101 protein-coding genes (2 of these 101 cut by a window edge) are annotated in these 115343 nt (G+C 40.9%); 59 read left to right on the top strand and 42 right to left on the bottom strand.

The window, feature by feature from the left end; translation table 11 throughout:
* Nucleotides 1–503 carry the 5' end (the start) of a S8 family serine peptidase gene (locus AB4128_RS10695; RefSeq protein WP_372037625.1) on the bottom strand. It extends 4519 nt beyond the left edge of the window, so 503 of the gene's 5022 nt are visible here — the first part of the coding sequence; the start codon lies at nt 501–503; the stop codon falls past the left edge of the window.
* 449 nt (nt 504–952) lie between these two features.
* Between AB4128_RS10695 and AB4128_RS10690 the strand changes: the two genes are divergently transcribed.
* Complete coding sequence (locus tag AB4128_RS10690; RefSeq protein ID WP_372037624.1) at nt 953–1855, top strand: LysR family transcriptional regulator; 903 nt, start codon at nt 953–955, stop codon at nt 1853–1855.
* Nucleotides 1856–1970: 115 nt separating this feature from the next.
* On the opposite strand, the gene AB4128_RS10685 is transcribed toward AB4128_RS10690, so the two are convergent.
* The 4 genes from AB4128_RS10685 to AB4128_RS10670 form a co-directional block, all read right to left on the bottom strand.
* Complete coding sequence (locus AB4128_RS10685) at nt 1971–2918, bottom strand: LysR family transcriptional regulator (protein WP_055026425.1); 948 nt, start codon at nt 2916–2918, stop codon at nt 1971–1973.
* A gap of 174 nt (nt 2919–3092) precedes the next feature.
* Nucleotides 3093–4052, bottom strand: coding sequence for a DUF4097 domain-containing protein (locus tag AB4128_RS10680; RefSeq protein ID WP_372037623.1), 960 nt, complete (start codon nt 4050–4052; stop codon nt 3093–3095).
* Nucleotides 4049–4642 (bottom strand): hypothetical protein, encoded by a 594-nt coding sequence (locus tag AB4128_RS10675; protein ID WP_372037622.1) that lies wholly within the window; start codon nt 4640–4642, stop codon nt 4049–4051. Before AB4128_RS10675 ends, AB4128_RS10680 begins: the two co-directional genes overlap by 4 nt.
* The gene (locus tag AB4128_RS10670; protein ID WP_372037621.1) at nt 4639–5280 is read right to left on the bottom strand and encodes an RNA polymerase sigma factor; all 642 of its coding nucleotides are present in this window, start codon (nt 5278–5280) and stop codon (nt 4639–4641) included. Before AB4128_RS10670 ends, AB4128_RS10675 begins: the two co-directional genes overlap by 4 nt.
* 197 nt (nt 5281–5477) lie before the next feature.
* Between AB4128_RS10670 and AB4128_RS10665 the strand changes: the two genes are divergently transcribed.
* Nucleotides 5478–7343, top strand: a complete 1866-nt coding sequence (locus AB4128_RS10665) for a methyl-accepting chemotaxis protein (RefSeq protein ID WP_372037620.1) — start codon at nt 5478–5480, stop codon at nt 7341–7343.
* Between the two features lie 149 nt (nt 7344–7492).
* Here the strand turns inward: AB4128_RS10665 and AB4128_RS10660 are convergent, their stop codons facing one another.
* From AB4128_RS10660 to AB4128_RS10645, 4 genes are all read right to left on the bottom strand, one after another.
* The gene (locus AB4128_RS10660) at nt 7493–9460 is read right to left on the bottom strand and encodes a CRTAC1 family protein (protein ID WP_372037619.1); all 1968 of its coding nucleotides are present in this window, start codon (nt 9458–9460) and stop codon (nt 7493–7495) included.
* A gap of 316 nt (nt 9461–9776) precedes the next feature.
* A complete protein-coding gene (rpiA, locus tag AB4128_RS10655) occupies nt 9777–10439 on the bottom strand; it encodes a ribose-5-phosphate isomerase RpiA (protein ID WP_055026420.1) in 663 nt (220 codons plus the stop codon).
* A gap of 93 nt (nt 10440–10532) precedes the next feature.
* Nucleotides 10533–11357, bottom strand: a complete 825-nt coding sequence (locus tag AB4128_RS10650) for a mechanosensitive ion channel family protein (protein ID WP_055026419.1) — start codon at nt 11355–11357, stop codon at nt 10533–10535.
* An 11-nt stretch (nt 11358–11368) separates the two neighbouring features.
* Entirely contained in the window at nt 11369–12703 is a 1335-nt protein-coding gene (locus AB4128_RS10645; protein WP_372037618.1) for an ATP-binding protein, read from the bottom strand.
* Nucleotides 12704–13217: 514 nt separating this feature from the next.
* Here AB4128_RS10645 and AB4128_RS10640 point away from each other — a divergent pair.
* The 3 genes from AB4128_RS10640 to AB4128_RS10630 all read left to right on the top strand — a co-directional run bounded on the left by AB4128_RS10640 (nt 13218) and on the right by AB4128_RS10630 (nt 15535).
* The gene (locus tag AB4128_RS10640) at nt 13218–14207 is read left to right on the top strand and encodes a cytochrome-c peroxidase (protein ID WP_055026417.1); all 990 of its coding nucleotides are present in this window, start codon (nt 13218–13220) and stop codon (nt 14205–14207) included.
* 216 nt (nt 14208–14423) lie between these two features.
* A complete protein-coding gene (locus AB4128_RS10635; protein ID WP_055026416.1) occupies nt 14424–15086 on the top strand; it encodes a cupin domain-containing protein in 663 nt (220 codons plus the stop codon).
* Nucleotides 15087–15184: 98 nt separating this feature from the next.
* On the top strand, nt 15185–15535 hold the full coding sequence (locus AB4128_RS10630) for a HopJ type III effector protein (protein WP_372037617.1): 351 nt from the start codon (nt 15185–15187) through the stop codon (nt 15533–15535).
* Nucleotides 15536–15741: 206 nt separating this feature from the next.
* Here AB4128_RS10630 and AB4128_RS10625 read toward each other — a convergent pair whose 3' ends face one another.
* On the bottom strand, nt 15742–16329 hold the full coding sequence (locus AB4128_RS10625; protein WP_372037616.1) for a NapC/NirT family cytochrome c: 588 nt from the start codon (nt 16327–16329) through the stop codon (nt 15742–15744).
* A 380-nt stretch (nt 16330–16709) separates the two neighbouring features.
* Here AB4128_RS10625 and AB4128_RS10620 point away from each other — a divergent pair, with 380 nt between their 5' ends.
* Entirely contained in the window at nt 16710–17555 is an 846-nt protein-coding gene (locus AB4128_RS10620; protein ID WP_372037615.1) for a delta-class carbonic anhydrase, read from the top strand.
* Between the two features lie 130 nt (nt 17556–17685).
* Here the strand turns inward: AB4128_RS10620 and AB4128_RS10615 are convergent, their stop codons facing one another.
* Both AB4128_RS10615 and AB4128_RS10610 read right to left on the bottom strand, forming a co-directional pair.
* The gene (locus tag AB4128_RS10615; protein WP_055026412.1) at nt 17686–18567 is read right to left on the bottom strand and encodes a PD40 domain-containing protein; all 882 of its coding nucleotides are present in this window, start codon (nt 18565–18567) and stop codon (nt 17686–17688) included.
* Between the two features lie 448 nt (nt 18568–19015).
* Nucleotides 19016–19927 carry a 2OG-Fe(II) oxygenase gene (locus AB4128_RS10610; RefSeq protein WP_372037614.1) on the bottom strand — a complete coding sequence of 304 codons (912 nt, stop codon included), beginning with the start codon at nt 19925–19927 and terminating at the stop codon, nt 19016–19018.
* 367 nt (nt 19928–20294) lie between these two features.
* On the opposite strand from AB4128_RS10610, the gene AB4128_RS10605 reads away from it, so the two are divergent.
* Together AB4128_RS10605 and AB4128_RS10600 are read left to right on the top strand one after the other, a co-directional pair.
* Nucleotides 20295–21065 carry a hypothetical protein gene (locus tag AB4128_RS10605; protein ID WP_080916481.1) on the top strand — a complete coding sequence of 257 codons (771 nt, stop codon included), beginning with the start codon at nt 20295–20297 and terminating at the stop codon, nt 21063–21065.
* Between the two features lie 97 nt (nt 21066–21162).
* On the top strand, nt 21163–21381 hold the full coding sequence (locus AB4128_RS10600) for a hypothetical protein (protein WP_055026409.1): 219 nt from the start codon (nt 21163–21165) through the stop codon (nt 21379–21381).
* 146 nt (nt 21382–21527) lie between these two features.
* Here the strand turns inward: AB4128_RS10600 and AB4128_RS10595 are convergent, their stop codons facing one another.
* Entirely contained in the window at nt 21528–21824 is a 297-nt protein-coding gene (locus AB4128_RS10595) for a hypothetical protein (protein ID WP_372037612.1), read from the bottom strand.
* A 292-nt stretch (nt 21825–22116) separates the two neighbouring features.
* Nucleotides 22117–22461, bottom strand: a complete 345-nt coding sequence (locus AB4128_RS10590; RefSeq protein ID WP_055026407.1) for a TM2 domain-containing protein — start codon at nt 22459–22461, stop codon at nt 22117–22119.
* 285 nt (nt 22462–22746) lie between these two features.
* Between AB4128_RS10590 and AB4128_RS10585 the strand changes: the two genes are divergently transcribed.
* From AB4128_RS10585 to AB4128_RS10565, 5 genes are all read left to right on the top strand, one after another.
* A complete protein-coding gene (locus AB4128_RS10585) occupies nt 22747–24129 on the top strand; it encodes a TolC family protein (RefSeq protein WP_372037611.1) in 1383 nt (460 codons plus the stop codon).
* Between the two features lies 1 nt (nt 24130).
* Nucleotides 24131–25387, top strand: a complete 1257-nt coding sequence (locus AB4128_RS10580) for an efflux RND transporter periplasmic adaptor subunit (protein ID WP_372037610.1) — start codon at nt 24131–24133, stop codon at nt 25385–25387.
* Complete coding sequence (locus AB4128_RS10575) at nt 25384–28521, top strand: efflux RND transporter permease subunit (RefSeq protein ID WP_372037609.1); 3138 nt, start codon at nt 25384–25386, stop codon at nt 28519–28521. The genes AB4128_RS10580 and AB4128_RS10575 overlap by 4 nt, the downstream gene beginning before the upstream one ends.
* Before the next feature lie 231 nt (nt 28522–28752).
* Entirely contained in the window at nt 28753–29379 is a 627-nt protein-coding gene (locus AB4128_RS10570) for a glutathione S-transferase family protein (protein WP_372037608.1), read from the top strand.
* A 684-nt stretch (nt 29380–30063) separates the two neighbouring features.
* A complete protein-coding gene (locus AB4128_RS10565; RefSeq protein ID WP_372037607.1) occupies nt 30064–31260 on the top strand; it encodes a DNA cytosine methyltransferase in 1197 nt (398 codons plus the stop codon).
* Here AB4128_RS10565 and AB4128_RS10560 read toward each other — a convergent pair.
* Both AB4128_RS10560 and metH read right to left on the bottom strand, forming a co-directional pair.
* Nucleotides 31257–33083 (bottom strand): ATP-dependent endonuclease, encoded by a 1827-nt coding sequence (locus AB4128_RS10560; RefSeq protein WP_372037606.1) that lies wholly within the window; start codon nt 33081–33083, stop codon nt 31257–31259. The genes AB4128_RS10565 and AB4128_RS10560 overlap by 4 nt on opposite strands.
* Nucleotides 33084–34446: 1363 nt before the next feature.
* Nucleotides 34447–38163 carry a methionine synthase gene (gene metH / locus AB4128_RS10555; RefSeq protein WP_372037605.1) on the bottom strand — a complete coding sequence of 1239 codons (3717 nt, stop codon included), beginning with the start codon at nt 38161–38163 and terminating at the stop codon, nt 34447–34449.
* Between the two features lie 325 nt (nt 38164–38488).
* Between metH and AB4128_RS10550 the strand changes: the two genes are divergently transcribed.
* The 14 genes from AB4128_RS10550 to AB4128_RS10485 all read left to right on the top strand — a co-directional run bounded on the left by AB4128_RS10550 (nt 38489) and on the right by AB4128_RS10485 (nt 56244).
* On the top strand, nt 38489–39283 hold the full coding sequence (locus AB4128_RS10550; RefSeq protein ID WP_372037604.1) for a histidine phosphatase family protein: 795 nt from the start codon (nt 38489–38491) through the stop codon (nt 39281–39283).
* A gap of 393 nt (nt 39284–39676) precedes the next feature.
* Complete coding sequence (locus tag AB4128_RS10545; protein ID WP_162928439.1) at nt 39677–39847, top strand: hypothetical protein; 171 nt, start codon at nt 39677–39679, stop codon at nt 39845–39847.
* Nucleotides 39844–40704 (top strand): ABC transporter ATP-binding protein, encoded by an 861-nt coding sequence (locus AB4128_RS10540; protein ID WP_372037603.1) that lies wholly within the window; start codon nt 39844–39846, stop codon nt 40702–40704. Before AB4128_RS10545 ends, AB4128_RS10540 begins: the two co-directional genes overlap by 4 nt.
* The gene (locus AB4128_RS10535) at nt 40704–41819 is read left to right on the top strand and encodes an iron ABC transporter permease (RefSeq protein ID WP_065108703.1); all 1116 of its coding nucleotides are present in this window, start codon (nt 40704–40706) and stop codon (nt 41817–41819) included. Before AB4128_RS10540 ends, AB4128_RS10535 begins: the two co-directional genes overlap by 1 nt.
* Before the next feature lie 21 nt (nt 41820–41840).
* The gene (cobT, locus tag AB4128_RS10530) at nt 41841–42890 is read left to right on the top strand and encodes a nicotinate-nucleotide--dimethylbenzimidazole phosphoribosyltransferase (protein ID WP_372037602.1); all 1050 of its coding nucleotides are present in this window, start codon (nt 41841–41843) and stop codon (nt 42888–42890) included.
* Nucleotides 42891–42969: 79 nt separating this feature from the next.
* Nucleotides 42970–43779 carry an adenosylcobinamide-GDP ribazoletransferase gene (locus AB4128_RS10525; RefSeq protein WP_282166333.1) on the top strand — a complete coding sequence of 270 codons (810 nt, stop codon included), beginning with the start codon at nt 42970–42972 and terminating at the stop codon, nt 43777–43779.
* On the top strand, nt 43776–44324 hold the full coding sequence (cobU, locus tag AB4128_RS10520) for a bifunctional adenosylcobinamide kinase/adenosylcobinamide-phosphate guanylyltransferase (protein ID WP_372037601.1): 549 nt from the start codon (nt 43776–43778) through the stop codon (nt 44322–44324). Before AB4128_RS10525 ends, cobU begins: the two co-directional genes overlap by 4 nt.
* A gap of 217 nt (nt 44325–44541) precedes the next feature.
* Nucleotides 44542–46149 (top strand): cobyric acid synthase, encoded by a 1608-nt coding sequence (locus tag AB4128_RS10515; RefSeq protein WP_372037660.1) that lies wholly within the window; start codon nt 44542–44544, stop codon nt 46147–46149.
* A complete protein-coding gene (cobO, locus tag AB4128_RS10510; protein WP_372037600.1) occupies nt 46149–46802 on the top strand; it encodes a cob(I)yrinic acid a,c-diamide adenosyltransferase in 654 nt (217 codons plus the stop codon). Before AB4128_RS10515 ends, cobO begins: the two co-directional genes overlap by 1 nt.
* A gap of 1252 nt (nt 46803–48054) precedes the next feature.
* Nucleotides 48055–49107, top strand: a complete 1053-nt coding sequence (locus AB4128_RS10505; RefSeq protein ID WP_055023636.1) for a hypothetical protein — start codon at nt 48055–48057, stop codon at nt 49105–49107.
* A gap of 34 nt (nt 49108–49141) precedes the next feature.
* Nucleotides 49142–52273, top strand: a complete 3132-nt coding sequence (locus tag AB4128_RS10500; protein ID WP_372037599.1) for an ExeM/NucH family extracellular endonuclease — start codon at nt 49142–49144, stop codon at nt 52271–52273.
* Nucleotides 52274–52337: 64 nt separating this feature from the next.
* Nucleotides 52338–54941, top strand: coding sequence for an endonuclease (locus tag AB4128_RS10495; protein WP_055023638.1), 2604 nt, complete (start codon nt 52338–52340; stop codon nt 54939–54941).
* A gap of 235 nt (nt 54942–55176) precedes the next feature.
* The gene (locus tag AB4128_RS10490) at nt 55177–55413 is read left to right on the top strand and encodes a hypothetical protein (RefSeq protein ID WP_055023639.1); all 237 of its coding nucleotides are present in this window, start codon (nt 55177–55179) and stop codon (nt 55411–55413) included.
* Between the two features lie 153 nt (nt 55414–55566).
* Nucleotides 55567–56244, top strand: coding sequence for a Type 1 glutamine amidotransferase-like domain-containing protein (locus AB4128_RS10485; RefSeq protein WP_372037598.1), 678 nt, complete (start codon nt 55567–55569; stop codon nt 56242–56244).
* Nucleotides 56245–56298: 54 nt separating this feature from the next.
* Here AB4128_RS10485 and AB4128_RS10480 read toward each other — a convergent pair whose 3' ends face one another.
* Nucleotides 56299–56868 carry a LemA family protein gene (locus AB4128_RS10480; protein WP_065108694.1) on the bottom strand — a complete coding sequence of 190 codons (570 nt, stop codon included), beginning with the start codon at nt 56866–56868 and terminating at the stop codon, nt 56299–56301.
* Between the two features lie 21 nt (nt 56869–56889).
* Nucleotides 56890–57951: a DUF3137 domain-containing protein gene (locus tag AB4128_RS10475; protein WP_055023641.1), complete on the bottom strand. Its 1062-nt coding sequence runs from the start codon at nt 57949–57951 to the stop codon at nt 56890–56892.
* 141 nt (nt 57952–58092) lie between these two features.
* Here AB4128_RS10475 and AB4128_RS10470 point away from each other — a divergent pair, with 141 nt between their 5' ends.
* The 3 genes from AB4128_RS10470 to AB4128_RS10460 all read left to right on the top strand — a co-directional run bounded on the left by AB4128_RS10470 (nt 58093) and on the right by AB4128_RS10460 (nt 59384).
* The gene (locus AB4128_RS10470; protein WP_080916456.1) at nt 58093–58479 is read left to right on the top strand and encodes a VOC family protein; all 387 of its coding nucleotides are present in this window, start codon (nt 58093–58095) and stop codon (nt 58477–58479) included.
* Between the two features lie 76 nt (nt 58480–58555).
* Nucleotides 58556–59023, top strand: coding sequence for a Cys-tRNA(Pro) deacylase (ybaK, locus tag AB4128_RS10465; RefSeq protein ID WP_372037597.1), 468 nt, complete (start codon nt 58556–58558; stop codon nt 59021–59023).
* Between the two features lie 73 nt (nt 59024–59096).
* A complete protein-coding gene (locus AB4128_RS10460; RefSeq protein WP_055023644.1) occupies nt 59097–59384 on the top strand; it encodes a hypothetical protein in 288 nt (95 codons plus the stop codon).
* Between the two features lie 203 nt (nt 59385–59587).
* Here AB4128_RS10460 and AB4128_RS10455 read toward each other — a convergent pair whose 3' ends face one another.
* The 12 genes from AB4128_RS10455 to AB4128_RS10400 form a co-directional block, all read right to left on the bottom strand.
* Nucleotides 59588–60649, bottom strand: coding sequence for a DUF4339 domain-containing protein (locus tag AB4128_RS10455; RefSeq protein ID WP_372037596.1), 1062 nt, complete (start codon nt 60647–60649; stop codon nt 59588–59590).
* Between the two features lie 82 nt (nt 60650–60731).
* Nucleotides 60732–61151: a GYF domain-containing protein gene (locus tag AB4128_RS10450; protein WP_055023646.1), complete on the bottom strand. Its 420-nt coding sequence runs from the start codon at nt 61149–61151 to the stop codon at nt 60732–60734.
* 259 nt (nt 61152–61410) lie between these two features.
* A complete protein-coding gene (locus tag AB4128_RS10445) occupies nt 61411–63114 on the bottom strand; it encodes a pseudouridine synthase (RefSeq protein ID WP_372037595.1) in 1704 nt (567 codons plus the stop codon).
* A 319-nt stretch (nt 63115–63433) separates the two neighbouring features.
* Nucleotides 63434–63811: a VOC family protein gene (locus AB4128_RS10440; protein ID WP_080916453.1), complete on the bottom strand. Its 378-nt coding sequence runs from the start codon at nt 63809–63811 to the stop codon at nt 63434–63436.
* 47 nt (nt 63812–63858) lie between these two features.
* Nucleotides 63859–64689 carry a subclass B1 metallo-beta-lactamase gene (gene bla, locus AB4128_RS10435; RefSeq protein ID WP_372037594.1) on the bottom strand — a complete coding sequence of 277 codons (831 nt, stop codon included), beginning with the start codon at nt 64687–64689 and terminating at the stop codon, nt 63859–63861.
* 87 nt (nt 64690–64776) lie between these two features.
* A complete protein-coding gene (locus AB4128_RS10430; protein ID WP_282166344.1) occupies nt 64777–66084 on the bottom strand; it encodes an AarF/ABC1/UbiB kinase family protein in 1308 nt (435 codons plus the stop codon).
* A 399-nt stretch (nt 66085–66483) separates the two neighbouring features.
* Nucleotides 66484–67383 (bottom strand): hypothetical protein, encoded by a 900-nt coding sequence (locus AB4128_RS10425; protein ID WP_055023650.1) that lies wholly within the window; start codon nt 67381–67383, stop codon nt 66484–66486.
* Between the two features lie 12 nt (nt 67384–67395).
* Entirely contained in the window at nt 67396–68154 is a 759-nt protein-coding gene (locus tag AB4128_RS10420) for a hypothetical protein (protein WP_055023651.1), read from the bottom strand.
* Nucleotides 68154–68690, bottom strand: coding sequence for a hypothetical protein (locus AB4128_RS10415; RefSeq protein ID WP_065108686.1), 537 nt, complete (start codon nt 68688–68690; stop codon nt 68154–68156). Before AB4128_RS10415 ends, AB4128_RS10420 begins: the two co-directional genes overlap by 1 nt.
* Nucleotides 68691–68697: 7 nt before the next feature.
* A complete protein-coding gene (locus AB4128_RS10410) occupies nt 68698–68982 on the bottom strand; it encodes a DnaJ domain-containing protein (protein ID WP_055023653.1) in 285 nt (94 codons plus the stop codon).
* Nucleotides 68983–69299: 317 nt separating this feature from the next.
* A complete protein-coding gene (locus AB4128_RS10405; RefSeq protein WP_372037593.1) occupies nt 69300–69422 on the bottom strand; it encodes a hypothetical protein in 123 nt (40 codons plus the stop codon).
* A 258-nt stretch (nt 69423–69680) separates the two neighbouring features.
* Nucleotides 69681–70223 (bottom strand): hydrolase, encoded by a 543-nt coding sequence (locus tag AB4128_RS10400; protein WP_065108685.1) that lies wholly within the window; start codon nt 70221–70223, stop codon nt 69681–69683.
* Nucleotides 70224–70422: 199 nt separating this feature from the next.
* On the opposite strand from AB4128_RS10400, the gene AB4128_RS10395 reads away from it, so the two are divergent.
* The 9 genes from AB4128_RS10395 (at nt 70423) to AB4128_RS10355 (ending at nt 80673) form a co-directional block, all read left to right on the top strand.
* Nucleotides 70423–71457, top strand: a complete 1035-nt coding sequence (locus AB4128_RS10395) for a DUF2235 domain-containing protein (protein ID WP_080916444.1) — start codon at nt 70423–70425, stop codon at nt 71455–71457.
* A gap of 119 nt (nt 71458–71576) precedes the next feature.
* Nucleotides 71577–72491, top strand: coding sequence for a cobalamin-binding protein (locus AB4128_RS10390; protein ID WP_372037592.1), 915 nt, complete (start codon nt 71577–71579; stop codon nt 72489–72491).
* A gap of 299 nt (nt 72492–72790) precedes the next feature.
* Entirely contained in the window at nt 72791–74050 is a 1260-nt protein-coding gene (locus AB4128_RS10385) for an efflux RND transporter periplasmic adaptor subunit (protein ID WP_080916443.1), read from the top strand.
* 42 nt (nt 74051–74092) lie between these two features.
* Nucleotides 74093–74326: a hypothetical protein gene (locus AB4128_RS10380; protein ID WP_372037591.1), complete on the top strand. Its 234-nt coding sequence runs from the start codon at nt 74093–74095 to the stop codon at nt 74324–74326.
* Nucleotides 74327–74398: 72 nt separating this feature from the next.
* The gene (locus tag AB4128_RS10375; protein WP_055023658.1) at nt 74399–75130 is read left to right on the top strand and encodes an ABC transporter ATP-binding protein; all 732 of its coding nucleotides are present in this window, start codon (nt 74399–74401) and stop codon (nt 75128–75130) included.
* 20 nt (nt 75131–75150) lie between these two features.
* Complete coding sequence (locus tag AB4128_RS10370) at nt 75151–76464, top strand: ABC transporter permease (protein ID WP_055023659.1); 1314 nt, start codon at nt 75151–75153, stop codon at nt 76462–76464.
* A 17-nt stretch (nt 76465–76481) separates the two neighbouring features.
* Entirely contained in the window at nt 76482–77690 is a 1209-nt protein-coding gene (locus AB4128_RS10365) for an ABC transporter permease (protein WP_055023660.1), read from the top strand.
* 97 nt (nt 77691–77787) lie between these two features.
* Nucleotides 77788–79233 (top strand): sigma-54-dependent transcriptional regulator, encoded by a 1446-nt coding sequence (locus tag AB4128_RS10360; RefSeq protein WP_372037590.1) that lies wholly within the window; start codon nt 77788–77790, stop codon nt 79231–79233.
* 90 nt (nt 79234–79323) lie between these two features.
* Nucleotides 79324–80673, top strand: coding sequence for an ATP-binding protein (locus AB4128_RS10355; RefSeq protein WP_372037589.1), 1350 nt, complete (start codon nt 79324–79326; stop codon nt 80671–80673).
* A gap of 22 nt (nt 80674–80695) precedes the next feature.
* On the opposite strand, the gene AB4128_RS10350 is transcribed toward AB4128_RS10355, so the two are convergent.
* From AB4128_RS10350 to AB4128_RS10340, 3 genes are all read right to left on the bottom strand, one after another.
* Nucleotides 80696–81490, bottom strand: coding sequence for a putative DNA-binding domain-containing protein (locus AB4128_RS10350; protein WP_372037588.1), 795 nt, complete (start codon nt 81488–81490; stop codon nt 80696–80698).
* On the bottom strand, nt 81487–82431 hold the full coding sequence (locus AB4128_RS10345; RefSeq protein ID WP_372037587.1) for a DUF692 domain-containing protein: 945 nt from the start codon (nt 82429–82431) through the stop codon (nt 81487–81489). The genes AB4128_RS10350 and AB4128_RS10345 overlap by 4 nt, the downstream gene beginning before the upstream one ends.
* 176 nt (nt 82432–82607) lie before the next feature.
* Entirely contained in the window at nt 82608–83066 is a 459-nt protein-coding gene (locus tag AB4128_RS10340) for a hypothetical protein (protein ID WP_065108679.1), read from the bottom strand.
* A gap of 517 nt (nt 83067–83583) precedes the next feature.
* On the opposite strand from AB4128_RS10340, the gene AB4128_RS10335 reads away from it, so the two are divergent.
* The gene (locus AB4128_RS10335; protein WP_372037586.1) at nt 83584–83967 is read left to right on the top strand and encodes an MAPEG family protein; all 384 of its coding nucleotides are present in this window, start codon (nt 83584–83586) and stop codon (nt 83965–83967) included.
* A 290-nt stretch (nt 83968–84257) separates the two neighbouring features.
* On the opposite strand, the gene AB4128_RS10330 is transcribed toward AB4128_RS10335, so the two are convergent.
* The 5 genes from AB4128_RS10330 to AB4128_RS10310 form a co-directional block, all read right to left on the bottom strand.
* Entirely contained in the window at nt 84258–84743 is a 486-nt protein-coding gene (locus AB4128_RS10330; protein WP_055023666.1) for a VOC family protein, read from the bottom strand.
* Between the two features lie 178 nt (nt 84744–84921).
* Nucleotides 84922–86010: an alkene reductase gene (locus AB4128_RS10325; RefSeq protein WP_372037585.1), complete on the bottom strand. Its 1089-nt coding sequence runs from the start codon at nt 86008–86010 to the stop codon at nt 84922–84924.
* Between the two features lie 57 nt (nt 86011–86067).
* The gene (locus tag AB4128_RS10320) at nt 86068–87177 is read right to left on the bottom strand and encodes an alkene reductase (RefSeq protein WP_372037584.1); all 1110 of its coding nucleotides are present in this window, start codon (nt 87175–87177) and stop codon (nt 86068–86070) included.
* A gap of 121 nt (nt 87178–87298) precedes the next feature.
* Nucleotides 87299–87988, bottom strand: coding sequence for a TetR/AcrR family transcriptional regulator (locus AB4128_RS10315; RefSeq protein ID WP_065108676.1), 690 nt, complete (start codon nt 87986–87988; stop codon nt 87299–87301).
* Between the two features lie 89 nt (nt 87989–88077).
* Nucleotides 88078–89502: a coniferyl aldehyde dehydrogenase gene (locus tag AB4128_RS10310; protein ID WP_372037583.1), complete on the bottom strand. Its 1425-nt coding sequence runs from the start codon at nt 89500–89502 to the stop codon at nt 88078–88080.
* A gap of 337 nt (nt 89503–89839) precedes the next feature.
* Here AB4128_RS10310 and AB4128_RS10305 point away from each other — a divergent pair, with 337 nt between their 5' ends.
* Complete coding sequence (locus tag AB4128_RS10305; RefSeq protein ID WP_055023671.1) at nt 89840–90271, top strand: universal stress protein; 432 nt, start codon at nt 89840–89842, stop codon at nt 90269–90271.
* 119 nt (nt 90272–90390) lie between these two features.
* Here AB4128_RS10305 and AB4128_RS10300 read toward each other — a convergent pair whose 3' ends face one another.
* The gene (locus tag AB4128_RS10300) at nt 90391–92019 is read right to left on the bottom strand and encodes a PH domain-containing protein (RefSeq protein WP_372037582.1); all 1629 of its coding nucleotides are present in this window, start codon (nt 92017–92019) and stop codon (nt 90391–90393) included.
* Entirely contained in the window at nt 92012–92881 is an 870-nt protein-coding gene (locus AB4128_RS10295) for a PH domain-containing protein (RefSeq protein ID WP_372037581.1), read from the bottom strand. Before AB4128_RS10295 ends, AB4128_RS10300 begins: the two co-directional genes overlap by 8 nt.
* A 235-nt stretch (nt 92882–93116) precedes the next feature.
* Here AB4128_RS10295 and AB4128_RS10290 point away from each other — a divergent pair, with 235 nt between their 5' ends.
* Nucleotides 93117–93419 (top strand): winged helix-turn-helix domain-containing protein, encoded by a 303-nt coding sequence (locus AB4128_RS10290; RefSeq protein ID WP_225442090.1) that lies wholly within the window; start codon nt 93117–93119, stop codon nt 93417–93419.
* A gap of 26 nt (nt 93420–93445) precedes the next feature.
* On the opposite strand, the gene AB4128_RS10285 is transcribed toward AB4128_RS10290, so the two are convergent.
* Nucleotides 93446–95170 (bottom strand): diguanylate cyclase, encoded by a 1725-nt coding sequence (locus AB4128_RS10285; RefSeq protein WP_372037580.1) that lies wholly within the window; start codon nt 95168–95170, stop codon nt 93446–93448.
* 295 nt (nt 95171–95465) lie between these two features.
* On the opposite strand from AB4128_RS10285, the gene AB4128_RS10280 reads away from it, so the two are divergent.
* The 15 genes from AB4128_RS10280 to dinB all read left to right on the top strand — a co-directional run bounded on the left by AB4128_RS10280 (nt 95466) and on the right by dinB (nt 110139).
* On the top strand, nt 95466–96143 hold the full coding sequence (locus AB4128_RS10280) for an alpha-ketoglutarate-dependent dioxygenase AlkB (RefSeq protein ID WP_372037579.1): 678 nt from the start codon (nt 95466–95468) through the stop codon (nt 96141–96143).
* A gap of 144 nt (nt 96144–96287) precedes the next feature.
* Complete coding sequence (locus AB4128_RS10275) at nt 96288–96587, top strand: BolA family transcriptional regulator (RefSeq protein ID WP_055023677.1); 300 nt, start codon at nt 96288–96290, stop codon at nt 96585–96587.
* Between the two features lie 330 nt (nt 96588–96917).
* Nucleotides 96918–97427 (top strand): S-ribosylhomocysteine lyase, encoded by a 510-nt coding sequence (luxS, locus tag AB4128_RS10270; RefSeq protein ID WP_055023678.1) that lies wholly within the window; start codon nt 96918–96920, stop codon nt 97425–97427.
* A 193-nt stretch (nt 97428–97620) separates the two neighbouring features.
* Complete coding sequence (locus tag AB4128_RS10265; RefSeq protein WP_372037578.1) at nt 97621–99690, top strand: TonB-dependent receptor domain-containing protein; 2070 nt, start codon at nt 97621–97623, stop codon at nt 99688–99690.
* A 425-nt stretch (nt 99691–100115) separates the two neighbouring features.
* Complete coding sequence (locus AB4128_RS10260) at nt 100116–101450, top strand: Na(+)-translocating NADH-quinone reductase subunit A (RefSeq protein ID WP_065108774.1); 1335 nt, start codon at nt 100116–100118, stop codon at nt 101448–101450.
* Between the two features lies 1 nt (nt 101451).
* Nucleotides 101452–102654 (top strand): NADH:ubiquinone reductase (Na(+)-transporting) subunit B, encoded by a 1203-nt coding sequence (locus AB4128_RS10255; RefSeq protein WP_055023680.1) that lies wholly within the window; start codon nt 101452–101454, stop codon nt 102652–102654.
* Complete coding sequence (locus tag AB4128_RS10250; RefSeq protein ID WP_055023681.1) at nt 102644–103438, top strand: Na(+)-translocating NADH-quinone reductase subunit C; 795 nt, start codon at nt 102644–102646, stop codon at nt 103436–103438. The genes AB4128_RS10255 and AB4128_RS10250 overlap by 11 nt, the downstream gene beginning before the upstream one ends.
* Complete coding sequence (locus AB4128_RS10245; RefSeq protein ID WP_055023682.1) at nt 103438–104070, top strand: NADH:ubiquinone reductase (Na(+)-transporting) subunit D; 633 nt, start codon at nt 103438–103440, stop codon at nt 104068–104070. The genes AB4128_RS10250 and AB4128_RS10245 overlap by 1 nt, the downstream gene beginning before the upstream one ends.
* Before the next feature lie 5 nt (nt 104071–104075).
* Entirely contained in the window at nt 104076–104684 is a 609-nt protein-coding gene (gene nqrE, locus AB4128_RS10240) for an NADH:ubiquinone reductase (Na(+)-transporting) subunit E (RefSeq protein WP_055023683.1), read from the top strand.
* Between the two features lie 45 nt (nt 104685–104729).
* Complete coding sequence (gene nqrF, locus AB4128_RS10235; RefSeq protein ID WP_372037577.1) at nt 104730–105977, top strand: NADH:ubiquinone reductase (Na(+)-transporting) subunit F; 1248 nt, start codon at nt 104730–104732, stop codon at nt 105975–105977.
* A gap of 136 nt (nt 105978–106113) precedes the next feature.
* Nucleotides 106114–107127: an FAD:protein FMN transferase gene (locus AB4128_RS10230; protein WP_082419935.1), complete on the top strand. Its 1014-nt coding sequence runs from the start codon at nt 106114–106116 to the stop codon at nt 107125–107127.
* 58 nt (nt 107128–107185) lie between these two features.
* On the top strand, nt 107186–107407 hold the full coding sequence (gene nqrM, locus AB4128_RS10225; protein ID WP_055023787.1) for a (Na+)-NQR maturation NqrM: 222 nt from the start codon (nt 107186–107188) through the stop codon (nt 107405–107407).
* A gap of 389 nt (nt 107408–107796) precedes the next feature.
* A complete protein-coding gene (gene bfr, locus AB4128_RS10220) occupies nt 107797–108267 on the top strand; it encodes a bacterioferritin (protein ID WP_055023686.1) in 471 nt (156 codons plus the stop codon).
* Between the two features lie 12 nt (nt 108268–108279).
* Entirely contained in the window at nt 108280–108747 is a 468-nt protein-coding gene (gene bfr / locus AB4128_RS10215; RefSeq protein WP_055023687.1) for a bacterioferritin, read from the top strand.
* 312 nt (nt 108748–109059) lie between these two features.
* Nucleotides 109060–110139 carry a DNA polymerase IV gene (dinB, locus tag AB4128_RS10210; protein ID WP_372037576.1) on the top strand — a complete coding sequence of 360 codons (1080 nt, stop codon included), beginning with the start codon at nt 109060–109062 and terminating at the stop codon, nt 110137–110139.
* Between the two features lie 93 nt (nt 110140–110232).
* On the opposite strand, the gene AB4128_RS10205 is transcribed toward dinB, so the two are convergent.
* The gene (locus AB4128_RS10205) at nt 110233–111693 is read right to left on the bottom strand and encodes an aminoacyl-histidine dipeptidase (RefSeq protein ID WP_065108666.1); all 1461 of its coding nucleotides are present in this window, start codon (nt 111691–111693) and stop codon (nt 110233–110235) included.
* A gap of 240 nt (nt 111694–111933) precedes the next feature.
* Between AB4128_RS10205 and AB4128_RS10200 the strand changes: the two genes are divergently transcribed.
* Both AB4128_RS10200 and AB4128_RS10195 read left to right on the top strand, forming a co-directional pair.
* A complete protein-coding gene (locus AB4128_RS10200) occupies nt 111934–113493 on the top strand; it encodes a leucyl aminopeptidase family protein (protein WP_372037575.1) in 1560 nt (519 codons plus the stop codon).
* A gap of 848 nt (nt 113494–114341) precedes the next feature.
* Nucleotides 114342–115343: the 5' portion of an NCS2 family permease gene (locus AB4128_RS10195; protein ID WP_080916420.1), read on the top strand. 288 nt of this gene lie beyond the right edge of the window; 1002 of the gene's 1290 nt are visible here — the first part of the coding sequence; its start codon is at nt 114342–114344; its stop codon lies off the right edge, out of view.

Here is a 115343-nt window from a genome sequence, read left to right as displayed (position 1 = left end):
GTAAATTGTTGTTTTACCTCTAAGCCCGCTTTTTGAATAAGACTTTGCTGTTTTGATAGTAAGTGATTGGTATAAGCATCAATGGCATTAATACTTGCGCCAGTGGCGACTCCCGCTGTGAATAGTTTGGTATTTTTATTATTGAGTGTAGCCTGAGTTGCTTGTAAACCTGGAATATCACCTTTGTAAGTTGCTACAGAATTGCCATGCATTCTTACTATGTAGGTCTGTTTGCCAACAATGTCTTGTTCAATTTGAAACTTGTCTTTTGCTTGCTTAGCTTGGAAATGAATATTGCGCATGTCACCACGTCGAAGCGGCGCAGTTGTATCGGTACCCATTCTTGCCTGAGTTTCCTTCTGGGCGAGGTACATTTCCATTAAGTTAACGCCTTGCAATTGCACATTATCATTTGCAGATGAAGGGCTACTTGCAGCAACACTACCAACACCGCCCGCATATATTGCAGCCAATGTCATGAGTGATAATTTTTTTAATTTCATGATGCTTCCCTATTAATTATTATTTTAATAACTGCAAATGAATATATTTGACAGTTAAATAGAGTTTGCAAAATTGTTAATTAATAATCCAATGCGAAATTAAGCATTTAATGATGCACAAAAACTATTAATTAATATTCTGTCTATGATTTTATTAATACATTTTTTGAATCGGTTTGATGTTTATAAGTAATCGATTAACTGTAGATTAATTGATACATATTGATACGTGTCGCAGTTTATTTATGTCCATTAAAAACAGTGGGTTATGATGGTTTTACTTTTGGGGTTATTTATATTGATTTGTTATTGTGTTTATAGTTAATATTAAATTAATAAATTACTTTCTAATATTTTTAATTTGTTTTTATAAATTGTTTTTTAATAGTAGGTTGACGTGAATGCTATTGATTAATTGTTTTTGTATTCTTATTTAAATTGGGTTTGTTATGGAATTGCGTCATTTAAAACATTTTCTTGTTGTTGCTGATTTAAAACATTTTCATCGAGCTGCACTGGAATTAAACTTAGCCCAACCATCGTTATCTCGAAGTATCCAAAAAATGGAAGACTTACTCGGGGCTAAATTATTGGAGCGAACTTCTCGCTCTGTGACATTGACGCCATTTGGTGAGATTGTTGTGGAACATGGCAGCCGAATAATACGCGATGTCGATTTTTTAAAGCGTGAGATACAAGCGATTCAAGGGCTTGAAACCGGTGAGCTAATTATTGGCGCTAGTGCTATTCCATTAAACAGTATCGTCGGGCCAAGTATAGGGCAGTTTATTCATACATTTCCCAATGTGAATGTAGAATTAAAAGTGGGTAATTGGTTATCGCTATATCAGCAGCTATGCAAAGCTGAAGTCTCGCTATTTATTGCTGAAACTAAAGCGACAGAATTAGAACAAAGAGATGATATTGAGGTGGTGCCGCTGCCGAGTTTTCAAGCTATTTTTTGCTGTCGTAAAGCGCATCCATTAACACGAATAAATCCACTGACTTTAGCTGATATTAAGCAGTATCCCATTGCTATTCCATCTGCCTTACCTAAGACCCTATATGATCAATTTGGCGACCTGTTCAATAAGTATCGTAAAGGATTTTCTGGTTTAGTGAAATTTGAGCAGTTTCAAGCAATTAAAGAGTCATTGAGCGAATGTGACTTAGTTTCTTTAGCACCAGATGTTTCGGTCAAAAAAGAGCTCATTAATGGCTTGTTAGTCGCATTGCCGATAACCGATATGCCAGATATAAGAGCATCGTTCAGCATAGTGTATTTAAAAAGCCGCAAACTGACACCGGCAGCTAAAGCTTTTATCGATTTTATTCATCCAGCAAAGTGCTAATTTTACAGGTTTCTCTCTGATAAATGTTGTTGCTTAACTATTGCCTCAATCGTGTCGAATAGCCACTGAAATAACGGTTTGTTTCTATGGCGATAGTGATGACAATAATAGCTATTCAGCTCGACAGGTTTCTCTCTGATAAATGTTGTTGCTTAACTATTGCCTCAATCGTGTCGAATAGCCACTGAAATAACGGTTTGTTTCTATGGCGATAATGGTGACAAAAATAGCTATTCAGCTCGACAGGTTTGTTATTGATATGAATAATTTTACTACACACTTTATCAGTATTAATGCCGTGGTATTGCGCACCTGCTGCATGAATTAAATGAGTTTGCGAAACCACACTTAATACTGAATCAGGATGCGGACTTCGATAAGCTATCTTCGGTGTTAATCCAGCATTTCTAAGATACTTTTCAACATAGGTTGTATTTTCGTTCCACCCTGTCACATGTAAAACAGCTAGTGGATAATCGGCAAATGATTGTTCGTTAATGACATGCCTCGCTAAAGGATGTTGCTTGTTTAAATAAGCTTTGGCAAATAACTTTGGTAATGTCCTAACTGTCATTTCTTTGGAAAAATCAGGTTCAACCATTGTGACGGCGATATCTTGCTTACCTGATAGTAACTCTTGCTCTGTGTTACTACTCCACACCGAAACCACTAATTCAATTTTTGGTGCTAATTGATGCAAGGCTAAAAATAATTGGTCACTAATTAATCCTATGAGAGCAGGGTGCAGAGTGACATTAATTTTACCCGTGAGCGCCTTAAGCTCAAACTCTTCCATGTGGTTAATAATATCGGTCAGCTCTTGCCAAGTATTAGGCAACTTTTGCGCTAAATAATGTGCTTTATCGGTTGCAGTTAAGCCGTGTCTGGTTTTAACAAATATGGGGTCGTTAAAAGCATCACGTAACTTCTGTAATGCTCTACTCACAGCAGGTTGGCTGATGTGGAGCCTTTCGGCTGCTTTATGTGTGTTTAGCTCTTCATATAAAATGAAAAAAACATTGATCAAATTAAGATCGAGAGCTTCAAATGGCGTTTTATTCATTAAATTTAATAGCAATACCGAAACAAGGTATATTCAGTGTATTGCCATTGAGCTTAAATGTCGAAAGTGAGTATCTTATTGGGTTGATACTTCAAAGACTGCTAAATATTTATAAAGGCGACTGACTTTAATCCGCTTCAATGAAATTAAAGTCGGTCTCCTTTATGTTGGTGACTATTTCTCTAAGCTGACTTTGCCACTCACAGTGCTTGCGTTAAAGCTGCCATCACCTTGTTGAGTTTTGAATTGAATTGACTCTCTTGAGGTGTATTTTGTTTTCATTGGTTTATCACTTGTTAGGCGGTTATCAATTCTCCCACCAGGGCCGCCATCAATTTCAAACGATAAGTTTGGCATCGCTGAAAACTTCACATCGATATCACCACTCACGGTATCGAATACGACTTTACTAACAGCGTCACTGAGTTTGACTTCAATATCACCACTCACAGTAACAATTTTGACTTTTTGCGCTGAGGTAAAGCTACCTTCAATATCGCCAGAGACTTGGTCAATTGCTAAATCTGTTACACGGTTATTTTCAGATTCAAGCTCGCCACTGACTAAGCGATACTGCACTTTGCCTTGGATATTTTTATCTTTAATGTCACCTGATACTGTTTCTAGTTCAATTTTACCGTTGAGCTCGTCTGCTTTAATGTCGCCAGAGACAGTATTTAGTTTGATTTCACCTTCAGTTTCTTCAACTTCCATGCTGCCGCTGACCAAAGATAACTGAATTTTTCCGCTGAGCTTTTCTACTTCGTAATCAGCAGATACACCCTCTGCTTCAAGCTTTAGATTGGTTGGAATTCGAATAACAAGATTTGAACCTTGTTTATTATTACCTCGATAACTGCTTGGTAGTTTATCTTCAATGACAATCTCATTACCTTTCTGCTCGAAGATAAAACCTTGTGACAGTTCATCTAAATGGCCCTTAACACTGATGATATCTTTATCCCAGCCCACAATTTCGACTTTGCCACGTTGCACTTTTAGCTCAACTTGAGGATTCGCTGACACGGTCATTTCACGGTCAATTTGCTCAATTGCTTGGGCCATCAACGGAGTGAGCAGCACACTGCAACCGATTACAATACGGCTAAATAGGTGATTAAGTTTGGTGTTCATATTACATTTCCTTGCGTTGATGGAGTCGAATTAGTTGGTGTGCGTTGCTGTTGTTGCAACAATTCAATTTCTCTTTTCATTACCCATAACCATAAGTCCCAGACTTGTTTGTTATTGGGATCATTTTTTAATGCTTGTTGGATTTCTTTTGATGCACGTTGAAGCTCAGTAAACCCTTTATTAAATGGGTTAATTTGATTATCAAGCTGCATACCAACAGTGAATTTATTGTCTTCAAATGAGGCTAATTGTTGCTGATGAGTCGTTGCAATTTGATCTACCAAGGCAATTAAGTCTTCAGTCGATTGATTTGATAAAGCGTTATCAACCGTGATTGTTTCTTGTTCAGAAGTCATATTTGGCGTAGATAACTGCCAACCTAGTACCATCACAAAAGCGAGGCTTGCAGCGATAGCAAGTGTTTTCCATTGCTGCTGATCCGAGAAAGGTTTATGAGTTGTTTTGCCACTGATTTGATCATCAATGCCTTGCCAAAGATCTACGCGTGGATTGATCTCAGTCGGTAAGCTTGTGAGCAACTCATCAAGTTGTTTTTCTGCTTTGGTTTGTTGTGGAGATAAATTCTTCATACCAGCATATCCTGTAACATTTGCTTTGCTCTGTGGTACTGCGCTTTGCTGGTTCCCACGGCAATATTCAACATCTCTGCTATTTCCTGGTGTTGATACCCTTCAATTGCGGATAACACAAACACCACTCTGGTTCGTTCAGGTAAGGTCAGTATTAATTTGTCTAACCTATGGTATTCATAATGGGTGCTGTTTTGCTGTTCAGCATGTTCAGTTAAGTTGCTTTCGGGTAAAAAACGATGCCAAAAACGTTGCTTAGCTTTCATGCTGTTAATGGCTTGATGCACACACAATTTATGTAACCAAGTGCTGAATTGGCTTTCACCATTAAACTGTCCTAATTTTTGCCACAGTCTGACAAAACAATCCTGACAAATTTCATCTGCATGATCGTGACTGCCACTCAAACGAAAACAAATCGCATACACTCGTCCTTGATGACGTTGATAAAGTTGCTTAAAAGCAATTTTATTCCCATCCAATGCCTGCGCCACTAACTGTTCGTCGGGTGTATTCCCGTCGATAGCAACATTCACTTCATTCGCATTTGCTTGAAGCGTTGGTGCAATGTCAGTGATGTTATTGATATTCAAGTTCACCGTTTTATCCGTTTGGGTGTGAGTTACTAGATTAGACATTAGCAAGTTAGCAAAAGGTTTACTGCACAATAAAATAAATTAAGTTCGTGCTATTTGAGCCGATAAATATTATAGCGATGTTGGCTAATGTAGTTATCGCTTAATTTGATTGGGAAAATTTAGTTTGTGCAAACATTGTCTAAAGAGCAAATGTGCATCTATATTTTTAATGTACCTTAAGGTTATTAGGGATTTATATGTTAATTCGTACCAAGTTAATATTGAGCGTGGTGGTGTCTTTAGTGGCTTTTACCGCAATGTTTGGCTTACAACTTTATACTAGCGAAGTGAAGTCTCGATTAGCCAGCGCAGCTAATCATGTGACCGAAATTGAGCGAGAAGTATTAAACCTAAGAGTGATTGAAAAAGATTTTTTTGCCCGTTTAGATACTAAATACATTCAAGATCACGATGATATCTACAACGACATCAATAACATCATTGCTGAACTTGATCAGACTTTAATTGAACGTGGCTTACCTACCCAAAGCCTGTCTAGTTTTAATCAGAGTTTACGAACATATAAAGGGCTGTTTGCCGAATTGGTGACATTACAAACTGAGATAGGCTTAACACCAAAAACTGGTTTGTATGGCGACTTAAGACAATCTGTCCATAATGTTGAAACCATATTAAAGCAGCAAAATCAAAATGTATTGTCGGTCACTATGCTGCAGCTTCGTCGAAATGAAAAAGACTTTATGCTCAGACGCACTCAAAGTTATTTAGATAGGTTTGATAAAAATATTAGCTTGTTTAAAACGCAATTAAACGCATCCACATTAGATTATCAAACAAAAAAGCAGATTACTGAATTGGTGAATGCTTATCAACGCAGTTTTGTACAACTGACAGATAAAGAAAAAGAGTTTGGCTTAAGTGCTTACGATGGCGACATGTTGATATTGCGAGAAGCGATTAAGAAAACCGCGATTGATTTATCTACGCTTCAACAGCAAACTCACCAAGAAATTAGCCAAGCTGAAAATAATGCACTCATATTAGGCGCTACTATTTTTGTGTTAATCACCCTCATTTTAAGCGTATTTGCCTACCTGATTTTACGCAGTATTGTGGTGCCGATTAATGACATTAATAAAGTGATATCCGAGGTTGAGAAAAATAAAGATCTTACTTTGCGTTGTGATGAAACCAGAAATGATGAACTTGCCAGAATTGCAAAACACTTTAACGCCATGGTGCTCAGTTTTCAGACCTTAATTGAACAAGTTAATGAGTCTGTCGAAGCAATGAATATTTCCTGTGAAGAGCTGACTCAAAATGCCGTGGTGGCTTCTGATGGCGTATCAAGGCAACTCAGCGAAACCGATATGGTTGCTACAGCGATTACTGAGATGGGTGCAACGATTGAAGAAATTGCCAGCAATACTGAACAAGCTGCGCTAAAGGCTAACGAAACCAATGAACATGCACAACAAGGGTTAGTGAGTGTTGAGCAAACCATTGAAAAAATTCAAACCTTGGCAAGTCAACTTAGTGACTCGTCTGAAGTGGTCGGAGAATTAGAGCGAGACAGTGAAACGATTGGTAGTGTGCTTGATGTGATCAGAGGGATTGCAGAACAAACTAACTTACTGGCATTGAACGCAGCCATTGAAGCTGCAAGGGCAGGGGAACAAGGGCGAGGCTTTGCTGTTGTTGCCGATGAAGTCCGAAGTTTAGCCATGCGTACGCAAGAGTCCACCGAGGAAATTTCAAAAATTATTACCACACTACAGTCCCGTACACATTCGATTGTGCAGTTAATGGACGCTAGTCAGCAAAAAGGAACAGACAGTGTTGAGCAAGCGGGTGGTGCTGGGCAGTTATTGCATTCTATTACTCAAGATGTGCAAACTATTTCAGATATGAGTACACAAATTGCTACCGCCATTGAAGAGCAAAGTATGGTGGCTGCAGAGGTGAATAAGAATGTGGTGATTATCCGTGATATTGCTGATGAAACAGCCAATGCAACCGAAGAAAACTCTGCAGCAACTCAAGATGTCAGGCAACGAGCAGAGGCGCTGCATGAGGCGGTTAGTCTATTTAAAGTGGGCTAGGTTTGTTACTTAAAGCATGTACTATAAAACAGCTAACTCAATAACCTAAGAAGTCATACAGAGTATGCTATTTCAGCTTCTGTATGACTTCTGATTCTTTCATTTAAGCGAGATTAATGTCTTAGCGAGATTAATATCCAAGCCTAGCTTTACTCTAGTGTTGTTAGATCAATATATTGATCAATTCGCTTTGGCGTAAACTGCTTGCTTTCACCATTTGACCAACTGATCGTCACCATATCAACGCTTTTACAATCACCTAGGCCAAATAATAAGTCACTGTTATAGGTCGCAGCATAAGCTGATGCTGTGTCACCGACAGTGCGGGTTTGAATTCGTCCACATGCCGATACTATGGCTTTAGCCCCAAAGATATCAGCCTGCTTTGAAGGTGATGTAGTGACTTTTATGCCTAAAAAGTGATTATTAGTTTGGCTATTGGTATGGTTTTCAAATAGGTGCCATTTGCCACGTTCGTTGGCAATAATTAAATCTGCATCGCCATCTCGGTCATAATCTATGACTTCCGCTCCAGCGCCTGTGGCACCAATATCTGTTGAAATGACGCCGTGGTTACTCGCTAAACTGAACGATTTTCCTTGATTATTTAAGTATAAATACTGGGTGATTTCTTTTGCCATATTACCGTAACGCATGAAAAATAAATCAGTCCAGCCATCATTATTAAAGTCGGCTGCTAAAGCACTGGTGGTTTGCTCATTGATATTAATCCTCATTGATTGAGTGACATCGACAAAGCGTCCATTACGATTTTCCAATAATTTAGCCGGTAAAGGAGGATTTAACGTTGGACTTGGCGTTGAAGTCACATTGTTAATAACCCCAGCGGTTGCTGATTGTGTTTGACTACAAACCCGCCATTTATTATCACCGACATAGCCAATATAAAGCCCTGGTTTTGAACCTTCGGGTAAGGACTTCATTTTAGCCCCTTTGGCACAGAGTCCTTCTGGCCAGCCTTGAGATGCTTCTTGGGTTAATTCAATGCGGTTATTACCGCTTCTATTCCAGCTTTGACCAGTTTTTACTGCTTGAGCTTTGACGTCCAGTAATCGTTTGTCTTTGCCTACAAATACATCATAGTGCGGGTAGGCCATTTGTAAATTTTCAAGTTTAAATGGCCCAGCTATCGTGAGGTCTTCTAGCTGAGAAGGTTGAAAGCGTGCAAAAAATGCGAATCTTTTGGTTTCAGGATCATAATAGGTTTCATGTTGAAACTGATGTTCTGATCGACTAATAACCCAGTCATAATCGCCATCACCATCAAAGTCTATTTGTGATATTGAACTGGCATGGCTTATCTTTTGTAATTCACCTAACGCTTCGTCTGTGGCATCTGTAAAGCTATAACCTTCACCCCCTTTGGCAAGCACAATATTTTTTCCGCCATATACAACAATATCTGATTCTCCATCTTGGTTGAAATCGGTTATTGACGATCGGTAACTTAAACGGTCACCAAAAGGAAGGTGGGCGTTAAAGGTAAATTGACCTGCACCCTTGTTGCTATAAAAATGGTTAGCGCCCGTTTTAAATTGTTCTGGCGTTGCAAATCCGGTTAAAAATAAATCTAAATTACCGTCGTTATTTGCATCTAATACTTTTACTGAGCGGCCACGGCCTTTTTCAAAGTGACTAAGCTGCTCGCCACCAGTAATTTCACGATCTCGGGTAATTTCATAATGTCTTGGTTTTCTCGGATTGCTGCCATTTCCTCCCCCTTGAGCGATAATCACTTCCACTAAACCGTCTTTATCAAAGTCAGCAATTGCAGTACCGTGCATATCTCCCTGAACTAACTCAGTAGGCGGGGAAAAATATCCACCTTCATTCCAATAGATGAAAACCTTATAGGCATGTTCAGTTAACAGAAGGTCTTGAAAACCGTTGCCATCTAAATCTCCCACAATAGCACCATCCCATTTACGTCTAGCACGTTCCTCTGCGGGTAGAACACCATGAGTTTCGCTAAATAAGGTATCGACTTTATTGTTTTTTGAAGGGGTTGAATTTTCGCTTGCACATGCTGTTAATTGACTTGCAGTGAGCAGTAGGATTAGCTGAGCGAGATTGATTGGCTTAGTGAAAGAGGGCATTATCATTACCATTAATAATCATCATATGTTTATTAATGTAGCATGTTTTGTGGCGGTTAACATATCAGTAACGTTTAAAGTTAACTTTAAAACCGAATGTAAAAGCGAGTAGAAATAGCAGTCAGTTTTTTATTGTTATAGCGGTGTAGGCTTGATTTGAACTTGTTATAGGCTAGGGCGTTATTGCTATGACAGGTAAGTGAGCGGGTTTGTTTTTTCTTTAGGTTATTGAATTATAAGTATTAAAAGCCCAATGTGGTATTGGGCTTTAGACTTTTAAAACGCTTGATACGAGATAAGCGTATTTTTAGTTTAGCTACTCAGCGGCTACAGTTTTAACACCATCTGGTGAACCAACAAGCAATACGTCAGCGCCACGGTTTGCGAACAAGCCGTTAGTCACCACACCTACAATAGCGTTTAGTTGAGTTTCAAGCGCTTTAGGGTCAAGAATTTTGTAGTTATACATATCTAAAATAACGTTGCCGTTATCCGTTACTACACCTTCACGGTACACAGGGTCGCCGCCCAATTTTACTAATTCACGTGCCACATAAGAACGTGCCATAGGGATCACTTCAATTGGAAGTGGAAACTCGCCTAATACGTCAACTTGCTTAGTGTTATCGACAATACAGACAAATTTCTTTGCAACTGCCGCAACAATTTTTTCGCGTGTTAATGCTGCGCCGCCGCCTTTGATCATGTCCATGTGGGCGTTAATTTCATCAGCACCATCAACGTACACTGATAAATCAGACACGCTATTCAAATCAAATACTTCAATGCCTAATTGCTTTAGCTTTTGAGTTGACGCTTCAGAGCTAGAAACCGCACCTTGAATGTCGTGTTTCATTGTCGCTAATGCATCAATAAAGTGATTAACCGTTGAGCCAGTACCTACACCAACAATACTGTTTTCTTCAACGTACTCTAGTGCTGCCCAACCGGCGGCTTTTTTCATTTCATCTTGAGTCATATCAACATCCTAAGCTGGCTATTTTTGCAATGATAAGTAGTAAAATTGGCAAGAGTATAGCAAATGCCAAGCTGTTCAAGATATGGCAGAGATTTAATTAATGGCCTCTGCGGTCTCAGAAGTTGACATAGGATAGAATTTTTCCTGCTTAAAGGCGTTGATGACGCGCAAATTAATGTCGCTGGCAAACTTACGTTCTAAGCGAATATCCATGACATAGGCTTTGACGGTTAGCTCAATAAGGTGCTCGCCAAACTCATAGCGAGTGGCAATATTCACCGTAATAGGCTTGTCTAAAAAAGTATAAGGTGAGCATTGTGTCGCTTCTTTTGCTAATCGAGTCGCTTGTTGATGATCAACCTGTATCGGTAAAGTGAATTTAACGACAACCATTTCATCTAATGCGCCGCTATTGGCATTTGATACGGCAGTTTTAAGCGCCTCTGCGTTAGGCACCATCACAGTATTATCATCAAAAGTTCTAAGCCAAGTGACGCTCCAGTCGAGTTGAATCACTTCGCCGTAATGGCCTGATAACGTCACCATATCCCCTACACGATAGGGTGGAGTTATCATGATTATCAGCCCAGCAATCATGTTTTTAGCTGGTTCTTGGGTTGCTAAACCGAGCACAATACCAATGGAGCCAATCACTGCGAGTACCAGATTTTCGTGCGGGTTAATGATTTCGGCAATAGTGTAGATAATGACTGTAGCCCAAATAAATAGTCTTACAAATGGGTATAAGCGGCTCCACAGTAGGCGGTATTTGGGTAATTTTACGGTTAAATGTGTCAGCAAAGTTTGCACAACCACGAGCAATAACCAAGCAAAGAAACACACCAAGGCAAAGGCGAATAACTTATCGAATGAAATAATATCTAATATGGCTTGCAGGGCTTTACGTGAGTCTTCCATGATACTAACTCCTACAGGTAGAGCTTATTGTGATTGACTAAGTGGCTGGCAATCAGTCGTGTTAAAGTGGGAGTGATAACATAATAATGTTGGGCAAAATCTTGTTTTGAATAATGCGCTTTTATCAATCCTTGGCGACATAAATACTCAAGCTTAAGTGCACTTTGCTCGATACTACAGGCAAAAATTTCAGCATGCTGAAAAATCCGTAACCCACCGTGAACGTATAATTCTGCAAGGCTAAACAGATCGTCGTCGCTGCATTGTTTTAAGCTGGTTAAATCTGGCAGGCAAAGCGGGGCTATTGTTAGCGGGTGGTTGTCGTCTTGAATCAATGCATGAAATATCAATACACAAGCCAATTTACTATGGCCTCCAGTGGCTTGGTGCAATTGTTTTGTGAGTTGCTCAAATGCTAACTTTTCAGCGTCATCATCTTGATTATCAGTAATGTGCAGTCCGATTTGTGCAATCCTGCTTTGTATTACATCGCGAAATTCTGACAGGCCAAAATAGTCGAGCTTAATGACGAACTTTACAAAATTGGTAATCGCGTACTGTGATGATAGGCGGTGCCAAACATAGGTTTCGCAACCCAGAACCCAGCAATGACGTTGTCGGGTTTCCATTAATATGGTGGCAAATGTGACTAAGGCTTGATAGTTACCCATCATTCTGAGCATTAGCTTATGCAGATCATCGATAATGATCACATGTGCAGGCTGTTTGTTTATTAAGGCTATCGCTGCGGTAATCGATGCTGGAGCATCGTTAATATTGAAACAGTAACAAAGGTTAGCAATGGTTTCTTTTGTGGTTAATGCTGCATGGTAAAAACTAAGATAAGTGATATGTACCGCTTCTGTTTGGCGAGTTGCTTGCTGGGTTAAAAACCAATGATGAAACTGATTGAGAAAAGAGCTAACACCTGAACCAGCAGGGCCTGTAACTGCAGTTAACTCGCCTTTATTTTGCTGCCAACGAGTAACTGAGTCGGTTAATTGAATAAATTGATGTTCGCGACCAATAAAGCGAGTGTGCTCGGATAATGGCGATATATCGACTTGTTGTTTTATCCTATGTTTAGCATTTTTTGCTTCAGGTAGCGCCGCTACGTCTTTATCGGCTGCATGATAATTTATAGCCAGATCAGCTTTTATAGGGTTATACAGTAAGGTTTTTTCCACTGTCGCCTTTGGATTATGGTGGGGGTAAATTCTAGCGATATCCTTCAGTGACAACTTTCCTTCAGCACTTTCTGCATCAGCAATAATAGCAGGCTGACCCATTAACAGGGCTTTCAGTTTGGTCCAAGCCTGGGTGATTTGTGGTAGTTGCACATCCATTTTACGTTTTACCTCGTCACGCTTAATAAAAGCGAGTTATTCCATTTATTTAGTCTCTAAAGACTTCTTAACTCTAGCATAGTTGTTTCATTAAAGTGGCTAATATGCTGAAAGCAAAATGCACCATGATGTTGTTTTTCGTTGGGCGATGCTGGTGGAATTAACGCTAAAAAATCGCCTTTAACAGACTTGATTGGGGCGGAAATTGGAAAGGCTGGGCGTATTTGCGCTGTAAGTTAGAAGATAATTGTCATCATTGGGGCTAAATGAGTCGCTTTTTTGATACAAATTAGTGTGATCTCATTCCATTCTAATCGAGATTTCAATCCTAATTAGCAATGCTAATCAATTTAGTTGTTAACCTACCTTATTTGCTAAAAATAACAGTGATTTAAGTCTCGTTTTTATTATCCAAATCTGCGATAGACTCAATCGGATTTTGTCATTTTATCTCTTAAAAAAGCGAGGATAAGATAGCTGCAATTAAACCACATACTTTAAAAGGTTATTCGTTATGTTCAAGCTAACCTCTGTTGCTTTTATTATTGCTTCAATTTGTTCAATTTCTACAGCTCAAGCAAGTGAGCCAATCGAGGTGATTAAACCTGCTGTTATCACCGAACCTGAAAAAGTAGAATTAGGTAAAATGTTGTTCTTTGAACCACGTTTATCTATGTCTGGTTTTATTTCTTGTAACTCTTGCCATAACTTATCGTTAGGTGGTGTGGATGCATTGCCAACGTCTATCGGTCATGAGTGGCAAGAAGGTCCAATTAACTCACCTACAGTATTAAATGCTGACTACATGCTAGCGCAGTTTTGGGATGGTCGTGCTGCTAACTTAAAAGAGCAAGCTGCGGGTCCTATCGATAACCCTAAAGAAATGGGTTATACCCATGAGCTCGCTGTTGGTACTATTGCTTCAATGCCTGGCTATGTTGAACGTTTTAAAGCAATTTATGGTTCTGAAGAAGTTAACATCGACAGAATTACAGACGCCATTGCGGTATTTGAAAAGACGTTAGTAACACCAAACAGCCCATTTGATAAGTATTTAGAAGGCGATAAGAAAGCCATTACAGCCGACGCTCAAGCGGGTTATCAATTATTTAAAGATAAAGGCTGTGTAGCTTGTCATAACGGTCCTGCTGTTGGCGGTACTATGTACATGAAAATGGGCTTAGTTAAACCATTCCATACCGATAACCCAGCCGTTGGCCGTAAAGGCGTAACAGGTAAAGAAGCGGATAAGTTTGTCTTTAAAGTACCAACACTACGTAATATTGAGCTGACCTATCCATACTTCCACGATGGCAGTGTTTGGACACTTGAAGAAGCGGTTAACACCATGGCTGATATACAATTAGGTCAGGAAATGAGTGAAAAAGAAACCAAGCAAATGGTTGATTTCTTGAAGAGCTTAACCGGTGAACAGCCACAAATTATGTTACCGATTTTACCGCCTTCAAATGAAAATACGCCACGCCCAGTGCCGTTTAAGTAAGGAATTTTCAATTAGTTTAATCGCCTAATTGAATATTGTTGCACTCCCCCAGCAAAGCCTGTTCAACTTATTGAGCAGGCTTTTTATTTTTTATCTTATTAATCAATAAATAGTACCAAAAAGTACCTAGTGTACGGTTTTGTGCCCACTAGGTTTTATTGGCTAATCCCCCTATGATAACCCTAGAGATACAATACAAGGTTTAATAGGTTATACATGAACACTATCAATATGGATTTTAGCCAACGCGTCGTGGTAAATACTCATGAGCTGAATTGGGATAAAAGCCCAGCTAAAGGCGTTTGGCGTAAACGTTTGGCTCGCGAGGAAGCCGAGCGAGGTCATGCTACCAGTGTGGTTAAGTATGATGCTGGCGCAAGTTTTAAATCTCACCCACACCCATTAGGTGAAGAAATCTTTGTATTGTCAGGGGTATTTTCAGATGAAACTGGTGACTATCCTGCTGGCACGTATATTCGCAACCCTGAAGGTTTTAGTCATGCCCCTTTTAGCGAGCAAGGTTGTGAGTTATTAGTAAAGTTACATCAATTTTTACCAAGTGATAAAGAGCAAGTCAGAGTTGATACTCGTAATACTGATTGGCTACCTGGCCAAGGCGAATTACAGGTCATGCCGTTGCATCAACATTTAACTGAATCTACCGCTTTAGTCTTTTGGCCAGCGGGATGTCAATTTCAGCCCCACCGTCATTTTGGCGGAGAAGAAATATACGTGATTAGCGGTGAATTTATCGATGAGCATGGACGGTATCCTGCTGGAAGTTGGATTAGAAGCCCGCATTTAAGCCAGCATAATCCGTATGTTGAACAAGACACTGTTATTCTAGTTAAAGTTGGTCATTTAAACGCTGATGAATAAGAAAATGTTTCAGTTGACCTTGTTATAGCCTCCTTTTAAGCTGCAGTTAATTCAATGATGAATACAATGAAGTTAACCTACTTTATAAGGAAGCGTTAATGCATCAAGCAGAGTTAGTCCGTTTTATTAGCGGTATTGATCGCCAAGAAGAGCGCCGTTTTGAAGATACAATGGCGATCATCGACATGTATTATGAGTTTACTCCGACTGCATTTAGTAATGGTCAGCAGCAAAACAGTGCAGAACAAAACTTAGGATCTTGCAAAGTGTTTTCATTTGCAATGCGACATCAATTGTCGGAATCGCAAACGCTTAAGCTTTTCGGCCAATACTACCAAGATGTGTTAGCCACGCCTCAAGGTGCGGATCATCAGAATATTCGGCAGTTTATGCAACATGGATGGGCTGGTATTTGTTTTACTGGAACGCCGCTGCTTTTGAAAAGCTAATCATAGAAAAGCTAATTACTGAAAAACTTGTTAGTTTAAAAACTAATTTTGTTGACTCATAATAGGCTTTGACTATTTAAGACGTTAACTATTTAAGGCTTTAACTATTTAAGACTTTGAAAGTTAGAGCCTTAATAGATTAACGTAAAAGTAACGCAAGATAATGCCAGTTATTTTATATAAGTCATTTTGACTGCTCAGCCTAGTTAAAAGCCTTCCACTCCAGCCATGTCAGGCAGATGGTGCGCAATCCCTTTATGACAATCAATACAGGTCTGCTCAACACTTTCTAAGTAGGTTGAATGCATTTTTGCTGCCCGCTCAGATTGTCGGGTGAAATCCATATAATCAAATTCATGACAATTTCTGCATTCTAATGAATTATTTGCTTTTAAACGGCGCCACTCATGTTCGGCAAGTTCACGTCGTTTAGCTTCAAACTTCTCCGGTGTATTAATCGAGCCGACAAGGTGCGCCCAAATCTCTTTAGATGCTTGCATTTTACGGGCAATTTTATCGGTCCATTTATGAGGGACATGGCAATCATGACAAGTGGCTCGCACGCCGCTACGATTGGTGTAATGAATCGTGGGCTTCATTTCTTCATAAACATTTTGATGACAACTACTACAAAATTCCTCAGTGCTCGACATTTCAAGGGCAGTGTTAAAGGCTCCCCAGAATATGATCCCTGCAATAAATCCACCGATAACTAAAAAACCTAAACTGAAATGCACACTGGGCTTTTTAATTGTCTGCCAAACGGTGTTAAGTAACATCTTGAGTTTTTGCATGGTTTCACCCTGTTGATAATGACGGTGTCACTATATAGCTGAACGTTGAATCACGATTGAGTATAAAAGTGACTGAGATACCAACTGGTTAATACCAGTGCATGATTACTGCTTAATGTTGTAAAGATAGCAGTAAAGTGAAAATTAACTAGGTGACATGAAGGTTTTACCTAATTGATTAATTTTTATACGTTGTGAAGTTCAAAATAGATCGAACAATATGTTGCCAAAGTTGACCGTTTTTTGAACTTGTGACTATTATTATCTTTAATTAGTGATTGCTGAACTTAGTTGTTAGACGAGTGCAGCAGAGGCCAAAGTCTACAAATAGATGCAGAACTGACTTCGACATTTTGGTTAATTATTGAAAAGGATATTCTATGAACAACAGGTTAATTGTCACACTCGCAGCGAGTGGTTTATTGCTACATACATGTGGGGTGACAGCGGCAGTATCAGATCAGGTTATTAGCGAGCAAAGAGCAAAACTTGCAAGTCAAACTCAAGGACAGGGCTTTGGTCCGCAATCGCCGAGAGATCTCAATAATGTCAAAGGCAATAATCCCATTCACTTTAGCGCAGCTCCAAGTTATAGCCAGATGAATCTGTGTAATATTCATTTTCATAAAAATGCAGAGCATTCAGGTGGCGAGTTTACGACTTATGCGGGTAATGGAGATGGCAAAGGGTATCAGTCAGGTTATAAATACAATGGTGTTTTAACTGACAAAGAAATGATGCAAACACGTATGGCTGTATGTCCAAGTAAAAATGGTGGGTTAAACGCAGGTGATACTATCGAGCTACATTATGTTCATTCAACTGCACAGGTCACTCCAGGAGAAAGTTTGGCTGCTTGCATGAATGAAGCCATTGCTAACCCGCAGTTGAGAGTTGAAACCCAAGTCTTTGTGCTTGTTGGGGGCGGTCAAGGTTTAGACTTTAATCAGTTGACGAAAGTTGAACAAGCACAAGGCAAATACCAAGCGATTAATATGCTCAACAATATGGGCGAACCAATTGAATATAGTGGTTCGACAACAGGGCCGGGTTATAACGAAAAAGGATCGCCATTGCAGGTTTCTTGGCGTGTTAGGCCAAAGGTGGCTAAGGTCAATATCGACTCTGTGGGCCAATGGTGTCGTGGGAATGAGTTTAAAGAAGACCATGCTCATGGCGTGAGGAATTTGGTTATTAATCCTGCTTTGTTATCAAATATTAACTAAGTTTCTGATAAAAAATAAAATATAGTGTATTCACGCCATATGGTTAATGCGTGTGAACTGATTTTTAGCAATAATTAAGGCGCCATATGGCGCCTTAATTATTGCTTGATAAAATCAAAACTTGTGGTGGCTAATCAGCCATTAATGCAGATAAACGAATTTGATATAAATTGCCTTTACCGTTCTCAATACGAGTAAAAAATAAGTAGTTACCATCGGGAGAAATAATCGGCGTAAACTCATGATCTGCTGTGTTAACTTTATCGCCTAAGCTTTTAGCGACTGTCCACTCATTACCCACGAGGTGTGAGATATAAAGATCGCCTTTTCCTAAACTGTCTTGACGATCTTTTATACTGAATACGATGGTTTTTCCATCGCGTGAGACTGCTGAGTCACCAATATTACCGTTCACGCCATAAATATGGCTTGGTAAAGGTTCTGGTGTCGTAAATCCATTGCCCTTAGGCTGAGCAACAAACATATGTCGGCCATTGTCCCTAAATGAAGGAAAGTAAAGCTCGCCTTTGTCTGTCAGTGATGGATATAGATCGGCGGCATCTGAATTGATATCGAGATACTCAGGTTGCTGCCATTGATCATTTTTCCACGTTGAGCGCCATATATTGACTTCTTTTGCTTCCTCTTTCTCACCCTTTAATGGCCTTTTAGACACAAAGTATAGCTGTGAGTAATCAGCACTGTAATAAGGATCGGCATCTAAGTATTCGCCTGATATCGCTAGTGGTGTAGGGGATTGCCAGTTACCTGAATCAAATGAAGACTGCATCATAGTGCAATGGCTAAAATCATCATTGCAACGGGCAAAAATGACATTATCGCCAGATTGATTAAACACGGTATTAATTTCAAAGTGCTCAGTTGTTGAAATCACCCCTGGAGCGAACTCCACGGCTTTATTGGCTGCAGCTTCATTATGATAGGCTGGATTGGCAAATACTGAGGTGGACACTATGGTTATACAAGTTGTGATTATTATTGGTTTTATCATGACTCGCCTTTGTTATTCATTTTATATAAGCAAATGTGTAGCTGAATTAGCTATTATTTTTGAGTAAGCGGATTACTTTTGGGCAAAGAGAATACAAGGCTTTGATTTATTAATCTACACTTTTGTGAATTAAGATTCACTTTTATTGTTGCTTTGTCGATTGTAGATGTCAGAGCATCTATTCATATATGGGGTTGTGCCACAAAACTTGATTAGATTTTTCAGTTCTAAATAGCTGGTTTTTATAGGGGGGCGCTTCATTGAACCTTGTTGTCGACTTGAGTCTACTTGAAATCAATTTAACCGACTTGCTCTAATTGAATTGGCTAAATCACTCTACTGAGTTGTCGATTAACTGGCATTGATCAAAAAGCGCTAGTAGCCAGAACTTCTAGCGCTTTTAATATTCATGAGCTTGGGGGATCACCTAAGCATCTGCTTACTGTGATTAAAAGGGCGCATAACGATCAAAGCTTGCTATTGGCGTAGTCCAACGCTGTTTTGCATCGTGTTGGGTATTATTGATACCTTGCATGGGAATTTGGCCATTGTCACCGTATAACCACAATACCATATTAGTACGTTCACCACTGATGATAGGCTGCGCTGCATGAGGTACATGACCTCGATGGATCAACGCTATGCCAGACTCGAATACTTGTTCAACTATTTTACCAGTATTGGCATCGTAAAAATTAACGCCAGATCCAGTAAAATGCTCCTCACGCAAGTTGAGGTTGATATTCAGTGTGACGGAAGATGCATCCGAATGCATACGCAACGAGGTATCTTTATTGGGCTGATACTGAATTGAAAACCCAAATGTTTGCGTGTCGTAGCCAGTGACTTCTGGAAATAACAAGCGTGCAATAGGGCGCATGTAGTTATCTAACAGACTGCGATAAAAGTGCTGAAATTCTGGCGCTGCGAGATACCCTTCAGAGCGAGGATCTAACATTGCTCCTCCGCGGTTGAGCACTATGCCATATGGAGGTCGTAATGGGATCTCAGCATCGGCCGCTTTAGTTAAAAAATCGCGCAATATAGCAAGTTTTTCAGGCGCAAACAGCTGGAAGCTAAACACACCTGGCGCTACTTCATGCAGGAGTTCACGAACGGCTTTTTCCTTGCTGGGATCTTGCCATGCTTGAGTAACAGCCTCGCGCAGTTTGCTATCGAGCAAAGCATCATTGAGCGGTAACAGATTAGTCTGTTCGCTCGCTGCCCATTCATGCCAAGCCTCACTGAACAATTCGGTATTGTCATCCCAAAACTGCTGTACAGAAGGCGAGCGTTGAAGCATGTCTTCTCGAGAAGGTAGGCTTATGGCGCGAGCGCGCTGTAATTGATTAGGTCGCATAATATTCATTCCTTGGGTGAATCTTTCATGAGTCCAAATCTAGTACAGTTGGTTTTTGAGATAAATATCATCAGCAATGAAACAGAATCAAGGATTTGTATATAGTTGAAAGCTGTCTTATTTAGAACTAAACGAGCCAGAAGGGAAGGAATTGTTCATGGGCTAGGGGTACTCATTGAGATAATTGCTTCAATAAAACAATAAAACGTGCCCTAGGCGTTATCTATTCCTTAATCATCTGTAAACAAACTGTCATAATAGTTACCACTGTTTTGTTATGGGGATAATAATATCTACATCGTTTTTTATCTTCTGAAGAAACAGCGACGTTGATAATTAATAACAATGATACCTACAAGGACTGAATATGAAACGCTTGCTTGCCCTGATACTGCTTTGTCAGGCTCCTGTTGTTGCAGCAAATGATATGACTTCAAATGATATAGTGCATTGGCAAGATAATAGCCTGTCTTACCTTTATGGCGATAACTTTAAAGTTAACCCACAAATTCAGCAAACTATTACTTATGAGCACGCAAGTGGTTGGAATGTTGGTGACTTATTTATGTTTGTCGACTTCACTAAATATAACGGTGAAGAAGATTTCCTAAACGGTAAGAACACCTATTACGGCGAGTTTAGTCCGCGTTTTAGCTTCAGTAAAATGCTAGATAAACCCGTAGAAGCTGGCATGATTAAAGATGTCTTACTGGCAACAACTATAGAGTTTGGTGAAGGTGATGTTGAGTCATTTTTAATTGGTGCGGGGATAGATTTAGCCATTCCAGGGTTCGATTTTTTCCAACTCAATATGTACAAACGTTTGCCCGATGGGCGCGATGGTGACACTTGGCAAATTACCCCAGTTTGGAAGATGAGTTGGCCAGTTGGCGAGTCGACGATTGTGTTTGATGGCTTTATTGATTGGGTGGTTGATTCTGATGGCAGTTACGAAAAAAACATCCATTTTAACCCGCAGCTTAAATATGATTTAGGTAAACAAGTCGGCATGCGAGATAGCGCGTTATTCGTGGGTATTGAGTATGACTATTGGAAGAATAAATACGGCATTAAAAGCAGTTCAGGATTTAATACCGATCAAAGCGTGACTAATTTATTGGTGAAGTATCACTTCTAATGCTTTAATTGAACGTAATATAAGCAACTTTTCTGCTTGTAGATATGAACAATTAACAAGTGAATATATGGCTTTATTCGTTTGATAAGGAGACGTGATGAAATACTCAATGAGCGATCTCATCTACCAAGGTGAGAAAGCAGGCGTACATAACTGGAATACGGTTTCGGGTAATTCTTTTTATTGGCATCCTGATTGGTTGCATATTGCTGAAGATATGACAGGCCATAAGGCGACAGCTAAAATTGAAACCACTGCAAAAGTCGCGACTCAGCAACAAGCACAAGACACCATAGTCAAGCATCTTAATAAGTAAACAAGCCTTCATTTAAACCAAAAGCAGCCAAACTGTAGTCAGGCTGCTTTTTTATAAAACAACAAAAGTGATTTTGTTATTAAGTCGTTTGTCGCTTGCTAACGATTGAAATATTAACCACTTTGCTTCTATTTGTTTGCGGCTTTTTATTTTGCTGCAATAAGTGTGGTTTTACGGTAATCAAACTGCTGATTTACTTGTTGAACTTCGCTGGCAGTAAGCTGAGCCTGATTGATTTTCTTGTCGTCAGATATAACAAACTTATTCAGTTTATAGTTCACAAAGTCTGCGACGTATACCACACCATTATCGTAGCCTGCTACAGCATTAACTTTTTGCATGGCAGTGCAGTCATTACATTCAATAACGCTATTTTCAGCTAATACGCTTCCACTGAACACACACATCACTGTGACAAGTGCCTTTAAAGGTAACTTATTCATAGACATCTCCTTTTCATTATCATGACTGATATCACTTATATATAAAATGTGATCCAAATCACATTTAGGTTATGGGAGTTACCAGGTGATGTCTAGTCTGTTGAAATAAAAAGTTAACAATAGGTTTGCTAAACTTAGCCGAAAAGAGAGTTCGAATATAAGCAGATTGAGTCGTTTACTTGATAATATTGAACAGGGTTAGTCTTTATGAAGAATAGATAAACGTGGCAGAGCAGCCACGTTTATTAGAGTGATTTAAGCCAGCGCCGACAGTCGTGTAATGACTTAGATGTTAAATGTAGCTGTGATTTGGTTTACGACTGTATCGTTGCTGGAAATTAAACGGGCTCATTTTTAAGGTACGTATAGCATCCACCCAGCCAACGACCATTGGCACCAATGTCCAACAGAATAAAAGATATACACTTCCTTTTAGGTGCTGCCCCAAGTAAAACTTATGCAGGCCAAATCCACCTAGTACAAAACCAAAGAGTATTGCGAGTTTTTGATTTTTAATACGAATATCAGGGTCTACTCCACTAAGCGCATCTAATCCTTGAGCAGCTTGGCAATGTGGACAAGTGATAATGTTCAGGTCAATATTGTTACTGCATTGAGGGCAGGTTACGTCTTGCATCACTAACTCCAATAGTCAAAATTGCTGTTGGCTTATTATGGGTACAAGTGTTCGCTGAAAGTAGGTGCATACTTCACAGAATTAAAATAAAAGCTAAAAATACATAAAATGATACAAATATCGCCAATGGATGCATAAGGATGATGCTTTAACCGAGAGACATCACAACTCTAATGTAAAACTGTGCAAAGTTGTCCCGTGGCTATTTGAATTAAATAGTGAACTATTTAAAATCAATTACGTAACAATTCGACAAAATAATAAATGAAAATGGACTTCCCATTAATGAAAAGACGTTTTACCAAGGTCGCTGTGGCAACTTCGATAGTCATTTTATCTGCTTGCAGCTCTTCCTCATATCTGGACGAACCTTTGGTGACGCCGCAACTTCCAGCGTCTTGGCACACTGATGCTGAATCGTTAAAAGATAATCAAAGCTGGGTGACGCCGATTGCAACAGATCAATTACTCGAATTTATCAGTATTGGCCTAAATACCAACCAAGAATTGATTCAGTTAGCACTTGAAGTGGAGGTCAAAAAGCAGCAACTCAATGTCAGTGACTCCAGCTTTTGGCCGGAACTTAATTTGTCCGCTAATAGTGGTCGTAGTGGTGACAGTGATGACTCAACCAGTTTCAATAACCTGAGCTTAGACCTAAGTTATGAGTTGGATATTTGGGGCAAATTATCTGACAATGCTAGAGCCTCTAAACTCAATTTACTTACAGCGGAAGCCAATTACCAACAAGCAAGAGATGCCTTGGTAGCTGACGTCGTTATTGCATACTACAAGGTGGTAACCTCAGCTGAGTTAGTGAAGTTATTTGAACGCCGAACTGAAAATGCCAAGTTAAACTTTGAGATTATTGAGTCAGGATATTTACAGGGATTGAACGAATCTCTTGATGTCTACCTGACGCAAAATGAATATCACAGTGAAAAATCCAATCTGTTATCCCAACGAAGCCAGCATAACCAAGATATCCGAACCCTAGAAAGGTTACTGGGCGGATATCCTGCGGGTAAATTGCTCATTGATGAAAAGCTGCCATTACTGCCTCAAGGGATCAAGATTGGTGTGCCAAGTGAGTTAGTTAAACGCAAGCCAGAATTACAAGCTGCGTGGTATCAGCTGTTATCTCAAGACGCCTTAGTAGCATATACCCAAAAACAACGTTATCCAGCCCTTCGCTTAGGTGCTGATATTGGCACGTCCAGCAGCGACATTGCTAACTTACTGAGCGGTGATTACAGCTCGTGGTCAGTCTTTGGTGGCATTACCGCGCCGATATTTAATGCGGGTCGATTAGCGTCGCAAACTGAACAACAAAAACTGAAATTGAAGCAACAAGAGCAGCAGTATCTAAGTACCTTATTTAACGCCTTCGAAGTGGTTGAAAATAACTTAGATTTAGATGCAAGTTTACAGCAACAATATCGCTCAACGTTAAAGGCTCAGGAGAACGCGCTACAAGCTGAAACTTTGTCTTTTGAGCAATATCAAAGCGGACTTGTGAGCTACACGACTGTGTTAGACGCTCAGAACCGTGCTTTTGTCGCGCAAAGCTCAGTCATCAGTTTAAAAAATCAAATCATTGCCAACCGTATTGGATTGCACCTTGCTTTAGGTGGCGATCTGGATGCGAGTGTTACAGAAGAAGAATAATATGATGAACAAGAAATACCTTATCCCTGTTGGCATAATTGCTGTAGCTGTGATTGCTATTGCGACGATTACATTTAACCCGCCTTCAACCAAACGTGGCAAGCCGATGGCAATAGCACCGATGTCGGTTGAAACATTAACGTTAACACCACAAGATTATCAAATTCAGGTGAGCAGTTTTGGTGTGGTTAAACCTAGAACCCAAAGCTCTTTGGTTACTCAAGCATCAGGGCAAATCCTGACCATTAGCCCTAATTTCCGTGAGGGTGGTTTTTTTGAAAAAGATGAAGTGCTGGTGCAACTTGATGATCGAGATTACCAAGCAGAAGTGAAAATTGCCGAAGCAGGGTTATTACTTGCAAGGCAGCAATTGTTGGAAGAGCAAGCCCGAACCAATCAAGCTTTAGTCGATTGGCAACGTCTCAGTAATGGCCGTGAGCCAACCGCATTGGTGTTGCGTGAGCCACAACTTGCCGCAGCAAGAGCGGCAATGTTGTCAAACCAAGCATCACTTGAAAAAGCCAACCTTGCGCTTGAGCGTACCCAAGTTGTCGCACCGTTTTCTGGCCGTATTTTAGAAAAGCATGTCGATGTCGGCCGTGTTGTTTCAACCAATGCACAACTTGCGACAATTTATGCAACCGATTATGTAGAAATTCGCCTACCGATCAATAACAGCGATTTGGCCTTAGTCGAATTGCCTGAGCAAGGTAAGTCAGTGGTGGCTAAAGTTTCTTTTGAGTCTGATTTAATTGGACTACAAAAATGGGAAGGACAGCTGATCCGTACTGAAGGTGCGATTGATAGTAACTCACAGCAGCTTTATGTTGTAGCGCAAATCGATGACCCATTTGATTATCAAAGTAATCAAAAAATGCCATTGAAAATTGGCCAATACCTAACAGCAAACATTGCAGGTAAAAAGCTAAGTCAGGTGTTAGTTATTCCTACGAAATCGATTTATCAGGGCTCTTATGTTTATGTAGTCAATGATGGCGTGTTATTACGTAAAGACGTCTCAATCAGATGGCAAAATAGTCAAGACTCAGTTGTGAGAGCGGGGCTTAATAATGGCGACGAATTAGTCACCACTTCACTTGGTCAAGTCAGCTCTGGTACTCCTGTTACGATAATGGGCTCTGAGCCAACAACAAGCCGCCCTCAAGGTGGACCTAAAGCTAACCTTGATGGAAAGCGCCGCCCTAAACCTGACGGCAAACACAACAAACCAGCAGCGAAAGAGGGGGCACAACCATGATTGCTTGGTTTGCTAAAAATCATGTCGCAGCCAACCTATTAATGCTGATGCTGCTGGTATTGGGGTTAGGTTCACTATCGACTCGCATTCCTCTTGAAGTATTCCCAACGGTTGAATCTGAACGCGTTTCGGTCAGCATCTCGCTGCGTGGTGCAACGCCTGAAGATGTTGAGAAGGGTGTTACTATTCGAGTTGAAGAAGCTGTACAAGATCTCGAAGGTATCGAGAAAATTACTTCAAGCTCATCAGAATCATCTTCGCAAGTGACCATTGAAGTGGAAAGTGGTTATGATCCTCGTGAGATGTTGGCAGATATTAAAAGCCGAGTCGATGCGATTAATACTTTTCCTGCCGATGCAGAAAAGCCGGTTATTGCGTTGGCCCAACGTAAGCGTGAAGTGATTGCTGTCACGGTAACGGGTAAGTACAGTGAAAAAGAAACCCTTGAATTTGCCGAAGTCGTGCGTGATGAGTTATTACGTCTTGAAGGTGTTACCCAACTAGATTTAAGCGGAGTACGTAACTATGAAGTGTCATTAGCCTTATCGCAAAACAAGTTACGTCAATACAACCTAACGTTGAGCGAAGTATCAAAAGCCATTAATGCCTCCAGTACCGATATCTCTGCTGGTAACCTAAAAACCCAAGGCGGTGACATTTTACTTCGCTCAAAAGGCCAAGCTTATTATAAAGATGAGTTTGCCAATATTGCGATTAAATCAGCTGCCGATGGCACGATTATCCGCTTAGGCGATGTCGCTGATGTGGATGATGGCTTTGAAGAAACCCCAGTAAGAACAAGATTTAATGGCCAGCAAGCAGCATTTATTGATGTTTACCGTATTGGCCAGCAAAGCGCTATTGATGTGGCTGATAAAGTCAAAGGGTACATTGACTCACGACAAGCGACATTGCCAGAAGGCTATGGCTTAAGTTACTGGGATGATGATTCTGAAATCGTTAAAAACCGTATTGCAACCTTAACTGGTAGTGCGTTGCAAGGCGGTATATTGGTGCTGTTATTACTGACCTTGTTCTTACGCCCATCAATTGCCATTTGGGTGTTTATTGGTATCCCTGTGTCATTTATGGGGGCCTTCATTTTTATGCCATTTTTTGGCGTATCTCTAAATGTCATGAGCTTGTTTGGGTTTATTTTAGTGCTGGGGATTGTGGTGGATGACGCCATTGTGACTGGTGAAAATATATATACCCACTTAAAGACAGCACCAAGTGGCGAGCAGGCCGCAATTTTAGGTACTCAAGAAGTTGCAGCGCCTGTTACCTTCGGGATTTTAACCACTGTCACCGCCTTTTTACCTATGTTGTTTATTGAAGGCACACGTGGGGCGATATTTGGGCAGATTGCCATCGTGGTGATCCCCGTATTACTGTTCTCATTAATTGAGTCTAAGTTTGTATTACCAGCTCATTTAAAACACATTAAGTTGCGAAGTGAGAAAGAAAAATACAATCGATTTGAGATTTTTCAGCAGAAGTTTGCCGATGGGTTTGAGCGTGCGATTATTCAATTTTATCAACCCTTCTTGCGTGTTGCTCTAAAACATAAGACAGCAACTTTGAGTTTGTTTTTAAGTGTATTGTTAGTCATAGCTGCATTGTTAGCAACGGGCTGGACTAAGTTTACTTTCTTTCCACGTATACCAAGTGAAACTGTGCGACTGAGTCTGACGATGCCTGCAGGCACACCATTTGAAGTGACCAATGCGCATATTATTGCTATTGCCGCCAAAGCTGAGGCATTGCAGGAAAAGTATCGCGATGAAGACACCGGCGAAAGCGTCATTATTAATATTTTAGCCACAACAGGTGGCCGAGGTGGTACTTCAAATGCCGGTAGTGTTCGTTTTGAAATGACCCCTGCTGAAAAGCGTGAGTCTGATATCACATCTCGAGAGCTGTTAACCGAGTGGCGAAAGAGTGTGGGTGAAATCCCTGGGGCAGAGTCGATGACCTATCGTGCTGAAATTGGCCGTAGTTCAGATCCAATTGATGTACAGCTCAGCGCAAACTCATTAGAGACGTTAAGCGAAATTGCAGATCAGGTTAAAGAACACCTCAAAACCTACCCAACAGTATTTGATATCGCAGATAGTTTATCTAATGGTAAAGAAGAGCTGTTAATTGAGCTAACAGAGCAAGGTAAAGCACTCGGATTGACTCGCCAAGAAGTGTCAAGCCAAGTGAGAAATTTCTATTTTGGCTCTGAAGTGCAGCGCATCCAGCGTGGTCGTGATGATGTTCGGGTGATGCTACGTTTACCATTAAATGAACGCCAATCACTAGACGATTTGAAAAAAGTATTGATTACCACAAGCCAAGGTACGCAGGTTCCTCTTGGCCACGTGGCTAAAATGACCTCGGGTAAAAGTCCTTCTAGCATAAGACGTATCGATCGCTATCGCGTGCTCAATGTGACTGCTGATGTTGATAAAGACAATACCAACATGACCGTACTACAAGCCGACCTCAAAGTATTTCTTGATGGTTTAGTGCAGCAGTACCCTGGCGTAAGGCATTCACTTGAAGGCGAAGCGCGTGAGCAGCGTGACAGCTTTGGCTCGCTCCAATGGGGCTTAGTATTTGTGCTGTTTATGATTTATAGCTTACTTGCGATACCGTTTAAGTCATACATTCAGCCGCTAATTGTTATGAGCGTCATTCCATTTGGCTTGATTGGCGCGGTGTTAGGCCATTGGTTTATGGGTTCACCACTGACGATTTTCAGCATATTAGGTATGTTGGCGCTGGTTGGGGTCGTGGTGAATGACTCATTGGTACTGGTGGACTTTATTAATAAGAAACGTGCCCAAGGGATGGAAATCGCAGAGGCGGTATTAACCGCTGGAGCTAAACGTTTCAGACCGGTTATGTTGACCAGTTTAACCACGTTTATTGGGTTAATGCCTTTGCTACTAGAGAAATCGACTCAGGCTCAGTTCTTAATCCCAATGGCTATTTCATTAGGTTTCGGGATTATATTCGCCACCTTTATCACCTTGATATTAGTGCCAGTAAACTACCTTGTAGTTGAACGTATAAAAGGTAACAAAGTCGATATTAGTCACTTTGATAGGTCCTTAGGTGACACCTTTGGAATGGCGAAAAGTTAGTAAAGCAATGAATACAGGGAAGGGTTAAAGCCAATTGCTTTAACCCTTTTTGTTTATGTGATTATCAATCGCGAAAGGCCATGCCTAGGTGCTAACAAGCATGGGCTTTGCCATTTAGTTTTTTTTTATCAATTGTGTAATGTATGTACTGAAAACCGTGTCTTAGGTTAATTCAGTTGTTCTTTATCTAAACCATGAGCATCACGGCTTATTTTATTAAAGGTAATATCAATGGCTTTAACGTTATTTTATGCTCCAGGAGCTTGCTCTGGTGTCACAATTAATGCGATCCAAGAATTGGGGCTAGAGTGTGATTTTAAGCGAATTAATCTTGCTTCTGGCGAACAAAAGTCGCCAGAGTATTTACAAATTAACCCTTTCGGCAAGGTGCCTGCGCTGGTAACCGAAGGTAAGTTATTAACTGAAAATCCAGCTATTTTACTGTATTTAAATAGTTTGGTTCCAGGCTCTAAATTACTGCCAGAAACTGAAGATGAATATCAAAAGTGTGTATATGCTTCAGATTTAATGTGGTTTTCCAGTACCGTTCACCCATCTGTGCGTCATGTCTGTATGCCCGCATATTACACCGTTAGTAAAGATGTCTGTGATGTCGTAGCCAGTGGCCGTAATATGTTAACCAGTCATTTTGAGAAGGCTGAAAAAAGGTTGAAAGCGTCAAATTGGTGGTACGGAGAACAATGGTCAATTGTCGATGTATATCTGCATTGGTGCTACACAAGAGCGTTAAGAGGCGGTTTTTCTTTGGATGATTTTCCTGCGCTTTTAGCACATCAAAAAAGAGTAGAGTCAAAGCCAAGCTTTCAGCGCCGCTTAGCTATAGAGCAAAGCCTGTAAGGCTATTTCATTTCAAACGACATTTGCGAGTGCTATGAGGAATTATGTTCACTCATTTCTTGTCTGACACGCACTTGTTGTAATAGAAGCCGTGATGCTTCTTGTTATAGAAAGCCGTGATGCTTCTTGTTATAGAAAGCCGTGACGCTTCAATCATTCTGGGGTTAAGGGGAATAGTGCGAATCCCCTTAACACCCCCGCATTACCCTGATGTACTAGTTATCCTCTATGTACTTTGAAAATAGCTAACGCACCCGATGTGGCATTGGTTTTGTTTAAATATGGCCTTGCGACTAAGGTAAGTCGTGGCGCTTCGCCCACACCAGACCAAAAGGGTGTGAACTGCAACACCCTCTTGGAACACCCCGCAGCCCCGACGAAGTATTGTTCCTCATGCTTATTTAAGTGCATTGACTACCGCCTCAGATTCGCCATCCATGGCTCTCTCTGAGGCTATGTCGGCGTCCTGCCTCCATCACGTCAATTCAATTAACGCATTCGGACACTTCCAACGGGGATTCGTCAGACTCTGATCCCACTTATTGAATTCGTAGGTAGCCCTCAGACTCTGACCCATTTACTCATCAGTAATCACTAACGTCTCATAAAAGACGATTAATTAACTGTTATATTAATACTGTGATCAGTATAATTCTGCCTAAATATCATTTCTATTGCGAAACTATGTCAAACCAACTAACAGCTATTGATTTATTTGCAGGTGCCGGAGGCTTTTCTTTGGCTGCCCATCAGCAAGATTTTGATATTTTGGCTGCTGTTGAGTTTGATAAACAAGCCTCAGAAACCTATCACTACAATCTGGTTGAACGCTTAGGCGCGCAAACACAAGTATTTCAGCAAGATATTAACAAAGTTGATATTCAAAACTTAATGAAGTTTCAAGGTATTAAGCAAGGTGAACTCGATTTGTTGTTAGGTGGACCACCTTGTCAAGGCTATTCAGCACATCGAATTAACAATGCTGGCATTGAAGACCCTAGAAACCAGTTACTTATTAGATATTTTGATTTTGTTAGTGCATTGCGCCCTAAAGTTTTTCTTGTAGAAAATGTTCCTGGTTTGCTCTGGAAAAAGCATGAGTTATTCTTGAATAAGTTCTTAGGGCTAGCGAATTCCTATAACTATAAAGTGATAGGTGATGCTCCTTTGATTATAAATTCAAGGGACTTTGGTGTACCTCAAAACCGTAAAAGAGCATTTATATTAGCAGTCAGAGAAGACTTGCATTTGAGTGATCTCTCCTGGCCACCTCAAGCAACTCACTTTGCACCGTCTTCTGATAAAATGCCTTGGAAAACTGCATCTTCAGTATTTGAAAAACCACCAGTTAAAGTATTACAAGAACTAGTAAAGCGCATTCAAGAAACTACAAATTTAGATTTGGTAAGTGCTAAGTCATTAGTGGATGAATTAGAATTTGGTAGTCCGTTACTAGAAAGCGATCCATGCAATTTTCATATGAACCACACAGATGCATTAACTCAGCGTTTTATTGAGACTCCGCTTAATGGTAGTCGTGAAGATATTGCTTTTCGTTTAAAGTGCCATAGTGAAGGTTATAAAGGGCATAAAGATGTTTATGGTCGAATATTTTTTAATACACCGTCAAATACAATAACTACGGGTTGCAACAATCCGTCGAAAGGCCGATTTGTTCACCCTTGGCTGAATCACGGAATAACACTTAGACATGCTGCAAGACTTCAAAGCTTTCCTGATGATTATATTTTTAAAGGTACAACTACGGAGCAAGCTAGGCAAGTTGGTAATGCAGTACCTATTGGATTAGGTACTGCATTAATTGAAACGATTAAACATTCAATACTCATAAAGAACTTGTCTGTTAGTGATGTTGCTTAATCAATATCACTGATCTGTAAAATACCTTTAAGTAAGTCTTTAAACTCTATCCAAAGGTCGTGATTAAGGTCCCTATTATTCAGCATCATCTCTTGAACAAGCAATATGCTACTTGCATCTGTTTTTGAAAATACCTTATCGGCTAGATCTTTAAATTTATCTTTATATTTTATTGCGTTAATGCCTTGGCACAACGCCTTCATTGTTGTCGTATTATTAGCCACTTCCCATATTAGTTCTTCTGGTGTGTCGGTATTTAAATAATTGAAATGTTTATGAAAAGAGTCTAGTACTTTTAATAGTAGGCTATTTCTTTGTTGCTCTTGAATTTCTTTACTTGCTTTCCCGCCCAAAGGAGGGAGTGGAAATTTCTGGCCACTAATACCTATTTGCTCTTCAATTATACTATTTAATTTTCCATACTCACTCACTGGTATATCAACAGAGTGACGAGGAACAATATCACGTCTCATATCACCATCTAATATAACGATGCAAGAGGATGGTTCAGGATTTGATAAAGCAAAATTAACTGTTAAGTTTTTTGTTATTGCGTGAGCTCCACCGGGGTGAGGAAGTATTTGCAGTTCATTTAAGTATTCTTTATCGATCTCAGATATTGCCTTCTCAATCATAAGCTTGGCTAAGTCATCCTCAACATAAATAACTTTGCTTTTGTTATCGTTTTTTCCACCTAATCTGAAAAATGCTTGGTCTGGGGATGCCTCAGATGCTACGGAGTAAGTTCCATTTGCTTCGTCTAAGTAAAATAACTTAATAGCTTTATTTGGCAGTTTTTGTAGAAAAGTCTCAGAATGTGTTGAGATGACAATCTGGCAAAAATCAACTGTTGCTTTGTATAATAATAGCTCTCTTAATTTCAATTGCGCACCAGGATGCAATGATACTTCCGGCTCATCTAGTAGTATTAAGGAGTGTGCCTTTGTTCTTAATATTTTTATAACAGAAGTAACTACTGCTACTTCCCCGCTACCAGCAACAGCTTCAGAGTAACTTTGATCTTTCTTACTAAAAATTATTGAAAAACCAGACTGATTAAAAAAATCATGGAGTAATATCTTTGCTGATAAGTAATCCTTCCCGAGGATTTTATTAGTCCATTCTAGTTCCTGCGGCGATAATTCTCTTAGCTTCTTTAGTGTTTTACTATGCCAGGAACTTGGAACAACACCACTAGTAATACAGCTATTTAATGCATTGGAGCGATGCCGTAAAAAGTCTTTCTTATTTCTAATTGTCGGGCGAGCTTCAAAGTCGCCAAAATAAAAGCTTTTATCAAATGCTGATATCTCAGATCTAAAATCAATGTATGTAACATCTTTTTCAACGGCTTTCCATCTAGTTTCGCTTCGAAAGTTTTTATCTTTAGGAAGAAATGGTGGCATCTTTTCCATACCATCTTTTGCCGCAGGCCTAGCAGACTCCCAATAATCAGGATCAGCATTTTGATTGGCAGTTTTACTTCGCTGGGTTCTTTTGTTGAGTATCTCAACAGACTTTTTATAACCTTTAGGTTTAAATTTATAAATAAACCTATTTATATCACTGCCGCTTTCGACTATAGGGTCAATGTTAGTAGAAAACCAAAAGTCACTGACACTATTGCCACTCGTAGCGCCAAAAAGAGCCTGAAGAACGGAGGACTTTCCTGAACCGTTTGGACCTACAAGTGCAGTAAAAGGAAAGTCGAAAGTGATCGCTTGATTACGAGATATTTTTTTAAAGAATGGAAATCTTATTTGTTCAATATAGTTATCAAAAACCTTTAACCCGCGGCGTTCTAACGTTGTAATATAGTCCATTAGGTACTTTTAATAATAAAATCATAAGTTAATGATTGTACCTATATTCTTAATGACGACAAGATTAATCTTTTATACTCATAATTTTTATTAACTACTCAGAGTCGGACGAATCCCCACAAAAAGAACTTAATAAATAATGAGATAGATAGAAAGTTGAGGAACATTCATGCCATTTGGTGATCAAATTTATCGCCAAACAAAAATTACCACGAGTCAATGCCATGAATGCAAAACAAGTTTTATCAAAATGCCTATCGCTTATCACCCCGCTTATGAACAAAATCCGCCGACAGAGTTTGTTCTCTCCAATCTAGTTTTTGGGTCAGAGTAAACTAATCCAAAGACCGCCGCAGTCTCCAACAATTCCCCATTCCAAGTTGCTGAAATACGGAGATGAAAATACCGTATAGCCATCATGGATGATGGCTAAGGCTCAGGGGGACATGGATGTCCCGTCTGAGGCGTTAGGTATTATTATTGGAGTATGAAGCTTATTCGCTTTGAAAGAATAACTTGGTTGGGGCGCTGCGGGTTTGTTAAGGGGGCAAGCGCTTTCCCCCTTGACTCTGGTGTGGGCGAAGCGCCACGACGTTAATCAGCCATTAGGCTGAAATGGCAGAGGCACATTCAAAAATGACCAAACACCGCCGCAGCCTACAGCTAACCTCCCCATTCCAAGTTGCTGAAATACGCAGATGAAAATACCGTGTAGCCATCATGGATGATGGCTAAGGCTCAGGGGGGCATGGATGTCCCGTCTGAGCCGTTAGGTATTTTTATTGGAGTATGAAGCTTATTCGCTTTGCAAGAATAACTTGGTTGGGGCGCTGTGGGTTTGTTAAGGGGGACAAGCGCTTCGGGTGTGGGCGAAGCGCCACGACGTTAATCAGCCATTAGGCTGAAATGGCAGCGGCATATTCAAACGAAGTTTAGAATCCTAAAAACTAAATGAAAATAAAACGATAATCCTGAACGACCTAACACCGCCGCAGTCTCCAACAATACCCCATTCCAAGTTGCTGAAATACGGAGATGAAAATACCGTGTAGCCATCATGGATGATGGCTAAGGCTCAGGGGGACATGGATGTCCCATCTGAGCCGTTAGGTCTTTTTATTGAAGTATGAGGCTTATTCGCTTTGAAAGAATAACTTGGTTGGGGCGGCAAGGGATATCGAAAAGGGAAATGCTGTTGTTTCCCTTTCGTCGGGTGTGGGCGAAGCGCCACGACGTTAATCAGCCGTTAGGCTGTAATGGCAGCGCCATCATCCAAACGAAGTTTAGAATCCTAATAAAGAGTAACCAAGTGATTACTCAACATCACTATCTATTCTGGATCACTCTTATTCAGGATCACTCTCTATTCTGGATCATAATCCAAAACCGGTGCTAACCAGCGTTCGGTTTCTTCAATACTCATGCCTTTACGAGCAGCATAATCTTCAACCTGATCTTTACCTACATTCGTTACACCAAAATAGCGTGATTTAGGGTGGGCAAAGTACCAGCCTGATACCGCTGCGGTTGGGAACATGGCGTAGCTTTCTGTGATGTTCAAACCGATGGTTTCATCAGGTTTGAGTAAATCCCACAGCAAGCCTTTTTCTGTATGATCTGGGCAAGCTGGGTAACCTGGAGCTGGGCGAATGCCTTTGTATTTTTCACGGATGAGGGCTTCGTTATCTAACACTTCATCTGCTGCGTAACCCCAAAATTCTTTACGTACACGTTCATGCATACGCTCGGCAAAGGCTTCGGCTAAACGGTCAGCTAAACATTTGAGCATAATCGCGTTGTAGTCATCATGGTTTGCTTCAAAGCGTGCCACATGTTCGTCGATACCGTGACCTGCGGTTACCGCAAAGCCGCCCATGTAATCGGCCACACCTGAGGCTTTTGGCGCAACAAAGTCGGACAAACAGAAGTTGTCATTGCCCACACGTTCAAGCTGCATGCGTAAGTGATGAGTGGTCATTTCAACTTCGGTGCGAGTCTCGTCAGTGTAAAGCTCAATGTCGTCATGGTTGACGGTGTTTGCTGGGAATAAGCCGATGACGGCTTTGGCCGTGAGCCACTTTTCACTGATGATGGTTTCAAGCATAGCTTTGCCATCTTTATAGAGTTTACGGGCTTCTTCACCAACGACTTTATCATCAAGAATGTCTGGGAAGCGGCCGTGTAGCTCCCAGCTTCGGAAAAACGGGGTCCAGTCGATACGATCAACTAAGTCTTCTAATGGGTAGTCATCAAATACTTGACGACCTAATACATTAGGTGTGAATGGTGTGTACTTGCCCCAATCATGCTGGCAGCGGTTTTCACGGGCAGCGTCAATTGACACAATGGTTTTACGCTTAGTCTGTGATAAACGTTTTTCTCGCATCATCTCGTATTCGTTATACGCTTCATCAATGGTGGCTTGGCGTGTGTCATTACTGATGAGTTTTGACACCATTGGCACGGCGCGAGACGCATCGGCAATGTAAATGGCCCCAGTGGGTGAGTGTGGGGCAATTTTAACGGCGGTATGAATTTTTGAGCAAGTAGCGCCGCCAATGATGGATGGAATGGTTAAACCTGCTTTATGGAAGGCTTTAACGTTATGCACCATTTCATCAAGGCTTGGGGTAATCAGTCCCGACATGCCAATAATATCAACGTTTTCAGCAATGGCGACTTCGATGATTTTCTCAACAGGTACCATTACGCCTAAATCAATCACCTCATAACCATTACAAGCTAATACCACACCAACGATATTTTTACCGATATCGTGCACATCGCCTTTAACGGTCACCATGAGGATTTTACCGTTGGATTGACCTTCCACTTTTTCGGCTTCAATAAATGGGTTTAAATAGGCCACGGCTTTTTTCATCACTCGGGCGGATTTCACCACTTGCGGCAAGAACATTTTACCCGCGCCAAATAAGTCACCGACGACATTCATGCCATTCATTAATGGCCCTTCAATCACATCCAGTGGACGGACTGCTTGTAGGCGTGCTTCTTCAGTGTCCTGGTCAATAAATTCAGTAATCCCTTTAACTAAGGCGTGGGATAAGCGCTCTTCAACAGGCCAAGCTCGCCATGCTAAATCTTCTTTTTTCGCGACTTGTTTACCGTCACCACGAAACTTTTCAGCGACATCAAGCAGTTGTTCTGTATTGGTTGAATCAGCAACGGGGCAAGGTAAATTTTGCACCACGTTTTCAACTTTTTCTTTAAGTTCAGGGTCGATATCATCATAAATGGCTAATTGACCCGCGTTAACAATCCCCATGTCCATACCTGCTTGAATCGCATGGTATAAAAACACCGCATGAATGGCTTCACGCACTGGGTTGTTGCCACGGAACGAGAACGACACATTCGATACACCGCCAGAGATCATCGCATAGGGTAATGTGGCTTTGATGTCTTTAATCGACTCAATAAAGTCGACAGCGTAATTGTCGTGCTCTTCAATTCCGGTGGCAATCGCAAATATATTAGGGTCAAAAATAATGTCTTCAGGTGGAAAGCCAACCACATCAACTAATACACGATAAGCACGCGTACAAATTTCAGTTTTACGGGCTCGGGTATCGGCCTGGCCGTCTTCATCAAAGGCCATGACAATGGCAGCAGCGCCATAGCGTTTGACTAATGTGGCTTGTTTGATAAAGGCTGCTTCGCCTTCTTTCATTGAAATTGAGTTAACAATGGATTTGCCTTGTACGCATTTAAGGCCTGCTTCAATGACATCCCATTTAGATGAGTCAATCATAATAGGCACACGAGAAATGTCTGGCTCTGAGGCGATTAAGTTTAAGAACTTTTTCATCGACTCTGCGCCATCAAGCATGCCTTCATCCATGTTGACGTCGATGATTTGCGCGCCGTTTTCAACTTGCTCGCGTACCACATCTAAGGCTTCTTCAAACTTTTCTTCTTTAATTAAACGTAAGAATTTAGCAGAGCCTGTGACGTTCGCGCGCTCGCCAACGTTAACAAATAATGAGTCACCATCGATGGTTAACGGTTCAAGCCCAGATAAACGACACGCAACAGGGATGTCAGGGATAGTGCGAGGTGCGTGGGTGATAACGGCATCACGAATCGCGCTGATATGTGCCGGTGTGCTACCACAACAACCGCCAACAATATTCAGCATGCCTTCTGCTGCCCAGTCGATAATAACCTCGGCCATCTCTTCTGGCGTTTCATCGTAACCGCCAAATTCATTGGGCAGGCCGGCATTGGGATGCGCTGAGACATGACATTCTGCAATGCGAGATAATTCTTCTACATATGGACGTAACTCTTTAGGGCCTAATGCACAGTTAAGGCCAATAGAAATCGGTTTGATGTGGCGCAGTGAGTTATAAAAACCTTCAGTGGTTTGTCCGGTTAATGTCCGGCCTGATGCATCGGTAATCGTGCCTGATATCATTACTGGCAGGCGATCGCCTAAAGTATCAAACACGGTTTCAATGGCAAATAGGGCGGCTTTGGCATTGAGAGTATCAAAGATGGTTTCTACCATAATGATATCTGCGCCACCTCCAATTAATGCAGTGGTGGATTCGACATAGGCATCAACAAGCTCATCGAAACTGACATTACGAAAACTGGGATCATTCACATCTGGGCTAATCGAACAAGTACGGTTGGTTGGCCCTAGAACACCTGCAACATAACGTTTAATGCCTGTTTGTGCTTCTACTTCGTCAGCGGCGTCGCGGGCAACTCTAGCGCCTTCGAGGTTGATTTCAGCCGACAAGCTTTGCATGTCGTAATCAGCCATCGCAATGGTCGTGGCGTTAAAGGTATTGGTTTCAATAATGTCAGCGCCCGCTAACATGTATTTAGTGTGAATGTCTTTAATGATTTGGCGCTGGCTTAGTACCAACATGTCATTATTGCCTTTCACATCGCAATGCCAGTCTTTGAAGCGCTCGCCACGGTAATCTTCTTCTTCCAATTTATAGTCTTGGATCATTGTCCCCATGGCACCATCGAGGATCACGATACGCTCTTTTAGCGTATTGGTAAGTTGTTCAAGAACCTGACTGTAGGAAGTCGACTTCGCCATATTTGAGTACCTTTATTGCTATGCTAGCAGTTGCTATTAGCTATTTCTTATTATGTGAATATTCGAAACTTGAGAAATTAGCATACCTTGTTTTGCACTATATAAAAGGCGGCCTAAGTCAAACTCGCTTCGTAAAAGTATTCAGCATTAATATTTGTTTGGACATTTAAACGTATAGACGTCCATAATACGTGAAGTTTGTTTCCAAGAGCAAGTGTCAGAATGCACTAACTCAGTCCAGTATGATGAATAATGCTGAACTTGGTGCAGATAAACGGTTTTGTGAACGGTGAACGTGCAGGAATGTATAAAAAGGGAGCCTAGAGTGACTAGATTATCACACGCTAAGATAGTATTACTGCGACACGGACAATGTGAAGGCGGCAATATATTGCGTGGAAAAACGGATGTTAATTTGAGCGAACTCGGTGCGGCTACGATGCTAAATCGTATTAAGCAGATTGATTTTGTGCCTCATTTTCCGAAAGTAAGCTTGATAAGCTCACCTTTACAACGCTGCCAGCATTTTACTCATGGGTTATTTACTGAGTTAAATACTGCTAACACTGCCTTAAGTGAAATGAATGATGAGGCTCATCAGTCAGTCAACACGCCATTACCTGCGGTGCAGTTGATGCCTGAGTTGGCCGAAATTGATTTTGGTGACTGGGATGGGGTGTCATTTGATTCTTTATACGAACAGTTTGGCGATAAGATTAATCAATACTGGGACAATCCTTGGCAGCATACACCACCGAATGCAGAGTCGATGAGTGAATTTGAAACGCGTGTCGCATCTGGTTTTAACAAGGTGTGTCAGCAATTACGTCAAGTGGCGAACAGCCCTGAGCTTAAAGGTAACAGTCCTGAGCTTAAAGGTAACAGCCCTGAGCTTAACGTAAATCGTTCTGAGTTAGCAAAAAATACCCCTGAACCTTTGGCTATTATCGTCACTCATGGTGGTGTCATACGTACCATCATTGCTTTGGTGCTTGGTCTTGAACAATGCCAAGGCATATATAACACCTTATCCATTGATTACGCCGCGACGGTTTCTATTTCAGTTTTTTGGGCAGATGAAAGCAGCGAGCCTAAGTTTCAACTTCATTGGTCTGCATAGAGTCAATAATAGGGGGCACATCAGCGCGTTTTTGCTGAACAAGCCCTTAATTTAGCGTACAATCTTTACATACTTTTTTACGTGTTATCTTAATCTGTAAGAAAGCATAAAATAGGTCGCGATAGCGGATGGGTTATTGTCGCTATCGTTTAAGTATAAATAAAGTTAATCTGTTTTGTCATACTAACGGATGAATAGGGAATCATGGTTCAATTTGACTCAAGGTCAGATTGATTAGCATGAACTGTACCCGCAACTGTAATGTTATTTTTTACGAATAACTAAGTCAGATACCTAGCTTTTTTATGATGGTTCACAGCCTTTTACGCACTGCATTTATTCACTATCCAGTGCCTTTAATCAACCTGAGCGGGTGACTCAGGCGGAGAATTCATGTTTTATACCACTGTAATACATGGCGCTGCATTAGATTGCATTGCGTTTATGTGTCAGAACCTAGCTAGATTAGGTCATTGCTTGTCAGGTCACGTCGCATTAGATGCTCAACGCGTCAGTGTGTGTGCTTTACGTATTAAGTCTGCTTTTCTGGCGACGGCTTCATGACTCAAAATCAGCAGCAACGAGATGGCTCAATGTGTGAGGCGCTTAAGGTGGCTCGACTTTATTGGTCAGTGCAACAACAGGCGATTCTTTCCAATGTCAGCTTTTCACTGCAACAAGGTGAAATGCTGGGACTGATTGGTCCAAATGGCGCAGGCAAGTCCAGTTTATTGCGCTGCTTGTATCGTTATATCTCACCAGATAGAGGCCAGATCACCTTGTTTGGTGAAGATATTAGCCGCATCAGCCAAAAGCATTTAGCGACAAAAGTTGCTGTCGTTCAACAAGAGACTCCGCATTATTTTGCAATGAGCTGTGAACAAATCGTGGCAATGGGATTAACGCCTCATAAAGGGCTATTTGAAACAGATACTCAAGCTGATAAACATAATGTGATGCAAGCGCTAGATAAAGTCGGTTTGGCGTTAAAAGCAAGCCAACAATATGAACAGCTTTCTGGAGGCGAAAAGCAGCGTGCACTTATTGCCAGAGCTATTGTACAAAAACCGCAGTTGTTAATCCTTGATGAGCCAACAAATCATTTAGATATTCGTTATCAGATCCAAATTTTAGAATTGGTGCGCCAGTTGGGGATCAGTGTTATAGCGTCAATTCACGATCTGAACTTAGCCAGTGCAGTGTGTGATAGGTTGTTATTGTTAAATCAGGGCGCGTGTATAGCTCAAGGGTTACCAGATCAAGTGTTAACCGAGCAGATTATCGGCGATGTGTTTGGTGTTTGCTGCCAAGTTAATCGCCATCCCCAACATGGTAAGCCATTGATTACCTATTTTTACGGTTATCAAGATGAGCATCCCCATCATCAAACACGGCAACAAGATAACAAGGAGGGGATTTAATGTTTGCGACTTATTCCCTTCGCCATAAATGCTTATTGGCATTGACAGCATTGATGACCTTAATTACCCCAATTGCAGCAGCCAGTTTTGGTGCGGCAAATATTAGTTTCGGACAAGTTTTTTTACTTTTTACAGAACCCATGTTGGGCGCTTCTGCAAGCACTGATGGCGTAACGGCAATAACTGAACGTATTGTGTTTGAGTTGCGTATGCCACGGATTATATTGGCGTTTATTGCTGGTGCCGGCTTAGCTTTGGCTGGCAGCGTGTTGCAAACTGTTACGAGAAACCCATTAGCTGATCCCTATTTATTTGGTATAAGTTCTGGTGCCTCTTTTGGCGCTGTGTTGGTGTTGAGTTTTTTCGGCACTCAAGGCTTAGTGCAGCAATGGCTTTCGCAGTCCGATAGCTTATGGGCTGGCGCGATTTACCGGTCAGGGTTATTTAGTCATGATGCGTGGTGGTCTTGGTCATCATTAAGTCTTCCTGTCGGGGCATTTATCGGTGCGCTTTTTTCAGTGCTATTAGTGCTGTCGTTATCGGGTTTTGGCAGAGCAAGTCAGGTGGAAAGAATGCTGCTCTCAGGGGTCGCTACCTCTTTTATGTTTGGCGCATTAACTAGCTTAGTGCTGTATTTCTCAAGCCCTCAAGCAGCGGCGTCTGTTTTGTTCTGGAGCCTTGGAAGTTTTGCCAAAGCCAGTTGGTCAGGTTTGATTATCCCAGCTGTTGTAGTGTGCTCCAGCGTGATAATTATTCTTGCGTTCAAGCGTCAAGTGATTGCGATACAAGCTGGGGATGAAACTGCCCACTCACTAGGGGTCAATGTCGCCAGATTAAGGCTATATATGTTGATTCTGTGCTCGCTGATTACAGCAACTTTAGTCGCCAGTTGTGGTGGTATCGGCTTTGTAGGCTTGATGATCCCTCATACTGTAAGGTTACTCTTTCCTGGCCAGCAACCTATTTTTACAACAGTGTTTGTAGGGGGCTTATTTATGGTGTGGATTGATGTATTAGCTCGTTGTTTGTTGTCCAACCAAGAATTGCCTGTCGGTATAATTACTGCGGCAATTGGTAGTGTGTTTTTCTTATTTGTGTTACGTCACCGCCGCTAGGCGCATTTGGGAGTATGAAGTATGTTCGCAGTTGATCCCGTTAATCATCTTAATGATGAACAGATCCAACATAAAATAAACCAAAAAACCAAACCGTTAGGGGCATTAGGCTCACTTGAGTCGTTGGCAAAGCAAATAGCGCAAGTACAGTTAACTGAACCATTTAATAACCGCCAAAAGTTAGCCATTAATCAGCCAGCAATGTTGGTCTTTGCAGGTGATCACGGCATCGCAAATCACGGGGTGTCGATTGCGCCTAGTGCAGTGACTCAGCAAATGGTGAACAATTTTGCGAGTGGCGGTGCGGCGATTAATGTGTTTTGTCGTCAAATGGGATTGAATCTGGAAGTCATTGATTGCGGTATGTTAACTCCAAGCGACCACCCTAAAGTGACTGATCATAGGCTAGGAGCCGGTACTCAGGCTATTCATCAAAAACAAGCAATGGATTTACTCGCAGTAAAAGATGGTTTTAGTTTTGCCAATGACCTAGTGCAGCGACATTTTGATTCTGGCTGCAATCTTATTGCATTAGGGGAAATGGGGATTGGTAATACATCTTCAGCGGCAGCCATAATGGCTGCGATGCTAAAATTAGATGTCAAAGAGTGTGTTGGACGTGGGACTGGCATTGATGATGAGTCCTTTGCACTTAAACGTGAGTTATTAACGGTTGCAATGAATCTTCACCGCGACAAAATTCATGATCCTGTAAATGTACTGGCTTGCTTAGGTGGCTTTGAAATTGTGCAAATGACTGGCGCAATTTTAGCGGCATCAGAAAAGAAAATGCTGGTGGTGATAGACGGCTTTATCGCAACGGCGGCAGCGTTAGTTGCGGTGGCATTACACCCAAGTGCTAGAGACTACCTTATTTTTGCCCATCAATCCGATGAGCAAGGCCACCAAAAAATGCTACAAGCGTTAGATGCTAAACCTTTATTGTCGCTGGGTTTACGTTTGGGTGAAGGCACAGGCGCTGCGTTGTCATTACCTATGATTCAAGCGGCGGTCAATTTTTACAATGATATGGCCAGTTTTGACAAAGCTGGTGTCAGTAATGTGGTTTAAGTTATGGCTTTGCCTGTGCTCAGTTAATGAAGCAACACTAGCTAATTCAAGATTATACTTAACTAACAAAGGATGATGAATGTCGTTGCAATCAGGCTCTGTAAATCGTGCCAGTTGGTTGAAAAAACAGCTTAATCTAGTGCTCATTGCGGTGAGTTTTTTTACCCGTATTCCTATTCCTAATTGGGTTGAATTTGACAGTGAAAAGTTAAATAAAGCCAGTCGTTATTTTGGTGTGGTGGGGTTACTGGTTGGCACAATGAGTGCGAGCGTGTTTTGGTTAAGCCAATTAGTGCTGCCTAATGGTGTTGCAGTGATCTTAGCGATTATCGCCAGCGTATTAATGACAGGAGGCTTTCATGAAGATGGCCTTGCTGATACGGCTGACGGCTTTGGTGGCGGCTGGAAAGTCGCTGATAAGCTACGCATTATGAAAGACTCTAGAATAGGGACTTATGGCACTTTAGCCGTAGGGTTAACCTTATTGTTAAAATGGCAACTATTGGTTGAAATTGCTCTATACAGCCCACTTAAAGCAGCAATTGCATTGATTGTAGCGCATCCTTTAAGTCGAGTTGTTGCAGCAAGCATGATTTTTTCTGAGCAGTATGTCACCGAAGATGACGGCAGTAAGTCAAAGCCTTTGGCTCAATATCAGCACATTAATGATTTATTGATTTTATGTTTAAGCGGTTTTGTCGTGCTGGCTTGTTTAAACGGTGTATTGGCGTTTGTTCTATTATTAGCGTTAGTGGCCACAAGACAATTACTGGTATGGGGATTTAATCGTCAAATTGGTGGTTACACTGGCGACACGTTAGGGGCTGCGCAGCAAGTAAGCGAAATTGTCTGCTACTGCATTATTTTAACTATAGGTTTATCAACATGATCCATCTAGTTTTAGGCGGAGCCCGTTCAGGGAAAAGTCGATACGGTGAGTCCATTGCAAAGCAGTATGCTGAGCAAGGTTTTCGTTGTGTTTACGTTGCCACTGCCACAGCCTTAGATGATGAAATGACGGCCAGAATAGCCAAACATCAGCAAGATAGAGTTGACTCCAATCTGCCATGGCAATTAATTGAAACACCAATGGCATTAGCCTCAACATTGCAAAACTACCACGCTGATGATTGCGTAATATTAGTCGATTGCCTCACCTTATATTTATCTAATCACTTAATTGCTAGTGAAGAAACGCACCGTAATGGCGTGGATGACTTATGGCAACAGCAAAAGCAAGCTTTGCTAGCTTGTTTACCGTCATTAAAAGGGCAAGTGATTTTTATCAGTAATGAAGTGGGTTCAGGGATTGTTCCGTTAGGGGAGTTAACCCGTCGTTTTGCTGATGAGGCTGGTTGGCTTAATCAAGCTATTGCTGCGCAAGCTGATAAGGTTAGCCTAGTGGTCGCAGGCATTCCCATATCACTAAAATAATGCGTCAACGTTAAATGACATCATGTCATCACTTACATAACCCAAATTTGAAGGATGATTGGCGTTAATGAGCAATCAAGAAAAGCCCGAAAGTCAGCAGCAACGCCATATGAACACTGCCCCCCAAGATGTGACTCAAGTTGATACTGATGATTCGGAGATACTACATCTGTTGAGTAAGCCTCATTCTTATCAAGCGGGTAAAGCGTTAACCTTAATGGTGCAAGGCACCACATCTGATGCAGGTAAGAGCACCTTAGTGGCAGGCTTATGTCGCTTATTTGCCAGAAAAGGCACGCAGGTTGCGCCATTTAAACCCCAAAATATGGCGTTAAATAGTGCAGTCACAGAAGACGGCGGTGAGATAGGTCGAGCTCAAGCATTGCAAGCGGTTGCATGTCAGCTTGAACCACATACTGACTTTAATCCGGTACTGTTAAAGCCAAGCTCTGATACGGGAGCGCAAATCATCATTCATGGTAAAGCACTGACTTCATTAGAGGCCAAAACGTTTTTTGGCCCAGAAAGTCGCCATTATAAAGCAACAGCGAAGAATGCTGTTTTGCAATCATTTGAGCGATTAACGCATCAATATGACATGGTCATCGTTGAAGGTGCAGGTAGCCCAGCAGAGATTAATTTACGTGAGGGTGATATTGCTAATATGGGCTTTGCTGAAGCCGTTGATTGCCCTGTCATTATTATTGCAGATATCGACAAGGGCGGCGTTTTTGCACACCTTGTAGGCACTTTAGCGCTGTTAAGTTTATCTGAACAATCCAGAGTGAAAGGCTTTGTTATTAACCGATTTAGAGGCGACATTAGTTTGTTGCAGTCGGGAATTGACTGGCTTGAAAGTTACACTAATAAGCCAGTATTAGGGGTATTACCTTACTTACATGATTTACACCTTGATGCAGAAGATGCCTTGATTGATAGCCCTTTAAAAACGAGTGACGTTATCGAGCATCAGCAAAAAATCACTGTGCTTGTATTTGTGTTTCCCAGGATCAGTAATCACACTGATTTTGACCCGCTTCGCTTACATCCACAGATTGATTTTCATTATATAAGTCAACAAACCCAAGCGAAATCGCTGCCGCCTGCCGCCGACTTAATTATCATGCCTGGCAGCAAAAATGTGCGCACCGATTTAGCTTTCATGCGTGAGCAAGGCTGGGACAAGCTGGTTAATAAGCACTTACGGTATGGCGGTAAAGTCATTGGTATCTGTGGCGGATATCAGATGTTAGGCCACCACATTGATGACCCATTAGGCATTGAAGACGAAGCCGGCTCAAGCAAAGGTTTAGGCTTGTTAGCATTAAACACCACACTCACGAATGAAAAATTACTCACCAAAGTAAGCGGTTACTTACAGCTTGATGACGATAAGGTAGCGGTGTCAGGTTATGAAATTCATTGTGGTGAAAGTCACTTATTGACTGAGGCTAACCTGAATCAACCTGTTGAAATATTTTATGAGCAAGCTGATACCAATGCTAATACCAGCGCTAAAAACAGCGCTAAAAGCAGCGTTAATAGCGTTGCTAATAAGAATATCGGCAATCACGAAGAAGATGAACAAACTGGGGTACCTTCGCTTCGTTTTGACGGACAAGTAAGTCATGATAATCAGATACTGGGATGCTATATGCACGGGCTATTTGACAGCCCCGATGCTTGCCAACTGATTTTACGCTGGGCAGGACTTTCATCTGCTGAGTCGTTGGATATTAATCAAATTCGAGAGCAACAATTAGAAAGATTAGCGGATGTGTTAGAAACACATCTTGATATGGAAAAATTAACAGGAAGTCTTTAATGGAAAAGTCTGAAAATGTCACCAATAACAGCATTGAATCAACTGAGGTTAACCATGCTGATACTAAGGCGCAACGTCATAAAGCTCGCCAGCAAAAACTCAAAGAAGGTGTCGATGCAAAAATTGCTGCAGCTCAAGATGAAAAGGGCATTTTATTAGTGCTTACGGGCAATGGTAAAGGCAAATCAACGTCTGGTTTTGGTGCTGTGACACGTTGTGTTGGTCATGGACAAAAGGCGGCCGTTGTGCAATTCATTAAAGGTGGATGGGAGTGCGGAGAGCGTAATCTACTGGAAAAAGTTGGGGTTGAATTCTATGTCATGGGCACAGGATTTACTTGGGAAACCCAAGATCGTGAAAAAGACGTGGCTGCTGCGGAGTCTGCTTGGCAAAATGCCGAAAAGTTACTTAAAGATGAATCGATAAACCTAGTGTTATTAGATGAGCTAACTTATATGGTGACATATAAGTATATCGATTTAGCCCGTGTGATAGAGGCGCTGAATAATCGTCCACCAATGCAGCATGTGATTATTACTGGACGTGCCTGTCACCGCGATATTATCGAATTGGCAGATACCGTAAGCGAAGTACAACCGATTAAGCATGCTTTTAATGACGGTATCAAAGCGCAAATTGGTTTCGACTATTAATAAAAAAGCTGTCGATACATCATTGTGTTTATGGGCGGCTGTTCTACAGATTTGACTGTGCCGCCTAAATTAAGGCTCAAACGTTCACGGGTAACCTTAGTATGTTTCCAGCTGCTCTTAGCTAATCACATTACCAGCCTTTCTTAACCTAGTCTCTCCTAACTTAGTCTCTCTTAACTTAGCCAATCAATTAACATCAGTCCCAACTCTGCGCATATCAAGCAGACTCTTCAATGCCTCATTTACGCTTTATAAATATACATATTCATTTTTAGCGGTATAACCTGGTGCGATTGATCTTCATCTTCTCGCTCTTGTTTTTGGCAAGACGCTAAATTGAATGAATCAAGAGCCTATTTGTTACTGGAAAGTAAAGTTAACCCCCTCGAGAAATTGTTTTACACTTCTAAATTAGATTTTTTGTGTTCTTTTTGTAACTAAATAACGTTGATTTTAATTTAACGTCGCATGTGATGAATATAAGTCTAACTAAATCGATTAAATAACAGTTTGTGTAAATTTGTATCTTATTTAATATTTGTTGATTTTTTATCTCTGTTTTTTATTTCGAACTATATTTGTAATATTACAATTTAAATATCTATCATTGTTTTTGGTTAAGTCTATGTTTGCTTGGTTTATTTTGTGATAGCTCGTAATTGTTGTTTTTATATGGCGCTGTTTTTATTAAAAGTCTCCTTCTTATATTCCTCTATTGTTTTGCAATACGGTTAATTATGTTTAGGTTCTTGTATCACTTGGTAGAAAGTTAAGTGCATATAATGTATAGGTTATTTCTCTTTTGTTAAACTTTGGTAGTGCTTATGTTTTGTGATGTGGATCTCTATCCGTGCCTTGCTATACATATGTAACTTGCTTAATATTCGAATGTTGATTGTGACGACTTCTTATATAAGTTAATCAAACAAATGTAATGACAATGTAAATGCTGAGGGTTTTGAAATGCCGCTTTAAATTGGGTGTTTTTTGTTCAATTCATTCCAGCTTTTTACAAGTTAATATTAACTGGTTATTAACAAATCGAGTGTTAACAGTGTTAATTCACCTCTGTTTTTGCTTGGTTTACATTTCTTTGAATATCTTTTGTTCGGTTTTTATTAATAAGTTTTTTAAATATGAAAACGCTTCCAATATGTTCATCGTCAATAAGTCAACCTCACACAAATAATAAATAAGTCAGAATTCAGCCTTCAAATGAAGTCACTGAAGTTTACTAATGGAAATAAACGCGATGCTTAAAAAAACAACAGTTGCAATCGCATTAGCCTCTTTGTTTTGTATGACAACTGCCAGTGCAGTGACATTACAACAAGAGGACAATGGGGATTACCTTGACCTTTATGGTGAAGTGGGTGTTGGTGGCCATTTTGGTACTAATTCAGATTACAACCATGACGAGTTTTATGACACCAAAGGGTATGTTGATGACAGTTTTGCAACCTTGGGAGTAAAAGGACAGCGCTCAAACTACATATACAGATTGGAGTTGGATTATCAACGTCGCAATTGGCTAGGTGGTGACGGCGAATTTGAACTTGCTATCGACAAAATGTATGTCGGTTATATGTTTGATGATCATCATTGGATTGAACTTGGTTTAACGGATACCGCTTTTGATGAATACGATCATTTCGGTGATTTTACATTTAATAAGTCTGTTGAAACTGGTGAAGCGGGCGATCAAGAAAACACGGTTAAGTACGAAGCTAAGTTCGATCATCTGCTTTACGGCGTTTCTTATTCTTATGAAGGAAAGCATAAGAATGGTTCACCTCAAGGTGACATTGTAAATGGCTACGTTGGTTGGATGTCAGACATTGTTTCTGTTGTTGCTGGTGTTGAAGCGCGTGGCGGTTCAGAAGGTGAGTCTAAGTATGGCGAACAGCAATTATTTGGTCTTGGGATGCGTGTTCAAGTGACCTCTGATATTGCATTAGGCTTAAATGGTTTTATTGAAGATGAAGATCTTGCAACACGTAAAAGTGGCGATGTGTATCTCGCTTATGAAACGTTCCGCAATTATGGCCTCACGTTAAGCGGTAAATACCAACTGAATGAATCTTGGGAATTTATAGCTTCAGCTAACCATGAAGAGTATGAGAGTTGGGATGTTGAAAGCCCGAACTATGACTTCACGGAATTACCCGCTGAATATGGCAAAGATCGTCGCTGGGCAAGCGTAGGTTTTAATTACCGCCCAGCAAGAGACATTGTGTTGTCTGTTGAAGGTCGTGTAGGCGAAGCGCCAGAAGCCGGCTATGCATACGTACGCATGTACTTCTAGTTTCATTTTCAGTTAAACAATTATCGAGTTTACTATGAAGAAAAGTTTCCTTTCACTGGCAATCGCCAGTGTCATCAGTGTAGGTGCCAACGCTGGCGTCAACGATCTACTGATCACCGAAATGGTGCAAAAAAATTATGGCGCTGAAGTTGGCTCTGTAGAAATTACGAATACTCACGCAACTGAATCTTTCACTTTTACCGATGAAACTGCCGCATTTATGTGGGGTAATGGTAAATACGAAAATCAAATGTTAACAGCTGAAGGTGAGCCGCTATTAACCGGTATTACAGTTGAAGCGGGTAAATCTGTTGTTGTACTTAATTCGGCTGCGAGTGACGAGTACAAACAAATCATTACTGATAATGGCGGAGCGTTCGTTATTGGTGAAGGTAATGGTAACTACAGTGATTTTTACTTAAGCGGTAATGACGGTTTTTATATTAAAAACGGTGATGTGATTATTGACCGAGTTGGCGCTGCGGATAATACAAGCGTATGGGCTGAAGACACAACTTTACGTCGTCGCCAAGACAGTGAAGGCAATGCGCCAGCTCCGTCAAGTGACTTTGATGCATCGCAGTGGGAAGTGATTACGCCACTGGATATGAGCACAGTTGGTGCGCCAAATCTTGCTGAATCATATGTTCCATTCGTATGTGAAAACTTAACCCGCATCAGTGACATTCAAGGTACTGGTGGCGAGTCTCCACTAAAAGGTGAAGCGGTTGCAGTGCAAGGTGTGGTAACTGCTGTTGTTGACCTACCTAAGAAAGGTTTCTATCTACGCGATGAAGTTGCAGATGGTAATCCATTAACGTCTGACGGTATTTTTGTTGAAAGTGGCAGCGCTGATAGCCAACTTGTCGGCCGCACCGTTTGTTTAGGTAGTGATGTTGCTGAAAGTTATGGTCAAACTCAGTTAAGTGCCGAAAACTGGGAAATCACTAACAGTGACTTTACTGCGACTGTTGCTACAGATATCGAAATACTCGATTCTGATGGTGGTTCTTTTGAAACCACATTAGCACGCTACGAAGGCATGGTGGTTAATTTACCAGAAGACTTGAATCCTCAACAAGAGGGTAATCAAGACATGCGTGTTTCTCGTAGTTTCAGCTTTAACTACGACAGTTTCCGCAACAATATGACGTTGGCTTATATGCGTCCTAACATGCAGCCAAATCAGTTAAATGTTGCTGGTACACCTGAGTCGATTGCAGCTGCAGCGCAAAATAATGACTATCGCTTAGTGATTGAAAGCGCGACACAGGCAAGTAATGACAATATCCCTTATTACCCTAATTTTTCAGTTGCACCTGAAAATAATTACATTCGCATTGATGACAGTGTAGTGGGTATGGAAGGTGTGATTAGTTACAGCTACGGCGACTACACCTTAACAGTTACCAATGAGCTAACGAGCAATAACTTTGTTCACAACCTGCCAAGAACTGATAGCCCTGATATTGATGAAACAGTAGCCGATGATGAATTTGCTATTCGTATCGCAAGTCAAAACCTATTCAATTACTTTAATTCGCCATTTGGCGGTGATCAAAACCAATTCGGCCAGAGCCGTGGTGCTGATACCTACAATGAATTCATCCAACAGAAAACTAAGTTAGTTGAAGCTATTCGTGCACTCGATGCTGACGTTGTTGGTTTGATGGAAATTGAAAACAATGGTTATGGACTAAAAAGTGCGATTGCAGATTTAGTCAATGAAGTTAACGTTTACTATAACGATGAGTATGCCGATAACTTTGATAAGCCTTACTCAACAGAAAACCGTTATGTGTTTGTTGGTTTCGACCACAACGGTAACCAAATGCTTGATGAGTTAGATGCTTTAGGTTCTGATGCAATTGCAACGGGTATTATTTATCGCCCAAGCAAGCTGAGTATTGAACGCACACGAGTTGTGACAATGCCACAACAAAAAGCGCCTACCATTGTTAATGACAACAACGAAGTCATCAAGGACAACAACGATGAGATCCTAGAAAGTGGTCAAAACTATCATCGTGATGCGCTAGTTGTCACCTTCATGGTAAACCAAACAGGTAAGCGTTTAACCTTAGCGGTTAATCACTTTAAATCTAAAGGGTCAACCTGTTGGGAAGACTGGCAAGGTGTTGAGTTTGGTGATGCCACTAAATGGACTGATGATGCGCCAGATCTTGATTACCAAGGTTCGTGTTCTGAGTTCCGTATTTCTGGTGCAGTACATTTAGCTGAAGAGTTAAAGTCTGTTGAAGGCGATAGCATCATCTTAGGTGATTTGAATGCTTACGCTAAAGAGGATCCGTTACTGGTTCTGACCGAAAATCCACGTAATAAAGCCTTGATGACAGCAAGCCATACTTTTGTTGGTACTAAGCCGCAATTTAATAGCGATGGGTCACCTGTGGCAATTACACAAAGCTACGGTTACATCGATATTATTTCTAAAGTCTTTGAAGAAAAAGGCAAAACACCTTGGAGTTATTCTTATAACGACGAAGTGGGCTCATTAGATCACATCTTAATTTCTCCATCGCTTGAAGATCGTGTGATTGATGCATCGGATTGGCACATTAATGCTGCTGAATCTAGCTTGTACGATTACAACAATGAATACAAAGGCGACTACGATAACGAGTACAACAAGTTTTATGCCGAAGATCACTTCCGCTCGTCGGATCATGATCCAGCGCTTGTGACACTAAGTTATTTACCGGGTGAAGCTGACTCAAGCACGCCTATCTATCTAACCAAGCTTAATAAGTTGATTAAAGTGCCATATCAGATCCCTGAAGCTGCAGGGGCTATGGCGGGTGATATCGCTAAGATTAAGCTCACACCAAAAGATGATGAAGCTAAATTAGACATGAGCCAATTGGTTGAACCGAATGTGGTATTAACTCAAGACGGCGAAACCTTGGTGAACTTCGAAGTGTTTGGTGCTCCATCTGCTCGTTTCACTGCCAAGGTGACACTGGAACGTGACGGAACAGTGGTTGATGGTTCTACGGTTTCATTAGATATCGAAGTCGCAAGTCGTGATGCATTAGTGGCTGATATCAAAGAAGAAAAACATGATGGTAGCGGCGGTAGCACCGGACTTATCAGTCTACTGAGTCTGTTGGGATTATCGGCATTACGTCGCCGTAATCGTAAATAAGTTCAACCCCAAAGTGAGGTGTTAGCGCTAGCTGCACCTCACTTTCTAATAAAAAGATACGACTATGAATAATAAAATTAACGCAGTCGCAAAAGCAGTTACCCTACTGTTAGCTGCAGCGTCAACAGCTGCCAATGCTGATCTTGTCATTACCGAGTATGTTGAAGGTGGTGGTAGTAATAAAGCTGTTGAAATTTCAAACTTAGGCACGAGTGCAGTAGATTTAGATGCTGCTCAATACGCGATTACACTTTACTCGAATGGCTCAACTGAAGCGGGTAACTCGTCAATTCTCACCGGTACATTAGCTGCTGGCAGTAGTATTGTTTACCACAATGGCAGTGCCGATGACGCTTTTAAAGTGGGTATTGAATCAACTGTAACCTACTTTAATGGTGACGATGCGTTATTGCTGACAAAAGACGGCGCCATTATTGACCGTTTTGGCAAGCTTGGCGAAGACCCAGGTTCTGAATGGACCGATGCAAACGATGCTAACTTTTCGACTAAAGATAAAACGTTAAGACGCAAAGCTAGTATCACTACAGGTGATACCAATGCCTCAGCTGATTTTCCGGGTACTGATAACCAGTGGCTAGTATTCGATAAAGACACCAGTGATGGCTTAGGTTGCCCTGGTGAAGGTGCTTGTACTGCTGAACCTGGTGTATTAATCATTACCGAATACGTAGAAGGTGGTGGCAATAATAAAGCTGTTGAATTATCTAACGTAGGTGGCAGTGCAATTGATTTAGATGCTGCTGTATACACGTTAAGTTTATATGGCAATGGCAGCACTGATGCGGGTAATACCGAAACACTAACAGGTATGCTGGCTGCTGGTGAAAGCATTGTTTTCCATAACAGCAGTGCCGATGACGCATTCAAAGTGGGCACGGCTTCAACTGTTACTTATTTTAATGGTGATGATGCACTGGTTCTTTATAAAGATGATGTGGTTATCGACCGTTTAGGTAAGTTAGGTGAAGATCCTGGTTCTGAATGGACGGATCCGAACGATGCAAACTTTTCGACAAAAGATAAAACGCTACGTCGCAAAGACAGTGTCACCGCTGGTGATACTGATGCAACAGCAGCATTTCCTGGTGATAACAATCAGTGGGTGACATTTGATAAGGACACTGCTGATGGCCTAGGTTGTGCTGGGGAAAGTGCATGTGGCGAAACGCCAGTTGAGCCAGACCCAGATACGCCTTGCTCAGGTTGTGAAGAGTTAACTCCTGTTGCAGACCCAAGCACCTTTGACGGTAACGTTTATTATACTAACGTGCTGACGGGGAGTTTTGATGATGCTGAAGCAATGAAAAATGCCATTTCTGTTGCCATTACAGCAGGTCATCAACAGCTAACTTACAAGCAAGTTTGGACTGCACTGTCTTATTCTGATGAAGATCCTGCTAACAGCAGTAATGTTATTGAGCTTTACACTGGCCTATCTGTGTCTAAGCAAAATAATGGCGGCAATACCAGTGACTGGAACCGTGAACACGTTTGGGCTAAAAGCCATGGATTCCCAAGTGAGTCGCAATTAGGTTACACCGATGCGCACCATTTACGTCCAACGAATGTAAAGGTTAACTCAACTCGTAGTAACTATGACTTTAATGAGTGTAGCGATACTGGAACTGAGGTGGCTGACGCTCCAGGCAATTACCTAGATACTGCGGCACGTTGTTTTGAGCCTCGCGATCAAGTTAAAGGTGATGTCGCACGTATGATCCTTTACATGGATACACGTTACCAAGGCAATGACAGTAACATGCCTGACTTAGTTGCAGTGGATCGCATCACTACGGCTGATGAAGTCAGTAATAACGACCCACTGCATGGCAAGCTATGTACACTTTATGCTTGGCATCAACAAGATCCAGTTGATGCAGCTGATACACAGCGTAATGATGCCGTGTATAAGTATCAAGGAAACCGTAACCCATACATTGATTACCCAGAGTGGGTTCAACAAGTTTATGGTGACCAATGTGGTGATCCAGCTAATCCGAGCTTAGATGTTGACGTAATTATCGATGCACCAGAGCAAGTGAACGAAGCTGAAACACTGGTTATTGATGCATCAGCTACGGTTGCTGAAGATGGTTCAGAGCTTAGCTTCAGTTGGGAGCAAACAGCTGGACCAGCGTTAACCTTTGATGGCACTAAGGCTATATTATCTGTAACCGCACCAGAGGTGACAGCAGATACAGCAATAGCGTTTACTTTAACGGTCAGTGACGGTGTACTGGATAAAACTCAAGTGGTTAATGTGTCTGTTATCAATGTGCCATTAGCTTTTGATGTTAGCTTTAGTGGTAACACTGAACTAAATGAAGGTGAAAGCACGACGATTACTGCTGCTATAGCTGATGAGCCTGAAGGGTTAACATACACGTGGAAGCAAGTGTCAGGTGCCGCTGCTGAGTACAGTGCAGATGGTTTAGTATTAACGGTAAACTCCCCTGAAGTTTCTGTTGATCAATCGCTTGTATTTGAACTTGTGATTAGCGATGGTGAAGAGCAAGTGACATCTTCAGTTAGTGTAAATGTTAGCAACACTTTAGAAGATGGTTGGAGCAAACCAGAAGGCGCCGGTAGTTTGGGTGCTGGTTTACTGATGCTGCTACCGTTACTTTGGCGTCGTCGTCAATCATAAGCGTTTGTCTTGATTCATGGCGTAACCATTAATATGAGTTAGTCATAGTATTTAGTTTTATAAAATGAGTGACTAACTCACATAAAACCAGCTGAGCATAGAGTTGCACAGCTGGTTTTTTTATTGCTTAATTCAGTGTTGTTATTGATATGGATTGCAATAATGCGCTATCTACATAATAGTAATTTGTAGGCTTTTTTTATGCTGTTTACTGGTGTGATATTAGGGATAAGTGATGAAAACAATGACATGTAAGCAATTAGGCGGCGCCTGTGACGAGCGTTTTCAAGCTGACAATTTTGAACAAATACAAACCTTGAGTCAGGCGCATGGAAAGCTGATGTTTCAGCAGCAAGAGCCTGCACATATTCAGGCGATGACGGCAATGTCTGATTTAATGCAAAACCCATCAGCATTACAGGCTTTTATGGAAGAGAAACGGGCTTTATTCGAATCATTACCTAATGATTAATTAGTTGAATAAAGGCAACCACGAGGGGGGGGGGGAACACGACTAAGTGCTAGTTATTAGCTTTAATTATTAACTTTAGTCACTCGCTATGAGCCAGTAACTACCTAAGCAAACACCCAATCGTTCAAATCACAAAAATAGAAAGGATTCAGAGTGAATGTAGCGCTATTAAGTCATACCGATACCGCCAATGCGAGCAAGGCATTAAGGTATTTTATCGATGGACTTTCAAACGATTTAAAATCACTACCTGTGGTTTATATCGCTTCAGAACCTGATGCACATAGGCAATTTTTTAATCCTATTGCCGATTGTTATCGTCAACTTGGGTTTAATACTGTTCAGTATGTGGAACTAGAGCAGGACTTTGATGCCCAAGCAACGTTAAAGGTTTTAAGAGCGGCTAGTTTGGTTCATTTATCGGGTGGCGATACGTTTCGATTTCTATATTGGCTAAAGCAACGAGGGCTTGATAAACAGCTTTATCATTTAGCTGAAAATGGCTTACCGATTGTTGGAGTCAGTGCTGGTGCAATGATATTGACGCCAGATATCAGTAGCGCCATATTATGTGGCGATACAAATTCAATTGGGTTAGCTAACACATCAGCGCTTAATATAGTGCCTTTTCAATTTGTACCACACGTTAAAAACCCGCAAGAACCCACTGCTCAAATAATGGATTTTGTTGCCCATACCCAACAAGACTTATTATTGTGTTCAGATGATGATGCGGTAGTACTTCACAGTGGCTTGTTAATGACTGAATCTAGCTTAATACCAAAAAACATACATTACTTCGGCCAACCTAACTTAGTACAGCAAGCCTAAAAAAGTGGGGCATTAAGCCCCACTAACATGATATTTATGGCTTGCTAATATGGCCTAAAACTTAGGTTTATATTCAAAAGCTGCTTGGGCTTTACTGTCAGTAAATACTTCAATAACCTGCTTTTTGTTAAACAAGCTGTTGACGATATTGTTAGGGAAAGCTTGAATACAGTTATTAAAATTAGCCACATTTTGGTTAAAAATACGCACTGCAGCACCGACATTTTCTTCTTGCTCAGTAATTTCCCCCATAAACTTGGCGAAAGACTCAGAGGCTTTAAGTTCTGGGTATGCTTCCACAGCGACATTGATGCCTTTGATTAATTCTTGTGATGCTTTATCAACTTGGCTTTGCAGTTTCGGGTCAATATTATTATCTTGCAGCGCATTAATACCTTGACGTAATGCGGTGATTTTAGGCAGCAAATCACTTTCGTAATCTTTGTGCTCTTGCAGAACACGATCAAGTTCAGGGATGATTCGGCTACGTTGTCTTTCTTGCGTTAACACATCAGCCCAACCGCGTTGCACAGCGTTATGCTCTTTAACAATGGCATTGTAAATGGTGAGCATAATAATCGCGATAACAACAATGACGGCTAATATCACATACGACATTTCCATAGTGGTTCCTTATTTCCTAGGTTAGGTTGTGTGTTTAATGATTTGGTTAACGAAGCCAAAGATACTATTCACTGTGAACAGAGAAGTGTCATTAAGCAACTCTTGTTTAAATTTTTCTGGTTCAGTGATGTCATAATTCATAGCAGGATTGAGTAAGTTAGTATTGTGTTGATTAATTAATAAGCTTCCATCATGAGCAAATTCAATGGTGAGATTTTTTAGTTTATTATTGAGTTGTTCACATGCCACTACGACAGCAGGCTCCAGAAACTTAGCCGCATCGAACTCAGATTGTGCTTGAACATGGAAGGCTTTTTCAAACTCTCTTGACGCCGGCATAAAGCGTTGTGACCAGCGTTTTGATAATCTCGACTCACTCATCACTAAGTGGGTGGTTTTATTGATAGGTGGAATGATGACACCTTGTCGATAGTAATGATCGTATACGGTTCTAGTACGTGTTCGAGTGCCACCTTTACCGTCAGATTCAGTATAGGTTTCAGTTCTTCTATCCACATAATGATGATAAACCACAGATGCTCGAATTAACCCGCTTTCTGCATGAAAATCAATTTCTTTACCCCATTCTACTTTTTGAGAGTAATTACCTCGATTAAAGTCGACAAACTTGTTTTCTGCGTCCTTTAAAAAACTGCCATCGCAATCTCGCATATTGTATAGGTGTTTTAAGGTTTCGTCCCTTATCAGGGTTGAGACTTTTTTAATTTGGCTGCGGCGGTTAAAAAACTGCCAAATTGGTATAATTAGTGTGATGATACAGACTGCGAAAACGGCATAATCCAGGTCAGTATAGCGGTAGTAATAAGTTAACTGCTCTAGGTAAAACCAATATCCAATCCCGCTAAATAAGGCTATAGCGATAACAATGAATAAGTTAGTATTGTTATAAGACAATTGGTTTGGGTAATGAATTGCTGTATCTAATGCGTCTTTAATGACATCAATAGAGCTTGAGTGGCTAACTTGGCTTTTGAGTTGCTTTAAAAATTGACTTAGAGATTGATTATTTGCAGGCTTCTCAGTGGTATTTTTAGGCGTATCGACTGGCGACTCTTGAGGCATTTGACATCCTTGTAGAATTTAATATCCATATATTACTCAGCCATTTTAAACTGTAAAGTATTGTTTTATATAAATTTGAGATACATTCGTTTACAAAGCACTACCCTTGCCAATTCATCTATTTATTTTAAAGGACAGTCAATGCCAAAGCTTCAATCATTTGACCATATCCATATTTACGTTAAGAATCGACAACAAGCAGTGAAATGGTATCAAGCGGTTTTAGGTTTCTCTGTTGTTGAGTCATTGGCGTTTTGGGCTGTTGATAAAGGGCCATTAGTGGTTGCACATGAGGATTTGCATTTAGCTTTATTTGAATCTGAACTTCAAAAAAGAACCACGGTCGCTTTTGGTGTTGATGCGGCAAACTTTTTATTATGGCAACAACATTTAACGACCCATGAAGTGACATTTGTGGTGAGCGACCATGATATTTCATGGTCGCTTTATTTTAGCGATCCTGATGGAAATCCATTTGAGATTACAACTTTTGACTATGAAAACGTCGTCAATAACACCTCTGCTTAAAAAGAGTGATAAATCAGGTCAGCCACTAAGTTACGTCAGCCCAATTAGCGAGTGAGATAAAATCGTAGAGGAATACATGACCCCTGCAATTAATTTATTGGAAAGAGAAGGGATTAGTCATCAAGTGCTTAGCTATCAACATGAAGCTAGTGCAAAGTCATATGGCGACGAAGCGGTAACTAAGTTAAACCTGTGTGCTGAGCAAGTTTTTAAAACCTTGGTGGTGCAGTTAGATAATGGAACATTAGCTGTCGCTATTACGCCCGTTTCTTCAAAGCTTAATTTAAAACAAATGGCTAAGAGTGTTAGGGTTAAAAAAGTTGTGATGGCAGATAAGCAACGGGTTGAGAAAACCACAGGTTATGTCCTAGGTGGGGTAAGCCCGTTAGGGCAAAAGAAGCGATTACCGACTGTGATTGATGTGAGCGCTGAACAATTTGATGTCATTTATGTCAGTGCAGGTAAGCGCGGTCTTGAAATCGGTTTATCGCCAATATCACTTTGTGCGTTAACTCAAGGTTCTTTTGCGAGTATCACGCAATAATCGTTATGTTATTACAATAGCTTGAAAGATTTTTAATCGCCAAATGGCAGTGCTTTACTTTTAGGAATGGAATATGAATTTAGATAAATCAAGAAAGAGAATCGCTAAAAAAGTAAAAGCAGGTTTTAAAGGTTATCCGCAAGTTAATATCATCTATCAGGGGAAAACCCAAGATATCGCTGACGAAGTGATAATTGAGTTTGTATTAGATGAAGGAGCTGAGCCGCAGCAGCAATCTTTTAAGAGTAAAGTTGATGTAAGGGAAGATGAGGTGATTCAAACCACACTGGTTAAGATTATCGATCGTGCTGATGCCAAAACGGTAACAGAGGCGTCAAGGTTGATTGCTGCTAACACTTGATCGTTAATGCTCAATTGATTACATAAAGCCAATGGAAATATGTTATCCGTTGATAAAGTCGCTAAATGGCAATATTGAACAATAAAAAAGGCTTATCGTTTAGATAAGCCTTTTTTCAATCAATTCATTTAGCATTTTACAAAGTAAAACTTAGAAACTAGCGCCGCTCTGATATGCAGAGCAATGCCATATTTAGCTAAGTATTAAGAAGCAATGTAATGAGTGCGTCTTCTACGACGTCTCATTCTACCTTCTTTATCACCATCGTCCGATTCGTTATTAGAATCGTTTGCTGAATCATTAACTGCAGTTTCACCAGATTTTTTGCTCTTAGCGGTAGCTTCGTTACTTTGCGCCAGTTGAGCTACATCATCCGGCGTTTCGGACTTTTTTTCATTTCTCTTAGTGTCCCCCTTGAAGACGGACTTGATGATGCTTGTTACGCCATTAATGCCGGCTGCATCCTCAGCTTGCTTGTCTTCAGAGATATCTTCAGAGAATTCAATTTTGTCAATTTTTGGTTTTTCTTTCTTCGGAGATACGGCTACCGGGTCAAGGCTTTTTGCTGCACTTACTGTATTAGCGGCTGTAAGCTCTTCTGCTGCAGAGTCTTCTGCGGCTGATTTAAGCATACTTTCTGCCAGTGCTTTTTGAATTTGATTACTGATTTCAGAAACATTGTCAGGAGAAAGGCTAGAGCTTGATGCTTTCTCTGGCGCAGGTGCTGCTGGTGCTACAATTGGCGCACTTACTGGGCTATTCGTATTCTCAGCAGCTTGCTTAGCAACGCGTTGATTGAAGTCAGTAGTCACCTCATTAACTTCAGTCTTGGCAATTGATAATGCAGAAATTAGCTCATCAAATGACCCTTTGAAAGAGTTGTACTTGCTTTCAAAAGGATCAATATTTGATTTAACTTCATCAGTTAAGTTAATTGTCAGTTTTTTGTATGTGTTAATTTCCTGCTCAAACTCAACCAGCACGCCTTGAGTTGCTGCCACGCTTTCTTCCATGCTCGCGACTTTAACTTGAAGTGCTTTTTCCTTGGCAGTAAATTCTTCAATAAGATCTTGAGGAATCAATGCTGGCGGTGTGATGACAGGCACAAGGTGGGCAAATTCTTTAATGCAACTTACCGGCTTCCACTGTGTGAATGAAGGGTGCCAACCGTAACAGTTGCCATCTTTCATTAAAAATTCTTTTGCTTCAACTTCGTTCAACGGCCCTGTTACTTGACCATTCTTGGAAAAATACCATTTTTTCATAGTCGTATTCTTTTTATTTAGTTAACAACAATTGTTATATGCCACTCAGATTTAATCAGTTTTTAAGTCGGGTAAAACTTAATTAACTCACACCTGATAAGGTTTTCTGAAGTGCGGCATATTGTTCATTAACGCTACGAAGCGTCGCTTCTACTTTTTCATTCAACTCTTTTGTTGTGACCTTATAACGGCTTGAGTCACGTCCAATATCTGACATTGAAGAATTAATCGTTTTTAGCGTGGTGTCGATTCGGCCAAGGGCTGAATTCAACTCACGTTCCTTAGCAGTAAATCGCTCGATTAACTGTTGTGGGATCTCCGCAGGAGGCGGTGGCGGAGACACTGTAATATCAAATTCTTCAACGTGGCTAACTGGTACCCATTGGGCATAAGACGGGTGCCACGCATAGACATCAGGGTTCGATGCAATAAATTTATTCGAATCAGCTAAGCCTAACGGTCCGCTGATCTCACCATTATTTGAGAAATACCACTCTTTCATAGTCCACTCTTATCCTTAATCGTGTAGTAAGCTAAAGTTTTATGAATACAATCAACAGCTTTGGTGATTTCAAAATATAACGAAGGAAAACGTCAGCTTGCAGGGTTAAAAAAAATTAAACCGCATATCATACGAACTGGTTACATTAACCTATATTCGTTAACATATCTACTTCGAAATAGTTAAATTTTCAAGTTTTTATTGCTGAGTAAATTAGCAGGAGCTAATGGTGTTCAAATGAGTGTTTAAAACAATTGTATTATTCGAAGTCGGCATTAACTTCAAATGTCATTGCTACATTGGTGTGTGGGTGGGTAATAGATAATAGTTGAGCGTGTAAATGTAACCGCTGTTCTGTTTTACCATATAAATCATCACCTAAAATTGGCATGTTTAATCCCAGATGATGTGCACAATGTACTCTTAATTGGTGGGTACGCCCAGTTTTAGGGTATAAATGTAATAAACTCTTGCCACTTTTTGTGGTGACTTTTTGCCAAAATGTCTCTGCGTGCTTCCCGTGTTCATCACAGACGAGCTGTTTGGGGCGATCATCAAGATCTACCCTTAGAGGTAAGCTGATAGCGCCACTATCTTCGGGTACTTCACCGTCGATTTTTGCGATATAGCGCTTGGTGACTGTTCGAGCAATAAATTGCTGTACTAAGTGTTTATTAACCTCTTTTGATAACGCGATTACCATTAAGCCCGAAGTTGACATGTCTAACCGATGCACAATCAATGGTCCAGTTGCGTTTGGAAAGCGTTGTTTCATTCTGCTGTATACCGAGTCAGTAATATTTTTACCTGGTACCGATAAGAAGTTAGCTGGCTTATTAACAATCACAATATAGGGATCTTGATATAAAATTGGCAGCTCAACTCCTTCGGCGGGATTGTTAAGTAATGGGTTTTCATCTACGTTCATACCATCAAGCATATGACCTAAAATAGGCCTACATTTGCCATGGCATGCAGGATAGTAGTTTTTATGTTGTTTGATTTCTGACTTGGGTGATTCGCCCCACCAAAACTCTGCCATCGTAATGGGAGTGAATTGTTGTTGAAAAGCATATTGTAGTAGCTTAGGTGCAGCACATTCTCCTGCTGCCGCAGGTGGCTGCTGGTTAGGTGCATCTTTAAATATATGGGTTAAATCTCGGCTTTCACCACGTATATTTAAAAAACGATATTGGGCGAATAGTTTGTGTTGCAGTGTATTCGATACTTGCTTTCGCTGCTGTTTGATAGAATCAATTTGATTTGTCAGTGCGTCTAATTGCTGCTGCACCAAGCCACATTTGTGCTCCCAGCTTGCTTTAATGCTGTTGAGTTGATGCTTATCTTGTACGCTTTGTCGACTCAATTCTATCGACAGTGTTTTTTGCTCATCTTCCGTTAGATTGGTCAGACTACTGCGCTTTGTTTTACGAGTTTTACGATTCTCAATCATTTGCTGACGAAACTGTGCAATCTCTTGCTCGGCTTTTAACATCAGCAATTTAAGGTTTTCAGTCAAAGACGCAAGGTTAGGGTCGCTTTGTAAAACAGTCAGCTGATGACTTAATGTGTTGACTGCCTCATATTCGTCTTTAAAAAAGCTATCTTGGCTGAGCATGTCAAATACCGGTGGCACAAAATATGGAAGAATATTTTGGTCGGCGACTTTACCTGAAAATGCGGCCAGAAACCCGAGTTGATTATGAGCATCTTTAACCACGAGAACCCCAAACATTTTGCCAATAACAGGCAATGATTGCAGCGCTTCAGGAGCATGACTTTGCGTCACTCCGAAGTTATGTTGCCAATCAGTCTGGTGCATCAAGTGTTGCTGAAGCTGCTCAGATGCCTTAATGGCTAGTGGGTGTGGCTGATAAAAAAATGGGAAGGTGAATTTTTCTGGTAAAGGGATATCAGCAACCGATTCGTTGAATTGGATGAAACGGGGATCGAGTTCAGACATGGATAACCTTTTACAGAATAAACATCAAAAGTATTGAGAAATAGTCAGGTACCATCATCGCTCATGCTCTCACTTATTAAGCGCAAACATTTTGTTCATTTAATAATAGAAAAATGAGTTTAACTATAACAATGACGGGCATTGTTAATTTTACCTTGAATGCAACACAAGTGCATCAGTTAACCATAGGATCATCAGTAATAGTGCTGATTGTATATCGATTGCCCAAGCTGATAAGAATATGGCGCCTCATAGGGCGCCATTAAAATGTATACCTCAGCATCATTAAGCTTACTTATGCCGTGAGCAGTTAAGAAGGTTAAGGACGATAAAGCACGCAAACTTTATTACCTGCAGGGTCTTTAAGGTAACCTAAATACAATTTAAAGTTTGGCCCCTGTCTGTAACCTGGAAGATCTTCACAACTTTCGCCCCCATTTGCCAAACCCGCAGCATGCCACTCGTCAGCTTGCTGTTCATTTTTCGCCGCAAAACCGATTGTTGAGCCATTACCATGACTGGCTGCTTCACCGTTAATTGGCTTGGTTAATGCAAAAACACCTGTATCAGTAAAATAGAAACAGCGGCCTTTTTCGTCAATTTGACCTGGTGCATGACCTAATGCTCCTAACGCAGCATCATAGAATTTTTTCGACTTCTCGATATCGTTTGCACCAATCATAATGTGACTGAACATGTGTATCTCCCTATAGATTTAATAGTAATAATTTACTGAGGTAATTGTTAATGCGCCGCATGTTGTTCAAGTAGCTTGATTGTGTGACTCAATAAAACACCTGTACCAATGTCACCATGACCTGGTAATACTTGTTCGCTATCGGCAAATTGAACTTGTAACTGCTTAATTGAGTTTGGCCAAGCAATCAGATCGGCTTCACCGTAGTAACCAAGGGTTTTACTCGAAAGGCTTTTAACTAAACAGCCTCCATAAAGCAGTTTTGATTCAGGGAACCAGACGACAAGATTATCGTGAGTGTGGCCAGCACCGATAAAGTAAACTTCGATTTTCTGGTTTAAAAAGTCGAACTGACCGGGCGTAAACTGTTGCTTTGTCTTTGGGTGGCCTGCTTTTTCTAATAGTTGGTTAGTGTGTGTCGATGCGTAAGTGTCAACGCCAATGCTATTGAGGTAGCCCACACCTGCAGTTCTGTCTTCATGGGAATGAGTCGATACACTTGCTGTTAATGTTAAGCCTTGATGTTCAACCCATTGCACCAATTTAATTGTGTCTGCTTCACTCCAAGGAGTATCAATCAAGTAGGCATCTTTGCCATCGACAAAAATTAGCCCATTTGAGCCAACAAACCCAAACTGCTTGGTTTGCATGAAAGACTCATGCAGGTAAAGATTGTCTGATAATGTCGATATTGACAGTTCACCATGCTGGCTTGGTTTTAATGCTAAAGGCAACGTTGGATCTGAACCGTTAAGGGAGGCTGCATTTGCTTTAGTGGCCATTGTGGGCTGATTGACTTGTTTGGCGAAAGTGGGCTCTGCGAGTATTGAGCTAAGCAGGACAATCAATATTAGAGTGCTATGGATAATTGGGGTCATAGTTAAAATGCCATTATTGATAACGCTTTATTAGCATGAAATAAAATGACCTTTAGCTTACCGTTTTTAATCTAAAACAACAGCTCATTATTGATGAGCTAAAAACAATTTTTTTACATCGACTTTGGCTTGTATTCTTGAGGCGAGTAAATAAATGCCAGCAAGTTTACGATGAACAAAAATAGCGTCAGTTGGCGGGGTATGCCATTCATCTTGTTTGGTACTTAATGACTTGGCTGCATCAGTAATACGTTTAGCAAGATTGCTACTGGCAAAATCGTATGGACCTTCACTTCGCAATGGCTCGCAAGCTTGATAAAAAATATCAACGATAAAGGCTTGTTGCTCTGGAGTGATACTGTCTTGAAAAAATCCAATTGATTCGGCTGCACTTGTCATGAGTGCTTTATCACTTGTCATTGCACCTTGCATCAGCATTCGGTACCCATTAGACAGCGTCTTAGTAATTTTTCTGGTGGCACCGAAGTCGAGTAATACAATGCTACCTGTCTCTTTTTGGTACATAAAATTGGCAAAATTTGGGTCGGTTTGCACCAAAGAAAAAGTAAACAGTTCATCTAAAAACAATGCTAATAGATCAGTCGCGACTTTATCTCTGTCTAGCTGCGGTAATTCGCTGACGGATTCAATCGGTACACCTTCGACAAACTCCATAACAAGAATACTGTCGGTGCTATGTTGTTCATATAGTTTAGGAACGATAAATCGTGTGTCGTTAGCGACCCATTGTTGATACTCTTTTAGCAATCTTGCTTCGTAGCTGTAATCAGCCTCGTGATGCAATTGTGCTTTGGCTTCAGTCAGTAATTTATCAAACTGCACATTGTCGGGGACCAGCTGCGCTACTTTGAGTAGGGTGGCAACGTTATCAATGTCGCTGTCAATGCTGTCTTTAATACCTGGGTATTGGATTTTTACCGCCAGTTTTTCACCTGAATCAAGATATGCTTGATGCACTTGGCCGATAGACGCAGCTGCAAAAGGGCGTAACTCAAATTGAGCAAATGGCGCAAGCCAATCATCACCCCATTGCTGCTTCAGCGTAGCAACCAATTGCTTGTGAGGCATTGCTTTAGCATCATCACGAAGTCTAGCCAGAATGTCGCTGAGTTCTTTGGGAAGTAAATCACCAGTATCCATTGAGATCATTTGGCCAACTTTCATGGCAGCCCCTCGAAGCTGCGCTAGCTTTTCTGCGACTTGAGTCAGGTTATTGGGGGTAAGTACCAGTTGTTGTAATGTTGGCTTTTGCCCTTTACTCAGCTGCTTTGCACCTTCTACGAATACATTGCCTGCAAGGCGAGAGGCTAGTCCGCCTATTTTGGATAGTCTAGATAACCGACTGCTGGGAACACTGGCAACTTCTTTAGACATAGTGACAACTCATGTAATTAATGGATTCAGCAGCAACATCAACTTAATGATGCTGACACTGTATCAAGAATGGGGGACTCAATGTCTATCAACATGCAGTTTAATAGCTCATGAGTCTTTATTTAATTATAAATAACAATACGATTATTAGTGAATTTAGATCAATCAGTTAATCGTAGGGAATTGGGCTAGGTAAATAAGACGGTATGAATAAAGCCAAGCTAACACGTATGAATAAGCTGTAACCGTCATCAAGAGATAATTACTGGTCTGCAGTGAAATGAGGAGTATCGAAAGAGGTAGGTAATAATAATTATGAATACGAATGACAATAGCGATTAACATACCCAGCATAAAAGCTGGGGCAACAAAGAAGGTTTTGTTGCCCTAAGCTATTAATTAAAAATCTATTGTGTCTTGCCAACCTAAAAGGACACTTTGTAAGCCATGCTTTTGCTCATAGCGCTCAAGTTTTTCAGGGCTTGCGTCACTTAATGCCAATTCTCGATATTTTTTGGCAAATTTAAGGGTGCGTAGAAGCTCTTGATAAAAGTGTTTTCCTAAATCTCGGCGTATGGCATCGGCTAAGGTTTCAGGTAGTTGAGATAATGCGCGTTCGGTATGGTTTTTAATCGACTCAGTGCTAAACCATTGCTCATTAAGCTCTATTTTACGTAAACGCTTTTTCATGTCTTCACGTACTTTGGCATCATCAAACATGATGCGGTACAAGACGGCTTCAGCCAGCACACTTTCAAGACCTAAACTGAACAGTGGATCGAGCTCAGTTTTAGCATAAAAGGTTTCAAGTAACACTTTGGTGGCTTCTTGGCTGCGATGATCTTGTAGCGCTGATTGATAATCTTGCCAACCTAGCCATTCTTCTGTGTCGGGTGGTGTAGAGATTTTCTCTAACAACAGTGGATTAATATCACCATAAAGCGATTTATCACTACCGTGCATGTGTTTGCTGACAACGGTCAACATGCTCCAGCCTTTTTGAAAACACTTCAACACACCATCAGGTGTTTGCAGCAAGGCAACTGAGCCAGCAGGCTCTTGGCCCGTCAGTGCAATAAGTCCAAGGCTCACAACTCCAATAACATCATGACCTGCTTGCTCAAGTAGATGCATTTTATGCTTGTTATAAAACTTATCAGCCAGTTTTAAACTCATTAAAATCGCTTTGGATTTTATTTGAGTGATGTGCTCATCAGTTAATCTTTCTTCTGTGCGCCCATATTCTAGTACTCTACTAAAATAAGGGCCTTGGTTATTATCACGTAATGCTAATTGCATTAACTCGATTCCTTAATCAAGAAAAGTAAACATATCGTCGACTTCGGCGTATTCATCAGCCACTTCGTTTTTCTCTTTAGCTTGCAGTACAAGCTCATTAACGAACTTACCAATAATTTGTTCCCATCCAGAACTTTCATTACGGAGTAAGTTTTTAATCGAAGAGGCCACATCTGGCGCAATTTGTTTAATTAACGCAAGCAAGCTACGCGGATCATCAATCGCTAAACTATGTGCTTCTTCATCTGCCTGCCAGTTGCTATAACCAACGGTTTCGCCGTCATCTTCATCGTCAAAGCTTTCGTAAATACTGTTGGTATCTTGCTCGGCTGAAGGCGATAAAATTAACTCGATAAACGGAATAGAGAGGTAGAATAAGCCTGCAGGATCTTCTGCAATACATTCTAAAATCGCCGCTTGTTTTTCTTCGGTACCCTGAATACGGATAAGGTAAGTTAAAAACTCAAATGTATGATGCATAAGCTCATCAGCATTGGTTTTAATTTGTTCTTCCCAATATAAAGGTTGCTGACAAACGATGTCGCGAATTTGTTCAGGCGTCATTAACTCCGACATAATTGACGGACATGAAATATCATGATGACTGTTAATCTGCGTTAATGTCACAATGTCCATATGTTCAATAACATCAACAAGTTGATCGTCTGACATCGTGTTTGCAATGATTTCGAATCGCTTACTGGCTTGTTGTGGCTCGACGTCAGCTAGATCTTTTATCTCTGCTGCGGTGAGTTCAATAAGATTGTTCATTATCGCTCCTCGTCATCATATTGGTCGTAATAACCTTCTTCATCGCTGTCATCATAGTCCCCATCATCATTGTAGGGGTCATAGCCGTCATCATTAGTGTCACTCGCTTCATTGGCACTAAAAGATTTACTTGGAGCAACCACATTATCTTGAGTATTCAGCAGGTAAACCACTGCGCAGCTTTCTATTAATAGCTCTTCAGAATATTTTCGTACCGCTAACACTAACGGGACATCAGCGTTATTAAATTGAATCGTTACCTTAAACTCATCCCAGCTAGGTAATTCAGCGTTATCAATCCATGACGCCCATTTGGTTTTGGCTTCATCTGAAAAGCGAACACGATTGAATAGTGCAACAGGCAAATATTCTGGCACGGCTGCTAACATCGATGGATCGGCTAATAAAATCTCTTTCATCGAATCGGTGAATTTTGCTAAAGCTTCAGGGCTATCGGGATCGTTATACGATTCGATATTATCGAAGGCATTATTCTTTAACTCATTAATACGAGAGATATTAAGTGGTTTGCTCATGGGTTTCTCAAGAATAAAATTGGTCCCACAGCTCGGTCATAGCAGCTGTTGGGTTGGTCACGATGACATTATTAAAATCTTTAATAAATGCCGTTCTTAATTTTTTATCAGATAACACATCGTAGGCATTTTTAACCCGGTGCAGTTGCTCGGCTGCATGATGTTTTTCTTCTTCTGAAGCATTAATCAGTTTATCGGGATGGTACTTATTTGATAAACGTTTATAGGCTTTTTTTATTTCGTCTTCTTTGGCACTGGCTTTAACACCGAGGACTGTGAAGTGGTTAATCATATTTTTACCTATGGCGATTGAACTTGAATAGACTGATGCTATTCCACTAAATTATGATTATTTGGTTAGAAATAATAACAGAAATACAATCATTTCCATAAAACTATCAGCTAGTTTAGCTTAATTCAAAATACAGCGGGTAATATTGAATAAAAATAATACAAAAAGTGCTGTTATTGCTTTTTGTGAATAGAAAGCTGAGGTTATTAAAGTGCGTTAATACAGCTCTTCTTGAATAACGTAAATTGAATTAACGCATGTAAGGTGTGGGGAGTTTCTACATCAAAGCGCACTTGGCGCTTGATGATGTATTAAGATTACTGCTGGTGCTTGGCTGAAGAGTCACTTTGCTGGTTTTCAATTAATGCCATTAATACTGGTACTAACTGGTTAACGATTCCTACGCAAAGGCTCAGTGCTGCAACATGTTCCCAACCCATTTTATGCTCCTTATTGACTGCCATTAGTCACTATTTGTGATGGATATACCAAGCTAGCTTGCTTTGGCTTTCCTTGAATTCACAACCAGAATATAAAACGTTGGACAATGAGATAAGTGAGCTTTGTCATGAGTGTCAATGACATTTGTCATGAGGTCGTTCGTTGCCTTTGAAACTGAGTTTATTCAAGCTTTATCTGAAGCACTACTTATCTAGCCTAAGCAATAATTAATGTTCAAAACTTAACTCAAATTCACATTACTTTATGAGTTTGAGTAACGCCTTGAAACGCTCACCTGTGGCTTGATGTTGCAGCTCAAATAAACATGATTCGGTATTGGTGAGAAAGGCGCCTTTTTGCTGCATCATTTGTAGGCCTAATTGTTTATTGTCTTGGCTGCGAGATGACACCGCATCGGCAACCACATGAACTTGATAACGATTAGCCAATAAGTCCTGGCAAGTTTGATACACACAAACATGGGTTTCGATGCCTGCTAAAATAATATTGTTACGATTGAGCCTTGCTAGCTGTTGCTGAAACTCATGACAATGCCAAGCACTAAAGTGCGATTTAGGGATAGCTTGCGTTGTTTTAGTTAATAGTGAAGCTAATGACTCGGTGGTCGAGCCTAATTTATCTGGTAGTTGTTCGACCCATAAAATGGGAATATCAAATAACTGTGCCCCTTGAATAAGCGTTTCAAGTTGCTGATGTAATTGGGATGACTGCTGCATGATTTGTGCAAGTTTGCCTTGAACATCAATAATGACCAATACTGACTTTTCACTTGTTAACATAAAAATCCCTCAGGTTAATCTGCCAATGTGCACCATTGTTTTGGCTATTCTTGTACCAGTAAACGCTAATTTTTGTGTTTCGCCTATTGTCGATAAGTCGAAGGAAGGAATCAGTCTAGGACGACATTGAGCTTGCTGCATTAGTGTTCATTTTGGGTTATTAATATTGATAAATAGCGGAGTCTTCAAGGATTAGGTAATGAAAAAGCGTATTGTAATTTGTGCTGATGGAACTTGGAATCGGCCGGAAAAAAACCAAGATGATTACCCGACTAATGTGCTAAAAATGGCGAGAGCAATAAAACCTATTGCTGAAGACGGAACACCTCAACAAGTTTTTTATGATTGGGGTGTTGGCTCGTATTATGACTCGTTTTCTGGAGGGGTTACCGGTAAAGGCGTTCATAAAAACATTATGGATAACTACCGCTATATCGTTCAAAACTATCAAGATGGTGATGAGATATATTTATTTGGCTTTAGCCGTGGCGCTTATACCGTAAGGTGTTTATGCGGTTTGATTAATAATTGCGGTATTTTAAAACGTCCTGATGCTAACTTAATTCAACAAGCATTTAACCATTACAAAACCAAAGCTAAGGCCTATAAACCTAGCGGTGAAAAATCAATTCAATTCAGAAATGACCACAGTCACCCATCTAGAGAGGTCAAGTTTGTCGGTGTGTGGGATACCGTGGGGGCGATGGGAATTCCATTTTCATTTCTAGGGTTATTTGATGATAAAGATGAGTTTTACGACACTAAGTTAGGCCGTAACGTTAAAGTCGCAAGGCATGCCATGGCTATTGACGAAATAAGGAGTGACTTTGAACCCACCATTTGGGCAAACAACAGTGATATTGATATTGAGCAAGTTTGGTTTGCTGGGGTTCATTGTGATGTGGGAGGCAGTTACTCGCCAGATCAAGATCAGACATTATTGAGTGATATATCCCTGCAATGGATGATTACGCAAGCAAATTTGCAATCCCTTAGTACGGAACCGCACTTAACGGATTCGCTTAATCCTAACCCCCAAGCAAGTAAACACAACTCGAAGAAGCACGTCTATCGGATCCGTGGTGAGTATATACGTGGCATTGATAAGGCTGGTTTGCCGGCCCAAATACATGAGTCGGTTAAGGTACGTTGGGAGCAAGATAGTCAATATCGACCGAAAAATTTAGTTAACTACATCAAGCAACACGGCTGGCCGATAAATTTGGTTGACTAAATAGTGAAATAACCTCGGTCAGTATGGCGTAATTAACCACCACATTATTTTCCGAAGTGAGTTAGTATAATGGGGCGATGACTTCGCGAATGTTGTTAATAAATATCATAAGGGTACCCATGTTGTTTCTTACTAAATTGAGCCGTATTTGGGCAATAACGGCACTCGTATTGATGACGTCAGTAACACTCAATACAGCCAATGCAGCACAAGAAACACATCTGTTAGGCAAGGCAACAAGCAAGGTCATAGACACCGCTACCCCCCAGAAAACAGCTAAGCGTGTCATTGCCTTATCTCCTCATGCAGTAGAAATGTTATTTGCCATTGGTGCAGGCGAGACAATAGTTGCAACCACGGACCATGCTGATTTTCCTGAAGAAGCCAAAGCGATTCCGAGTATTGGTGGTTATTACGGTATTCAAATGGAGCGCGTTATTGAGCTGAACCCAGATCTTATTGTTGTTTGGCAAAGCGGTAATAAGCTGGATGATATCAATCAATTAACCCAATTAGGCTTTAACGTGTTTAATAGCGATCCTAAGAGTTTAGATGATGTCGCCAAAGAGTTATTGCAACTTGGTGAGTTAACTGGCCATCAAGAAAAAGCACAACAAGCCGCTGATGAGTATCGATTACAGCTTAGTAAAATCAAAAAAAGTAACGCCCAAAAACCAGCAATAAAGGTATTTTATCAATTATGGTCTACGCCTTTAATGACAGTATCTAAAGGCAGTTGGATTGAGCACATTATTAGTGCATGTCATGGCGAGAATGTGTTTCTTGATGCTGCGAGTGAATACCCACAAATCAGTGTTGAAAATGTATTACTCACCGATGCAGAAGTGATTTTACAAAGCCAAGATGAAGGCAATATTATTGGTGTTGATTGGTCAAAGTGGCCTGAATTACCAGCAGTTAAAAACAATCATATCTACCAGCTTAATGCAGACTTACTGCATCGAGCCTCCCCCAGAGCCATCTTAGGTGTGCAAGCATTATGTGCAGCCTTAGACAACGCCAGAGTCAACTGATGTGAAAAAAGCGTTCTATTCCATTTAGCTCCAACAGTCATCGCTTCTTTTGAAAAGTGTCCACTCGGACACTTTTTTGTTTTTCGGACACTTTTAAAGGTGTCCGCGGACACTTTTATGAAATCTAGTTATTACTATAATTTCTTAAGTTGTTGAAATAAATTGACATTTAATTGTTGGCATAGCTTGTGCTCTATAAGCGTCATACATTCAACGATATCGTAAGTGACCGAAAAGCGGACAACCTTTGTGTCCATTTATTTTGCTAAGGCCACAGCAACGAATTTCAAGGAACTGAAATGATTAAAGATACAAGTGCTCAAGATACAGTGGTGACACCGACAATGGGTCGTAAGCTTCGCCTACCTATGGTGCTAGGGCTTGCTGGATTACTAACGAGTGCATTGGTGTGGGCAAGCTTAGGTCACGATAGCAGCATTCGCTCTGTTGATAGTAAAGACTTACGCATGGCGACAGTCACTCGTGGCACATTAGTCAGAGACATTGCGACAACAGGTAAAATCGTCGCCGCCAATGCGCCAGTGCTATACAGCACAGAGCAAGGTGTGGTCACTTTATTGAGTCAACCTGGTGATGAAGTAGAGCAAGGCCAAGTGGTTGCTCAAATTGATAGTCCAAAACTTCGCAGTCGGTTTCAGCAAGAACAATCGGTCTTTGCTGCAATGGAAAGTGATTTGGAACGTGCCAAGTTAGATGCACGACGCGAGCAACTTCGAGTTAGCCAAGTGCTTGATATGGCGAAAGTGGACTTAGAAGCGGCAGACAGAGAAAGTCGCCGAGGTGATCAACTGATTGAAAACAGCCTTATTAGCCGAATTGATTTTGAAAAAGGCAAAGATGAGCTGCATAAAGCCAACTTACTGCATCAACATGCATTACAAGAAGTTGATTTAATGCGAGATACGCTGACATTTGAATTGAAAAACCGTGCGCTAGAAGTCGACAGACAAGCCTTAGTGGTAACCGAGCTTGCCCGTCAAATTGCGGCATTGGATATTAAAGCACCAGTAAAAGGCATTATCGGTAATTGGCTGGTGGAACAAAAAGCCCGTATTGGAGCGAGTCAGCCAATGTTAACTGTGGTGGATTTAAGTGCTTTTGAAGCAGAACTTGCAGTACCGGAATCATATGCTGATGACTTAGGTATAGGAATGGATGTTGAACTGAGTTTTGGCAGCGTCACCGTAATGGGGCATTTATCGTCTATTTCACCGGAAGTCAGAAATCGTGAAGTAACAGCAAGAGTGCGCTTTGAAGCGATTGATAGTTTGTCATTACGTCAAAATCAACGTTTATCAGCAAGAGTGTTACTTGAAAATCGTCCTAACGTATTGATGGTTAAGCGAGGGGACTTTCTTAATCGAGGCGGTGCTACTGCGTTTGTCATGAATGACGACATGGTGCAAAGAACAGCAGTGACTTTAGGTGCACGAAGCATGAGTGAGATTGAAGTTATCGACGGGGCTAAAGAAGGTGATGTATGGGTTATTTCAGGCACCGAAACCTTCAAAAATGATACACAAATTCAAATTAGATAATCACAGATAAGTGACTTGGACTGTACAAGTAAGGATCTCAGGATGAAATTATTACAAAGTAAACCAATGACAGGCTTTATTGCTCTGATGTTATTGAGCTTAGCGGTGAGTTATCGCATTGATGAAAGCTTCAATTGGTTGTCATTTAGTTTCCACATTATCGACTTAACGGATCAACTATCAGAGCAAGTGAGTTATGGTCTCATGAATGACATGGTAAAGATTTTATTTGAATTAGATTTTCCAACAGCACTGCAAATCATAGTGCATTTTTAAGCGCGAATTCACCGATTAATTGAATAAACAAAAATTGGCAAAACACAGAGCCAATAAGACAAGGACAGACTCATGTTATCAATGAAGAATATTAGCAAAGTGTTTAAAACGGACTTAGTAGAAACCCACGCATTGCGTGACTTTAATCTTGAAGTGAAAGAAGGCGAATTTGTTGCAGTGACTGGCCCATCAGGTTCAGGTAAAACTACCTTTTTAAATATCGCAGGTTTGCTTGAAGGCTTTACATCGGGGGAGTTCAGTTTAGACGGTGAAAACGTGTCTAATTTGAGCGATAACCACAGTGCTAAAGTTAGAAATGAAAAAATAGGGTTTATTTTTCAGGGCTTTAACTTAATTCCCGACTTGAATCTTGCTGAAAATGTTGAAGTGCCATTACGTTACCGTGGTTTTAATGCCGCTGAACGTCAACGCCGTGTGAAATCGGCACTCGAGCAAGTGGGTTTAGGCGCAAGAATGAAGCATTTACCGACGCAATTATCGGGCGGGCAACAGCAACGTGTGGCCATCGCGAGAGCGTTAGCAGGCGAGCCACGTTTTTTGTTAGCAGATGAGCCAACAGGTAACTTAGACAGTTTAATGGCTAGGCAAGTGATGGAATTACTTGAAGATATTAATCAACAAGGTACCACCATCATTATGGTGACCCATGACGCAGAGTTAGCAAGACGAGCACAGCGTAATATTCAAATTGTAGACGGTCAGGTATGTGACTTTTCTATGTATCAAAAGGCTGACCAATCTGTTGTTGCTGATCTGCAGCAAGTTGCCAACGCCAGTCGATAATTCAAGCAGGAGAGAAGTTTATGTTTTTTTATTATTGCGATCTTGCTTGGCGCAGCATCAAGAAAACCCCAATGTTATCCATGTTAATGGTGCTGGCCATTTCCATCGGCATTGGCATAACGATTACCACCTTGAACGTGTATAAAACGATGTCGCATAACCCTGCAGGTGATAAGAGTAGTCAGATAAATTCGATTCAGTTGTGGAGTCAAGGCCTGGATACCTGGGATGACTTTCATTCAAACCTTACTTACACCGACGTGATTAATCTGCGGAACAATAATCAGCTGGAATTAAAAGCAGCGTCGTATCGTACAGGTCTTGCGGTTCAATCTGAGAATCCTGATATTCAGCCGTCATTGAAAAGTGTGCGGATTACTGATCGTGACTTTTTTAACATTTTTGATGTGCCGTTTTTATATGGGCAACGCTGGGATAAAAGTGTCGATAGTCAGCCAGCTTATCAAGTGGTGATTGGAGAAACCCTTAATCAAACATTCTTTAATGGTAACAACAGCGTCGGTGAAACCTTGTATTTGAATCGTAAACCCTACCAGATCGTAGGGGTGATTAAAGATTGGAATCCTCAGCCTAAGTATTACGACCCGACCAATGGCGCATTTAATGATGCAGAAGAAATTTTCATTCCATTTTCACTAAATGAGCAAGAAGAGTTTGATGTGTGGGGAAACACCAGTGGCTGGCGTTTCGAGCCGATGCTTACTTACCAAGACCGATTAAACTCAGAAAAAACGTGGATCCAATTTTGGACGTTTCTTGCAACAGATGATGACAAATCTGAGCTAGCGACTTGGCTTACTCATTATGTCGAGCAGCAACGCAATTTAGGGCGATTTACTGACACGGCAAAAAGTGCAGCCGAGGCGTTTCAAATTAGTGATGTTGCCTTATGGCTTGAAAATAATGATGTCGTGCCAAGAGATAACAAGATTCTCGTAGGATTAAGTGTGCTGTTTTTGAGTGTATGTTTGGTCAATATCCTTGGCTTATTACTGACTAAGTTTTTAAAACGTGCTCCTGAAGTCGGCGTTCGCCGCGCTATTGGAGCAAGTAGAGCGCAAATCTTTAGCCAATATATGGTTGAGGTTGGTTTGATTGGCTTTATTGGTGGAATTATCGGTTTGCTTTGGGCGTGGGGCGCATTGACTGTCCTTCATGCAGAATTCAACATGGAGCAAAGCGTTACAGGACTTGATAGCAGCATGTGGATTATTACGCCATTAATTGCCATTTCTACCGCTGTATTAGCAGGGGTGTATCCAGCTTGGGTTGTGTGCCGTACTAAACCCAGTGTGTATTTAAAAGCTCAGTAGTAGAGAAGGAATTCAACATGTTACATATTAAGCCAATATTATCGAGTTTAATGCGCAGTAAAAGTGGGCCTGTGCTGTTGTTATTACAAATCGTGTTATCGGTCGCCATTGTTGCCAATGCGAGTTTTATTATCCATGAACGCTTAACCATGATGCAGCGTGATTCTGGTTTACTCGAGGAGCAAATTTTAACCTTTAACGTTTATAACTTTGACCCAGCAATTGATAATGTGCTGCAAAACGAAGTTGACCAGCAAATTTTACGTAGCTTGCCCAATGTCATAGAGGCAAGCTCAACTAACATGGTGCCACTGAGTGGCAGTGGTTGGATGGACCGCTATGTTGATAGTGCAGATGAAAATACAGCAGAAAGTATGCCTGGATTTGCTTTGTATTTAGGTAATGAGCACTTACTGAATGTTATGGGATCTAAACTGGTAGATGGGCGCAATTTTCGTCCTGAAGAAATTAATACTCAGTTAGATCAAAGTGGCATGCTCGCAATAGTCTCAAAACCTTTAGCTGAGGCGTTTTGGGGGGATGAGTCGCCTGTGGGTAAAACCATGTACCAAGGCAAACAGACGATCGAAATTATCGGCGTGGTGGATAAATTACAAGGCGCCTGGGTGAATCATGAAAACTTTGAATACAGTGTGATTCAAAATATTGATTTTGGTGGTGGGTTTAAAAACAAAACCTATATGGTGCGTGCGCTGCCTGAGCATATACCCGCTCTGGAAGAAGTGATAATAAAGGCATTTCATGCAGAAAACCCAAACCGTGTAATTGATGGCTTTTCATCACTAAGCGAGACCAAAAAAGGCGCTTATAACAATCATAGATTGATGGCGACATTATTAAGTATGATGGTGATATTGCTACTTTTGATTACCGCGCTCGGATTAACGGGTATGGTTATGTTTAATATTCAACGCCGCACGAAACAGATTGGAACTCGTCGCGCTTTAGGTGCTAAAAAGCGCGATATTGTTAATTACTTTATGGTTGAAAACTACCTTATTTGTATAGCGGGTGGACTGATTGGGGCCATGCTGGCATTGCAGTTAGGTCAACAATTAATGAGTTTGTATAATTTACCTATGCTGCCAGTCACTTATCCTATTGCAGCGGTGATAGGTTTATTGCTGGTGACCACATTAGCGGTAATGCTTCCAGCATTAAAGGCGGCTAAGATTTCTCCAGCGATGGCGACGCGCAGCGTTTAATTTGATGTCGCTAAATTAGCCTGCTCGTATCTTGGTAAGATATAGGTTAGCGTATTAACTCGATAATTTAGCTCGATAAATAAGAATGATGGGAAGTATGGACAGTATTTTAGTCGTAGATGATAACAGTTCAATTTGCAGCGCATTAACGTTAATGTTGGACATTCATGGCTATAAAGCACTGAGCTGTGAAACGCCAGAACAAGCACTGGCTATTGTGGAAAAACAAGATATTAGCTTAGTGATTCAAGATATGAATTTCACCCGAGATACGACCTCGGGTGAAGAAGGCAAACAGTTGTTTTATACCTTAAGACAACAGCAGCCTAATCTGCCGATTATTTTGATGACAGCATGGACGCAACTTGAAACCGCAGTTGAATTAGTTAAAGCCGGCGCTGCAGATTACATGGGTAAACCATGGGATGATGCCAAACTGCTCACGAGTATCAATAACTTACTGTCCATTTATCATCTTTCTAAACAAAATAATCAGCTTGCTAGAGTCGACTCAGAGCGCATGAGTGTGATTAATAACGCTGATTTATGCGGCATGGTGTTTGGTAGTGGAGCCATGCAGCGCTGCATAGACTTGGCCTTACAAGTTGCCAAATCAGACGTCTCGGTGATGATTACCGGCCCTAATGGCGCAGGTAAAGACAAAATTGCCGATATTGTTCAAGCCAACTCTTTATTAAATAAACAACCTTTTATTAAGGTCAATATTGGTGCATTACCAATGGATCTATTAGAGGCTGAACTATTTGGGGCTGAAGCTGGAGCGTTTACAGGCGCGAATAAAGTCAGAATAGGGCGTTTTGAAGCGGCAGATGGCGGCACTTTATTCTTAGATGAGATCGGTAATTTACCTTTATCTGGGCAAGTTAAGTTGTTACGAGTGCTGCAAACAGGCGAGTTTGAACGACTTGGCAGCCACCAAACTCGCAAAGTGAATGTGCGGGTTATCAGTGCGACGAATGCTGATTTAGCCGACGATATTGCCAAAGGGACTTTTCGTGAAGATTTGTTTTATCGACTCAATGTGATTGAGTTACCTTTGCCGCCATTGAATCAGCGTATTGATGATATTTTACCGTTAGCGCAGCATTTTGTGGGTGATGGATTTACGTTTGAAAAAACAGCTCAACAGGCCTTGTTAGCCCATGCTTGGTCAGGCAATGTAAGAGAGTTAGAAAACGTGTGTAAAAGGGCGGTGCTACTTGCTACCAACGCTGTTTTAACGGTGGATGACTTGGGGCTATTACCTTCAACAAACTCATCGCTTTCCAATATGAAAACAAGTGAACCTGTAACAACATCGACTTTTACACCTATGCAAGGGGCACCATCACTGGAAAATGGTGAGCATACTCAGCAAGCACCTCAACAAGTGAGTGCCGCTCAAGTTGAGCCTGATAAACAACAGATTGAGCAGGCATTGCAGCATCACAATGGTGTTATCGCCAGAGTGGCAAAATCCTTAGGGTTAAGTCGCCAAGCGCTTTATCGCAGGATGGATAAGTATGGTTTATCCTCAAAATGATATTCCGTAAGCGCTGATTGAGCGTGTTGATAAGCGCTGTGAACATCATAAAAAAGTAAAACGGATGAATAATAAGAGTGAACCGATAACATGAGATACACGCTACAACTGCGCAGTAAGTTAGTACTTGGTAACGTGTTTTCCGTTGCGTTAAGCGGCTTATGCGGTTGGTGCGTGTGGTTTTTTCTTGGCAGTGAACATGTTTGGCTAGCGCTGCTAACGAGCTTGGGCTTGTGTTTTGTGTTAAGCATGTGGTTAACAACCGCACTGAATGACAGCCTGAAAGCATTAGAAGTGGGCTTACTTAATTTTAAAGATAATGAGTTTAGTGTGTCGCTGCATGGTTATGGAGAGCCTCAGTTAGATGCCATTGCTGAGCTTTATAATCAAGCATCCCAAAAGCTGCGAAACGAAAGGCAATTTATTTATCAGCGTGAATTAATGTTGGACAAAGTGATTCAAAACTCGCCCAATATTATGTTGTTAGTTGATGACAATCAAAGGATTATCTACGCAAATGACGCTGCTAGGCATTTATTTAATCAAGGCGTACGTATAGAAGGAATGCTGTTAAATGCACTTATCGCCGAGCTGCCGAGTGCATTAAAGCACGCATTGAATAGTCAGCATGAAGGATTGTTTTCAATTGATGTGAACAATGAGCAATTAACATCGGACGGCAGCGGTAATGAAGAGCTGGAAACCTGGCATATTTCTCGTGGCAGCTTTACTCAAAATAACCAACAGCATCATTTGATTCTACTAAAACAGTTAACTAAAGAGCTTAACCGTCAAGAAGTGGCTGTGTGGAAAAAAGTGATTCGAATTATCAGCCACGAGTTAAATAATTCTGTCGCGCCAATTGCGTCGATGGTTAACTCTGGGCGAGTGTTAACCAAAGATCTTGATAATGAAAAACTGGCACTTATTTTTGATACCATCGAAAACAGAACCGCTCACCTAAGTCAGTTTATTTCTCATTATGCACAATTTGCTAAGTTACCTTTGCCACGTAAAACCACAGTAGATTGGTCGCAATTAGTCGATCAGTTAGCTGAGCAATACCCGTTTAAACTCACCTCTACTTTGCCAACGTTGAACATTGAGCTCGACAGTGTTCAACTTGAGCAAGTCCTGATTAATCTGCTTAAAAATGCCCATGAGTCAGGCTCAGATACACAGCATGTCACTTTGAATATCGATGAAGTCACTCATCCAGTATCTGGTATTTTGATTGTAGTGGCAGATCAAGGTAGCGGTATGTCCAGCGAAGTGTTGTCTCAAGCCTTATTACCTTTTTATTCAACCAAACAATCAGGTACGGGGATCGGTTTGCCTCTGTGTCGCGAGATTATCGAAGCGCATGGCGGTCACATTACCATGCAAAACAAAGTTGAAGGCGGACTGAGCGTTAAATTATGGTTACCTAAAGAGTCATAGTAAGATTCATTTATGGCAGCTGTTAGTTAGGCAGACTTCTGATCATGCCTTTTTTAAACCAATCTTGTAAGGTCTGTAATACCACTGCGGGTGCGCTGTGTTCATCATACCAATTAAGCATCAACTCGCACTGTTGAGCGAAGTTTTGACCAGCAATAAATCCGGTAAGCAGCGCGTGCTGGCTAACCGTTAAGGACTCAAATTGAGTTAGCCTTTCGCTATTTCGCCACAGTAACCAATGACGTTCTCGCTTGTAGTATGGTGCATCTGGATGGGTGTCGGCTTTTAATGCTTGCCAGCTTTCAACTGCGTTACTTTGGCAACTGAAAACTTGAACACTCGGATGAAAACGTAATTGGCAGTTTGGCCAATATTCAGGTGGTAAATGTTGTAACGCTTCAAAACCTATTCTGTCTGCATCTGCAGCATCAAAAGCAACCAGTAAGCGACGTTCAAATTCTGCTATGTCAGCTAAAATAGGATACTGGCTAAAAAATGCATCTTGGCGTAAATATTCAGTCAAGTTATTGCAAAAATGCCTTAATGAGCTGGTGGCTGATGGGTGTGTTTGAATGTACTCTTTCGATAACTTATCGAACAATTCATCACCTAAATATAACGCTAATATTTGATGGTCAGTTTCAAGGGTTTCAGTAAGGCGAGTACGATAAGCATTAGCGTAAATTTCCAAACGATGTTGCGCTGAAATCCCCGTTTGTTGTGCCACTCTGTGGGTTATACTTTGCGGATGTTCAGGAGAGGCCTCAAAGAGCAGATACTGCATAAATTCTTGTTGAATTTTAGCTAGTTTACTCATACTGCAACCTTTCTTTTTGGCAATAACGATTGGGTCTGAAAGGCTGCTGTAGTATGAGAATCTAACCCCGTGGGGGTTAATGATGAACAAGCCAGTGCAGGGTGACCAGGTAAAGTTAATTCAGCAATTTTTTGAGCTTCTAATAATTCTTGGTATAACACTGGAAAATCAGGAATATTGGCATCTCGCTCAATCATGGTACTTATTGGACCAAAGCGTTCAAGTGCGGCTTGATATAGTGTCCACACACTCGGTGGGACTTCGTTGTCATGAGTATCAATCACATATTCGCCATGATCCGAATGGCCAGCTAAGTGAAATTGCTGCACTCGTCTAGGATCTATTTTATTTAAATAATCAAGCGGGTTAAAACAATGATTACGCGCACTGACATAGATATTGTTGATATCCAGCAATATTAAGCAGTCTGCTTCTTCAGCAACTTGAGATAAAAACTCCCATTCGTCCATTGTCGAGTCTTTATAGGATAAGTAACTCGAAACGTTTTCGAGTAATAAACGGCGACCTAAAAAGTCTTGCACGACGTTTATACGTTCAACTACGTGCTTTACGGTTTCCTCTGTATATGGCAAAGGTAATAAGTCATGGCTGTTAACACCATGAATTGAGGTCCAACAAATATGATCAGAAATCCACTTCGGATTAATGTCATTACTGAGTTTTTTGAGAGACTTAAGGTAATCCATGTCTAATGGATCTGTGCTGCCAATCGACATAGAAACACCATGCATCACGACAGGGTATTGCTCAGCGATCGCTTCAAGGTAGTAACGAGGTTTACCCCCTGCAACCATGTAGTTTTCTGATAGTACTTCAAACCAATCTATGGCTGGTTGATGCTGCAAGATGTACTCAAAATGATCTGTACGAAGCCCTAAGCCAAAACCAATAAAGTCTTGCGTAATTTTCGAATCTGACATGGGCTTTCCTTAGGTTAGTCATAACCTTCATGCTGGTGGAAGACGGATGTTGACTTGCTTGTTATCGAATGAATTTAAGCAAAATAAACGGCTTGGCAATAAGGAGACGAATCTTACCAAGCCATTATTACAACTCGTGTTGTCGATTATGCTTAAAAGTTGTTCAGGCTTGAACGTTAGCCGGTTTTACCGCCGATATCGGCGCATGATTTTGCGGTTGTATTCACAAAGCCTGTGCCTTTACAGCTTGCTTTACCGCCACAGGCATTGTCAGCACCTTTACAATCATTGTGTCCTTTACATACGTTAACACCGTAACAATGGACCAAATCAGCTTTGGTTATTTTACCAACCCAATCATCTTTTATTTTCCCGCCAACATCGCTACACGCTTTAGACGGCATGGCAACAAAACCTGTGCCTTCACAACTCGCTTGACCCTTACAAGCATTGTCAGCTGTACCGCAGTCATTGTGTCCTTTACAGATGTTGACGTCATAACAATGGACTAAGTCAGTTTCACCCGCTGTAACGGGAGAGGTATCTGATTCACCTGCAACGACTTGACCAGATAACCCAGCCATCGCCATGGCTAGCGCTGCACCTGATAGTGCGGTTTGTGCTTTAGTATTCATGATATTTCCTTGCATTAACTCATCAGTACAAATTGAGACTTTGATGAGCTAGTGTTTTGCTAATGAGTAAGATCGTAGACACTTCCATGCCTTCCTTTGACTATCTTCCTACTTGTTAAACGATACTATCCGCGGTTATCTGTCTTAATAGCAGGTAGTTATATTGACCGTGGTGGCCTTACAGATATTTCATAAAAATTAATTTGTTATCGAAGAAATAAGGTAAATGACAAGAAAGGATTTTAGTTACAGATTGATTTTAAATAACTTTTTATTAGCATTTGTTAGTTAAACTTTTTCAACTAATGAAGCCCAATTGCTAGGATTTTAGCTAATGAATATCCAATTAAGCCGTCATTGTGGTTAGGAGAGCTCCAATATTGGCCTTAGACCTATTTGTTGTTGGATTAACTGATGAGATTAATTGAAGCCGCTGCGATGAGCTGAAATGGGTTTTTATACGTATAAAAAAATGTTTTACTATCCGCTCATTGATTACTGCAAGCTAGGAAGCACCATGCAAACATTACTTATTTGTCTTTTTATCGCCTTATTATTGCCTTATTTTGCTAAAGGCCCCGTTGCTGTTGCGATGGCTAAACTAGGTGGGTATGACAATGCACATCCTCGCGCGCAGCAATCCCAGCTAACAGGACTCGGTGCTAGGGCGCTTGCAGGGCACCAAAATGCATTTGAATCACTCATTGTGTTTGGGATTTGTTGTCTAACCGCAATTGCTACAGACAATGTTAATTCGACAGTGAGCACGTTAGCCATAGTACATGTGGTCGCAAGAGCGACCTATCACATCTTATACATCAAAGGTTTATCAACCCTTAGATCGCTTTCTTGGTTTGTGGCTATTTTCAGTTCGTTCGGGATTTTTTGGCAGGCGTTTTAGTCGGCACTAAATTCAATTTAGATTAGGTTAGCGGATCAATATTGCCAATATATTAAGTTAAAACAATTTACTTAATTGAACTGATTCAGGTGGCAATGTACTGGTTTTGTTCTCGCTTAAATGATCTCCGTCATCAATGGCTAAGAATACACATTATCAAATGTTCACAGAAATTTAGCTAAGCCTAGTTGTTTGCACTTTATCAATATTGGCGGCCCAGATAGTGGTTAGTTAAAAACGAAAAAGCCGTCAACATTATTGACGGCAAATACTGCAATGGGGTGGTGGCTTTATTCGTATTCAGAAGAGTAGGTTTCAGAATAAGAATGAGAATATAACTCGAATAAAGTACCGAATGGATCTTCTAAATAAACCATTTTATAAGGTTTGCTGTCATCTTCTGGGTGATATCGCATGGTTTCCATTCGAGTCTTGCCACCATATTGTCTTACGCGTTCAATGACACCTTCAAAATCATCTGTTTCCAGAGAATAATGAAATAAACCAATTTTTGAGAAGTCGACATGATGACGCTCTTCTCTGTCTTTCATTTCAAATAGTTCGAAACCGACTCCGTCAGTCGTTACCAGGTGGGCAATATTAAAGCCTTTAAACCCTTCGCCAAATACAGCGATACACATGGCTCCAATAGCGGTTTCTTTTTCTTCGATGACAGCAGATTTTCCCATTACGACTTTTAGTCCCAATGCTTTGGTATAAAACTCAATCGCTTTATCCATGTCGCTGACCATAATACCTACATGACTCATCTTCATTTGCTTCACCTTAATAATGTTTGGTTCGTTTTGATGAGTGAAGTATATGGCGATATCGCACTGATTAAAAATTATCAAATTTTATATTTTTAATAATTTTTTGTTATTGATTTGGTAGGGAGAGTGGATGATTCACGCCAAAAAACTCACTCACCTTTAAAGATGAGTGAGTGTGCTGTTATGACGCAGTTGGGTAATCAATATAACCAACTTCATTTCCACCATATAAGGTTAATCTTGCATCGGCATCAAATTCAGCGAGTGGCTTGTTGTGTTTAAAGCGTTCCACTAGGTCAGGGTTTGTGACATAAGGCGTGCCAAAAGCAACCAAATCGGCATAGCCTTTGGTTAATAATGTTTGTGCGCTTTCTTGTGTCAGTTTACCAGCGACCATAATGGTATGAGGATATATGGCTCGCATCTCTTGTCTAAAGTGATCTGTTGCTTCTGTGTATTCACCAATATTTTCAGAAAAATGCACATAAGCTAAATTAAGTGGGGCAATTTCTTTAAGCAGCAACTTTGTGACGTCAATAATATCACTGTCAACTTCACTAAAGCCTTCACCTACCAAAGGCGATAAGCGTATTGCGACTTTATTGGCACCTATGGCATCAGCAACAGCGTTGATAATATCCACTGTCAATCTAATGCGGTTTTGTTGACTGCCGCCATATTGGTCCTGTCGCTGATTACTGACTTTACGCATGAATTGGTCGAGTAAATAGCCATGTGCACCATGAAGTTCAATACCGTCAAACCCCGCTTCTATTGCGTTTTTTGCTGCTTGGACAAAATCCGCAACGGTTTGGTCGATATCAGTTTGCGTCATAGCACGAGGTACTGAGGTTTCAACCATGCCATACCCCCCGTCAGCGAGAGGACCATAGACTTTATCTGCTTGTTTTATCGCTGAAGGAGCAACAGGTTGCTCACCAGCAATATCAGTATGAGAGCGTCTGCCAACATGCCAAAGTTGAGTAAAAATTTTACCGCCTTTTTGGTGTACGGCATCGGTGACTAACTTCCAGCCTTCTATTTGCGCTTGTGTATAAATGCCAGGTGTCAGTGAGTATCCTCTGGCCACTGCTGAAACTGGCGTTCCCTCTGAAATAATTAACCCCGCACTGGCTCGTTGCTGATAGTAAGTTGCCATCAATGCGTTAGGCACATCGCCAGGTTGACTTGTGCGTGAACGTGTCATTGGTGCCATAGTAATGCGGTTAGCAAGCCTTGAACCTGCTAAATCAAATTCGGTAAATAACATAACAATTCCTGATGATTGTTGATAAAAATGCAAATTAAAATGAAACACCTAAGGTGATTAGGCGCTTTCTGACTCTGAAAACGTGGGATAATCAGTTAAGCCTTTTTCATTACCGCCAAACAAGGTTTGTGGATCATGATTTGCCCAAGGTTGACCGTGTTTTATCCGTGATGGCAGGTCTGGGTTCGCGACAAATGGTCTACCAAAAGCAATCATGTCAGCCACACCTGATTCGATAGCTGAGATTGCTCGTTCAACGGTGTATTTACCCGCATAAATCAACACTCCGGCAAAGGCATTGCGTATGGCATTTTTAAAGCTATTACTCATAACGGGGGCATCATCCCAGTCGGCCTCTGCAATATGTAAGTACGCAATATTATGCTTATTTAACAGCGCAGCTGCAGCAACATAGGTTTGTTCTGGATTAGCATCGACAGTGCCATTAAGTGTCGTGAGTGGTGCTAACCTGACACCAATTTTGTCGGCACCAATAGCTGCAGCCATTGCGCTAATCACCTCATCAAGAAATCGCAGTCTATTCGTTAAGTTACCACCATATTTATCAGTACGGTGATTAGATTCAGAATCAATAAACTGGTTAATCAAATAGCCATTAGCGGCATGAAGTTCAATACCATCAAAACCTGCATTAATTGCATTGCTAGCCGCTTGTGTAAACTCGGCGATCACTGTATCAATATCTGCTTGTGTCATTTCGCGTGGGGTTACCACATCAACAAAACCGGGAGCATGGGTACCATCGTCGATGAAAACCTTGACGTTATTCGCTTTAATTGCAGAAGACGAAATAGGTTGCAAACCACCAATATTTTGCGGGTGAGTAACACGACCAACATGCCACAATTGAGCAAACATGACCCCATTGTTTGCGTGTACAGCTTTGGTGACTTTTTGCCATCCATCTAATTGGGCTGATGAATATATTCCTGGGGTCCAAGCATAGCCTTGTGCTAAAGGGGATATTTGTGTGCCTTCACCAATGATAAGTCCTGCTGAACTTCGCTGAGCGTAATAGGCTGCCATCATTTCATTTGCGCTGTTATCAGGCAAACTCGCTCTTGAGCGGGTCATGGGTGGCATGACAATGCGATTTGCCAACGTAAGTTGGCCTAATTTGATTGGATTAAATAGTGCTGCTGTCATGATTTTTCCTCGACATTGGGCTAATGAAGGAAATCATAACGGCAAGAACTCATTGCAAAAACAGCAAATGATACAAATAACTTTTGTTAATTATGCAAAAGTAAATGCTGTAATTTCAGCGCTACAACTTCATTGAGCGCCAAAACAGTTCAAAACTTGCTTCACGGTGGACTTTATCATGGCCCCACTGAGGGTTATCGGTGAAGTAGCGAATCGCAGCTAAATATTGACCATGGCAATTCTCAAGCATTAATGTGATTGGAAAATCGGCAATGATATTCAGTTGCTGACCTTTAGCGATAAGCTCAATAATGAAATGTAAAATACTGTTCATCGCTTGAGAGCGGATTTCGGGATCAATATCAGATGATAAAGAAAACTGCAGGAAAAATTTTTGTTTGGTTGGATTTAACAGTGCCCAATCAATCGCATGTTGCCACAGTTTATTGGCGCTGCTTTTTAATGTCGCTGCGTTATTTACATCCGCTGAAATAGAGTTACTGGTATGAAAATCTATATCAGTAATCAATTGCTCTAAAGAAGCCTCTTTATCATTGATTGGCGATAAGGATTGCGTCATCGAATGGGTAAGCGAATCAGCAAACTCTTGCTTTACCACAACAAAGAGATGATTCAATAGGGCTTCTTTAGAAGGAAAGTGATGAAATAAAGTGCCTGTTGCTACCCCTGCTGTTTTTGCTATTGAAGCCGTGGAAGTGCCATGAAAGCCTTGGTCGACAAACAGTTGTAACGCGCCATCTAAAATAGCTTGTTTTTTATCTGTTGCAGCAGGTTTTATGGTGGCTGACATACGCGTTTGATTTCCTATGTTGATTTAAATTCTTTGTTTTACTTAGGCTTAGAATAAAGTGGGTGAGGATATATTGCACCCACTTTGAACTAACGTAAAAACATCTTCATCAATAGCGCTTGGATTTTTGTACCATAAGGAGGATGAACAAATAAACCAGAATTAAACTTGCCACTTTTAAGGACTGTTTTGGCATGGCTAAACGTCAAAAAACCTTCTTTACCATGATAATGTCCCATGCCTGATGGGCCAATACCGCCAAAAGGTGCATCATCTGCAGCAACATGAAACACAGTATCGTTTATACAAACGCCACCCGAATGGGTGTGCTGAACGATGTGTTGCTGGGTTGAGCTATCAAAACTCATGATATATAAGGCTAATGGACGTTCTCGTTGATTAATATATCCGATCGCATTATCAATATTTTTATAGCTCACAATAGGAAGCAAGGGGCCAAAAATCTCTTCTTGCATCACAGTCATTTCATCGCTGGTAGCAGTGATTAATTGAGTCGGTAATTTTCGAACATTAGTATCAATGTTGTATTTGGTTGCAGAGTGGATCACCGCACCTTTTTGTTTAGCGTCTTCCAATGCAGTTAATAAACGCGAATATTGACGTTCATTAATGACATTGCCGTAATCAGGGTTAGAGTCAAAGTCAGGGTACATCTTATTGAAGCGCTTTTGATATTCACTGATGAGTTCATCAACCTTATCTTCTGGGCATAAAATGTAATCAGGTGCGACACAGATTTGGCCAGCATTTAAACATTTACCGTAAATGAGTCGCTCGACTGCTGTGGCAATATCAATATCAGGTGCAATAACAACAGGAGATTTCCCGCCGAGTTCAAGTGTGACAGGCGTGAGGTTATCGGCCGCAGCACGCATAACGTGACGACCTACTGTGGTAGAACCGGTGAAAAGCATATGATCAAAAGGCAGGGCAGAGAATGCCGCTGCTACATCAGCTTCACCCTCAATGACTGCAACTTCATCTTCATTAAAGATTTTTGCCAACATTGCTTTAATCACTTGGTTGGTCGCTGGGGTAAATTCAGACATTTTCAACATGGCTCTGTTACCTGCAGCAATGGCGGTTATTAATGGACCAATGGCTAACATCACAGGGAAATTCCATGGGACGATAATGCCGACAACTCCCAATGGCTGATAGTGAACCGTTACAGATGAAGGCGCGAGAAGTAAGCCCGCATGACGACGATTTGGTTTCATCCATTTTTTAAGGTTATTCAGCGTGTAATTGATGTTATTTACACATGGCATGATGTCAGAAATCATGGTGTCGTTACTTGAGCGATGACCATAATCGGCAGCGAGAGCAGTAACAAATTGCTCACTTTGCTCCAATAATCCAGCTTTGAGCTGTTCAAGTTTGCTGACTCTTGACTGATAACTAGGTGCTGGCATTGAGTTGTAAGCCTGTCGCTGTAGGTCGAGGTGTTGTTTCAATGAGGTTTGGTGTGTTTCATTGAGCGCCATATTCATCTGCTTCTCCTAGTGTTTTTCTGCAGCCTAGTTATCGTTTAAAATTAAACCGACTGATTAGTCGGTTTAATATGGGCTATAAATCATCAAAAGGCAAGTTTTAGATAATTTGAGTCACAGAAGTTGATACAGCTCAAGGAGCAAATTAGTGTTTTACACTACACTTTTATTAGGAGATAGTAATTAACGTAAGCCACACGAGATTTAAGTATTAATTAAAAATGTGTTGATATTCTGCCTATGGATATTGTCACATTAAGTCTTGTTTAGGCGGTATCAGTAACACCTAGTTAGCTGAAAAATTTTAATTTTTTTCAATCTACAAGAGGGCGTCACTATGCGTTCACGTAATATATTATGGCCGACTGATTTTTCTGAGACGGCTTCTCATGCTTTGCGATATGCCATCGAAATGGCAAACTTATATCAAGTTGGTATTCGTATTCTTCATGTGGTTGATCAGCCTCTAGGTGATGAGAATTATATGATTCTCGCCATCACACCAGAAGAGTTAGCAAAAAGTATGGAGCAGGCCGCTGCAGATAAAATGCGCGGTTTATTAGCTGAGCTTAAAACTGACTTACCCGTCGAAACCCTAATTCGTCGAGGCGATGCAATTGAAGAAATCGTTGCAGAAGCCAATAGCGGTGATATTGGTATGGTAGTGATCGCTAGTCATGGCCGAACAGGGTTAGCACATTTTCTCCATGACAATGTCGCGGAGGAAGTAGCCAATCAAGCGCTTTGTCCAGTACTGGTTGTGAAATAGTTAGCGTGCACTGCGCTCGATATGTGAGTTGTTTTGTAAAGCGAGAAGTCACGATTAAGCTTATTTAATCGTGACTTTAGCGGATAAAAACGTCTTTATAATGTTATTGGTAGTTAGGCTTAAATCCAATTAGTGGTGTCATACTTCGTCGCCATCATGGCTTTTTCCGATATATATTGCGCATCGCTTTGACTAATATAAGGCAAAGTCATTTCGCCACTGGCTAATCCTAATGTCAGGTACGCATAACCTTTTTGTTTTTGTCCTTGAGTTTGCGTGAGGGTGACATGCTGAACTTTAGTAAAAGGAATGCGCTTCCATTCTCGACTGAACAATCCACTATGTTGCCATACCGCTTCCTCATCAATAACATATCCCCATTGTCGGTAGCGCAAGTAGATAAGCCCACTGACAACAACTGCGGATACACAAATTAGTAAACTTGCTAAGTTGGCGCCCAAAAACAGTGACAAAATCGCAGCGGGAATGAACGGCAAATACCCTCGCCGTAGAAACCAAGCAAAAGCGATTGACTGATACTGACGCGGAACATTGCACGAGCCGCCTGCAAGTCCGGTTATTTTGCCAAGGGTGGATTGTAGCTCTGTGGTTTTGACTGAAGGAATGAGCATGTGCTGTTCAGTTTTTTGCTCAACTTCTTGTCCCTTTACTTGTTTTAAATACACAGTCCAAACATTAAATAACCTTGCTAATACAGGTTGGCTGATTTGTACAAGTTGAATCCGTCTAATCGCTAATGCATCTTGCTGATGTGAAATGACTCCACCACTTCTTTGCAGAGTTTGTTGTCGCTTCTCTAGGGTGAAGGGAAAATATTTTAGTACGGCAGAAAAAATAGAAATCAAAGCGAACAGGCAATATACCAAGGCTATTAATAGTAAAATGATGCTCACTTTTAGAATAATATTGTCACCGCTTAACGTGATAATACTATGCCAAAGTTGTTGAAAAAACGGGATTTCGGCGAGTGTTTCCCATTGTATTTGTCCAAGGATTGGGCCTGCGATAACGGCGAGCCAGATAAGGTTATTCTGATAAAATCCAAATTTGATTAGCTGTAATAAATTGCGCTTAATAATAATGTTCGGCAGTGACTGGCTAGAATTATTTGCTGGTTCTGTATTATCGAATGCATGAGTTCGTGTCGCTAAGTTGGTTACATCATTTTCGCAGCTGGCATCATCATGAACCAATAAAGATTCACTATTGCCGTTTTCCTCAAGACTATTTGCTGTTATCTGTAACAGTTGCTGCTTAATTTTATAGGCGGTATTTGAGTCCACTGCTGCAAGATGTGCTTCATCATTTTTTGAGCCTGCCGTTTCAATGATTAACGTTCCTAGCTTTAAGGGCTTAAAATACAGAGGTTGCTCGTAGCGAATATTTTGGATTTTATTAAATGGGATCTCGTCTTTGCGAGTAAACAGTAGCCCTCGCTTAATATTCAATTGATTATCAGCAAGCTTAAAACGGTATTTTTTCCACTGTATAAATGAAAACACGGTTAACGAGATAATCAGAAATAGTGCAGCAATCATTGCAAAGGATAAATCAAAGCCGTTTTTCCAACCTGCGAAGACAATTGGGATCATGGCATAACCATTCGATAAAATGGCTTTTGCAGTCCCGAAACTGAAACTGAGCATGGCCCAAGGTGATAAAGCTTGCCACTGACTAAATTTGTCCATGGATTGCTGATTGGTGCTTTGTTGGGAAGGTTCAGTCATCTTGCTTTTCCGACTTTAGCTTATTTTCAGCGGTTGCTGATTGAGTCGTTTGATGTGAGATAACAGGCTGCTCTGCTGATGTTTGGTGGACTGATGTTTGTTGGGCAGAGGGGATAAACTGTTGTTCAACCTGCAGATGCTCTGTGTTGACTGGCTCAATCTCTGTGTTGTCTGTTTGAAGTTCCGTTTTGTCAGGCTCAATCTCTGTGTTGTCTGTTTGAAGTTCCATTTTGTCAGGCTCAATCTCTATGCTGTCTGATTGATGTTCCGTTTTGTCTGGCTTAATCATTGTGCTGTCTGATTGAAGCTCTGTTTTGACTTGTTCAGGTATTGATTTTTCTTGTTGGTGCGAAGTCGCTCTATGCAGTAAGTGTTGTCTTAGGTGTTCTGCTGTTTCAAACTTCAAGCCGGGTAAGTTAATTTCTGCAGCGCCACTTCCTGCACTGAAGCATTTTAACGTCGCTAAGTTAAACTGTCGCTGAATCGGGTTTTGCGACAAGCTGACATGCTGCAGTCGGCTAAAAGGTAGGGTGGTGGTTTTTACCCACCATAAGCCTTTTCTCATCACAAGTTCATGCTTGAGTACGCCGTAATAGACCTTTTTTGCAGCTAGATACTTCAGTGAGATCCAAAGAGTGCCAATAGACGTTATGGCAGTAACAGCAATCAGGATATCTGCGAGTGGTTGGGTGTGCTGAATATTCATCATAACCATGATGGCGGTTAGAATGATTAGCACAATAATACTGATTTGAAGCGCGGCTTGTATGGGGTAGCGCTTATCAACGGGAGTTAACGTTAGCGTGTTGTATGGTTGCCATTGTGTTGGCTCAAGCTGGCTTTTATCGTCAATTTTTGTCATTTATATGCTCATTGGCTGCAATGTCAGGGTTCAATGTTAGGCTGCAATGTAAAGGGTAATGCTAATCAGACATAGCAGCCTTGTGCAGTAAGTCGAAAAGGTCTTTGGGCACTCATGTAAGTTTAAGTGACTAAAATAGCTTTATATTCATGCAATAATCTTTTACTTTGAAAGTATAAGACAAAGGCTCCTTTGTTGGTATTTAACTATTATTTTCATCAAAAAAGAGGCGAAATTGACTCAAACTGTTTCTAAAGCACATAAAGCATTTTTGCGAAAACTCTATCTTTGCTATTTGATTAGCCAAGATAAACATAATTTATTATCTTTGCATAAAATGACCCAAATGCCCCGCAGAACCATTCAAGATACATTGGCATCAATGTCTGATATTGGTGTGACGGTTCAGTTTATTCAAGAGGGTGAACGTCATAATGCAGGTTACTATAAAATTGATGATTGGGGCCCCATTAACCCGCAATGGTTAGAGCAAAATTATGTGTGTATGACAACACAATTAGAGACAACGATACCTTAATGGTAGTAGGGGATTCCCTCTTTTATCTAGGTCGCTAATTTATCTATTCTTTCCTTGCTGGGGGATGTGCCCGCTGAAATCTGGTTCCTGCCAGCTCGCTTAGCTTGGTATAGGTGTTTATCGGCGATCTCAATAAGCATAGGTAATTGGTTGATGGCACTGCAACTGGTGACAATGCCAATACTGGCTGTGACGTTGACCTTTTGCTGACTTTGAGTAAAGGAGAGTTTAGCAATGTTTTCACACAGCCTTGTTGCTAGTGTACTGGCTTCTTGCTCTTGGGTGTAAGGTAAAAAGATAATAAATTCTTCGCCGCCCCAGCGCGCTAAAATATCGTTCTTTCGTAATGTATCTCTGATTAATGCTGCGACTTTAACCAGCACTTCATCGCCAAAATTATGCCCATAGGTATCATTAATGCTTTTAAAACGATCGATATCTACCATCAAGATAGACGCTGCTTTTTTGACTTGCCTTTCTGTAAATTGAGGCTCAACTAATTGGTAAAAAGCTCGGCGATTATTCAACCTTGTTAACGGGTCCATGTTAGCCATTTTCTCGGCAATTGTTTTTTCGTTTTCTACCCGTCTAAAGCGTTCTGTTAATGCCAGTGCGAGCAGTAATACATCAATAAACACCCCGAGCTCTGCAGCCCTATAGGTAAATTGATTGAATGGGATATAAGCCCAAACGGCAAGACAGGTAATGGCAATCCCGATCATTGACGAAATTGAGGCGATTAAGAAAAATCTTGCTGAGATGTTACCAAAGTTCAGTGACAGTATTCCCAGCACGATCATCAAGCCGCTAAACAGTAGCATTAAATCAAACGCAAAAATGAGTCCTAAAACTCGGTCTTGAAGCACTGCAGCAAGCAGCATTAGTGCCGGAAAGATAATACAGAGGCTCTTGAGAATTTTGTTTAAAGTGGGGAGTTGGAATTTAAGTCGTAAAAAGTGGCAAGCAAACAGTATCCCACTGGTGCAAAAGCTGACCATCAGTATCGGGATAGACCATTGTTGCCATATCGGTGAATCTGGCCATAACCATAATGAACCATGGCCGCTATAGGCAAAATTAAGCAGCAAAAAATTCAATAAATATAAGCTGTAAAATAAGTAACTTTTTAGACGAAGACCAACATATAAAATAAAGTTATAAATTAATAACGCAGTGATTGAGCCATACAAAAAACCATAGCTATAAGCATTGAAGGCATTTTTCTTAGCCATTTCCTGCTGGTCGAATAAATACACTGGGATAACCATAGCATCAGGGGTTTGCACCCGAATTAACACCGTGGTTTTACCTGGTGGATAGCGGTAGTTAAAATTAAAACTAGGCTGCTGTGACTCTTGTTGATAAAACAATGATAAGTCACCTTGATGCTCAAAATGGATGATGTGATCATCCGCAAACCAAAAACTGCTGACTTCATCTAGCCAATAGTTATCTATATGAATGGTTTTTTCTTGTTCTGATTGGCTGTTATTCATGAGCGTGAGACTTAACCAAACTGGTTTGGCATTGATACCATAATTACTGATATGTTGACTGACAGGACTAAACTGACCTTGCTGTAATAACGAATATGCTTGTGAGGCATTGAGTCGCTCATCTTCAATATATTGCTTTAGTGATAAACCGATAGGCTTGTTGTGTTTATCAGATAAATACAGTTCTTTGGCGTGAACAGCGTTAGGGTTCATGCAGATAAATAAACAAATAATCAGCGTCAATATCCATTTCATAAATGCGGTCACATGCCATTGTTATTATGTCATCGAGAAATCCATTCATTACTTTTTTACAAAAAAGTAATCCAACTTTATGGCGACAGGGTATAAATCCATATCGCTCTGAGTGAACGTTTTTAGCTAAATAAGTATAATATACAAGCCTAGCTCAATTTAGACTCTCATAATATAACTAAGCTTAATATCATAAATGCGTATCAATTTTGTTTATATACTAAAGGATTAGTCACAACGGTCAGGTTAGATGCTGTACATCATCATAAAGTGATACAAAGGCAGGTTATTTAGTATGAAACAATTAGGATTTGAACTTGTTAACTCTCAACCAGTGAGTTGTACTACTCAGGGGGCTGATGATATCGGTGAAAATCAAACTGCTGAGGCAAGTTTACCTGTTGCGCCCATTACATATTTAGCCAACTTCTTACCTTTACCATTGCAAACTTCACTGCTTCAAGAAGCGAACTCATATCAATTTGAAAAACCGATCGTAACGATATTTGGCAAGCAACATCCTATTCCACGCTCCCAGATCTGGTTTGGTGATTCAAGTTGCGAATATCAATATTCATCACTCATGATAAAGCCACAACCTTGGCCACCTGTATTGCTGAAAGTAAGACAAATACTTGAGTCGCAATTTAATATCATGACCAATGGTGTGTTGGTTAATCGCTATGAAAATGGACAAGATTGCATGGGATGGCACAGTGATAACGAGCCTGAGATTGCTGCCAATTCAGATATTGTATCGTTAACATTAGGAGCCAGTCGTACTTTTGTTATGAGACACATGCAAACACGGCATAAACACGCCATTGAACTTAGCAGTGGCGACTTACTGATCATGCATGCAGGTATGCAAGATGAGTGGCAACACGCCGTACCTAAACGCCTAAAAGTGAATGAACCAAGAATTAATTTTACCTTTAGGCAAATGATTGTGGGATTTCATCAGGGTGGGTAAAAGAGTGAGCAGTAGATAAAGTATACAAGACGTAATCGTAAACTTGTTTTGCCAACTGGATCTTGTTGGGTTGTTGCAAGTTTGATTTTTGAAACGTTAATCAGTAGTCTTCACTTTTTACGATGTAGATAAAAAGAGCTTGTTATGTCAGTTGAACACGTTATTACCGAAAAACTGAACCAATCTTTTAGCCCAGTCCATTTAGACGTGCTTAATGAAAGCAATCGTCATCATGTGCCGCCTAATTCTGAAACCCACTTTAAAGTCGTTGTCGTCAGCGACAAGTTTGATGCTCAGCGTCTCATTGCTAGACACCGTGCTGTCAATGCTGTGTTAGCAGAAGAGTTAGCTAATGGAGTGCATGCGCTGTCGATTAATGCTTATACACAAGAAGAGTGGCAAGCGCTAGACAGTGTGCCAAAAACACCAAATTGCAAAGGTTAATACAGCTTAACAATTAGCGATTAACACATGACCTAAACCTCATCTTTCGTATGGGGTTTTTTATTGCCTTACATTTACTAAACCAAATCTTTTATCTTATTTTTTACATGAGTTATTTTCATACTCTTATGGATTAACTGAGTGTTTTCTAGGCTTTGATGTGGGATTTATTGGCTATTTGGGGCTTGTTTGTCCATTACTGATAGTTTGTCATAACAGTGTCATCAATCATTGTTAAAGATTAATGTAGGCCTGAAATAGGCCTAGCTGCTTGCTGTTAATTTTGATGCTATGATGCCAAAAGATTTCACCCACTTTAAGGAATAAGCAATGCCTTTACTTGATAGTTTCACCGTTGATCATACTCGAATGGAAGCACCAGCTGTACGTGTAGCGAAGCATATGAGCACACCAAAAGGTGACACCATTACAGTATTTGATTTACGTTTTTGCACCCCTAACAAAGATATTCTAAGTGAGCGTGGTATCCATACTTTGGAGCACTTATTTGCAGGCTTTATGCGTGACCATCTTAATGGAGACAATGTTGAGATTATCGACATTTCCCCTATGGGATGTAGAACGGGATTTTATATGAGTCTTATTGGTGTGCCATCTGAGCGTATCGTTGCTGATGCATGGTTGGCTGCGATGGAAGATGTACTAAAAGTAGTTGAACAAACTGAAATTCCCGAGTTAAACGAATATCAATGTGGCACCTTCGAAATGCATTCATTAGAGCAAGCACAAGATATTGCACGTGCGATTATTGCTGCGGGTGTAAGTGTGAATCGTAATGATGACTTAAAATTGAGTGATGATATTTTAGGGACTTTATAATTGTTGCTAATGATCCCATTAGGTATTTGATAAAAGCGGCTTAGGCCGCTTTGTTTTTTAGTGGTTAATTTTTTATTAAAATACTGTTTTTATTTGTATGAAAACGTTATTGTTATCAGTCAATGGAAGGATTTTGTCATAACAATAAGGGACCGAACTCAACGGTGCCGATGATGTATTTTGGGAGTTAACCATGTCTAAAAGTCAATTCAGCTTGTCTGTAATTGCTTCTGCTGTGCTATTTGTTTGTCATTCAGGTTCAACTTATGCAGCCGCCTCAGTTACAGCTGCGATGGATGAATCAAATAATAGCGTTATTCTCACTCAACCTCAGACTGCGTCTTTGCATTATCGTGATAGTGATATTCCTTTAGCATTATCAGGCATGACTGTATTGCCGACAAGCCAAACAACAACAGTGACCCACCGAGGAGCAATTAATGGCGTTGCGGTGACCCAAGACAGAGTCAGCTTTTCTCCTTCTCCTTATGCAGCGCCTCATTTAGTACTGCAACCTAACTTAGTGTTACAAGAGTCTATTGCTGCTTTAAGTCTGACAGATGTGACTAAGGGCGGTATGGGCGCATTTGGTCATGTTAATTACACAACAGCGCAAATTAGCCCTAATGAAATGGGGGGCCGAGCCAATATTGAAATTAACGATAATGGCGATGGACATGTTGGCGCAATTGCCAGCGGCTTGAATAAAGAATATGGCATGTTGCTTGGGGTTGATTATCAAAATACGGCAGAAGAAGTAGGTTTTGCTAGTCAATTTGATAATGAAAAAACGCAAACCGATATCATGTTCAAGATTAATGCTGATAGCTTAGTTGGTGCGCGTAACCCACAAAAAACCGAGTTCATGTATCAGTATACCGACTCTGAAAGTGGTTATTCTAATGTTGGCCTAGTTGCACAAGACTGGAACAGTAAGCCCGCTACCCGCTACTCAGCAACTCAAAACGATCAGCAAGAAGGTAAGCGGCATAAATATCAAGTTAGCCATGTGGTTGATTTAACTGGTGGCACTCAAATGGTGTCAGATTTTTATTATCAGTCCTACGATGAAAAAATCTCGCAACTGAATCGTTTAGAAGGCGTTGCGATTGGTGTAGCAGAGTTGCAAGCCATTGCTGCGATGGATGCCAATCCTTCTGCAACGGCAAACTTAGCCTCAATGCTCGAAGATAATCATTATGCTGGTTATGGTTTACAAACCGAAGGTGTCAGTCAATACGGTGCTCATCAAGTCACCTACGGCGCTTTATATCATTCAGATAAAGCAGAAATGAAATTTGGCCAACAAGATTGGCTCTGGAATATTGATAGAAGTTTATCAAGCGTATCGGTGGATAAAGCGCTTATGGCTTATGTAGATGATGTGAATGTTTTCACGACAACTGCAGATGCAAAGCTAAACTACGGCGCGTTGTCATTTAACCTTGGTGTGGCCTTCGAGAGTGTCAGTACAACTCGTGAAGTTGGAGTGGAAGCTTATGGTGTTGAAGAAGCTGACTTTTCTGATGATGGTTGGATCCCGTCTCTTGAAATAGCTTATACAACAGGTAACTGGAAAGCCGCTTTTGCCGCCAAACAGTCTTGGACTGCTGCATCTGCAGGTAATGCTGAGATGAAAGCGCAAGAGTCAATGCATTATCAACTTGGTTTTACTTATCAGACCCAAGTATTGAATCTTGGTGTTAACTTATACATGCAAGACTTTGATAATCAGCATGTCACTTGTATGTGGAGCATGGCGTGCGATTTCTCACAACGTTATATGCAGGCCAATATCGAAGACGTAACAGCAAATGGTGTCGATCTATCTGCCGATTACCAATTTAGTTTTGATTCGTTTGCGATACCGTTATCGGTTCAATATCAGTATAGCCAAGCAGAGTTTGGTGAATCTGGTGTCAATGAGCTTATTGGCCTTTACGTTGAAGGTGAGCAATTACCTTGGGTTCCTGAACAACAAATTGCCTTGAGCACGGGTGTTGTAGTAGGGGACTTTAGCTTTATGACTCAGGCGCTTTATCAATCAGAGCTGGGTTATGCTACGGCAATTTCTGGTGGTGAAAAAATAGATGGTCAGTGGAAAGTTGATATTGCTGCAAATTATCACTTATCGAATGTGCATGAAATTTATCTACGTGTTGAAAATGTACTTGATGAAAATTTAGTCAGTCAGCAATCAAGTTTAGGTATTACCTCGCAGGGTGAAATGCTCAGTTATGTGGGTTACCAAGCGCGTTTCTAATTAATTTGAATGTCAGCCTTCCTACCTTACTGTTTTAAAAGCGCTTTAGCATGGGCTATTTTAGCCTATGCTAAACGCTACATTTGTTAACAAATAGATAAAACACTTCTTATATTAATTCTTTTAAAATTAATGCTATAGTGCCCTTGTTACTGAAATATTGCATCGGATCGCTATTTATCGGCCTATTCCACACCCTAAATAGGTGTAATTGTTTAAAAATGAACAATCAAAAATTTCAATCACCTATTATTTTCGTGGCGATAGCGCACATTTTGGGGTAAAATGCGCGCGACCAGCGTGATTGCGATCGCATTTCCGTGATAAATCTGCGCTAGCTCAACACTGAAGTGTTTGTTAACACTTTGTTTTTTTGGGTAGGAACGCGGCGCATTGTCTTTCCTTCAAACGTAGTGCTTGTGGATATGATTACAATAAAGAAAGGATTGGAACTACCTCTAGCAGGTGGCCCAGAGCAAGTTATCCATAATGGCCCAGCCATTAAGAATGTCGCCACTTTGGGTGAAGAGTATATTGGCTTACGTCCAACGATGAAAATCAAGGTTGGCGATAAAGTTAAAAAAGGTCAGGTAATTTTTGAAGACAAAAAGAACCTTGGCGTTAAATATACTGCTTTAGCTAGTGGGACTGTATTAGAAATTAACCGGGGTGCGAAACGTGTACTTCAGTCAGTAGTTATTGAAGTTGAAGGTGATGAAAAAGTCAGCTTTACTCAATACAGTGCTGATGCGTTAAACACGTTAGATGCAGCTGTTGTCAAAGAGAACTTGATTGAATCAGGTCTATGGACAGCTTTGCGTACTCGCCCTTTCAGTAAAGTACCTGCTGTTGACTCAGTCGCTGCTGGTATTTTCGTCACCGCAATAGATACCCAACCACTAGCTGCAGATCCTGCCGTTGTGATTGCTGAGCACAAAGAAGACTTCGCAAACGGTTTGACCCTACTTGCTAAGTTAACTGAAGGCAAAGTATTCCTGGCTAAAGCACCTGGTGCCGATATTCCTTCTGGGAATGCACAAGTTGAAGAGTTTGCTGGAAAGCATCCTGCTGGCTTAGTGGGTACTCATATTCATAACTTACTTCCTGCATCTGCAACACGCACTGTATGGCATGTTGGCTATCAAGATGTGATTGCAATCGGTCAGCTATTTACTCAAGGCGAACTTAACACTCAACGTGTTATTGCCATTGGTGGCCCACAAGCTAAGAACCCACGTTTAATTCGTACGGTCTTAGGTGCAAGCACAACTGAAATTACCGCTGATGAGGTAGAAGGTAATGCTGTACGTGTTATCTCTGGTTCAGTATTAAGTGGTCGTCAAGCTGCAGGTCCTCATGCTTACCTTGGTCGTTATCATCAACAAATCAGTTTGTTGCTTGAAGGCACTGAAAAAGAATTGTTTGGCTGGGCGATGCCTGGTAGCGACAAATTCTCTATTACACGTGCATTCTTAGGCCACTTAAACCGTTCACGTTTATTTAATATGACGACCAGTACTGGTGGTTCTGACCGTGCAATGGTGCCAATTGGTAATTATGAGCGTGTTGTTCCGCTAGACATTTTACCAACAATGCTACTACGTGACTTAGTTTCTGGTGATTACGATGGTGCTGCGGCGCTAGGTGCACTTGAACTAGACGAAGAAGATTTAGCATTGTGTACCTTCGTATGTCCGGGCAAGTATGACTATGGTACATACCTGCGTGATTGTTTAGATACGATCGAGAGGGAAGGCTAATATGAGCTTGAAAGATTTTATCGAGCGTATTGAACCGCAATTTGAAAAAGGCGGCAAGTACGAAAAGTGGTATGCCCTGTATGAAGCGGCTGCGACTGTGTTTTATACTCCGGGTAAAGTAAACAAAGGTAGCACGCATGTGCGAGATAACCTTGACCTTAAGCGTATGATGATTACGGTTTGGGCTTGTACTTTTCCTGCGATGTTCTTTGGTATGTACAACGTTGGCTTACAAGCGCAAGATGCGTTAATTGCTGGCTTTGCTACTCCTGATGTATGGCAAGTTAGCTTATTTAGCTTGTTTGGAACTGAGCTTACCGCAGACTCCGGCGTTGCAGCCTTGATGTGGTATGGCGCCTGTTGGTTCTTACCTATTTACGCGGTGACCTTCGCGGTCGGTGGCTTCTGGGAAGTGCTTTTCGCTTCTGTTCGTGGCCATGAAGTTAACGAAGGTTTCTTTGTTACCTCGATTCTTTTTGCATTAACACTGCCAGCAACAATTCCATTATGGATGGTTGCACTAGGTATTACCTTCGGTGTGGTTGTTGCAAAAGAAGTCTTCGGTGGTACAGGCCGTAACTTCCTTAACCCTGCATTAGCTGGTCGTGCTTTCCTATTCTTTGCTTACCCACTTAACATGTCAGGTGACACGTCATGGGTTGTTGCTGATGGTTTCTCTGGTGCTACTGCACTGAGCCAAGCGGCACAAGGCACATTAGAATATGGCTTAACGCAAGATTGGTGGGACGCATTCTTCGGTTTCATTCCTGGTTCTGTAGGTGAAGTGTCTACCTTTGCTATTTTACTTGGTGGCGCAGTTATCGTTTATACCCGTATTGCTTCATGGCGCATCATTGGTGGTGTGTTACTTGGCATGATTGCGGTATCAACATTGCTTAACGTTATTGGTAGTGATACCAACGCTATGTTTGCAACACCATGGTATTGGCACCTTGTTTTAGGTGGATTCGCTTTCGGTATGATGTTTATGGCGACTGACCCTGTTTCAGCCTCATTTACTAATAATGCGAAATGGGCTTACGGTCTGTTAATTGGTGCGATGGCGGTATTTATCCGTGTTATTAACCCAGCATTCCCTGAAGGCATGATGTTAGCAATTCTATTCGCTAACTTATTCGCACCTTTATTTGACCACTTTGTGGTTCAAGCAAATGTTAAGCGGAGGATTTCACGTGGCCAGTAATAAAGAATCAATCGGCAAAACATTATTTGTTGTTATTGGTTTGTGCTTTGTCTGCTCAATGTTTGTTTCGACTGCAGCAGTATTATTAAAGCCGACTCAACAACAAAATAAATTATTAGATAAGCAAAAGTATATTCTTGAAGCTGCGGGCTTAGTGGATACTAAAGCTGGCAAAGTAGAGAAAGACGTTATCATCGAAAAGTACAATAAGTACGTTGAAGCTCGCCTAGTTGATTTAAAAACAGGTGACTTTGTAGATGGTGATGCTGATACGTTTGATGTTGAAAAAGCAGCGCGAACTCCAGCGACTTCTTTCAAGCCTGAGAACGATATTGCTTCTGTTAAACGTGTAGCGAATCAGGGTGTTATATATCTTGTAAAAGATGATAACAATGCTCTACAAACCGTTATTATTCCTGTTAAAGGTTACGGTTTATGGTCAACCATGTTTGCTTTCTTAGCGGTTGAAGCTGATATGAACACGATTCGTAGTTTAGTGTATTACGACTTCACTGGTTCTGGTGAAACGCCAGGTCTGGGTGGTGAAGTTCAAAATCCACAATGGATTGCGAAGTGGGAAGGGAAGAAACTTTATGATGACAATGGCAACTTAGCTATTCAAGTGACTAAAGTTCCAACTATCGCTTCTTCAGTTCACGGTGTAGATGCATTATCTGGTGCGACACTGACAAGTAATGGTGTTCAGCATTCATTAACTTTCTGGTTAGGTGAAGAAGGTTTTGCACGCTTTATCGAAAAAGCACGCAATGGAGGACTTAGCTAATGGCTGATGCTAAAGAACTTAAACAGGTTCTGACTGGACCTATCATTAATAACAACCCAATTGCTCTGCAAATTCTGGGTGTATGTAGTGCGCTAGCTGTTACCGCGAAAATGGAAACCGCTATTGTAATGACATTAGCGTTAACTGCAGTGACCGCATTTTCGAATTTATTTATTTCGATTTTACGTAATCACATTCCAAGCAGTGTTCGTATTATTGTGCAAATGACGATTATTGCTTCGTTAGTAATCGTGGTTGACCAAGTATTGCAAGCTTACGCCTATGACGTAGCTAAGCAGTTATCAGTATTCGTTGGTTTGATTATTACTAACTGTATTGTAATGGGTCGTGCAGAAGCTTATGCGATGAAAACGCCACCTTTAATGAGCTTTATGGACGGTATCGGTAACGGCTTAGGCTACGGTGCAATCCTATTATCAGTTGGCTTTTTCCGTGAGCTATTTGGTAACGGTTCTTTATTTGGTGTTGAAATCCTAAGCAAGGTCTCTGACGGTGGCTGGTACCAACCAAATGGTTTGTTACTTCTTCCTCCTAGTGCGTTCTTCTTGATCGGTATGTTGATCTGGATTATCCGTACTTACAAGCCAGAGCAAGTAGAAGCGAAAGGGTAAGCGCAATGGAACATTATATTAGTCTGTTAATTCGTTCAATATTCATTGAGAACATGGCATTAGCCTTCTTCTTGGGTATGTGTACCTTCTTGGCTGTGTCTAAGAAAGTCACAACTGCGATGGGACTTGGTGTAGCAGTAATTGTGGTTCTTGCCATTGCTGTACCAGTTAACCAAATCATCTATCAAGGTTTATTAGCACCCGGCGCACTCGCTTGGGCAGGTGTACCTGATGCAGATTTGAGCTTCTTGAAGTTCATTACTTTCATCGGTGTTATCGCTGCACTCGTACAAATTTTGGAAATGGCGTTAGATAAGTACTTTCCTCCTTTGTATAACGCGTTAGGTATTTTCTTACCATTGATTACCGTTAACTGTGCGATTTTTGGTGCAGTATCATTCATGGTTGAGCGTGACTACAACCTGGGTGAGAGCTTGGTATTCGGTATCGGCTCAGGTATTGGTTGGGCATTAGCAATCGTATTGTTAGCCGGTCTTCGTGAGAAAATGAAGTATTCTGATGTGCCAAATGGCCTACGTGGTTTAGGGATTACCTTCATCACTTCTGGTTTAATGGCGCTAGGTTTCATGTCGTTCTCAGGTGTCTCTCTTTAAGAGAGACCTTACGACGTATTACTTTGAACCTTAAAGGATAAGTTAATGGATATTCTTAACGCTACTCCAATAGATGTATATCTAGGTGTGAGTATGTTTACTGCAATCGTTTTGATCTTAGTATTAGTGATCCTATTCGCTAAATCTAAGCTGGTTGCAAGCGGTGATATCACTATCTCAATCAATGATGATAGCGACAAAGCAATTAAAACAGGTGCGGGAAGCAAGTTACTTGGCGCATTAGCTGATAACGGTATTTTCGTATCAAGTGCCTGTGGTGGCGGTGGCTCTTGTGGTCAGTGTCGTGTGAATGTGAAATCAGGTGGTGGTGATATTTTACCGACCGAGCTTGATCACATCAGTAAAGGTGAAGCTCGTCAGGGTTGTCGTTTAGCCTGTCAGGTTAACGTTAAAACTGACATGGATATCGAACTTGATGAAGAAATCTTCGGCATCAAGAAGTGGGAATGTGAAGTTATCTCTAACGATAACAAAGCAACCTTCATTAAAGAGCTTAAGCTACAAATTCCTGATGGCGAATCAGTGCCTTTCCGCGCTGGTGGTTACATCCAAATTGAAGCGCCAGTTCACCATGTTAAATATGCAGATTTTGATGTACCTGCAGAGTATCGTGGCGACTGGGAGCACTTTGGCTTCTTCAACCTTGAATCTAAAGTTGATGAAGAAACTATTCGTGCATACTCAATGGCTAACTACCCAGAAGAGTTTGGAATTATTATGTTGAACGTGCGTATTGCTACGCCGCCTCCACGTAACCTAACTCTACCTTGTGGTAAAATGTCTTCGTACATTTGGAGCCTGAAAGAAGGTGATAAAGTCACTATTTCTGGTCCATTTGGTGAGTTCTTCGCAAAAGAAACTGATGCTGAAATGGTGTTTGTTGGTGGTGGTGCTGGTATGGCGCCAATGCGTTCACACATCTTCGATCAACTTAAGCGTCTTAACTCTAAGCGTAAGATGAGCTTCTGGTACGGTGCACGTTCTAAGCGTGAAATGTTCTACGTAGAAGACTTTGATGGCTTAGCTGCAGCAAATGAAAACTTCGAATGGCATGTTGCGTTATCTGATCCGCAAGAAGAAGATAACTGGGACGGATACACGGGTTTCATTCATAACGTATTGTATGAAAACTACCTACGTGACCATGATGCGCCAGAAGATTGTGAGTTCTACATGTGTGGACCTCCAATGATGAATGCTGCTGTTATCGGTATGCTTAAAGACTTAGGTGTTGAAGATGAAAACATCCTACTCGATGACTTTGGTGGCTAATGTGCTAATCGCAAATGATTAGATATAATCCTAAAAGACATTGAACGTCATAAATTGCAGCTTGCTGACACGGAGGTCATCTTCGTTAAGTAAGCTGCATTTTTTTATGTTAGATAACCCTAATTTGAAGTTTGAGATGATTAATATTTCTTTTAAAGCACTGCTTGTATCTTTGGTTGTATTACTTCTAACTGCTTGTGGAAGTGAAGACGATATTGTGTCGTTATCGGGCAATACTATGGGAACGACTTACCACATCAAAGTGGTGAGAAATGATCGCTTACCGACCACCCAACTATTGCAAGCGGAAATCGACATTGCGCTTGAGTTAGTGAATGACCAAATGTCGACTTATCGACCTAAGTCAGAATTGTCTCGTTTCAATAAGCTGTCAGTAAACCAAAGCATCACTGTTTCGGAAGATACCATAAAGGTATTTAAAGAAGGGGTACGATTATACAATGTGACAGGTGGTGCGTTAGATATCACATTAGGCCCACTGGTTAATCTTTGGGGGTTTGGGCCAGACAAGCGCCCTACTGAAATACCAAGCCAAGAAACCATTGATATCGTTAAAGCAAAGGCTGATATTCATGGCTTTACCATTAATGGGCTAAAGATTACTAAAACTAACCCCGACTTGTATGTGGATTTGTCTTCACTTGCTAAGGGTTATGGCGTAGATAAAATAGCTAATTTACTTAACAAGTATCAGGTAGCGGGTTACTTAGTTGAAATTGGTGGTGAGATCAGTGTTAAAGGTGTGAAGGATGATGGTTCACCTTGGCGTATTGCAGTTGAAAAGCCAACGACTGAGGGTGGCGTCATCCAGCAGGTCGTAGAACCTGGCAATATGGCTTTAGCTACATCAGGTGATTACCGTATTTATTATGAAGAAGAGGGTGAGCGATTCTCGCACCTCATCGACCCTAGAACGGGTTACCCAATTAAACACAAGTTAGCTTCAGTCACAGTATTACATCCTAGTAGTATGACTGCTGATGCGTATGCTACGGCAATGATGGTACTGGGTACCGAAGCGTCGTTGGCACTTGCTCATGAGCAGAACTTACCAGTTATGTTGATTGAGAAAGATGACGACCATTACGAAGTCTTTTATAGTGAAGCTTACGGGCCTTATATTCAGTAAGTGGCGATTAAGCTTTATTGGCAATACAATGATAAAGAAGTATAAGTGAGAAATTATGATGAGTACCTTTATAGCGGCCTTTGTCGTGTTGTTATTATTTTTCCTATTAATGTCTGTTGGCTACATTATTAAGCGTAAAGCTGTAGAAGGCAGTTGCGGTGGTCTTGGTGTTCTTGGCATCGAAAAAGCTTGTGACTGCGATGATCCGTGTGATAAAAGAAAACGTCGAATGGCGGAATCTGAGCGTGAAGCTAAGCTAAATCAGAACCGTATTATTTAACCTTTATCTCATCGCGATACTCAAAGCGACTTAGCGGATCTAGGTTAATTAAATAGCCCAATGAGGTTTATCTCATTGGGCTTTTTTATGTCTGAAATAGTTTGTCATTTCATTCGATACAAAATTTACAAAAATCTTTTTAGGTAACATTTTACGATTATTCTGTGATCAAGCGCATGTAGCGTTTTTGTATTTTTAACCTATAACCGTGATTCCATTGAAGTTAACGGTATTTAAACTGAAGTGAAACTAGTTAATAACCTAAGTTGTAATGATAATGATTATCACTAATCAAGTGTATGATTTTAAAGGGTATTTGTAATTAATGAACGTATGTACTATCCTGTTGGAAATTGATCCAGATCAATCTTGAATTAAAGGACAGAATTATGAAAGGCCACCCTAAAGTAATTAGTCAGCTGAATAAAGTGCTGACGTGTGAGTTAACTGCCATTAACCAGTATTTCCTACATGCACGCATGTTCAAACATTGGGGTTTAGAAAACCTGAATGAAAAAGAATACAAGAAATCGATTCAAGATATGAAGCATGCCGACAAGCTAATTGAGCGCGTGTTATTTCTGGAAGGATTACCCAATTTACAGCAACTCGATAAGTTACGTATTGGTGAGCATTGTGAAGAGATGCTTGATTGTGACGAGCAAGCGTTAACCGAGCAGCTTGTCGTACTGAAAGAAACCATCAAGTTGTGTGAAGCAGAGCGTGACTATGTGAGTCGTGATCTACTTGAAGATTTACTCGAAGATGAAGAAGAACATCTTGATTGGATTGAGTCTCAAAAAGAACTCATCAATCAAACAGGTATTCAAAATTACCTTCAATCACAAATTAAAGATTAATAGGAATTTAACATGAAAGGTCATCCAGAAGTTATTGCAGCGCTAAACGCACTATTAACCGGTGAATTGTCGGCGATGGATCAATATTTTGTTCATGCTCATATGTATGAAGATTGGGGATTTGATGAGTTATACACTCGTATTCTTCATGAATCAGACGATGAAAAAGCGCATGCTGCCAAGTTAGTACAACGTATTTTATTCTTAGAAGGTACTCCAGACGTTGCGAGTCGTGAAGCACTCAACATAGGTAAAGATGTTGAAGAGATGCTGAAAAATGATTTGAACTACGAGTATGCCGTTGCTGATCATTTACGTGAAGTCATTGCACTTTGTGAAGAAAAAGAAGATTTCCAAACTCGTGAAATCTTAGAAGTATTATTAGATGATACTGAATCAGATCATATGTACTGGTTAGAAAAACAAATTCGACTGATTGATCGTGTTGGATTACAGAACTATTTACAGACGAAAATGTAAAAAGTCACTGGTATTAACAAGCCCAACAATGTTGGGCTTTTTTGTTTTTGTACTAAGTTACTTGATGAAAAGGTCACTATAAAAGGGCTTAGATAAAAAATGTGTAACAGACTCCTCCGTAACTAAATTACCATGTTAAGTCGCAAACGCTTGTTGAAATAGCTAAGTTCGGTTCATTGTTAAGCAGATTTGATTCAAATATCAGCGTTACTAGTGTTATTACACGATACTGTTTATTTATACAGTGATTTTGTCCATCTGCTATGATAAATTAATTAATCAGTTAATGAGCTAGAAAGAGCTTGCTTGAAAATGGTCCGTAAAATTATTCATATCGACATGGATTGTTATTTTGCAGCGGTGGAGATGAGAGACTTTCCAGAATTGCGTGGCAAACCCATAGCTGTGGGTGGCAGAAGCGATCGCAGGGGCGTGATCAGCACGTGTAATTATGAAGCTCGCCAGTTTGGTGTGCGCTCTGCTATGTCGAGTTATCAGGCGTTAAAATTATGCCCAGATCTCACTTTAGTGCCAGGTCGAATGGATGTCTATAAATCAATTTCCGTACAAATTAGAGCTATCTTTCATCGCTATACCGATTTAGTTGAACCTTTATCTTTAGATGAAGCTTATCTAGATGTCACGGACTGTCATGCCCACAAGGGCAGTGCCACTTTAATTGCTAAGGCGATTCGTCAAGAAATACTCGATGAAACCGGGTTAACAGCATCAGCAGGTGTTGCGCCCATTAAGTTTCTTGCCAAAATTGCTTCAGATTTAAATAAGCCTAATGGTCAGTATGTTATCCCTCCTGAAGATATTAACGCCTTCGTAAAGCCATTAACGCTGAACAAAATTCCTGGCGTAGGTAAAGTGACTTCGGCAAAGCTAGCCGCCCTTGGTCTAACAACCTGTGAAGATGTGCAACATTACCCAAGTGATAAACTGATTGCAGCATTTGGTAAATTTGGGCGAGTTCTGATTGAACGTGCGCAAGGTATCGACAATCGGACAATCAGCCCCAATCGAGTCAGGAAATCGGTCGGAGTTGAAACCACACTGGCACAAGATATTTTTACGCTTGATCAGTGCAATAATGTTATGCCGCAGTTAATTCAAGAACTCATTGCTCGAGTTCACCGCAGTGCAAAGGATAGGCAAATTCATAAGCAAGTGGTTAAGCTCAAGTTTAATGATTTTAAACAGACCACGATTGAACACCGTAGTGATGAAATATCATTGAACCTGTTTCATGATTTATTAAGCCAAGCTCTAGCGCGAGCAAATGGCAGGGGGATTCGTCTAGTCGGCGTGTCGGTCGGATTAGCTGATATTGAAATTGATACCAAAGATAAACAGTCGAACACTGAACAACTTGATTTAAACTTTTAAGCTGATGCGTATTTTACTGACTACTCGCTTCGCTTAAATGAAAAAGGCTGCCATTCTCAATGAGAATGGCAGCCTTTTTGACGTTTTTACTAATTAGTCTTTTGCTGGAATACGTTCAAGTACTGCAAGCAGTAACTCCCAGTATTGTCCAACGGTTGTGATATTAACCATTTCATCAGGACTATGCGGGAAGCGAATTGTAGGACCAATGGATACCATATCCATAGTCGGGTAGGGTTCTTTAAACAGACCACATTCAAGACCTGCGTGGATCACCATGATCGTAGGGTCTTTTTTATAAATGTCGTTATAAGTGTCACGAACTATCGCCATTACAGGTGAGTTATTATCAGGTTTCCAGCCAGGGTATGCGCCTGAAAGTTCGATACTTGCACCTGATAAGTTAGCTAATGCTGTTAACTGAGTTTCGATTTCTTCACGACCGGAGTTTATTAACGAGCGGATAAGGCATAGGACTTCTACAGACTCATTTTCAGTGTTGATAACACCAACATTCAGTGATGTTTCTGTTACGCCTTCAACTTCATCACTCATGCGCATAACACCATTCGGGCATGCATGAAGTAAGTCAATTAAGGTATTCTGCGCTTCTTCACCGATGACCTTTTCTGGTGTCTCGATTGATTCAAGTGTCAGTAACATGTCAGGATCGGCAATCGATAGCTCTGCACGTACTAAGGCTTGGAACTCAGTAATCGCTTGTTCAAGTTTTACTTGGTTTTCACTAGGTAACATAAAGCTGATATTCGCTTCACGAGGAATCGCATTACGTAATGAACCACCAGTAAAGTTAACTAATTCAAGTGCTAAATCGTCCGCATAAATGAATAGGAATCGTGCTAATAATTTATTCGCATTACCACGACCTAAATGAATGTTCACACCAGAGTGACCACCTTTAAGTCCCGACAAGGTTAATTTGAAGCTGGCATTGGTTTGCTCAGGGGCTTGCCACGACATCGGCACGCTTATTTGTGCATCAACACCGCCAGCGCAACCCATATAAATTTCGCCTTCCTGTTCAGAATCGGTATTAATTAAAATATCAGCATCAAGCATGCCTGCTTCGAGTCCAAAAGCGCCGGTCATGCCAGCTTCTTCATCAATAGTTAACAAGACTTCTAATGGGCCGTGTTTAATGTCATCAGCACCTAACACTGCAAGAGCTGATGCCATACCGATACCATTATCAGAGCCCAATGTGGTTCCGTTAGCTTTTACCCATTCACCATCGACATAGGCTTCAATAGGGTCTTTTTCAAAATCATGAACTTTGTCTGCATTCTTTTGCGGCACCATATCAATATGGGCTTGAAGTACCACGACTTTTCTATTTTCCATGCCTGGGTAGGCTGGTTTTTTGATGATAAGGTTACCGACCTTATCTTCAATAACGCTAAGATTTTTTGATTTTGCCCACTGTTGAATGTGCGCACTTAAAGCATGTTCAAACTTTGATGGATGCGGGATAGAACAAATTTGTTCGAACCATTGCCATAGTGGCTGAGGGTATAATTGATTAATCGCTGTCACGGAGACTCCCTTATAGTTATGAGGTGGGAATAGATGAACCACAGTTTACCATAATGATTTGTACAGACAGTGATCTGGATGATTTGATTGTTCGAAACCTGACTAAAATCTGTAAATAAATATTAACCATTTTACAGAGTAAAAATATGTACTTTGCTCACTTATAGCCGCTATTATCAATGGATATAAAGCGAACTAAATTTCTCATACCTTACATAATAAAAATCAAAAGGAAGGCTCATGTTGCAAGCAAATGTTGTCGATGTAAAAAATGAAGATGCGATATTTGAAGGACAAGGCTGGGATGCCGTCATTGTTATCACCACTGACTTAAATGACATCAAGCAAGATGAAATAAAATTGTTAGCCAGTCACGGCAAACAAATTGATAACCGTATTGGCCAAAGTGCCACTTTATTATTTGCTCCGGGGTTAGCGGGTGGAAGGTTAATCATTTCCCCTGTAAGTGCAGCGTCTAATGAATACAGTGACGTTAGCGTGTTTGCTAAAGCGGCTAGAGAAGGACTTGCTATTGCAAAAAGTGCAGGCGCAGTTAAACCGTTATTAGTTGTTAATCAACAAAACCAAAGCCGCTACCAATATGCTCAACAAGTGTCAGCTTTAGCTTGTGGTCAAGAGTTATGGCAATCACTAGAGTTAAGAGAGGCGACACAAGCTGAAGGGCAATCTATACAAGCATCAGTCACTGAAATTGGCTTGTTAACCAGTCAGTCTGAAGGTCATTCATTTAGTGATCTAATCAATGCTGTTGAAGCCGGTAAAATTTTAACTCGAGATCTATGTGGTACAGAGCCTGAAAGAATGGCCGCCCCAGCTTTTGCTGATTATTGTGTTGATGCATTCACAGGATCTGGTTTATATGTATCTGTAATAGAAGAGCAAGAAGAGCTTGAACGTGATTACCCATTACTTTGTGCGGTTGGACGGGCTTCTTTCTCGGTGCAAAGGCATCAACCACGCGTTGTCAAAGTTGAGTATGTGGGTGAAGGTACTATCGAAAAAACCTTATTCTTTGCTGGTAAAGGGGTGATCTACGATACCGGTGGTGCTGACATTAAAGTCGCAGGTGGTATGGCTGGCATGAGCCGAGATAAAGGTGGCGCTGCGGTAGTCGCAGGTTTAATGAAAACATTATCTATTCTAAAACCAAAAGGGCTGCGAGTCGTGGCCGAATTAGGGTTAGTCAGAAACAGCATTGGCAGTAATGCATTTGTCCCTGATGAAATTATTAAAAGTCATGCAGGCGTCAGAGTTCGCATTGGTAATACCGATGCAGAAGGGCGCCTAGTGTTGGCTGATTTATTGTCACATTTACGTATAAAAGCGACGACTGCAGTCAACCCTCAATTATTTTCTGTGGCAACATTAACTGGACACGTAGTACGTTGCTACGGCGGTTATACGGCTGTTGTAGAAAATGCTGTTGCAAAAAAAGTGGGCATTAGCCAAGACTTAGAGCAAATATCAGCCTTATGGGGTGAATCATTTGAGGTTTCAAGGTTGCGAAGTGATGACTTTAATAAAGTGAATAGTATTTCTGGAGAAGGCGAATTATTATCATCCAATAATGGCCCATCAGCCATTACAGCTCGAGGACATCAATACCCTGCTGCCTTCTTAATAAATGCTGCAGGCCTTGATAATCATGGGTTGAATTCGTCACAACCTATGCCGTTCGCTCATATTGATATCGCAGGTAGTGCAACAGAAGGACACCCTTTATATGGCAAACCGACAGGCGAACCTTTGGTAACTTTATTACATAACGCGATAAAATAAGTATCTAGTTGTATTATTTTTGTTCAAGCACAATATGTAGTGGCTTTGTCACTTAGGTGACAAAGCGTAATATTTATAAAATGACTAAAAACTGTAATAAATTTCCTTTTTTAAGGTTTTTTTTAAATAATTAAAATAATACTTGTAATTAAATTACATTTTGGTATTATTGTTCTCGTTGAAGAGCAACGGTGCTTTTCAATTCTAGTTAATCCAGGATGGATAAAGTCTCCAAGGAATCGAGTGATAAGTTGTCTCAACGGATTGAGAAAAGTAAGTTCCAAGGAACCGAGCCCAGCAAGACTAGGTTTTAAACAACTTTATTTGGAGTATTTACTATGTCTTATACAGGCAATCAATATATTTATTGGCAAAACACTTGGTTAAGTTCTAATGCTTTAGCTGGTGGTTTATATGCCATGACCTTCAAGGGCTAACCCATCCTTGATTGTAAGTTTGACCCGTATCAACCCTTTTTTCTGTCGTCTTTTAGACGAATTTAGACAAACGATAAATTAGTTCTCTATTGCTAATTTATATTGAAGTTTTATCACTTAATTGTGATGCAGTTTTCCTCTCCCCATACAGGAAAACTTTTTAACTTGTCAGCCTGCTCTTTGAGCAGGCTTTTTTTTGCCTGCCTAACACGTCTTACTTCAAATCAAACGATTAAATTGTCTTTCTTACAAATATGAGTGTTTATAGTGTGAACATGGCTATACGCCATATAAATACCTATAATCGCGTTCATTAAAGTGTCATATTTTGATGTGCTTTCAGTCCGTTATTTGACCTTTAGCCCAATTAAATCACGCTTATTAACTCCCTTTTTTAAGGATTTACGTTTCATGTTAGAGAAACTGTTCAAGCTAAAAGAAAATCAATCTAGTTTAAAACAAGAAGTTATCGCAGGTATAACGACCTTTTTGACAATGGCTTACATTATTTTTGTCAATCCAATGATGTTAGCTGATGCAGGCATGGATCAAGGTGCTGTTTTTGTTGCGACTTGTTTAGCCGCTGCAATTGGTTGTCTTATTATGGGGTTGGTCGCTAATTACCCTATTGCTTTAGCTCCTGGAATGGGATTAAACGCCTTTTTCACTTACACCGTTGTAGGGGAAATGGGTTACAGCTGGGAAACAGCACTCGGCGCTGTGTTCATGTCTGGTATCTGTTTCTTAGTATTGTCGCTGGTAAAAATTCGAGAGTGGATTGTTAATAGTATTCCGATGAGTTTACGACTTGGTATTGCCGCAGGTATTGGTCTTTTTTTAGCTTTTATTGGCTTAAAAGCAGCGGGAATAGTCGTGGCGAGCCCAGCGACCTTAGTTACCATGGGAGATATTACGTCGTTTCCGGCTGTGATGGCGGCACTTGGTTTTTTCCTCATTATTGCAATGGTTCAGCGTGGACTTAAAGCATCGGTTATTTTGAGTATTTTCATTGTTACCATTCTTGGTTTGATTTTTGGTGATGTTACTTATGGCGGCATTGTGTCTATGCCGCCTTCAGTTGCGCCGACATTCATGAAAATGGACCTGTCTAGCGTACTGGAAATCAGTATGATTTCGGTGATTTTTGCGTTCTTATTTGTCGATTTATTTGATACATCAGGTACGCTGGTTGCAGTTGCTCAGCGTGGTGGCTTTTTAGATGAGCAAGGCCGCCTTCCAAGAGTCAAGCGTGCATTAAGTGCTGACAGTTTGGCGACAGTGGCTGGTGCGACTTTAGGTACATCAACAACAACCAGTTATATTGAAAGTACAGCTGGGGTGAGCGCAGGTGGAAGAACCGGCTTAACCGCGGTTGTTGTTGGTCTTTTGTTTATTCTTTCTTTGTTTTTTGCC

Origin of the sequence: Shewanella sp. 10N.286.52.A9, from assembly GCF_041468985.1 — a bacterium.
In the GTDB taxonomy this organism is placed as follows: Bacteria; Pseudomonadota; Gammaproteobacteria; order Enterobacterales; family Shewanellaceae; genus Shewanella; species Shewanella japonica.
This window is presented reverse-complemented; position numbering and strand designations above follow the sequence as displayed.

Coding starts and splice junctions, on each gene's coding strand:
- cobO (WP_372037600.1), top strand. CDS start 46,149: ATGGAAAAGTCTGAAAATGTCACCAATAACAGCATTGAATCAACTGAG.
- AB4128_RS10525 (WP_282166333.1), top strand. CDS start 42,970: ATGTCGTTGCAATCAGGCTCTGTAAATCGTGCCAGTTGGTTGAAAAAA.
- AB4128_RS10620 (WP_372037615.1), top strand. CDS start 16,710: ATGAACAACAGGTTAATTGTCACACTCGCAGCGAGTGGTTTATTGCTA.
- AB4128_RS10490 (WP_055023639.1), top strand. CDS start 55,177: ATGAAAACAATGACATGTAAGCAATTAGGCGGCGCCTGTGACGAGCGT.
- AB4128_RS10245 (WP_055023682.1), top strand. CDS start 103,438: ATGGCTGATGCTAAAGAACTTAAACAGGTTCTGACTGGACCTATCATT.
- AB4128_RS10440 (WP_080916453.1), bottom strand. CDS start 63,811: ATGTTCAGTCACATTATGATTGGTGCAAACGATATCGAGAAGTCGAAA.
- AB4128_RS10470 (WP_080916456.1), top strand. CDS start 58,093: ATGCCAAAGCTTCAATCATTTGACCATATCCATATTTACGTTAAGAAT.
- AB4128_RS10230 (WP_082419935.1), top strand. CDS start 106,114: ATGATTAATATTTCTTTTAAAGCACTGCTTGTATCTTTGGTTGTATTA.
- AB4128_RS10505 (WP_055023636.1), top strand. CDS start 48,055: ATGCTTAAAAAAACAACAGTTGCAATCGCATTAGCCTCTTTGTTTTGT.
- AB4128_RS10560 (WP_372037606.1), bottom strand. CDS start 33,083: ATGGACTATATTACAACGTTAGAACGCCGCGGGTTAAAGGTTTTTGAT.
- AB4128_RS10635 (WP_055026416.1), top strand. CDS start 14,424: ATGAACACTATCAATATGGATTTTAGCCAACGCGTCGTGGTAAATACT.
- AB4128_RS10420 (WP_055023651.1), bottom strand. CDS start 68,154: ATGAACAATCTTATTGAACTCACCGCAGCAGAGATAAAAGATCTAGCT.
- AB4128_RS10460 (WP_055023644.1), top strand. CDS start 59,097: ATGAATTTAGATAAATCAAGAAAGAGAATCGCTAAAAAAGTAAAAGCA.
- AB4128_RS10615 (WP_055026412.1), bottom strand. CDS start 18,567: ATGATAAAACCAATAATAATCACAACTTGTATAACCATAGTGTCCACC.
- AB4128_RS10360 (WP_372037590.1), top strand. CDS start 77,788: ATGGACAGTATTTTAGTCGTAGATGATAACAGTTCAATTTGCAGCGCA.
- bfr (WP_055023687.1), top strand. CDS start 108,280: ATGAAAGGTCATCCAGAAGTTATTGCAGCGCTAAACGCACTATTAACC.
- AB4128_RS10425 (WP_055023650.1), bottom strand. CDS start 67,383: ATGCAATTAGCATTACGTGATAATAACCAAGGCCCTTATTTTAGTAGA.
- luxS (WP_055023678.1), top strand. CDS start 96,918: ATGCCTTTACTTGATAGTTTCACCGTTGATCATACTCGAATGGAAGCA.
- AB4128_RS10325 (WP_372037585.1), bottom strand. CDS start 86,010: ATGTTATTTACCGAATTTGATTTAGCAGGTTCAAGGCTTGCTAACCGC.
- AB4128_RS10605 (WP_080916481.1), top strand. CDS start 20,295: ATGAAACGCTTGCTTGCCCTGATACTGCTTTGTCAGGCTCCTGTTGTT.
- AB4128_RS10345 (WP_372037587.1), bottom strand. CDS start 82,431: ATGTCAGATTCGAAAATTACGCAAGACTTTATTGGTTTTGGCTTAGGG.
- bla (WP_372037594.1), bottom strand. CDS start 64,689: ATGACCCCAATTATCCATAGCACTCTAATATTGATTGTCCTGCTTAGC.
- AB4128_RS10310 (WP_372037583.1), bottom strand. CDS start 89,502: ATGAATATGGCGCTCAATGAAACACACCAAACCTCATTGAAACAACAC.
- AB4128_RS10660 (WP_372037619.1), bottom strand. CDS start 9,460: ATGCCCTCTTTCACTAAGCCAATCAATCTCGCTCAGCTAATCCTACTG.
- AB4128_RS10355 (WP_372037589.1), top strand. CDS start 79,324: ATGAGATACACGCTACAACTGCGCAGTAAGTTAGTACTTGGTAACGTG.
- AB4128_RS10475 (WP_055023641.1), bottom strand. CDS start 57,951: ATGCCTCAAGAGTCGCCAGTCGATACGCCTAAAAATACCACTGAGAAG.
- AB4128_RS10565 (WP_372037607.1), top strand. CDS start 30,064: ATGTCAAACCAACTAACAGCTATTGATTTATTTGCAGGTGCCGGAGGC.
- AB4128_RS10515 (WP_372037660.1), top strand. CDS start 44,542: ATGGTGCAAGGCACCACATCTGATGCAGGTAAGAGCACCTTAGTGGCA.
- AB4128_RS10540 (WP_372037603.1), top strand. CDS start 39,844: ATGACTCAAAATCAGCAGCAACGAGATGGCTCAATGTGTGAGGCGCTT.
- AB4128_RS10315 (WP_065108676.1), bottom strand. CDS start 87,988: ATGTCAGCCACCATAAAACCTGCTGCAACAGATAAAAAACAAGCTATT.
- AB4128_RS10380 (WP_372037591.1), top strand. CDS start 74,093: ATGAAATTATTACAAAGTAAACCAATGACAGGCTTTATTGCTCTGATG.
- AB4128_RS10430 (WP_282166344.1), bottom strand. CDS start 66,084: ATGTCTAAAGAAGTTGCCAGTGTTCCCAGCAGTCGGTTATCTAGACTA.
- AB4128_RS10350 (WP_372037588.1), bottom strand. CDS start 81,490: ATGAGTAAACTAGCTAAAATTCAACAAGAATTTATGCAGTATCTGCTC.
- AB4128_RS10365 (WP_055023660.1), top strand. CDS start 76,482: ATGTTACATATTAAGCCAATATTATCGAGTTTAATGCGCAGTAAAAGT.
- AB4128_RS10305 (WP_055023671.1), top strand. CDS start 89,840: ATGCGTTCACGTAATATATTATGGCCGACTGATTTTTCTGAGACGGCT.
- AB4128_RS10570 (WP_372037608.1), top strand. CDS start 28,753: ATGGCTTTAACGTTATTTTATGCTCCAGGAGCTTGCTCTGGTGTCACA.
- AB4128_RS10600 (WP_055026409.1), top strand. CDS start 21,163: ATGAAATACTCAATGAGCGATCTCATCTACCAAGGTGAGAAAGCAGGC.
- AB4128_RS10585 (WP_372037611.1), top strand. CDS start 22,747: ATGAAAAGACGTTTTACCAAGGTCGCTGTGGCAACTTCGATAGTCATT.
- nqrF (WP_372037577.1), top strand. CDS start 104,730: ATGGATATTCTTAACGCTACTCCAATAGATGTATATCTAGGTGTGAGT.
- AB4128_RS10545 (WP_162928439.1), top strand. CDS start 39,677: ATGTTTTATACCACTGTAATACATGGCGCTGCATTAGATTGCATTGCG.
- AB4128_RS10405 (WP_372037593.1), bottom strand. CDS start 69,422: ATGGGTTGGGAACATGTTGCAGCACTGAGCCTTTGCGTAGGAATCGTT.
- AB4128_RS10400 (WP_065108685.1), bottom strand. CDS start 70,223: ATGTTAACAAGTGAAAAGTCAGTATTGGTCATTATTGATGTTCAAGGC.
- nqrM (WP_055023787.1), top strand. CDS start 107,186: ATGAGTACCTTTATAGCGGCCTTTGTCGTGTTGTTATTATTTTTCCTA.
- AB4128_RS10260 (WP_065108774.1), top strand. CDS start 100,116: ATGATTACAATAAAGAAAGGATTGGAACTACCTCTAGCAGGTGGCCCA.
- AB4128_RS10455 (WP_372037596.1), bottom strand. CDS start 60,649: ATGAAAAAATGGTATTTTTCCAAGAATGGTCAAGTAACAGGGCCGTTG.
- AB4128_RS10500 (WP_372037599.1), top strand. CDS start 49,142: ATGAAGAAAAGTTTCCTTTCACTGGCAATCGCCAGTGTCATCAGTGTA.
- AB4128_RS10320 (WP_372037584.1), bottom strand. CDS start 87,177: ATGACAGCAGCACTATTTAATCCAATCAAATTAGGCCAACTTACGTTG.
- cobU (WP_372037601.1), top strand. CDS start 43,776: ATGATCCATCTAGTTTTAGGCGGAGCCCGTTCAGGGAAAAGTCGATAC.
- AB4128_RS10385 (WP_080916443.1), top strand. CDS start 72,791: ATGATTAAAGATACAAGTGCTCAAGATACAGTGGTGACACCGACAATG.
- AB4128_RS10375 (WP_055023658.1), top strand. CDS start 74,399: ATGTTATCAATGAAGAATATTAGCAAAGTGTTTAAAACGGACTTAGTA.
- AB4128_RS10580 (WP_372037610.1), top strand. CDS start 24,131: ATGATGAACAAGAAATACCTTATCCCTGTTGGCATAATTGCTGTAGCT.
- AB4128_RS10590 (WP_055026407.1), bottom strand. CDS start 22,461: ATGCAAGACGTAACCTGCCCTCAATGCAGTAACAATATTGACCTGAAC.
- AB4128_RS10395 (WP_080916444.1), top strand. CDS start 70,423: ATGAAAAAGCGTATTGTAATTTGTGCTGATGGAACTTGGAATCGGCCG.
- bfr (WP_055023686.1), top strand. CDS start 107,797: ATGAAAGGCCACCCTAAAGTAATTAGTCAGCTGAATAAAGTGCTGACG.
- AB4128_RS10340 (WP_065108679.1), bottom strand. CDS start 83,066: ATGAATACTAAAGCACAAACCGCACTATCAGGTGCAGCGCTAGCCATG.
- AB4128_RS10645 (WP_372037618.1), bottom strand. CDS start 12,703: ATGGATGTGCAACTACCACAAATCACCCAGGCTTGGACCAAACTGAAA.
- AB4128_RS10450 (WP_055023646.1), bottom strand. CDS start 61,151: ATGAAAGAGTGGTATTTCTCAAATAATGGTGAGATCAGCGGACCGTTA.
- metH (WP_372037605.1), bottom strand. CDS start 38,163: ATGGCGAAGTCGACTTCCTACAGTCAGGTTCTTGAACAACTTACCAAT.
- AB4128_RS10200 (WP_372037575.1), top strand. CDS start 111,934: ATGTTGCAAGCAAATGTTGTCGATGTAAAAAATGAAGATGCGATATTT.
- rpiA (WP_055026420.1), bottom strand. CDS start 10,439: ATGACTCAAGATGAAATGAAAAAAGCCGCCGGTTGGGCAGCACTAGAG.
- AB4128_RS10275 (WP_055023677.1), top strand. CDS start 96,288: ATGTCAGTTGAACACGTTATTACCGAAAAACTGAACCAATCTTTTAGC.
- AB4128_RS10640 (WP_055026417.1), top strand. CDS start 13,218: ATGTTCAAGCTAACCTCTGTTGCTTTTATTATTGCTTCAATTTGTTCA.
- AB4128_RS10685 (WP_055026425.1), bottom strand. CDS start 2,918: ATGAATAAAACGCCATTTGAAGCTCTCGATCTTAATTTGATCAATGTT.
- cobT (WP_372037602.1), top strand. CDS start 41,841: ATGTTCGCAGTTGATCCCGTTAATCATCTTAATGATGAACAGATCCAA.
- AB4128_RS10495 (WP_055023638.1), top strand. CDS start 52,338: ATGAATAATAAAATTAACGCAGTCGCAAAAGCAGTTACCCTACTGTTA.
- AB4128_RS10665 (WP_372037620.1), top strand. CDS start 5,478: ATGTTAATTCGTACCAAGTTAATATTGAGCGTGGTGGTGTCTTTAGTG.
- AB4128_RS10335 (WP_372037586.1), top strand. CDS start 83,584: ATGCAAACATTACTTATTTGTCTTTTTATCGCCTTATTATTGCCTTAT.
- AB4128_RS10610 (WP_372037614.1), bottom strand. CDS start 19,927: ATGCGACCTAATCAATTACAGCGCGCTCGCGCCATAAGCCTACCTTCT.
- AB4128_RS10445 (WP_372037595.1), bottom strand. CDS start 63,114: ATGTCTGAACTCGATCCCCGTTTCATCCAATTCAACGAATCGGTTGCT.
- AB4128_RS10575 (WP_372037609.1), top strand. CDS start 25,384: ATGATTGCTTGGTTTGCTAAAAATCATGTCGCAGCCAACCTATTAATG.
- AB4128_RS10265 (WP_372037578.1), top strand. CDS start 97,621: ATGTCTAAAAGTCAATTCAGCTTGTCTGTAATTGCTTCTGCTGTGCTA.
- dinB (WP_372037576.1), top strand. CDS start 109,060: ATGGTCCGTAAAATTATTCATATCGACATGGATTGTTATTTTGCAGCG.
- AB4128_RS10300 (WP_372037582.1), bottom strand. CDS start 92,019: ATGACTGAACCTTCCCAACAAAGCACCAATCAGCAATCCATGGACAAA.
- AB4128_RS10630 (WP_372037617.1), top strand. CDS start 15,185: ATGCATCAAGCAGAGTTAGTCCGTTTTATTAGCGGTATTGATCGCCAA.
- AB4128_RS10255 (WP_055023680.1), top strand. CDS start 101,452: ATGAGCTTGAAAGATTTTATCGAGCGTATTGAACCGCAATTTGAAAAA.
- nqrE (WP_055023683.1), top strand. CDS start 104,076: ATGGAACATTATATTAGTCTGTTAATTCGTTCAATATTCATTGAGAAC.
- AB4128_RS10410 (WP_055023653.1), bottom strand. CDS start 68,982: ATGATTAACCACTTCACAGTCCTCGGTGTTAAAGCCAGTGCCAAAGAA.
- AB4128_RS10680 (WP_372037623.1), bottom strand. CDS start 4,052: ATGAACACCAAACTTAATCACCTATTTAGCCGTATTGTAATCGGTTGC.
- AB4128_RS10370 (WP_055023659.1), top strand. CDS start 75,151: ATGTTTTTTTATTATTGCGATCTTGCTTGGCGCAGCATCAAGAAAACC.
- AB4128_RS10415 (WP_065108686.1), bottom strand. CDS start 68,690: ATGAGCAAACCACTTAATATCTCTCGTATTAATGAGTTAAAGAATAAT.
- AB4128_RS10675 (WP_372037622.1), bottom strand. CDS start 4,642: ATGAAGAATTTATCTCCACAACAAACCAAAGCAGAAAAACAACTTGAT.
- AB4128_RS10480 (WP_065108694.1), bottom strand. CDS start 56,868: ATGGAAATGTCGTATGTGATATTAGCCGTCATTGTTGTTATCGCGATT.
- AB4128_RS10650 (WP_055026419.1), bottom strand. CDS start 11,357: ATGGAAGACTCACGTAAAGCCCTGCAAGCCATATTAGATATTATTTCA.
- AB4128_RS10330 (WP_055023666.1), bottom strand. CDS start 84,743: ATGAAGATGAGTCATGTAGGTATTATGGTCAGCGACATGGATAAAGCG.
- ybaK (WP_372037597.1), top strand. CDS start 58,556: ATGACCCCTGCAATTAATTTATTGGAAAGAGAAGGGATTAGTCATCAA.
- AB4128_RS10280 (WP_372037579.1), top strand. CDS start 95,466: ATGAAACAATTAGGATTTGAACTTGTTAACTCTCAACCAGTGAGTTGT.
- AB4128_RS10670 (WP_372037621.1), bottom strand. CDS start 5,280: ATGTCTAATCTAGTAACTCACACCCAAACGGATAAAACGGTGAACTTG.
- AB4128_RS10690 (WP_372037624.1), top strand. CDS start 953: ATGGAATTGCGTCATTTAAAACATTTTCTTGTTGTTGCTGATTTAAAA.
- AB4128_RS10295 (WP_372037581.1), bottom strand. CDS start 92,881: ATGACAAAAATTGACGATAAAAGCCAGCTTGAGCCAACACAATGGCAA.
- AB4128_RS10285 (WP_372037580.1), bottom strand. CDS start 95,170: ATGAAATGGATATTGACGCTGATTATTTGTTTATTTATCTGCATGAAC.
- AB4128_RS10535 (WP_065108703.1), top strand. CDS start 40,704: ATGTTTGCGACTTATTCCCTTCGCCATAAATGCTTATTGGCATTGACA.
- AB4128_RS10595 (WP_372037612.1), bottom strand. CDS start 21,824: ATGAATAAGTTACCTTTAAAGGCACTTGTCACAGTGATGTGTGTGTTC.
- AB4128_RS10625 (WP_372037616.1), bottom strand. CDS start 16,329: ATGCAAAAACTCAAGATGTTACTTAACACCGTTTGGCAGACAATTAAA.
- AB4128_RS10390 (WP_372037592.1), top strand. CDS start 71,577: ATGTTGTTTCTTACTAAATTGAGCCGTATTTGGGCAATAACGGCACTC.